The 107,557-nt window shown below is 65.4% G+C and carries 131 protein-coding genes, 2 tRNA genes, 1 pseudogene and 1 riboswitch (2 of these 135 only partly in view); of the genes and pseudogenes, 58 read left to right on the forward strand and 76 right to left on the reverse strand.

Features of this window, described 5'->3' with window-relative positions; translation table 11 throughout:
- From V5G24_RS03960 to V5G24_RS03975, 4 genes are all read left to right on the forward strand, one after another.
- Positions 1-656, forward strand: the 3' portion of a protein-coding gene (locus V5G24_RS03960; protein WP_394079766.1) for a branched-chain amino acid ABC transporter permease. 340 nt of this gene lie to the left of the window's left edge; only the last 656 of its 996 coding nucleotides appear in the window; its start codon lies beyond the left edge, outside the window; it ends in the stop codon at positions 654-656.
- Positions 653-1,438 (forward strand): ABC transporter ATP-binding protein, encoded by a 786-nt coding sequence (locus tag V5G24_RS03965; protein ID WP_394079768.1) that lies wholly within the window; start codon positions 653-655, stop codon positions 1,436-1,438. The genes V5G24_RS03960 and V5G24_RS03965 overlap by 4 nt, the downstream gene beginning before the upstream one ends.
- Positions 1,431-2,132 (forward strand): ABC transporter ATP-binding protein, encoded by a 702-nt coding sequence (locus tag V5G24_RS03970; RefSeq protein ID WP_394079770.1) that lies wholly within the window; start codon positions 1,431-1,433, stop codon positions 2,130-2,132. Before V5G24_RS03965 ends, V5G24_RS03970 begins: the two co-directional genes overlap by 8 nt.
- A gap of 253 nt (positions 2,133-2,385) precedes the next feature.
- Entirely contained in the window at positions 2,386-3,195 is an 810-nt protein-coding gene (locus V5G24_RS03975) for an amidohydrolase family protein (RefSeq protein WP_394079772.1), read from the forward strand.
- A 182-nt stretch (positions 3,196-3,377) separates the two neighbouring features.
- Here the strand turns inward: V5G24_RS03975 and V5G24_RS03980 are convergent, their stop codons facing one another.
- Together V5G24_RS03980 and V5G24_RS03985 are read right to left on the reverse strand one after the other, a co-directional pair.
- The gene (locus V5G24_RS03980) at positions 3,378-3,548 is read right to left on the reverse strand and encodes a hypothetical protein (RefSeq protein WP_394079774.1); all 171 of its coding nucleotides are present in this window, start codon (positions 3,546-3,548) and stop codon (positions 3,378-3,380) included.
- A 332-nt stretch (positions 3,549-3,880) separates the two neighbouring features.
- Positions 3,881-3,970, reverse strand: a tRNA-Ser gene (locus V5G24_RS03985).
- Between V5G24_RS03985 and V5G24_RS03990 the strand changes: the two genes are divergently transcribed.
- Positions 3,953-4,327 (forward strand): hypothetical protein, encoded by a 375-nt coding sequence (locus V5G24_RS03990; protein WP_394079776.1) that lies wholly within the window; start codon positions 3,953-3,955, stop codon positions 4,325-4,327. The genes V5G24_RS03985 and V5G24_RS03990 overlap by 18 nt on opposite strands.
- Before the next feature lie 56 nt (positions 4,328-4,383).
- Here the strand turns inward: V5G24_RS03990 and V5G24_RS03995 are convergent, their stop codons facing one another.
- Positions 4,384-4,539, reverse strand: coding sequence for a hypothetical protein (locus V5G24_RS03995; protein ID WP_394079778.1), 156 nt, complete (start codon positions 4,537-4,539; stop codon positions 4,384-4,386).
- A 475-nt stretch (positions 4,540-5,014) separates the two neighbouring features.
- Between V5G24_RS03995 and V5G24_RS04000 the strand changes: the two genes are divergently transcribed.
- Together V5G24_RS04000 and V5G24_RS04005 are read left to right on the forward strand one after the other, a co-directional pair.
- Complete coding sequence (locus V5G24_RS04000; RefSeq protein ID WP_394079780.1) at positions 5,015-6,094, forward strand: IS630 family transposase; 1,080 nt, start codon at positions 5,015-5,017, stop codon at positions 6,092-6,094.
- A gap of 141 nt (positions 6,095-6,235) precedes the next feature.
- A complete protein-coding gene (locus tag V5G24_RS04005; RefSeq protein ID WP_394079782.1) occupies positions 6,236-6,460 on the forward strand; it encodes a hypothetical protein in 225 nt (74 codons plus the stop codon).
- A 30-nt stretch (positions 6,461-6,490) separates the two neighbouring features.
- Here the strand turns inward: V5G24_RS04005 and V5G24_RS04010 are convergent, their stop codons facing one another.
- The 6 genes from V5G24_RS04010 to V5G24_RS04035 all read right to left on the reverse strand — a co-directional run bounded on the left by V5G24_RS04010 (position 6,491) and on the right by V5G24_RS04035 (position 10,367).
- Positions 6,491-7,984 (reverse strand): sensor domain-containing diguanylate cyclase, encoded by a 1,494-nt coding sequence (locus V5G24_RS04010; RefSeq protein ID WP_394079784.1) that lies wholly within the window; start codon positions 7,982-7,984, stop codon positions 6,491-6,493.
- Positions 7,985-8,527: 543 nt separating this feature from the next.
- Positions 8,528-8,908 carry a hypothetical protein gene (locus V5G24_RS04015; RefSeq protein WP_394079786.1) on the reverse strand — a complete coding sequence of 127 codons (381 nt, stop codon included), beginning with the start codon at positions 8,906-8,908 and terminating at the stop codon, positions 8,528-8,530.
- Entirely contained in the window at positions 8,908-9,033 is a 126-nt protein-coding gene (locus V5G24_RS04020) for a hypothetical protein (protein WP_394079788.1), read from the reverse strand. Before V5G24_RS04020 ends, V5G24_RS04015 begins: the two co-directional genes overlap by 1 nt.
- A gap of 82 nt (positions 9,034-9,115) precedes the next feature.
- Positions 9,116-9,565 carry a hypothetical protein gene (locus V5G24_RS04025; RefSeq protein ID WP_394079790.1) on the reverse strand — a complete coding sequence of 150 codons (450 nt, stop codon included), beginning with the start codon at positions 9,563-9,565 and terminating at the stop codon, positions 9,116-9,118.
- Positions 9,562-9,876 (reverse strand): hypothetical protein, encoded by a 315-nt coding sequence (locus V5G24_RS04030; RefSeq protein ID WP_394079792.1) that lies wholly within the window; start codon positions 9,874-9,876, stop codon positions 9,562-9,564. Before V5G24_RS04030 ends, V5G24_RS04025 begins: the two co-directional genes overlap by 4 nt.
- Positions 9,873-10,367 carry a TIGR02594 family protein gene (locus V5G24_RS04035; protein WP_394079794.1) on the reverse strand — a complete coding sequence of 165 codons (495 nt, stop codon included), beginning with the start codon at positions 10,365-10,367 and terminating at the stop codon, positions 9,873-9,875. The genes V5G24_RS04030 and V5G24_RS04035 overlap by 4 nt, the downstream gene beginning before the upstream one ends.
- Positions 10,368-10,569: 202 nt before the next feature.
- On the opposite strand from V5G24_RS04035, the gene V5G24_RS04040 reads away from it, so the two are divergent.
- Entirely contained in the window at positions 10,570-10,839 is a 270-nt protein-coding gene (locus V5G24_RS04040) for a hypothetical protein (RefSeq protein WP_394079796.1), read from the forward strand.
- A 10-nt stretch (positions 10,840-10,849) separates the two neighbouring features.
- Here V5G24_RS04040 and V5G24_RS04045 read toward each other — a convergent pair whose 3' ends face one another.
- The 30 genes from V5G24_RS04045 to V5G24_RS04190 form a co-directional block, all read right to left on the reverse strand.
- Positions 10,850-11,074, reverse strand: coding sequence for a hypothetical protein (locus tag V5G24_RS04045; RefSeq protein ID WP_394079798.1), 225 nt, complete (start codon positions 11,072-11,074; stop codon positions 10,850-10,852).
- A complete protein-coding gene (locus V5G24_RS04050) occupies positions 11,071-12,489 on the reverse strand; it encodes a hypothetical protein (RefSeq protein WP_394079800.1) in 1,419 nt (472 codons plus the stop codon). The genes V5G24_RS04045 and V5G24_RS04050 overlap by 4 nt, the downstream gene beginning before the upstream one ends.
- Positions 12,490-12,491: 2 nt before the next feature.
- Positions 12,492-12,866 (reverse strand): hypothetical protein, encoded by a 375-nt coding sequence (locus V5G24_RS04055; RefSeq protein WP_394079802.1) that lies wholly within the window; start codon positions 12,864-12,866, stop codon positions 12,492-12,494.
- Positions 12,867-12,898: 32 nt separating this feature from the next.
- On the reverse strand, positions 12,899-13,957 hold the full coding sequence (locus V5G24_RS04060; RefSeq protein ID WP_394079804.1) for an SGNH/GDSL hydrolase family protein: 1,059 nt from the start codon (positions 13,955-13,957) through the stop codon (positions 12,899-12,901).
- Positions 13,958-14,305 (reverse strand): hypothetical protein, encoded by a 348-nt coding sequence (locus V5G24_RS04065; protein WP_394079806.1) that lies wholly within the window; start codon positions 14,303-14,305, stop codon positions 13,958-13,960. It abuts the gene before it with no gap.
- Positions 14,306-14,319: 14 nt separating this feature from the next.
- Positions 14,320-14,871, reverse strand: a complete 552-nt coding sequence (locus tag V5G24_RS04070; protein WP_394079808.1) for a DUF4376 domain-containing protein — start codon at positions 14,869-14,871, stop codon at positions 14,320-14,322.
- 7 nt (positions 14,872-14,878) lie between these two features.
- A complete protein-coding gene (locus tag V5G24_RS04075) occupies positions 14,879-15,997 on the reverse strand; it encodes a glycine-rich domain-containing protein (RefSeq protein ID WP_394079810.1) in 1,119 nt (372 codons plus the stop codon).
- A gap of 9 nt (positions 15,998-16,006) precedes the next feature.
- Positions 16,007-19,525 carry a non-contractile tail sheath protein gene (locus V5G24_RS04080; RefSeq protein ID WP_394079812.1) on the reverse strand — a complete coding sequence of 1,173 codons (3,519 nt, stop codon included), beginning with the start codon at positions 19,523-19,525 and terminating at the stop codon, positions 16,007-16,009.
- The gene (locus tag V5G24_RS04085) at positions 19,522-20,229 is read right to left on the reverse strand and encodes a YmfQ family protein (RefSeq protein WP_394079814.1); all 708 of its coding nucleotides are present in this window, start codon (positions 20,227-20,229) and stop codon (positions 19,522-19,524) included. Before V5G24_RS04085 ends, V5G24_RS04080 begins: the two co-directional genes overlap by 4 nt.
- Entirely contained in the window at positions 20,222-21,283 is a 1,062-nt protein-coding gene (locus tag V5G24_RS04090; protein WP_394079816.1) for a baseplate J/gp47 family protein, read from the reverse strand. Before V5G24_RS04090 ends, V5G24_RS04085 begins: the two co-directional genes overlap by 8 nt.
- A 4-nt stretch (positions 21,284-21,287) precedes the next feature.
- Positions 21,288-21,743, reverse strand: a complete 456-nt coding sequence (locus V5G24_RS04095; RefSeq protein ID WP_394079817.1) for a phage GP46 family protein — start codon at positions 21,741-21,743, stop codon at positions 21,288-21,290.
- A 1-nt stretch (position 21,744) separates the two neighbouring features.
- A complete protein-coding gene (locus V5G24_RS04100; RefSeq protein WP_394079819.1) occupies positions 21,745-22,230 on the reverse strand; it encodes a phage baseplate assembly protein V in 486 nt (161 codons plus the stop codon).
- A gap of 7 nt (positions 22,231-22,237) precedes the next feature.
- Positions 22,238-23,344 (reverse strand): phage baseplate assembly protein, encoded by a 1,107-nt coding sequence (locus tag V5G24_RS04105; RefSeq protein WP_394079821.1) that lies wholly within the window; start codon positions 23,342-23,344, stop codon positions 22,238-22,240.
- Complete coding sequence (locus V5G24_RS04110) at positions 23,341-24,456, reverse strand: DNA circularization N-terminal domain-containing protein (RefSeq protein ID WP_394079823.1); 1,116 nt, start codon at positions 24,454-24,456, stop codon at positions 23,341-23,343. The genes V5G24_RS04105 and V5G24_RS04110 overlap by 4 nt, the downstream gene beginning before the upstream one ends.
- Positions 24,456-26,177 carry a phage tail tape measure protein gene (locus V5G24_RS04115; protein WP_394079825.1) on the reverse strand — a complete coding sequence of 574 codons (1,722 nt, stop codon included), beginning with the start codon at positions 26,175-26,177 and terminating at the stop codon, positions 24,456-24,458. The genes V5G24_RS04110 and V5G24_RS04115 overlap by 1 nt, the downstream gene beginning before the upstream one ends.
- Before the next feature lie 164 nt (positions 26,178-26,341).
- On the reverse strand, positions 26,342-26,635 hold the full coding sequence (locus tag V5G24_RS04120) for a phage tail assembly protein (RefSeq protein ID WP_394079827.1): 294 nt from the start codon (positions 26,633-26,635) through the stop codon (positions 26,342-26,344).
- A gap of 10 nt (positions 26,636-26,645) precedes the next feature.
- Positions 26,646-27,017 (reverse strand): phage tail tube protein, encoded by a 372-nt coding sequence (locus V5G24_RS04125; RefSeq protein ID WP_394079829.1) that lies wholly within the window; start codon positions 27,015-27,017, stop codon positions 26,646-26,648.
- 13 nt (positions 27,018-27,030) lie between these two features.
- Entirely contained in the window at positions 27,031-28,530 is a 1,500-nt protein-coding gene (locus V5G24_RS04130; RefSeq protein WP_394079831.1) for a phage tail sheath C-terminal domain-containing protein, read from the reverse strand.
- Between the two features lie 5 nt (positions 28,531-28,535).
- Positions 28,536-28,757 (reverse strand): DUF2635 domain-containing protein, encoded by a 222-nt coding sequence (locus tag V5G24_RS04135; protein ID WP_394079833.1) that lies wholly within the window; start codon positions 28,755-28,757, stop codon positions 28,536-28,538.
- Positions 28,758-28,767: 10 nt separating this feature from the next.
- Positions 28,768-29,283, reverse strand: a complete 516-nt coding sequence (locus tag V5G24_RS04140) for a hypothetical protein (protein ID WP_394079835.1) — start codon at positions 29,281-29,283, stop codon at positions 28,768-28,770.
- The gene (locus V5G24_RS04145) at positions 29,280-29,594 is read right to left on the reverse strand and encodes a head-tail joining protein (RefSeq protein ID WP_394079837.1); all 315 of its coding nucleotides are present in this window, start codon (positions 29,592-29,594) and stop codon (positions 29,280-29,282) included. The genes V5G24_RS04140 and V5G24_RS04145 overlap by 4 nt, the downstream gene beginning before the upstream one ends.
- A gap of 3 nt (positions 29,595-29,597) precedes the next feature.
- Complete coding sequence (locus V5G24_RS04150; protein ID WP_394079839.1) at positions 29,598-30,623, reverse strand: major capsid protein; 1,026 nt, start codon at positions 30,621-30,623, stop codon at positions 29,598-29,600.
- An 85-nt stretch (positions 30,624-30,708) separates the two neighbouring features.
- Entirely contained in the window at positions 30,709-31,362 is a 654-nt protein-coding gene (locus V5G24_RS04155; RefSeq protein ID WP_394079841.1) for a head decoration protein, read from the reverse strand.
- Between the two features lie 37 nt (positions 31,363-31,399).
- Positions 31,400-32,377, reverse strand: a complete 978-nt coding sequence (locus V5G24_RS04160; RefSeq protein WP_394079843.1) for a head maturation protease, ClpP-related — start codon at positions 32,375-32,377, stop codon at positions 31,400-31,402.
- A 36-nt stretch (positions 32,378-32,413) separates the two neighbouring features.
- A complete protein-coding gene (locus tag V5G24_RS04165) occupies positions 32,414-33,895 on the reverse strand; it encodes a phage portal protein (protein ID WP_394079845.1) in 1,482 nt (493 codons plus the stop codon).
- 1 nt (position 33,896) lies between these two features.
- Positions 33,897-34,097 carry a phage head-tail joining protein gene (locus V5G24_RS04170; RefSeq protein ID WP_394079847.1) on the reverse strand — a complete coding sequence of 67 codons (201 nt, stop codon included), beginning with the start codon at positions 34,095-34,097 and terminating at the stop codon, positions 33,897-33,899.
- A gap of 5 nt (positions 34,098-34,102) precedes the next feature.
- A complete protein-coding gene (locus V5G24_RS04175; RefSeq protein ID WP_394079849.1) occupies positions 34,103-36,046 on the reverse strand; it encodes a phage terminase large subunit family protein in 1,944 nt (647 codons plus the stop codon).
- Entirely contained in the window at positions 36,015-36,521 is a 507-nt protein-coding gene (locus V5G24_RS04180; protein WP_394079851.1) for a hypothetical protein, read from the reverse strand. Before V5G24_RS04180 ends, V5G24_RS04175 begins: the two co-directional genes overlap by 32 nt.
- Positions 36,522-36,683: 162 nt before the next feature.
- Positions 36,684-37,295: a hypothetical protein gene (locus tag V5G24_RS04185; RefSeq protein WP_394079853.1), complete on the reverse strand. Its 612-nt coding sequence runs from the start codon at positions 37,293-37,295 to the stop codon at positions 36,684-36,686.
- Positions 37,296-37,301: 6 nt separating this feature from the next.
- Positions 37,302-37,490: a hypothetical protein gene (locus V5G24_RS04190; RefSeq protein WP_394079855.1), complete on the reverse strand. Its 189-nt coding sequence runs from the start codon at positions 37,488-37,490 to the stop codon at positions 37,302-37,304.
- 71 nt (positions 37,491-37,561) lie between these two features.
- On the opposite strand from V5G24_RS04190, the gene V5G24_RS04195 reads away from it, so the two are divergent.
- Together V5G24_RS04195 and V5G24_RS04200 are read left to right on the forward strand one after the other, a co-directional pair.
- Positions 37,562-37,810, forward strand: a complete 249-nt coding sequence (locus V5G24_RS04195) for a type II toxin-antitoxin system RelE family toxin (RefSeq protein WP_394079857.1) — start codon at positions 37,562-37,564, stop codon at positions 37,808-37,810.
- A 10-nt stretch (positions 37,811-37,820) separates the two neighbouring features.
- On the forward strand, positions 37,821-38,192 hold the full coding sequence (locus V5G24_RS04200; protein ID WP_394079859.1) for a helix-turn-helix domain-containing protein: 372 nt from the start codon (positions 37,821-37,823) through the stop codon (positions 38,190-38,192).
- A gap of 121 nt (positions 38,193-38,313) precedes the next feature.
- On the opposite strand, the gene nusG is transcribed toward V5G24_RS04200, so the two are convergent.
- The 16 genes and pseudogenes from nusG to V5G24_RS04280 all read right to left on the reverse strand — a co-directional run bounded on the left by nusG (position 38,314) and on the right by V5G24_RS04280 (position 47,368).
- Complete coding sequence (gene nusG / locus V5G24_RS04205; RefSeq protein ID WP_394079861.1) at positions 38,314-38,970, reverse strand: transcription termination/antitermination protein NusG; 657 nt, start codon at positions 38,968-38,970, stop codon at positions 38,314-38,316.
- Entirely contained in the window at positions 38,970-39,284 is a 315-nt protein-coding gene (locus tag V5G24_RS04210; RefSeq protein WP_394079863.1) for a TSCPD domain-containing protein, read from the reverse strand. Before V5G24_RS04210 ends, nusG begins: the two co-directional genes overlap by 1 nt.
- Positions 39,285-39,286: 2 nt before the next feature.
- Complete coding sequence (locus V5G24_RS04215) at positions 39,287-40,015, reverse strand: hypothetical protein (RefSeq protein WP_394079865.1); 729 nt, start codon at positions 40,013-40,015, stop codon at positions 39,287-39,289.
- Positions 40,011-40,415 (reverse strand): annotated as a pseudogene (locus tag V5G24_RS04220) (LvrA C-terminal domain-related protein); the annotation flags it as partial. The pseudogene V5G24_RS04220 and the gene V5G24_RS04215, both read right to left, overlap by 5 nt.
- A gap of 65 nt (positions 40,416-40,480) precedes the next feature.
- Entirely contained in the window at positions 40,481-42,478 is a 1,998-nt protein-coding gene (locus tag V5G24_RS04225; RefSeq protein WP_394079867.1) for a DNA cytosine methyltransferase, read from the reverse strand.
- Complete coding sequence (locus V5G24_RS04230) at positions 42,475-42,834, reverse strand: LexA family protein (protein WP_394079869.1); 360 nt, start codon at positions 42,832-42,834, stop codon at positions 42,475-42,477. The genes V5G24_RS04225 and V5G24_RS04230 overlap by 4 nt, the downstream gene beginning before the upstream one ends.
- A complete protein-coding gene (locus tag V5G24_RS04235) occupies positions 42,831-43,412 on the reverse strand; it encodes an MT-A70 family methyltransferase (protein ID WP_394079870.1) in 582 nt (193 codons plus the stop codon). Before V5G24_RS04235 ends, V5G24_RS04230 begins: the two co-directional genes overlap by 4 nt.
- Entirely contained in the window at positions 43,409-43,630 is a 222-nt protein-coding gene (locus V5G24_RS04240) for a hypothetical protein (protein WP_394079872.1), read from the reverse strand. Before V5G24_RS04240 ends, V5G24_RS04235 begins: the two co-directional genes overlap by 4 nt.
- Positions 43,627-44,043, reverse strand: a complete 417-nt coding sequence (locus V5G24_RS04245; RefSeq protein WP_394079874.1) for a hypothetical protein — start codon at positions 44,041-44,043, stop codon at positions 43,627-43,629. Before V5G24_RS04245 ends, V5G24_RS04240 begins: the two co-directional genes overlap by 4 nt.
- Positions 44,040-44,960: an AAA family ATPase gene (locus V5G24_RS04250; protein ID WP_394079876.1), complete on the reverse strand. Its 921-nt coding sequence runs from the start codon at positions 44,958-44,960 to the stop codon at positions 44,040-44,042. Before V5G24_RS04250 ends, V5G24_RS04245 begins: the two co-directional genes overlap by 4 nt.
- Entirely contained in the window at positions 44,957-45,580 is a 624-nt protein-coding gene (locus V5G24_RS04255; protein WP_394079878.1) for a DUF2312 domain-containing protein, read from the reverse strand. Before V5G24_RS04255 ends, V5G24_RS04250 begins: the two co-directional genes overlap by 4 nt.
- A 95-nt stretch (positions 45,581-45,675) precedes the next feature.
- Positions 45,676-46,152, reverse strand: coding sequence for a phage regulatory CII family protein (locus V5G24_RS04260; protein ID WP_394079880.1), 477 nt, complete (start codon positions 46,150-46,152; stop codon positions 45,676-45,678).
- Complete coding sequence (locus V5G24_RS04265) at positions 46,149-46,376, reverse strand: hypothetical protein (protein WP_394079882.1); 228 nt, start codon at positions 46,374-46,376, stop codon at positions 46,149-46,151. Before V5G24_RS04265 ends, V5G24_RS04260 begins: the two co-directional genes overlap by 4 nt.
- 74 nt (positions 46,377-46,450) lie before the next feature.
- Positions 46,451-46,702 (reverse strand): hypothetical protein, encoded by a 252-nt coding sequence (locus tag V5G24_RS04270; RefSeq protein ID WP_394079884.1) that lies wholly within the window; start codon positions 46,700-46,702, stop codon positions 46,451-46,453.
- Between the two features lie 106 nt (positions 46,703-46,808).
- Positions 46,809-47,108, reverse strand: a complete 300-nt coding sequence (locus tag V5G24_RS04275) for a hypothetical protein (protein WP_394079886.1) — start codon at positions 47,106-47,108, stop codon at positions 46,809-46,811.
- On the reverse strand, positions 47,105-47,368 hold the full coding sequence (locus V5G24_RS04280) for a hypothetical protein (protein WP_394079888.1): 264 nt from the start codon (positions 47,366-47,368) through the stop codon (positions 47,105-47,107). The genes V5G24_RS04275 and V5G24_RS04280 overlap by 4 nt, the downstream gene beginning before the upstream one ends.
- A 35-nt stretch (positions 47,369-47,403) precedes the next feature.
- Here V5G24_RS04280 and V5G24_RS04285 point away from each other — a divergent pair, with 35 nt between their 5' ends.
- From V5G24_RS04285 to V5G24_RS04300, 4 genes are all read left to right on the forward strand, one after another.
- Entirely contained in the window at positions 47,404-48,114 is a 711-nt protein-coding gene (locus V5G24_RS04285) for a hypothetical protein (RefSeq protein ID WP_394079890.1), read from the forward strand.
- Positions 48,115-48,377: 263 nt separating this feature from the next.
- Positions 48,378-48,686: a hypothetical protein gene (locus V5G24_RS04290; RefSeq protein ID WP_394079892.1), complete on the forward strand. Its 309-nt coding sequence runs from the start codon at positions 48,378-48,380 to the stop codon at positions 48,684-48,686.
- Between the two features lie 504 nt (positions 48,687-49,190).
- Complete coding sequence (locus V5G24_RS04295; protein ID WP_509292284.1) at positions 49,191-49,466, forward strand: YdcA family protein; 276 nt, start codon at positions 49,191-49,193, stop codon at positions 49,464-49,466.
- A gap of 77 nt (positions 49,467-49,543) precedes the next feature.
- The gene (locus V5G24_RS04300) at positions 49,544-49,936 is read left to right on the forward strand and encodes a thermonuclease family protein (RefSeq protein ID WP_394079894.1); all 393 of its coding nucleotides are present in this window, start codon (positions 49,544-49,546) and stop codon (positions 49,934-49,936) included.
- A 4-nt stretch (positions 49,937-49,940) separates the two neighbouring features.
- On the opposite strand, the gene V5G24_RS04305 is transcribed toward V5G24_RS04300, so the two are convergent.
- From V5G24_RS04305 to V5G24_RS04315, 3 genes are all read right to left on the reverse strand, one after another.
- The gene (locus V5G24_RS04305; RefSeq protein ID WP_394079896.1) at positions 49,941-50,189 is read right to left on the reverse strand and encodes a hypothetical protein; all 249 of its coding nucleotides are present in this window, start codon (positions 50,187-50,189) and stop codon (positions 49,941-49,943) included.
- A gap of 28 nt (positions 50,190-50,217) precedes the next feature.
- A complete protein-coding gene (locus V5G24_RS04310; protein ID WP_394079898.1) occupies positions 50,218-50,478 on the reverse strand; it encodes a hypothetical protein in 261 nt (86 codons plus the stop codon).
- 82 nt (positions 50,479-50,560) lie between these two features.
- Positions 50,561-50,860: a DUF4236 domain-containing protein gene (locus tag V5G24_RS04315; protein WP_394079900.1), complete on the reverse strand. Its 300-nt coding sequence runs from the start codon at positions 50,858-50,860 to the stop codon at positions 50,561-50,563.
- A gap of 171 nt (positions 50,861-51,031) precedes the next feature.
- Here V5G24_RS04315 and V5G24_RS04320 point away from each other — a divergent pair, with 171 nt between their 5' ends.
- The 10 genes from V5G24_RS04320 to V5G24_RS04365 all read left to right on the forward strand — a co-directional run bounded on the left by V5G24_RS04320 (position 51,032) and on the right by V5G24_RS04365 (position 55,822).
- Positions 51,032-51,301, forward strand: a complete 270-nt coding sequence (locus V5G24_RS04320; RefSeq protein WP_394079902.1) for a hypothetical protein — start codon at positions 51,032-51,034, stop codon at positions 51,299-51,301.
- Positions 51,301-51,591, forward strand: coding sequence for a hypothetical protein (locus tag V5G24_RS04325; RefSeq protein WP_394079904.1), 291 nt, complete (start codon positions 51,301-51,303; stop codon positions 51,589-51,591). Before V5G24_RS04320 ends, V5G24_RS04325 begins: the two co-directional genes overlap by 1 nt.
- A gap of 99 nt (positions 51,592-51,690) precedes the next feature.
- Complete coding sequence (locus V5G24_RS04330; protein WP_394079906.1) at positions 51,691-51,858, forward strand: hypothetical protein; 168 nt, start codon at positions 51,691-51,693, stop codon at positions 51,856-51,858.
- The gene (locus V5G24_RS04335; protein ID WP_394079908.1) at positions 51,855-52,211 is read left to right on the forward strand and encodes a hypothetical protein; all 357 of its coding nucleotides are present in this window, start codon (positions 51,855-51,857) and stop codon (positions 52,209-52,211) included. The genes V5G24_RS04330 and V5G24_RS04335 overlap by 4 nt, the downstream gene beginning before the upstream one ends.
- A complete protein-coding gene (locus V5G24_RS04340) occupies positions 52,212-52,691 on the forward strand; it encodes a DUF968 domain-containing protein (protein WP_394079910.1) in 480 nt (159 codons plus the stop codon).
- Positions 52,688-52,891 (forward strand): helix-turn-helix domain-containing protein, encoded by a 204-nt coding sequence (locus tag V5G24_RS04345; RefSeq protein WP_394079912.1) that lies wholly within the window; start codon positions 52,688-52,690, stop codon positions 52,889-52,891. The genes V5G24_RS04340 and V5G24_RS04345 overlap by 4 nt, the downstream gene beginning before the upstream one ends.
- Positions 52,888-53,208, forward strand: coding sequence for a hypothetical protein (locus V5G24_RS04350; RefSeq protein ID WP_394079914.1), 321 nt, complete (start codon positions 52,888-52,890; stop codon positions 53,206-53,208). The genes V5G24_RS04345 and V5G24_RS04350 overlap by 4 nt, the downstream gene beginning before the upstream one ends.
- On the forward strand, positions 53,183-53,794 hold the full coding sequence (locus V5G24_RS04355) for a MazG-like family protein (protein WP_394079916.1): 612 nt from the start codon (positions 53,183-53,185) through the stop codon (positions 53,792-53,794). The genes V5G24_RS04350 and V5G24_RS04355 overlap by 26 nt, the downstream gene beginning before the upstream one ends.
- A gap of 3 nt (positions 53,795-53,797) precedes the next feature.
- Positions 53,798-54,286 carry a nucleoside 2-deoxyribosyltransferase gene (locus V5G24_RS04360; RefSeq protein ID WP_394079918.1) on the forward strand — a complete coding sequence of 163 codons (489 nt, stop codon included), beginning with the start codon at positions 53,798-53,800 and terminating at the stop codon, positions 54,284-54,286.
- A 264-nt stretch (positions 54,287-54,550) separates the two neighbouring features.
- The gene (locus V5G24_RS04365) at positions 54,551-55,822 is read left to right on the forward strand and encodes a site-specific integrase (protein ID WP_394079920.1); all 1,272 of its coding nucleotides are present in this window, start codon (positions 54,551-54,553) and stop codon (positions 55,820-55,822) included.
- A gap of 15 nt (positions 55,823-55,837) precedes the next feature.
- Here the strand turns inward: V5G24_RS04365 and V5G24_RS04370 are convergent.
- The 7 genes from V5G24_RS04370 to V5G24_RS04400 form a co-directional block, all read right to left on the reverse strand.
- Positions 55,838-55,914: transfer RNA gene (locus V5G24_RS04370), tRNA-Arg, on the reverse strand.
- A 366-nt stretch (positions 55,915-56,280) separates the two neighbouring features.
- Positions 56,281-57,768 carry a sensor histidine kinase gene (locus V5G24_RS04375; protein WP_394079922.1) on the reverse strand — a complete coding sequence of 496 codons (1,488 nt, stop codon included), beginning with the start codon at positions 57,766-57,768 and terminating at the stop codon, positions 56,281-56,283.
- Between the two features lie 116 nt (positions 57,769-57,884).
- Complete coding sequence (locus tag V5G24_RS04380) at positions 57,885-58,223, reverse strand: HPr family phosphocarrier protein (RefSeq protein WP_394079924.1); 339 nt, start codon at positions 58,221-58,223, stop codon at positions 57,885-57,887.
- Positions 58,210-58,611 carry a PTS sugar transporter subunit IIA gene (locus V5G24_RS04385; RefSeq protein WP_394046021.1) on the reverse strand — a complete coding sequence of 134 codons (402 nt, stop codon included), beginning with the start codon at positions 58,609-58,611 and terminating at the stop codon, positions 58,210-58,212. Before V5G24_RS04385 ends, V5G24_RS04380 begins: the two co-directional genes overlap by 14 nt.
- A 115-nt stretch (positions 58,612-58,726) precedes the next feature.
- Positions 58,727-59,182, reverse strand: coding sequence for an HPr kinase/phosphorylase (locus tag V5G24_RS04390; RefSeq protein ID WP_394079926.1), 456 nt, complete (start codon positions 59,180-59,182; stop codon positions 58,727-58,729).
- Positions 59,183-59,185: 3 nt separating this feature from the next.
- Positions 59,186-60,991 (reverse strand): sensor histidine kinase, encoded by a 1,806-nt coding sequence (locus V5G24_RS04395; RefSeq protein ID WP_394080353.1) that lies wholly within the window; start codon positions 60,989-60,991, stop codon positions 59,186-59,188.
- A 106-nt stretch (positions 60,992-61,097) separates the two neighbouring features.
- Positions 61,098-61,799 (reverse strand): response regulator transcription factor, encoded by a 702-nt coding sequence (locus V5G24_RS04400; protein ID WP_394066991.1) that lies wholly within the window; start codon positions 61,797-61,799, stop codon positions 61,098-61,100.
- Between the two features lie 225 nt (positions 61,800-62,024).
- Between V5G24_RS04400 and V5G24_RS04405 the strand changes: the two genes are divergently transcribed.
- From V5G24_RS04405 to V5G24_RS04420, 4 genes are all read left to right on the forward strand, one after another.
- A complete protein-coding gene (locus V5G24_RS04405; RefSeq protein WP_394079928.1) occupies positions 62,025-62,756 on the forward strand; it encodes a HugZ family pyridoxamine 5'-phosphate oxidase in 732 nt (243 codons plus the stop codon).
- 138 nt (positions 62,757-62,894) lie between these two features.
- Complete coding sequence (locus V5G24_RS04410; RefSeq protein ID WP_394079930.1) at positions 62,895-64,508, forward strand: phosphoenolpyruvate carboxykinase; 1,614 nt, start codon at positions 62,895-62,897, stop codon at positions 64,506-64,508.
- Between the two features lie 29 nt (positions 64,509-64,537).
- Entirely contained in the window at positions 64,538-65,377 is an 840-nt protein-coding gene (locus V5G24_RS04415) for a hypothetical protein (protein ID WP_509292285.1), read from the forward strand.
- Positions 65,378-65,573: 196 nt separating this feature from the next.
- Entirely contained in the window at positions 65,574-66,842 is a 1,269-nt protein-coding gene (locus V5G24_RS04420; RefSeq protein WP_394079934.1) for an MFS transporter, read from the forward strand.
- On the opposite strand, the gene V5G24_RS04425 is transcribed toward V5G24_RS04420, so the two are convergent.
- Entirely contained in the window at positions 66,803-67,060 is a 258-nt protein-coding gene (locus V5G24_RS04425; RefSeq protein WP_394079936.1) for a hypothetical protein, read from the reverse strand. The genes V5G24_RS04420 and V5G24_RS04425 overlap by 40 nt on opposite strands.
- A gap of 214 nt (positions 67,061-67,274) precedes the next feature.
- Here V5G24_RS04425 and V5G24_RS04430 point away from each other — a divergent pair, with 214 nt between their 5' ends.
- The 12 genes from V5G24_RS04430 to yihA all read left to right on the forward strand — a co-directional run bounded on the left by V5G24_RS04430 (position 67,275) and on the right by yihA (position 77,846).
- Positions 67,275-67,445, forward strand: a complete 171-nt coding sequence (locus V5G24_RS04430; RefSeq protein WP_394079938.1) for a hypothetical protein — start codon at positions 67,275-67,277, stop codon at positions 67,443-67,445.
- 75 nt (positions 67,446-67,520) lie between these two features.
- A complete protein-coding gene (gene leuC / locus V5G24_RS04435) occupies positions 67,521-68,945 on the forward strand; it encodes a 3-isopropylmalate dehydratase large subunit (RefSeq protein WP_394079940.1) in 1,425 nt (474 codons plus the stop codon).
- A gap of 341 nt (positions 68,946-69,286) precedes the next feature.
- Positions 69,287-69,727 (forward strand): metallopeptidase family protein, encoded by a 441-nt coding sequence (locus V5G24_RS04440; RefSeq protein WP_394079942.1) that lies wholly within the window; start codon positions 69,287-69,289, stop codon positions 69,725-69,727.
- 104 nt (positions 69,728-69,831) lie between these two features.
- The gene (locus tag V5G24_RS04445) at positions 69,832-70,452 is read left to right on the forward strand and encodes a cytochrome b (RefSeq protein ID WP_394079944.1); all 621 of its coding nucleotides are present in this window, start codon (positions 69,832-69,834) and stop codon (positions 70,450-70,452) included.
- Between the two features lie 77 nt (positions 70,453-70,529).
- A complete protein-coding gene (gene leuD / locus V5G24_RS04450; RefSeq protein ID WP_394079946.1) occupies positions 70,530-71,135 on the forward strand; it encodes a 3-isopropylmalate dehydratase small subunit in 606 nt (201 codons plus the stop codon).
- Positions 71,136-71,331: 196 nt separating this feature from the next.
- Positions 71,332-73,272 carry a YbaL family putative K(+) efflux transporter gene (ybaL, locus tag V5G24_RS04455; protein ID WP_394079948.1) on the forward strand — a complete coding sequence of 647 codons (1,941 nt, stop codon included), beginning with the start codon at positions 71,332-71,334 and terminating at the stop codon, positions 73,270-73,272.
- 165 nt (positions 73,273-73,437) lie between these two features.
- Positions 73,438-73,572: a 50S ribosomal protein L34 gene (gene rpmH, locus V5G24_RS04460; protein ID WP_348846609.1), complete on the forward strand. Its 135-nt coding sequence runs from the start codon at positions 73,438-73,440 to the stop codon at positions 73,570-73,572.
- 24 nt (positions 73,573-73,596) lie between these two features.
- Positions 73,597-73,977 (forward strand): ribonuclease P protein component, encoded by a 381-nt coding sequence (gene rnpA / locus V5G24_RS04465; protein WP_394046043.1) that lies wholly within the window; start codon positions 73,597-73,599, stop codon positions 73,975-73,977.
- Positions 73,974-75,815 carry a membrane protein insertase YidC gene (gene yidC, locus V5G24_RS04470; protein ID WP_394079950.1) on the forward strand — a complete coding sequence of 614 codons (1,842 nt, stop codon included), beginning with the start codon at positions 73,974-73,976 and terminating at the stop codon, positions 75,813-75,815. The genes rnpA and yidC overlap by 4 nt, the downstream gene beginning before the upstream one ends.
- Positions 75,816-75,980: 165 nt before the next feature.
- Positions 75,981-76,541: a YceI family protein gene (locus V5G24_RS04475; protein WP_394079952.1), complete on the forward strand. Its 561-nt coding sequence runs from the start codon at positions 75,981-75,983 to the stop codon at positions 76,539-76,541.
- Positions 76,538-77,101 (forward strand): cytochrome b, encoded by a 564-nt coding sequence (locus V5G24_RS04480; protein ID WP_394079953.1) that lies wholly within the window; start codon positions 76,538-76,540, stop codon positions 77,099-77,101. The genes V5G24_RS04475 and V5G24_RS04480 overlap by 4 nt, the downstream gene beginning before the upstream one ends.
- Before the next feature lie 88 nt (positions 77,102-77,189).
- Positions 77,190-77,846 (forward strand): ribosome biogenesis GTP-binding protein YihA/YsxC, encoded by a 657-nt coding sequence (gene yihA / locus V5G24_RS04485; RefSeq protein WP_394079954.1) that lies wholly within the window; start codon positions 77,190-77,192, stop codon positions 77,844-77,846.
- A gap of 364 nt (positions 77,847-78,210) precedes the next feature.
- Here yihA and V5G24_RS04490 read toward each other — a convergent pair whose 3' ends face one another.
- Together V5G24_RS04490 and V5G24_RS04495 are read right to left on the reverse strand one after the other, a co-directional pair.
- Complete coding sequence (locus tag V5G24_RS04490) at positions 78,211-78,402, reverse strand: hypothetical protein (protein WP_394046053.1); 192 nt, start codon at positions 78,400-78,402, stop codon at positions 78,211-78,213.
- 100 nt (positions 78,403-78,502) lie between these two features.
- Positions 78,503-79,186, reverse strand: coding sequence for a cold-shock protein (locus V5G24_RS04495; RefSeq protein ID WP_394014807.1), 684 nt, complete (start codon positions 79,184-79,186; stop codon positions 78,503-78,505).
- Positions 79,187-79,595: 409 nt separating this feature from the next.
- On the opposite strand from V5G24_RS04495, the gene V5G24_RS04500 reads away from it, so the two are divergent.
- Positions 79,596-81,287, forward strand: coding sequence for a SulP family inorganic anion transporter (locus V5G24_RS04500; RefSeq protein WP_394079955.1), 1,692 nt, complete (start codon positions 79,596-79,598; stop codon positions 81,285-81,287).
- Positions 81,288-81,344: 57 nt separating this feature from the next.
- Here V5G24_RS04500 and V5G24_RS04505 read toward each other — a convergent pair whose 3' ends face one another.
- Entirely contained in the window at positions 81,345-82,247 is a 903-nt protein-coding gene (locus tag V5G24_RS04505; RefSeq protein WP_394079956.1) for a LysR family transcriptional regulator, read from the reverse strand.
- Between the two features lie 220 nt (positions 82,248-82,467).
- Here V5G24_RS04505 and wrbA point away from each other — a divergent pair, with 220 nt between their 5' ends.
- Positions 82,468-83,067 (forward strand): NAD(P)H:quinone oxidoreductase, encoded by a 600-nt coding sequence (gene wrbA / locus V5G24_RS04510; RefSeq protein ID WP_394079958.1) that lies wholly within the window; start codon positions 82,468-82,470, stop codon positions 83,065-83,067.
- A 91-nt stretch (positions 83,068-83,158) separates the two neighbouring features.
- On the opposite strand, the gene V5G24_RS04515 is transcribed toward wrbA, so the two are convergent.
- Positions 83,159-84,139 (reverse strand): aldo/keto reductase, encoded by a 981-nt coding sequence (locus V5G24_RS04515; RefSeq protein ID WP_394079960.1) that lies wholly within the window; start codon positions 84,137-84,139, stop codon positions 83,159-83,161.
- Between the two features lie 344 nt (positions 84,140-84,483).
- Positions 84,484-85,086, reverse strand: a complete 603-nt coding sequence (locus tag V5G24_RS04520; RefSeq protein ID WP_394080355.1) for a CarD family transcriptional regulator — start codon at positions 85,084-85,086, stop codon at positions 84,484-84,486.
- 196 nt (positions 85,087-85,282) lie between these two features.
- On the opposite strand from V5G24_RS04520, the gene V5G24_RS04525 reads away from it, so the two are divergent.
- The 4 genes from V5G24_RS04525 to V5G24_RS04540 all read left to right on the forward strand — a co-directional run bounded on the left by V5G24_RS04525 (position 85,283) and on the right by V5G24_RS04540 (position 90,502).
- Positions 85,283-85,447, forward strand: a complete 165-nt coding sequence (locus V5G24_RS04525) for a hypothetical protein (RefSeq protein WP_394079962.1) — start codon at positions 85,283-85,285, stop codon at positions 85,445-85,447.
- 147 nt (positions 85,448-85,594) lie between these two features.
- A complete protein-coding gene (ahcY, locus tag V5G24_RS04530) occupies positions 85,595-86,992 on the forward strand; it encodes an adenosylhomocysteinase (RefSeq protein ID WP_394079964.1) in 1,398 nt (465 codons plus the stop codon).
- A 392-nt stretch (positions 86,993-87,384) separates the two neighbouring features.
- On the forward strand, positions 87,385-89,271 hold the full coding sequence (locus V5G24_RS04535) for a potassium transporter Kup (RefSeq protein ID WP_394079966.1): 1,887 nt from the start codon (positions 87,385-87,387) through the stop codon (positions 89,269-89,271).
- 193 nt (positions 89,272-89,464) lie between these two features.
- Positions 89,465-90,502 (forward strand): putative bifunctional lysylphosphatidylglycerol flippase/synthetase, encoded by a 1,038-nt coding sequence (locus V5G24_RS04540; RefSeq protein ID WP_394079968.1) that lies wholly within the window; start codon positions 89,465-89,467, stop codon positions 90,500-90,502.
- Positions 90,503-90,591: 89 nt separating this feature from the next.
- Here V5G24_RS04540 and V5G24_RS04545 read toward each other — a convergent pair whose 3' ends face one another.
- Complete coding sequence (locus V5G24_RS04545) at positions 90,592-91,308, reverse strand: hypothetical protein (RefSeq protein WP_394079970.1); 717 nt, start codon at positions 91,306-91,308, stop codon at positions 90,592-90,594.
- A 333-nt stretch (positions 91,309-91,641) separates the two neighbouring features.
- Here V5G24_RS04545 and V5G24_RS04550 point away from each other — a divergent pair, with 333 nt between their 5' ends.
- From V5G24_RS04550 to V5G24_RS04585, 8 genes are all read left to right on the forward strand, one after another.
- Complete coding sequence (locus V5G24_RS04550; protein ID WP_394079972.1) at positions 91,642-93,036, forward strand: ATP-binding protein; 1,395 nt, start codon at positions 91,642-91,644, stop codon at positions 93,034-93,036.
- 126 nt (positions 93,037-93,162) lie between these two features.
- Positions 93,163-94,206, forward strand: a complete 1,044-nt coding sequence (gene pstS / locus V5G24_RS04555; RefSeq protein ID WP_394079974.1) for a phosphate ABC transporter substrate-binding protein PstS — start codon at positions 93,163-93,165, stop codon at positions 94,204-94,206.
- Positions 94,207-94,345: 139 nt separating this feature from the next.
- The gene (gene pstC / locus V5G24_RS04560; protein WP_394079976.1) at positions 94,346-95,320 is read left to right on the forward strand and encodes a phosphate ABC transporter permease subunit PstC; all 975 of its coding nucleotides are present in this window, start codon (positions 94,346-94,348) and stop codon (positions 95,318-95,320) included.
- Positions 95,321-95,333: 13 nt separating this feature from the next.
- A complete protein-coding gene (gene pstA, locus V5G24_RS04565; protein WP_394079978.1) occupies positions 95,334-96,164 on the forward strand; it encodes a phosphate ABC transporter permease PstA in 831 nt (276 codons plus the stop codon).
- A gap of 48 nt (positions 96,165-96,212) precedes the next feature.
- Positions 96,213-97,037 (forward strand): phosphate ABC transporter ATP-binding protein PstB, encoded by an 825-nt coding sequence (pstB, locus tag V5G24_RS04570; RefSeq protein ID WP_394079980.1) that lies wholly within the window; start codon positions 96,213-96,215, stop codon positions 97,035-97,037.
- Between the two features lie 19 nt (positions 97,038-97,056).
- Positions 97,057-97,785, forward strand: coding sequence for a phosphate signaling complex protein PhoU (gene phoU, locus V5G24_RS04575; RefSeq protein WP_394079982.1), 729 nt, complete (start codon positions 97,057-97,059; stop codon positions 97,783-97,785).
- A gap of 5 nt (positions 97,786-97,790) precedes the next feature.
- On the forward strand, positions 97,791-98,492 hold the full coding sequence (phoB, locus tag V5G24_RS04580) for a phosphate regulon transcriptional regulator PhoB (protein WP_348844464.1): 702 nt from the start codon (positions 97,791-97,793) through the stop codon (positions 98,490-98,492).
- Between the two features lie 192 nt (positions 98,493-98,684).
- Positions 98,685-99,155, forward strand: coding sequence for a hypothetical protein (locus V5G24_RS04585; protein ID WP_394079984.1), 471 nt, complete (start codon positions 98,685-98,687; stop codon positions 99,153-99,155).
- A gap of 200 nt (positions 99,156-99,355) precedes the next feature.
- Here V5G24_RS04585 and V5G24_RS04590 read toward each other — a convergent pair whose 3' ends face one another.
- Complete coding sequence (locus tag V5G24_RS04590) at positions 99,356-99,868, reverse strand: GcrA family cell cycle regulator (RefSeq protein WP_394079986.1); 513 nt, start codon at positions 99,866-99,868, stop codon at positions 99,356-99,358.
- Positions 99,869-100,205: 337 nt separating this feature from the next.
- On the opposite strand from V5G24_RS04590, the gene V5G24_RS04595 reads away from it, so the two are divergent.
- From V5G24_RS04595 to V5G24_RS04605, 3 genes are all read left to right on the forward strand, one after another.
- The gene (locus V5G24_RS04595; RefSeq protein WP_394079988.1) at positions 100,206-101,414 is read left to right on the forward strand and encodes an aspartate aminotransferase family protein; all 1,209 of its coding nucleotides are present in this window, start codon (positions 100,206-100,208) and stop codon (positions 101,412-101,414) included.
- Entirely contained in the window at positions 101,411-102,340 is a 930-nt protein-coding gene (argF, locus tag V5G24_RS04600; RefSeq protein ID WP_394079990.1) for an ornithine carbamoyltransferase, read from the forward strand. Before V5G24_RS04595 ends, argF begins: the two co-directional genes overlap by 4 nt.
- 138 nt (positions 102,341-102,478) lie before the next feature.
- The gene (locus V5G24_RS04605) at positions 102,479-103,522 is read left to right on the forward strand and encodes an Hsp33 family molecular chaperone (protein ID WP_394079992.1); all 1,044 of its coding nucleotides are present in this window, start codon (positions 102,479-102,481) and stop codon (positions 103,520-103,522) included.
- 35 nt (positions 103,523-103,557) lie between these two features.
- Here the strand turns inward: V5G24_RS04605 and V5G24_RS04610 are convergent, their stop codons facing one another.
- The 3 genes from V5G24_RS04610 to V5G24_RS04620 form a co-directional block, all read right to left on the reverse strand.
- Positions 103,558-105,054, reverse strand: a complete 1,497-nt coding sequence (locus V5G24_RS04610) for a TrkH family potassium uptake protein (protein ID WP_394079994.1) — start codon at positions 105,052-105,054, stop codon at positions 103,558-103,560.
- A 13-nt stretch (positions 105,055-105,067) separates the two neighbouring features.
- Positions 105,068-105,460: a Co2+/Mg2+ efflux facilitator ApaG/CorD gene (gene apaG / locus V5G24_RS04615; RefSeq protein WP_394079996.1), complete on the reverse strand. Its 393-nt coding sequence runs from the start codon at positions 105,458-105,460 to the stop codon at positions 105,068-105,070.
- 133 nt (positions 105,461-105,593) lie between these two features.
- Complete coding sequence (locus V5G24_RS04620; RefSeq protein ID WP_394079998.1) at positions 105,594-106,790, reverse strand: O-succinylhomoserine sulfhydrylase; 1,197 nt, start codon at positions 106,788-106,790, stop codon at positions 105,594-105,596.
- A 52-nt stretch (positions 106,791-106,842) separates the two neighbouring features.
- Positions 106,843-106,922, reverse strand: a riboswitch (SAM riboswitch).
- A 79-nt stretch (positions 106,923-107,001) separates the two neighbouring features.
- Here V5G24_RS04620 and V5G24_RS04625 point away from each other — a divergent pair.
- Positions 107,002-107,557, forward strand: the start of a protein-coding gene (locus V5G24_RS04625) for a 2'-deoxycytidine 5'-triphosphate deaminase (RefSeq protein ID WP_394080000.1). Its footprint extends 557 nt past the window's final position; 556 of the gene's 1,113 nt are visible here — the first part of the coding sequence; it begins with the start codon at positions 107,002-107,004; the stop codon falls past the right edge of the window.

Below are 107,557 nucleotides of genomic sequence, written 5' to 3' on the forward strand. Positions count from 1 at the left end.
GGGGCAAGGATCTGACGCGGCTGATGGTGACGCTCGGCATCGGCCTTGTCGTCTATGAGCTCGCCAATCGGCTGAGTTCCGTCACCGGCGGCATGGACGGTCTTTCCGGCTTCGAGATTGGGCCGATCTTCGGCGTCTTTTCCTTCGATCTCTATGGCCGGACCGCCTGGTGGTATGTCTACGGTGTCCTGATCCTCGTCTTCGTCCTGCTGCGCCTCGTCGTATCCTCGCCCTTCGGGCTGTCGCTGCGGGCGATCCGCGAGGGCGTGAGCCGCATGCCCGCCCTCGGGGCGTCGGTCGACCACCGTCTGCGCACCGCCTTCACACTGTCCGCCGGGGTGACGGGCATTGCCGGCGGACTGCTTGCCCAGACGACGCAATTCGTCGGCATCGACTCGCTGTCGGTGGGTCGGTCGGCGGATTTCCTGGTGATGCTGGTGCTCGGCGGCACGGGGCGTCTCTATGGCGCCCTGATCGGCACGACGGTGTTCATGATCGCCCACGATTATCTCGCGGATATGAACCCGGTCTACTGGGAATTCTGGATGGGCCTGCTGCTGATGGCAGTCGTGCTGTTCGCCCGCGGTGGCGTCGTCGGGGCTGGGCGCCGGCTGCTCCAGACCGTGAAGACCAAGTTCGCAAGGGCGGCGCCATGAGAGCAGACACCAGCATTCTTTCGGCCGACGCCAGTATTGCGCTGTCCACCGAGCGGCTGACCAAGGTCTGGGGAAGCTTCATCGCCAACAGCGACATCGACTTCCGGCTTCCGGTCGGGGCTCGGCATGCCCTGATCGGCCCGAACGGTGCCGGCAAGACCACCTTTATCAACATGCTGACCGGCGTGCTCGCGCCGACATCCGGCCGCGTCTTTATCGGCGGCGAGGACGTGACGGCCGATCATCAGGAACGGCGGGTCAGGAAGGGCATTGCCCGCACCTTCCAGATCAACAACCTGTTTCCGGGCCTGACGGTGCTGGACAGCGTGCTACTCGCCATCCTGGAACGCAAGAATCTGGCCGAGAACTGGTTCCGTCCGCTCAAGTCGCATATGGCGGAAATCGAGGAGGCGATGGACCTGATCACCGACCTCGGCCTTGAGGCTCAGGCCGGTGTGGAGGTGAAAACACTTGCCTACGGCAAACAGCGGCTGATGGAAATCGCGCTGGCGCTCGCCAGCCGCCCCCGGATCCTGCTTCTTGACGAGCCTGCGGCGGGTATTCCCGCGGGTGAAAGCAGTGAAGTCTTCTCGGTCATCGCGCGCCTGCCATCGGATGTCAGCATCCTGTTCATCGAGCACGACATGGATCTGGTGCGGCGCTTTTCCCAACGCATCACGGTTCTGGTCGGCGGGAAGGTGCTCACCGAAGGCGCTCCGGAAGAGATCATGGTCGATCCGCGCGTGCGCGAGGTCTATCTGGGGGAAAGTGCCCATGGCTGATTTGCTGAAGATCGAAGGGCTTTGCTCCGGCTATGGTCAGGCCCGCGTGCTTGACAACATCTCCTTCTCGATGCGGGCGGGAGAAAGCCTCGCGCTGCTCGGGCGCAACGGCGTCGGCAAATCGACCCTGATGCGTACGCTGATGGGCCTCACCGTGCGGCATTCGGGCAGCGTCCGGTTCGCCGGCATCGATCTTTCCAATGCCCCGCCGCACAGGCGGGCACGCGCTGGGCTGGGCTGGGTGCCGCAGGAGCGCGCCATGTTTCCCTCGCTCACCGTCGAAGAGCATCTGACGACGGTGGCACGCGACGGGCCCTGGAACTTGGCGGCGATCTACGACGTGTTTCCCCGCCTCAGGGAACGGCGCTCGAACCTTGGCAACCAATTGTCCGGCGGCGAGCAGCAGATGGTTGCGATCGCCCGTGCGCTGGTGACCAATCCGCGGCTGCTCCTGCTCGACGAGCCCATGGAAGGCCTGGCTCCGATCATCGTCCAGGAGCTCGCCGCCGTGGTGGGCCGGCTTATCCGCGAAGCGGGGCTCTCGGTGATCGTCGTGGAACAGCATGCGCGGCTGGCGCTGTCGATGACGGCGCGCGCCATAGTGCTCAATCGCGGTCAAATCGTGCACGAATCGAGCAGCCAGGAGCTTCTGGACGACGGCGCGAAACTCGGGCGCCTCGTCGCCGTCGCCTGACCGTTACGCGCAGGGTCCGATCGCCCGCGCGATGTCCCCTTGGCCCGCTGCGTCCCGTGCCCATGCCGCTGATACCCGAGGCGTCGACTCCTCCACCTTCTGCATCACCAACCCAAACCAGTGCCAACCTGGAGTGCGACATGATCAGACGTGATTTTTTGCTTGGAGTGGTCGCCACCGCCGCAGTGACGGGACACGAGCCCTCGCCGGCGCCGATTCCGCAGCGCTCAAGATCGATACCCATCATCATATCGTGCCTCCGTTCTACGCACAGTGGCTGGAGGAGCGGGGCATTACCGCCGGCGGGCTTCCCATTCCCAGGTGGTCTGTAGATGGTGCGGTCGAACTGATGGAGCGGGAGGGCCTTGCGACCGGCATTTTCTCCATTTCGACGCCCGGCGTTCATCTGGGCGATGATCGGGAGGCCGCGATGATGGCGCGGCGGGTGAATGACTTCGCCGCCCAAGTTGCGCAGGATCATCCTGGACGCTTCGGGTTTTTCGCCACTTTAACTCTTCCCGACGTGAAGGGCTCTCTCAGCGAGCTTGCCTACAGCTTCGATGTGCTGAAAGCCGACGGCGTGGTGCTTCTCAGCAGCGTCAGGGGGGAATATCTGGGCAATGCCTCCCAGGAGCCGCTGATGGAGGAACTGAACAGGCGGAAAGCTGTCGTTTTTGTTCATCCCGGAGAGCTTCCCCGCCGAGCCGGTTCCCGGAATTCCGCCGCGCGTTGCGGATTTTCTCCTCGATACCACCCGGGCCGCCATCAACATCGCGAAATCCGGGTGATTGGAGCGGTATCCCGACATCCGGTTGATCCTGTCTCACGCTGGCGGATTCCTGCCTTTTGCGTCACAGCGCATTGCGCGATCGGTTTCTCCAGACGGAACCGACGAACCGGGGTTGGCCCGTCTTCGGAAGTTTCATTTAGACACGGCGTTGGCCAGCAGTCCCTATGCGCTGCCGAGCCTGCTGGCCTTCACCGACGTCAGCCACATCACGTTCGGCAGCGACCTGGCCCTATGCGCCGCTGGCACGGTCGGTCGCCTTTACCGAGCGGCTGAGCCAGTATCCACTTAGCGCATCCCAGCGTTACGCGATCTATCGCGGAACGGCTGAACTGCTCTTCCCTCGCCTGCGAGCCAAATGAGACCCTAGATCGAGTGATATTTTCGGGCGATGCCGCTCCTCGCGCTGCGCCGAAACGTCGGGCGTGTTCGCCGCAGCGCGGTTTTCGGAACCGATTTCAAATCGTGGTTCGGCGCCGCTTTCGCTCCAGCGGCGCCAGCACCACCGCCGCTGCCGCACCGGCGGTCAATCCCGCCCCGACGGCGGTGGCCGCCGCCAGCCAGGTGCGCGCCAGCGCGTCCTTCCACTCGCAGGGCGTGGCGTTGATGACCACGCTTGCCGCCGGCATCCGGGCCGGTGCGGGCGCCGCCGTGAGGGCGGTGACGGACGGGGCGCACCAGCTCCGGTGCGACAATCGTAAAGGAGGAAATCCGGCGGGGTGAACGCGAAGCCTCTTGAAAGGCGACCGATTCGCCCCTCTCACGCGCGAACGTCGTTCTCAGGAGAAACAGGCGACCCCTCAGCATGACCACCTATAAGGGGCACTGCAAAAGGCGACGGCCATCACTGCCAAAGGGCGCGGCCGGCTACAGTGTGGGGGACTACAAACAGGGCGTGAATCTGATGGGGAACGCGATGGGGAATGTTTCCCCTGACATACCGCTAACCCCTTGAAAACAATGGCGCGCCCGAAGAGATTCGAACTCCTGACCCCCAGATTCGTAGTCTGGGCCAAGTGCTTGATTTAAAGAGATGACGTTCCTCTTCCGCGCGGCGGATCGTTCCGCCGCGCGGCATCGTCGGATCGAGCTACTTGCCGCCACAGGCGGTCTTCCGCCGGTCACGAATTGGTCTCATGATCAGGCTAACGCCTGGGAGAAAGTCAAAATGAAAGCGATCGCTGTCGCCGCCATCCTTACCCTGATCTCTAGCACCGCGATGGCGGATACTTGTGCTGCGACCTCGGCCGGCAAAAATCTCGCAGGCGCGGCGAAGACGTCCTTCATGACGAAGTGCACCAAAGACGCACAGGCCTCGTGCCAGGCACAGGCGACTGACAAGAAAATCTACGGCGCGGCTGCGACCTCGTTCGTTAAAAAATGCACGAAGGATGCGGTCGGGCAGTGAGGTGACAGTGTTTAAGCGCGGATGTCCCGCCAACCTAAGGTGGCGGGACGGGGCGGCTATTTTTTGGTGCGCAAGATCCGCTCTGCCTCGAGCCGAGCCATGTCCAGGACATAGGCCAGTACGAGCAATCCCCGAGCCAATGCAAGCCTGCGCAGCTCGTCCGTGAGCGATGCGATATAGTCGGCTGCCGCTTTGTCGTCGTCCACATCCATGGTCAGATCCTCCTATGCGGGTGACAGGGACTCACCCGCATAGGAGGCGCGGCATACCGTATGCCATTATGGTACGTGGGAACCAACGATGTGCAATCTAGCCGGGAAGCGACGCCCAGGGGTGTCCTGGCTGCCGAGCGCGCCTATTGGGCCTGGCACGATGCCCCGGGCGATAAAAAGCCCCCCGATTCCTGGTAAGAGAGATGAGGCGGATTTACCTGACATGACGCGCGACCTTCGGCTATGTTGCAATAGAGCTTGTCGAAAGCCTTGGGCCGGAGGAATCGGGGGTAGCTAATGCGAGACGGACTATTATTCGTCGTCTTAATTTTTCTTGCAATAATCTGCTGCGGCACGGCCCTTGCCGTAATCGTGCGCCTTGGAAAGCGGCGCTGACCTAAACCTAGTGGATTGACCGAGACGGAAGAGTCCGTTGGTGGATTCCGTTTGGCGGCGGCCTGTGCTTGTCTGGCGCATGCGCAACGGGATCACGTTCACCCTCGGCGAGGCGGACCAGCAGCGGCTTGACGCGCTGGTCGCGGATCGCAACACCCCGCAGAAGCACGTCTGGCGCGCCCGGATCGTGCTCATGAGTGCCGACGGCGTCGGCACCCACGCCATCATGGCCGAGACCGGCACGGCGAAGACCACCGTCTGGCGCTGGCAGGCCCGCTTCATGGCGGAAGGCGTCGACGGGCTGCTGCGCGACAAGACGCGGCCTCCGGGCAAGGCTCCTGTGGCGGAAGACAGGGCCTCGGCCGTGATCGCTATGACACTGAAGCCGCCGCCCCATGAGGCCACCCACTGGACCACGCGGGCCATGGCCAAGGTCGCGGGACTGGCGGTCTCCACAGTGCAGAAGATCTGGAAGGCCCATGGCCTGGCCCCGCATCGCTGGCGCCAGTTCAAGCTCTCCAACGATCCCGCCTTTGCCGAGAAGCTCAACGACGTGGTCGGGCTCTATGTCAGCCCGCCGGCTCATGCCCTGGTGCTGAGCCTCGACGAGAAATCGCAGATCCAGGCGCTCGACCGCACCCAGCCCGGACTGCCGCTGAAGAAGGGCCGCGGCGCCACCCTGACCCACGACTACAAGCGCCATGGCACCACCACCCTGTTCGCCGCGCTTGATGTCCTGACCGGCGAGGTGTTCGCCCGCAACATGCAGCGCCATCGGCACCAGGAGTTCATCCGCTTCCTCAACGCCCTCGAGCGCGACATCCCGCCCGGCAGGCTGGTCCACGTCATCCTCGACAACTATGCGGCCCACAAGCACGAGAAGGTGCGGGCCTGGCTTGATCGCCATCCGCGCTGGACCTTCCACTTCACGCCGACGTCCAGCTCCTGGCTGAACGCGGTCGAGGGCTTCTTCGCCATCCTGACGCGCCGCCGGCTCCAGAATGGTGTCTTCCGATCCGTCGTCGATCTCCAGGCCGCCATCAACCGATTCATCGGCGAACACAACCAGACCCCAAAACCCTTCATCTGGCGCGCCGATCCAGACGCCATCATCGCCGCACGGAACCGAGGGTTCCAAGCGTTGGAGTCAATCCACTAGCTCAATGCGGGAAACTAGGGAAATTGAGACATTTCCAAGGCATTTATGCGATAAGCGCCCTTGGGTGCCAAGATGCCGGCTGCGCAGGACGGGCACGCCTTAGATGAATGCCACCACCCATGTTGCGCCGGGAGCAATCACATGAAGACTAGGGGATGGCTGGACGCAACGCTTGTCCGTATCGACGCCGCACTCAAAGACCCGCGCCGCGACGGATGGGATCTCGACTTCCTGAAAACCGTTCGTGACCTCATGGTCCGCGAGGGCACCTCCACCTCACTTGCCGCCGACCAGGAGCAACGCCTAGATCGGATTTTGTCCCTGTCGCCGAACAGCGTGCTCTCGAACCGAGAGGGTCGATCATGAAGAGGGATGAGGCGCCGGCGCACAATACGCCTACGATCCCAGCACCACGCGATTGCGGCCTTCGCTCTTCGCTCGGTACAGGGCGGCATCCGCAGCATCGATAAGCTGCCTCACAGGGGCGTCGCCATCTGGCACAACCGACACCACGCCAATGCTCACGGTAGAGCCAGGAACGCTGGAATTGCCGGGGTTATCGGTCGCCAAGGCAAAGCGAGATCGGATGGCTTCGGCGATCTGGAGGGCACCCTTTGCGGCGGTATCAGGCAACACCACTGCGAATTCTTCTCCACCATACCGCGCGCCAAGATCGCCTGGCCGGCGGATCGAGCGGTCAATCACCTGCGCCAGCGTCTTTAGAACCTCGTCACCTCGGCCGTGGCCATATTTATCGTTGAGTTCCTTAAACCGATCGGCGTCGATCATAAGCAGGGCCAAAGATGCGCCGGTGCGCTTTGCCCGCCTGCATTCCCGTGCGATCACCTCGTCGAAGCGCCTCCGATTGGCGAGGCCGGTCAGGGCATCGGTGATAACAAGACGAGCGAGGTCTGCCTCCGCCGTCGCGCGCCTGATCAACTCTCGTCGCAGCAGGATGCCAAGCGTCAACATCCCCAGGCAGCAGGCCGCGGCAATTGAGCCGATCACGGCGGCGCGTTGACGCCATCCTTCGAAAATGGTCCGCGTCGCGGCGGCCGCGATCACAATCATCGGCGTCCCGGCAACATGGGCAAACGTATAGAGCCGGTCTACGCCATCCAGGCTCGCCCGGCCCGAGAATGATCCGGATCCCATGGCGCGGATTCGCAAGAAATTGGGACTGCTAGCAACATCGGTGCCCACGTCCCCGTTGCCGTCTTGCGAAGGCCGCCGCATGAGGATCTTGCCTTCGGTGTTCACCATCACCAAAGTGCCATTCTCCCCCATGTCGATTTGGGAAAAAAAGGTGCTGATGTAGGCGAGCCGAACCGCGATCATGATGATGCCGGCGAAACTTCCATCGGGATTTGAGATCCTGCGGCTGACAGCAAAGCTGGGATCCCCGCCACGCAGACGGCTCTTGTAGGGCTGGCTCACGAAAAGGCCCGCCGTCGCCTTTTCTCGTTGGGCAATAAAATAATCGCGATCGGCAAAGTTTGCACGCCGGGCCTCACTGGAAGAGGAATCCGCGACGATCGTGCCTTCGCTGTCGAGGATGAGGATCGATCCGACAAAGTCCGTGCCCTGGGAAATCGCGGCCAGCATCCTGTGTTTCATAAACGGGGTGAACGAGGCGAACTCTGGATCGTTGAAGGCGTCGGCAGCAAGGCCGAGGGCGAACGAATAAAGCCGCATGTGCAGGTCGACATGCCCGACAATCCCCTGCAGCAGATTCTCGGACGCGCGCTGCGCATTATCCTTTGCGTCCTCGCGTCCCTGCCAGAGCGTCAGCCCCACCAGAAGCGACACGACCAAGGATGCGACGATGGTGCCCGCGAGAACGAACTGAGCGCTCCGCGGCACGACCATCGGCTGGTCACGGACTTTCACAATTCCCCCCTCCGGCTGGGATCTTGGACGGTATTCAGGAGAAACAATACCGAGCGCATCTATACATCTTTCGAAGGCGACTCTCGATAGTCGTGCCTCGGTGGTTGCGCGAGCGTTGCACACTAACTCGTGGCTGACTTCGCTCCGGTGCACTCCAAAAGGATGTTCTTCGCGCGCCGGCACCCGGTGACGATGGAAACATGCCGCACATGGGCGGGCATCAAAAATCAATTCGCCCCGATTAAGGCTGCAATAATACCTTCGTTCCGGTGAAGTGTGCCAAAACGAAAGAGGTTCGGCGTGCGCCAAGCCATCGCCCAGGTTAAGATCCCCCCATGCCGCTGGAATATTATTTGATCATAGGTGCCGGGTTCACGATCGCTGCGCTCTGCATCTTTGCCGTGGTCTGGATTGTCGCCGAGTTGGATCGGCGGCAATGAAAAGCACGGGTGGGCGGGGCGTATGAACCAGGACGACCCGCTATCGGGTCGAGGCCATCGGGCCGGCCTTTAGCCACAGATCGTCCAATGAGCCATCATTGTGTCATGGGAACATGCGCCGCAGGAAGGCGCCGATCTCATGGGAAAAGGTGCTGACGAGCCACCAGAAGCCCCCGACGATGGTCGAAACGGCCACCCCCGCGAGCATTACCACCGCCCCTACCTTGTCCTTGAACAGTCCAAAGGCAACGGCCTTCCGTTCCAGATCCTCCACCCGGCCGGGAATCGCCTCCAGCCGGGCAAACTGGTTCGAGAGCCGGTCAAGTTTCTCCATCACGAGCCGGCGGTCTTTTCCGGCCTCGCTACGCTCTTCAGCCGCGAGACGCTCGATCGCCTCCAGGCGATCGCGCTGCCCTTCCTGGGTTGCGGCGATCTGGCCGAGCTGCTGCGCCATGGAGGCGGGGGCGGAAGGGCGCGCCGCCATCAGGGCGTCGCCTGCGCGAGCGCCGCTGCAATCGCCTCTGCCTGCGCATCATAAAGCGCGAGCAGCCGCTTGCCGCAATCGGACTTCGATTCCTCGGAGAGGCGCAGCCGGCCGATCAGGCTCACCACCTCCCGCGACGATATGGCCCCCTTTCCAGGAGGCCGCGCCACCAGGTCATCGAAGCACCGGCGAATATCGGCCGGGACTTCAGCGAGCCGAAGCTCCGGCCGCGGGCCAGAGGCTCCGCACGCCATCAGCAGTAGCGGCGTCAAGACAATCACCGTCAGGCGTGCGGGCTTCCAGGGCATGGATCTTGTCCTCGAGGGTGCGGCGGGCGGTGATGGCGGCGGCGGCGCGTTCGGAATCGGCGGCGAGCGCAGCGGCCTGGGCGTGCAGGAAGGTGATCTGTTGCTCGGCGCGGCGCAGGCTGTCGCGCAAGGCGGCCTCCTCGCTCACAGCCTGGGCGGAGCCGACGCCCGCGAGCCAGCCGGCCACCAGAAGCCCGGCCGCGCCGGCGCATTGCACCAAGCGCCCATGGGGCACCAATGGCACGAAGCCATAGACAATGGCGCCGGCGGCCAGAAGGCCGAGCGTGCCGGCGCCGAACGACACAGCCCAGGCAGGCAGCAGCGCGAGAATCCACGCGATCAAGGTCATGTGGGAGGGCCGTCCTCGGGCGGATTGTCGGAAGAATCGCTCGGCGCGCCACGGCGGCGCCCCAGCACGCGGCCGAACACCATGGTGTTGCGGTCATCCCAGGCGGCGCCGAACACATAGGCGCCGATGGTGGAGCCGGCGAGCAGCAGCACGCCGCTGGCGATCGTGCCTGCCAGATCCGTGTCCTGGCCCCAGCCGGTGAGGTAGATGACCTCCCCGGCGCAGAACAACAGCGTGCCGATGATGATGCGCCGGCGGATCTCCCAATGGGAGCCCGAGAAGACGGGCGCCGGCGCCCGCCGGCGGGTCACGCCTCGTTGCGCGACGGCGCGCCGGTGCGGGTCAGCATGACGCGCGCGCCGGGCGTGCCGCCGCCGTTGGGCCAGCGGATCGCGTCCAGGCGGCTTTTTTCCACCCGGGTGACGGTCACCGCGTCGCTCTGGTTGCCGCCGAGCACGTGGAAGCAGTCGGCATCCTCTCCGACATAAAATCCGACGTGGCCACCGCCCGGCCGGCGGAAGGTGAGAATCGCGCCTGGCGCACCGTTGCGCAGCGCGGAGCCGAAATCCGACCATTGCAGGGCGCCGAGCGGGTTCTTGGGGATGTCCCTGAAGCCGCTCAGGGTCATGACGTGGGCGACGAACAGACCACACCAGGGGATGGCATCGCCGGTGAAATACCCGGCGATCCAGCCACCGAGGCGTTTCGCCCATCCCATGATCGCGGCTGTGTTGCCGCTGCCGGGGGTTTCCTTCGTGCCCAAAAGGGCGCGCGCGTTCGCAAGCCAGACAGGATCGGCCATTGGTCTTCTCCGGTGATGTGGACACAAAAAAGCCGCCTCAGCTGGCGGCATGGATGCAACTCTTGGATGGTGTTACGCTACGTTCGCGCTTCCGATTTCCCCCGCTTCGGACACGCTTGGGCTGGGCGGCATCCCCCGTGCCGCTCAGCCCGCTCACTCCATCGTCGGGGTATCGCTGCGCCAGCGCCGCATGCGATAATGTATGCAGAGGAAGGCCGGGGGGCGCATGCGGTTCATTTCAGAGGTGCTCGCGCGCGCCGCGACTCTGACGTTCCTACTGGGCGCGGCCTTGCTGTCGATCGCCTTCATCCTTGCCGCCGGATGCACAGTGTTTGCCGTCATCAATGGCGCGAGCCTGGAGACTGCAGTGATGGTCGGCTTCGACGCGCTCTTCAAATGTGTGATCGCTGCGGTTGTGCTTCTGGTGATTTCCGCCGGGTTACGCGGGATCACCGAGGCGTCTGAAAGGTGACCTCTCACCGTCAATCGCCTGGCGGCTGCCACTCGGCATCCGCCACCGGCCGCACGGGCATGGTGGCGAGCACCTCGCGATGCATCGCGTGCTCGGGTGCCGTCCCGCAGACCTCCGGCAGGATCCAGCCCGATCCGTCCAGCAATGGCACCGGGTCGAGCCCATAGCCGGGCGATGTCGGCCCGCGCACGATGGCGGCGGTGGCGGCGTCGAGGATTAGATATTGTCCGGTCATGACGCCGCTCCGAGCATCGCGGCCAACCCGCGATAGAGTGCCAGATGCTGCGCCGCCGTCATGGACGCGCCTGCAAATGCCGCCGAGACCTGCCCCGGATAGTAGGTGCCAACATTGCGCCCCACCCACAGCTCCGTTGTCATAGCCGACGAGGCTGCGGCGCTCGCCCCGATGGACGCACCGTTTCGGTAGAGTTGCAGGGCGTTGGCGGCGCTGCGATTGCCTACCGTCAGTCCGAGGGATGTCGTGGCGCCAGGCACTGTCAACGAGACGTTGCTGTGCACCCGGCAGTAGGTCGTGTTGACGTCGGAGCGCGGCACGACGGGGATGCTGGACACCGTCGCACCGAGAACAGAGTTGGGGGTAATGGTCTCGCTGGAGACCCAGGCGCCATAGGTCGCGCTGTTGAGCGACGCTCTGGTGAAATCGAAACTCGGATCGGCGACCGTATCCAGATAGGTCGTCCCGCCGCCCACAAATCCGCCAGGCGCGCCGGGCGCCCACGCCGCCCATGTCGGGTTGTTCATTTCCGCGAGGTCGAACCGTGCGAGCGTCTGCACCTGAGACGCCGCCGCCCCGCTGGTGGGGATGTAATTGCCCGGCACGTCCATGCGCACCAGTTGAGGCAGGCCGATCCGCAGGGTGAGGTCGATGGCGCCGGTGCCGTGCCCAATTTCCAGCGCCGGCACCACAAAGGCCGCCGTTGCGCCCGTCAGGACGCGCGTGCCGGAAACGCGCGTCAGCGTCGAGGTGAGCGCGATGGATAGCGCCGGAATGACATTATAGTCTGTCGCAACTGCCGCGTTCGAAGCGTTATATTCGGTATAATTAACCCGGGTGAGGGTCGTGCCGTCCAGCGAACCTCCAATCAACGCCAGATAGAGCGAGACCGTCATGCGGCTGCCAACGACGCCGGGGCAGGCGTTGGTGGACGATAGCGGAATGCCTATGCCGCTGGCCGAAGCCGGCGTGCCTGAGAACCGAACGTCGATATAACGCATGCCGTTGACCGTGCCCACGCCAACGACTTGGCGCGTGATCCCGCCGACCATGAACACCGAGGCCCACCCGGTCGGCATGGTACCGGGAGCGCCGGCGGCGGCGCCGACCATCTCCCCGTTGGGCAGGAGGTTGGTCACCGTGCCGGTCCACGGCACGAGATTGAGCCGGGCAGAGTATTGGCTATAGGAGCCAGTGACCCACAGCGCGTCCAGCTGGTCTAGCACCCCGTCAGCCCGGTAGATGCGCGCGCCAGCGTCCAGGCGCTGCACGAAATCACCCGGCGGCGCCTGCATCCGGCCGAGGGCGGCAGCGGCCCAGGCGTCCAGGCCGAGCGGATGGGTCAGGATGTTCACATTACTCATCCGGCGGAACTGCGGGCTGCCATCGGCGAGACCTCGTGGACCGATGATCATGATCAGCCCCGCGCCTTGAGCGGCATAGCCCCAACATTGGCCGAGCCCGTCGCCGCCATCGCGTAAACCGCCACGCCGGCTTTCACTGGTACGATCTCGGCGCCCGCGGTGATGCGGATGGATGCACCATTGGCCGCCGCGGCGCCGCCGGCGGTGTTGACGAAAATGGTCGCGTCCGTGTCGATCCGCACCCACTTGCAGCCCGTCGGCGGGGCGATGATCTGGGCGTTGGCGGTCACCGCTACGCGCACACCGCGCGCGGTGTCGAAGTCGGGATCTTGATCCGGCGGCAGCTTCACGGTGCTCTCGGATTCTTCGTCTACCCCGATCACGAAGACGGGCGTGCCGATCATGCCCCGGCTGTTTGGATTGCTCATGTGTGCCTCCGTGCGGCTGATAGGGGGTGCTGTTAGACAATCGCGGCGAGGTAGGATTCTGCGCGCTTGCGGTTGCCTTGGCTCGACGGGTGCACGAGGTCTTCCATGTAGCCGGCGGCCACCGCCTCGGCATAGGCCCCGAGGGCGTCGCGATCATCCACATAGCCGCAGTGCCGGGCCATGGCGGTCATCTGGAGCGCCTTGTCGTAGCCGGCCAGGAAGGTCGTCGCGACGTCCGAGCTGTCGTTGGGGCGCACCAGCAGCACGTCAGTGCCCCCGGCCTGCCACCGACCGACCAGCTTGTTGATGCCATAGCCATACTTCGCGCCGTCGTCGGTGAGGCGGTCGTTCATCCCGGCGTTGAGAATGTAGACGTCAGCCTTGAGCAACTGCGCCCAGGCGCGGCCCCAGCTATCGTCGAGGCTCGCGTGTTGGGCCAGAGAAGTGGCGGAGATGCCGGCGTTGGAAACCGTGGCGCCGCCGCCATCCAGCAGGAATTCTGCGCCGAACAGGGTGAACGTGCCGGCGCCTGAATAGATCGCCATGGCGGTCTCGTGGGTGGCGGCCCGGTAGAGATCGACGCTGCACAAGGTGCCGGTGGGAAAGCGCGTCGTGTCCACGGTCTCACCAATGGCACCCGCGCCGTCCGCCACGGCACCGAAGGAACCGCCGGTGCCCAGCTCGAAATAGATACGGACGCGATCCCAGGGAGCGCCGGGATCAAGACCCGCATAGCCGCCCGATACGCCGGTGAAGGCCGTGCCTAGGCCGCACAGGCTGTGGGATCGGGCGCCACTGGTCCAGGGGGGATTGCCCAGAAGGAAGGCGCCGGCCGTGCCGCTGGAAGCGCCGGAGTAATAGCCGGCGGTCAGAGCGTCGAACCACAGGAGGCCTGGCCCGCCGTCTCCGAAGCGAGCCTTCAGACCGGCTGCAAACGCGGTTCGAAAGGTAGAGAATTCGGGTTCCCCCCCACCCGCTGACAAGCTGTCGATCCCCGCGAACACGCGCAGATGCGAGGCTGGGTTGATCTTCGCATTTTGGATGTGAGAGCGAACCGAGCCGTCGGGACGGAACTGAAAGAAATTCGCCATTCAGCCCTCCCATGCCGTGAATTTCATGTCGGCGGCGGCGCCGACGATCGAGATCGGCCCAGGCGGTGCGTCATCGTTGAAAGACACGGCGCACCCAGGCGGGAGTTCGACTGATCCTTCGCCGTTCGCCAGCGCATTCGCGAAGGGCGCAAACCACAGGCTGCCAGAGACGTTGGGATTGGAAATCCAGAGCTTGGACCGGTTGGCGTTTGGCGGAGCTAGCACTTGAGGTATTCCGCCCACGGCGACGCTGCCCGAGCGGTCGGTGAACTCGCGGCTATTTCGTGCCTCCGGCGCGCTGCCGATCACATAGACAGGCGCCGCAATCATTCCGCTGGGGTTGCTCACTTTGTCGCTCCAGGTCAGGGGCCCCAAGAGATCGTCGCAACGGTCGCCGGCGTGGTTGCGGCCGCCACATCCCGCGTCAGGTCGCTAAGCCTTGTCTGGCAGGCGACGACGTGGGCTTTGCCGTCTGCGCCGACGGCCTGGATTTGCGTGGCGCTGTGCGCCCGGAAGATCCAAGCACCGTCCTCGTCTGCGCACCAGAATGGCGTTGACCAGTCTGGGGCGGCGGCAGGTAGCAACGACGCGGTGACAGAGCCCATGAGGTTGATCTGATCCGTCGTCGATGAGGGATAGGTGTGCGGAGCCCCGAGCGCTGAGCACACGAAGCCCCCGACGATGGCAGCGGCGCAGGCTCCGGAGAGTTCCGCCGCCTTGGCGGCTTTCAGCGCAGCGAGCGGGATCGCCGGAGGCGCGAAGCCGTCGACGGCGGACCAGGCCCAGCCGATGGCAGGAAGCACATCGGCGGGCACCACGACCAAGCTGGGGATATCCGGAGGATGAGCCGGGTCGATGACGATGAGGTTTGCGACGAGGCCGTTATTGACCATGGCGGCGATGGATTGGGTCATGTGCATCTCACGAATATTCGAGGATCAGGATGGCCCCATTGCCGCCGCTCCCGCCGACGCCCAGGTCACCGCCGCCGCCACCGCCGCCGTAAAAGCCATTGCCGCCGGTCGCGGACGTGGGTGCCGCATTATCACGCTCGCCACGGCCGCCGCCGCCGCCGAACAAACCCGCGCCGCCAGCGCCTCCATCCTGGCCGGAGGACGGAGAGCCAGCGGAGCCGGGAATAGTGATCTGACCGATCCCGCCGATCCCGCCGCCGCCGCCAGCGCCCAAACTTAGAGTTGGAGCCTGACCTGCGGTCCCACCGAGCCCTCCGGCGGCCCAGGCGTAAGACCCAAGCGCGGTCGCGCCACCGGTCCCTCCGACCGCGCTGGTCGCATTTTGGCCGGCGGAACCGCCCGCACCAATGGTTATCGGGACGCCCGCCGGCGGCGGGGAGATCACCGAAATGAACGTCTCACCGCCACCACCACCCCCGCCTCCTCCGTCGCTTTGGCCGTTACCACCACCCCCGCCACCGCCGCCACCGATGCCGATTGCGAGTATGGTGGCAGCGCTCGGATTCGGAATATACGTCCCAGACACGGTCAAAAACTGCATGCTGAGGAATCGCCCCGCCACCGCAGGCGGGACAATGATTGCTGGCGCCACCGCCGCGAGCTGTGCTCGCGCGCCGTCGTAAGTCGCCTCCATCAGTCCCCACGCCGGGATATCTCCAGCCACCAGCGCCGCTGCCCCGACGCGCGTAAGCGGGACCGTGGACCCGTTGATGGTCAGCGTCGAAGGACCAGTGTTCGCCCACGGGAACATGATCTTGAGCGGCGTGCCTACGATCTCCGCGAGCGATGCCGGCGGCGGGCTCATCGTGATCGCATAGGCGTTCGCTCCGCCGGCTGCGAGGAAGTAATTCAGGTGCTGCGAGCGCACCGCCTTGGCAACCTGCTGAAGATCCCCCGCCGACGGGGTGAACCCGCTGGTGGCGATGAGGGCATGCAGCTCGCGCAGCGGATGTTCGATCGCGGCCCCGTCCGGAATCGCTCCTTCGAGTCCGTTCGCCGGGTCGGCGTTCGGCCACCCGCGGTTCGGATCGGCGCCGTTGCCGTTGACTGGAGGCAGATATTTCATGTGGACCTCTTAGGGCACGGTGCCGATGTAGGCGGACATGCCGCCGCCCACGCGCGTCACCTCGACGTAAAGATTGCTGGTCGGGAAGCCATAGATCGCCGTCTGCGCCGCCGCCGTGAACGTCCAATTCGGTTCGCTCACCGTGGTCGTGCTCAGCTCGGAATTGTCCATGACGTTGCGGTTGAGGACGTTCCAGCTCGCGCCCTCGATGTTGTCCCAAGTCACGACAAGATCGGGCCCGTCGTGATGGGCGGTGAGGCCAGTGGGCGCGGGCTCGCTGCCACCGCCGCCGCCGATCTCGGTCACCAGCACCGCCGCCGGTCCCTGCACCAATCCGTCGATGCGGAAGACGTTGATATTCACAAAGCCGGCGATCTGGTCGTAGACCGCGACTTGTTCGGCTTCGGAGAATACCCAGGCCGGCGCGGTGACATCGACCGTCCGCAGGATTTCCCCGGTGGTGACGCTGACGTTGCGTAGCCGCCAGGTGGCGCCCGGCAGGGCATCCCAGGTCACGATAATGTCGTTGCTCGTTTCCGAGCGCACCGCCTGCAGGCCTGCCGGCGCATCGAGCAGCGTCCAGGCCGGCGGCGCGTCGATCCGGTCGAGCCCGGTCGCGATGGCCTCGGACAGTTCCAGCGCGGCCGCATGATAGACAGCGGACGTGTAATGGATGAAGCCGGGATTGCCGACCTCGGGGACATAGCCGGCGATGTTCTCCGCACCGGGCGTCCATGTGCCGATCTTGGTGTTGAGGTCGGCGGCGGCGATGGACACCTGGATGTCGCGCGCCGTCTTGTAGTAGGCGCCGGTCGGCTCCGGCGGGTCGGGCAGATCACCCCAATAGGCGCGGCCGAGCGTCTGAATCCAGATGGGCAGATCCGCGCCGATCTGGGCGCGCATGTGAGCGAAAATCGCCTCGGTGGCGGAGCGGTAGCGCGTGGGCGAGGAGAAGCGCGGCGTGGCCAGCGGATCAAACGCGCTCACGTCGTTTTCGCCCTGCGCCCAGACCACATGCACGATGCTGGGATCAACGCCGAGCTCCTGGACGATGGAGAGGAATTCGACCATGCGCGGGCCGGGCTCGTCCTCGTCCAGGTCCCACCAGTAATTGACCCCGGACACCGGGTCGTCGTCGGCATGCTTGTCGGCCGCTGAAGATCCCCAGGCCGCCTGCACCACCATGACTTCCGCGTCCCGCAGGCCGAGGCGGGTGGCGAGGTCGCGTCGGAGCGCGGCGGCGGACACGAGGTCCTTGCGTCCGTCCGCCCCCGAGAGGGTCGTCAAATGGCCGAGGGCATTGGACTGGCCGGCGATCACGATGACCACGCGCACCGCGGCATTGCTGACCGCCAGCGCGCCGCCGATGCCAGTCGGCACGGTGCTGCTCGCCACGTGAAGGCGCCAGGCGAGAAAGGTCGGTGGGAAGCCAAAATCCGGAACCGACAGCTCCACCGGATAATCGCAGGAGACGCGCGCGCCTGTGACGGTTGGCGCCGTCACCACGATCTGACGCGCCACCGCCTCGCCATCCGTGTCGAGAATATCGACGGTGTAGACCCTTGCGAACGGGTCATTGCCGTTGTGCGCCCAGGACAGCACGACGTCGCCCCATGTCGTCGTCGTCGCGGCAAGGTCGCTCGGGAAGATCCAGTTGACGGGATCGGGCCCGGCCTCTGGGCTCTGCCCCAGCGCGGGCACCAGATGGCCGGGCGGATAGACCCACCCGTCGCGCCACACCTGCGGGCGCGCCCATACCCACACCTCGGCGATGCCCCAGCCGAATGCCTCGGATGCGGCCTGGGTGATGCGGAGCCAGATCTCGCCCGCGGTCTCCGGCAGCAAGTTGAATCCGGCGAAATAGTGGATGGCGCCGACGGGATAGCCGAGGGCCTGCGTGCCCGCCGTAAGCGTCAGCCCGTGCAGGTCCCATTCGTTGGCCGTGATCCAGTCGTAATCCTCGAGCTGCAGCACGTCCCAGGCGGGATAGACCCACGACGCCACCGGGAAATTGAGCCGCGCCAGCAGCGGGCTGCTCGGGGTCAGAATCTGCGGCGTGAAGACCAGCACCAGGCATTGGGCGCCATCATACGCTGCCTTGATGGCGTCGCGCAGGTGCAGCGTGCTCGCGCCGAGCTTGGCCGACAGCCAGTCGAGATAGGGTCCGTGCACGCCCACCGGCTCGCTGGCGCTCTGGATGTAGGGCGTCGGCACGGGCTGACCCGTTTCGGACGTATAGAGCGCGGTGGTGGTGGCATCATAGATGCAAGGGCCGCCGGCGGTGAAGGAGCCATCCCACCACCACGGCTCACCCACCTGATAGCGCACCTGCCCGCCGGCCGAGGCCAGCGCGCCGCAGAGCCACAGCGCCACCGCCTCAAGATAGCCCAGCGCGTCGGTGTGTGTCGGGGCGATCAGGGTCGAGGGCGGCGACCAACCGGTGCGCGCGCCGGCGCCGGCATGGTCCCGCTGCTGCCATGCATCGGGACAGACGTCGGAGAGGATCTCATAGGACTGCGAGATGATGACGTTGAAACCGCGCGCCACCAGCCGCGCGAACAGATCGGCGAACCACGCCCGGGCCGGGCCGCTCACCGGCGCGCTGTCGTCAAGCAGCAGCCGGCCGGCCGCGTCGTCCCAGATCAGGGAATGGAGATGCGAGGCGCCGACATAGATTACGTACCAGTCGCGATACCCGAGCCGCCAGATGCCATCAACCACCCGTTCTGGCGTCAGGTTATAGGCGTCGTCATAGCCGTCGGTCATGCGCAGTGCATGGGGCGCGACGGCCCAATGGCGGCGCTGGACGTGGGTGTTGACCCCGCTCACCGCGATGTTGGAAAGCTCCACCACCACGTCGAGCGGCTCGATGGGGTCGGCCACGCCGGTATAGCCCGGCGCCGCCACGCCGATGGACAGGCGGGCGATGCGGCTCCAGGGGATGACGCGCCGCTGATCCTCATCGAGGACATTGAAGCCGCCCAGCACCGGCACTCCGGAGAAGTCCAACCGGATGTGCCCGGTCATGCCGTCACCACTGGTCATGTAATTGGCGAGCCGCACGAAATAATCCGTGCCGTCGGCGTCGGTCACCGTCATCACCAGCCCGCCATTGTCCGTGATGGGCGGCAGGCCGGTCAGCGCGAAATCGAAATCGAGGATGCAGGCGGTATAATTCGGTGACGTGAAATAGCCGAGACCGCGGGCGCTCCAGCGGTCTTCGCTCTCCCAGCGCATGCCCACCACATCCGCCGCGGTGCGCAGCGTGCAGGCGAGGCGCAGGCCGGTGGAGCCGGTGGTGATGAGCGAGGCCGAGGCCGACAGCGGCAGGTCGATGGTCCAGAAGGCCGGTTCGAACCGGCGAATGGGCGCGAGCACTGTCACCGTCAGCTCGGGCGACCACTCGCTCACAGCCTCGCCAACCCGCTGGAGCGCGCGCACACGATAGGTTCCTTCGGCGAGCTCGGCCGGGGCAACAATGCGGCCCGTGCCGATCGGATCGGATTGGCCCGCGAGGGTGATCGTCATGGGATGATTTCCACATCGATGCCGGCGTTCGGCCGGGTGCTGACCGTGATCACGGGCCAGTCGTCAAGCGAGAGGCCGGGCGGCGGCAGGTAATAGGAAAAGATGATCCTGGTGTGCGCGGGCTTGTATTGGTTGAGGACGCATTCCAGATCTTCGGCGCGGGAGATGCGAGCGAAGGGATCTCGGCCGCACTGACCGAGTCCCATCTCGAACCAGATCACTCGCTGAGAAAAGACCCGCACCCACCAATAGAAGGCGATCTCCTCGGACCCGATCTGGTCCCCGCCACCACATTGCGACAGCCCGCACATGAAGGGCGCCTGCTCGGTGATGGTGATGTCGTAACCGAGGCGGGCCGCGACGTTGATGAAATAGGCCCGCGACTGTCCTCCCTCGGCCGTGAGGCGCTCCACCAGCGCGGCACGTCGCTCGCCGATGGTGCTCGGCTCGGTGACGCATGGGTTCGGCAGGCCCGCCATGCGCTCCCATTCCGGCAGCAACAGGAAGGTGCTGAGCGGCTGGGCTTCGACGTCCACCAGGTTCCAGGCGGCGGCATCCACTCGGCCCCAGATCTCGCCGAGGCCGGCACAGAACCGCGCCATGGGCATGCGCGGGTCGCGCGGCCACGCCTCGCCGACCGGCAGGAGGGAGAGAAGGGCATAGCCGTAATCCTCCCCCGAACGGCGGATCGGCGCGTCAGACATAGGAGATGGTCCCAGGCACACCGATCTGCCCGGCGGTCATCGGCACATTGGAGGCGGTGAGGTCGTGGCTGTTCTCGCCCAGCGCAGCGGAGACGGCCTCAGCAATCCAGGACTTGGAAATAGCCACCCCGGGCGCTGCCCGGCGCACCAGCATCTTGCGCACGCTGGCCTCGATCGCGGCGCGCACCGTCGGTGTGTCCCGGTCTAGATTGGAGATCGCGAACGACACTGGGTTGGGGATCGGCGGCAGCACGAACAGGCGCTTCACGGTCACCGGCCGCAGCGGATCGATATGCGCATGCACCAGTGCGCAATCTTCCATGGTCGGGATGCCGTTCGGGCGCAGCGGCGTGCCGTCAAGAAGAACACCCTCCATCAGAAATCGCACGGTCGCTGCCCCGACAATTTCCGAGGTGCCCCATGCGCGCGTCACACCCGCCACCTCACGCGCCCAGGCCACATAGTCGTGCGCGGCGCCGCCCTGCGGGGGCTTGCGGATGCGCTGCAGGATGCGGTCGCGATAGCTCTCGGCGCTCTCAGTCTCCGCACCACCGGTCCAGTCGGCCGGGATGGTGGCAGCGGCCTCGACGCCGGGCAGGGCCGAGCGGAAGGACGCGCTTGCGCCCGCCTGAATGTTTCCGCCGATGCCGGCCTCGGTCGCCCTGGCCGGAATGACGACGCCGCCGGGTGATGCCCAGGCATCCTGCAGCGTTTCGACGATCACATTGCCGGCGAGCAGCTCGGTGCCGGCGAGGATCGGCGCGCCAGCGGTGCCACGCGCGAGAATGTTTCCGGTGGCGAAGGTGGCGGCCTGCTTCGGGCCGATCCAGATCCGCCCATGCCGGTCGAGCCAGAACACCGACGTGTCAACCATCAGCTCTTGGGCGAGCGCCTCAAGGTAGCGATAGGCGCCGTCGGCGAGGCCGCTGTTGGAGTCTGCCAGCACCCGCATGTTGGAGTTGGGCACCGAGGCGTCGGCGCCGGGCAGATGGGCGGCAATGTCGTCCCGCACCTGCCGGCGGATGGCCGGCAGGGTGATCAGGTCCAAGGCCATGCGGTCAGCTCCAGAGGGTTTGCCAGCGCAGGTCAAGCAGGCGGGTCGAGCCGCGATAGGCATCCACTGTCACCTCGATGTGCTCCATCTCGGTGCGGGTGGCTGTGACATCGAGGCGGGTGCCGATCTTCAGATCCAGGAACCATTGCAGCGCCTCGCGCACATAGTCCTCGGCGCGGGCGCGAACGTCCTCGGTCCATTTCTCACGGCGCAGCAGCCAGAGGCGCGACCCGATGGGCGTCGCACCCCAGATCTCGCTGGCCTGCCAGTCCGCCCACCAGCCGCGCCGGTCATCGTCGGTGGGGTCCGGCAGGACGTCATCCTCTTCTGCCGTGCGGTCCGTCATGAGGGAGAGGATGAAAGCGGTCTTCAGGTCCTCGCCGGTGTCCAGCACGCTGCCCTTGAGCAGCCATGTGGACTGCAGCTCGTCGGGGTTCCAATTGGTGCGAATGTCCACCATGTCACACCTTCGCGAAGACGCGGGTGGATGGGCCCGCCGCGGTCATCACCGCCACCGCGCCGGCCTCGCCGCCGAGAAAGATGCGGTCGGCCTCAACGATCACCTTTTCCGCGCTCTTCACGGTGACCGTCTTGGCGCTGTCGATGGTGATCCCGGCCGCGCCCAGAAGCACCCGCTGGCCCTGATGGTCGTAAAGGGCCACCTCGCCCGACTGCAGGCCCGTCACCCGGTACCGGCGATCACCGATCGCCACGACCACGGCATGTGAGCGCTCGCCTGAGGGAAAGGCCACCAACGCTTCGGCGCCGTCCATGGGCACCGCGGTCAGCCCGTAGGGCTCCCAATGCTCCACGCTGTCTTTGCGCTCGTCCTTCAAAATCGACACGTCCACGCGCTGCATTTTTTTGGCGCTGTCGGTCTTGTGCAGCACGCCGCGCGCCATCGTCTGCGTGGCCCTGCGGCCCGCGTCTGCCTGCGCCTGCCTCATGATGTCCTCAATTCTCGACCTTCGGGCCGTCCCAAATCTTGCCGTCGAAATCGCCGCCGGCTTTCTTTCCGCCCGACTTCCCGCTGCCCTTCTTGCTGAGGGCGCCGAAGGGGACGAGCTGCAGCTTGGTCGAGGTCGGGCCCTGGCCCTGGCTGTGGGTGACCTGCTTGATATAGAGGGTCCGATCCAAATAGAGCGACGGGCTCGACACCTGCACGGCGTCGCCCGGCGTCCACAGCTTGCCCTCGGAGACATGCCAGCCGAGCACGGTGATGTCGGCCACCAGCCCCTTGCCTGCGCGCACCGCACGCTCGAACTCCAAGCGGTTGCGCAGATCCTTCATGGTCAGGGGCTTTTCCGGGGTGACGATCAGCGGCCGATGGCGCGGCACGCTCTCATCGTCCACCTCGTCCCCTATCTCCGACGCGTCGGACCCCCAGATTTCATCGGTGCCCGCCATCTGGCTCTTGCCGATGATTTTGGAATGCCGCTCCTCGGCGGTCAGCGCTGCGCGCCCCTCGAAGATGTTTTCGCCCTCGATCAGCTTTGCGACCGGCCCGCTTTCCTGCGCCTCATCGATCACCAGCCGCCCCGACGGGTCGTCGTGCAGGACCACGCCGCGCGAGCGGGCGAGATCGTCCAGGGTCCGAAAGACGGTTGAGCCGGGCTCCACCGTTACGTCGCTGAAGGTCTCGCCCAGGTCCGCCTTGGCGAGCACCTGGATGCCGAACGGCTTGCACAACTGGTTGCCTATGGCGTCGAGCTTGTAGCCCTTGAACTGGCCACCCGGAACCACCGCGCTGCAGTCCACCAGATCCCCGGTCTTGGACCGGCCGGCGACATGGATGCCGCGCTGCGTGGCGTTATAGGCCGGCTCAACGCGGTCCACATAGCCGGTGATCGCCAGCACCCCGCCGAGCGACACTGTGCAGGGGTCGAACAGATTGATGGGCCACCGGACTTGTTGCCCGCCCTCGGCCCAAGTGTCGATCACGGCGAGCGAGAAGGTCGAGGCAGCAGCGTCGAACGCGCGCGTCACCTCGACCGTCTTCCAGCCCCCATATTCCCGGTCGCCGATGGCGATCCAAGCGCGCAGGTCGTCAATCAGTATCATGCCGTGAGCGCACGGATTTCGCGCGGCATGAAGCCGGGATGCAGGGCGCCGGTTTCCGCCACCACCTCGCCCGCCCGGCTGGCGTCGCGCCACAGGCGATGCGCGATGACCAGCGCCGGCAAGGACCGGGACAGCGTCACCGATGCGAGACGCGGCAGCGGCCGGCCGCGCTCCAGCAGATCCCGCACGACATTGGCGTGCAGCTTCCGCAGGGTGGCCAGCAGGTCCGATTGGCGCGCCACCGCGGCAGTATCGATCTCGGCATCAAACCGGCCGGTGATGGCGGTGCGCAGCGCGTCCGCCTGATCGCGCGAGGTTAAGTCCTGGTCCATCAGCGCGCGCGCCTCCTCGATCAGGAAGAGCCGGCGCACCAGGTCCTGCACGCAAATGGCATCCGGTTCGATGGTGGCGGGGAGCGCGGATGCCGGTGCGGCGAACACCTCGGCGCCGGCGCCAGCGGCGCGCAGAGCGGCGATGATGATCGGCAGAGCCCCGGCGGCGTCGGTGGCCGGACTGATGGATTGCTGCAGGTCCAGGATGCCGAGCGCGCAACGGGCGTGTGCGGCGCTGTCGCTGGCGACGAAGTGGAGTTGACCGAGATTTCCGGTCACCGCCAGCACGGTGTCATTGACGATGGACTGGCCGAGCTGGTCCAGCGCGCCGAGCGTGGCGGTATAGATGCCGCTGATCACCGGGACGGCGGCAGTCGCGGCCGCGAATCCGGCAGCACCCGCCAGGACGTTGACGATCAGGCCGGGTGTGGTGCCCTTCTCGACAAACTGCAGGTCGAGCACAGCCATGCGGCCGCCGTCCACGCTCTCGCTGTGGCGCACCGTCTCACATTCGACCAGCACCTGGCCTTCCGAGGGAAGGGTGAGCTGCCCCGCGCCGTTTGCCTCACACGCGATCGCCAGCGCCACCGCGCGCGCGCCGGCATCCGGGCCGAGCAGGAAGGCGCGGAAGCTCCAGCGCCGCGCCTTGCGGCCATGGCTTTCGGTGTACGGGACGTCGCGGCCGTGGAACTCGTTCACCTCGAGGCGCTTGCCCTTTTCCCCTGACGCGTCGAGGACGTGGAAGCGCACACCGCGGAACGATGCGGGACGATAGGCCATCAGCCGGTGCCTTCCATGGCATAGCCCATCTTCATGTTGACGCCGCTGAACAAAGGCCCCGAGGAATCGGCCTGCGCCTTGGTCCCCGACGGGGCGTTGCTGAAGCGGATATCGAGCGTGGCGGCGGAGCGCTGGCCGCCCGATTGGATAACGCCGGCCTGGGCGGCCTTCTCCAACAAAGAGCCCTGCTGCTGATAGCCGGGGTTGCTGCGGCCCGGGCCATAGGTCGAGGGCTGTCCGCCTGGGACGGTATTCTGGTTGTTGAGAGGCGATCCGCGCGGAGCATTGGGCGCCGAGATGGCAGGGAGCGAAATCGACCCGAGAAGCTGCTTGATCTGATCGACCACCCACTGAAATGGCCCGAGCAGATATTTGTTGAGAGCATCGGTGATGAACTGCGTCGCACCCTCGATCTTCTTCACAAGATCGACGCCGATGATGTCGCCGATCAACGCCACCGCGCCCTTGAGCGCAGCAGCCGCACCGTCGAGCGCACCCCCGATGATGTCCGTCAACCCTTGAATGACGTTGCCGTCGAACAACTCTCGGAAGCCGGTTCGGACGCGGCCCAACGCGGCAACGAATTCGTCCCAATTGTAGATGGCGCCGGCCAGCAACCCAAGCCCAAGAACTGTCGCCCAGCCGCCTGCGATCACACCCAGCTTAACAATCTGAATTCCGACATTCGCAATGGCGAGCGCGAGAGGACCGAATAGGACAGCGCCGATGCCACCGAGCACCGCCTTCCATCCACCGATGGATGACATGAACTCCCGCGCCTGTACCGTGAAGGCTTTTAGCCCGTTGGTGACGGCGGACCAATCGAGATCGCGCACCCAGGTGATGAGGTCGCGCACGCCGTCGCCGATCGTGGTCGTCAACCACTCCCGGTTGGCTTTTATCCATTCGATCATGTCGGTGATGACCGGACCAATCACTGGTGCCAGCTTTGCTCCGATCTGAACACCGAGGCCGCCGATGGCCTTACGAAGCTTGTCCATGTTGTCACCGAGGTCGTCGGCCGCTGCCACATCCGATTCCGAGATGATGATGCCGAGGTCCCGAGCTTCCTTCGCCATCGCGGCGAGATTATCCCGTCCACCGATCAACATCGGGATCATATCGGCACCGGCCTTGCCGAACAGAAGCATTGCGGCTGCGGTGCGCTGGGCCGCGTTTCCGTTTTTCATGAAGGCTTCGGAGATCTTTGGCAAAACATCTTCGAGCTTCGCACCCTTGATGTTGATGCCCATCGCCTCGAAATACTCTGCCGCTTTCTTATTCTTACCCGCCTGAGTTTCGGCTAGAACCTTATTGAACTTGCTAAGGCCATTAGTGAGGGCATCTGCCTCGACTCCGGTGAGCATGGCCGCATACCGAAGCTCCTGGAGCCGCTCGGCACTCATCCCTATCTTGGCCGACGCATCGGCAAGACCGCCGCCGGCATCAGCGAATGCCTTGACCGTATATCCAGCGAAGGCAGCGACACCAACACCGGCTACACCTGCCAGCGCCCCCAGCGCGGCGATGTTCGCCGCCAACCTGCCCGTCGTAGATGCCACCCCACCGAATGCCTTCGTGACGCTGGAGGCCTGGGCGGACAGACGCGTGAACGTCTGATCTCCGGCAATGCGTCTCATGCTCGCGCCGATCTGACGAAGGACCGGCGTGACGCGGTCCGTTAGCTCCGCGATACCTTTGATGTCCAGGGGACCGGCCATGGTTCGCTTCCCAGGTTGAAGTCAGGCGGATGGCCGTCCACGTTTCAGACGTTCAAAAAACGTCACCGTGTCTGCCGCATCCCGCAGGATCTCGGAGATAGGTTTCGCAAGATAATGATCTGGCGAAACCTTCCATACGTGCGCGAGATCGAATGCCAGCGGGGTTACGTCTTCGGCGTCGATGGCACGAAAAAAGGGGAGAGGGCACCCGCCATGGGCAGCCAGTCGCCAGCAGAGATCTTATCCACCGCACTCGGTGTCAGCTTCGGCGTGGAAAGCAGGACAACGTATTTCGCGATCCGGTCCATGTTGAAGTCGTAGCTGCCGTCGTCGCGAAAGACGATAGGCGAGCCGATCATGCGGACCTCATGTCCTTCCGGCTCGCGAAGCTCGAATGCAACCACCTCCTCACCATAGGCGGTGACGGGTCGGCTGAGCATTACCTTAGCGTTTTCCATCACATCCTCCCTAGGCGTTCGCCGGCATCAGTTCGTCGCCAGACAGGCCCTCGAAGCGGAATGCGACGCGGCCTTCCGCCGGCGCGGCCGTGGCCTCGGCGGCATACCAGGCATTGCGGATCACGATCACACGGCCGTCGGGGCATTCCGCCATCACCGTGGCATCGGTGGTGGCGTGCAGCGTCTCGATGGAGACCGTGGGGGTGGTCGTGATCTGGCCGGAGATGTAGGGCACCTTCGGTGTTTCCTTGAACCCGTGCACCCCGTCGAGGCCGACGACGCCTTCGCGGGTGGAAGGCGTCACGTCGTATTCCAGCTCCTGCACCGGATATTGCGTCGAACCCACCTTGAGGTAGGAGACGCCGGCAACTCGTTTTCCCATGGGTGTCTCCCGATCAGTTCAGATCGATGGTGGCGGGATACTGAAGGCGGAACTGCGCCAGGACGGCGAAGACCACGAGCTGGTTCACCAGATCCGGCGGCCACAGCACGTTCAGGCGGTCGGGATCGGTGCTGTCCCGCTCCACCACCAGATAGTCCTTGAACGCCTTCGCGTTCTCAACCAAGCCGCGGTCTTCCATCTCGCGATAGTGGGCGACCAACCGCGCCCGCACGACGTTGGGCGTGACGATGGCTTGGCCCAGGCCGAAGCGCGTGCCGTCGTTGGCCAGCTTGTGGCGCGGGTATTCGCTGGTGATGATAGCGCGCTGTTCCCGCAGGATGCGGGCGAGCGTGGCGCGCGTCTCGATCCGGCGATAGGCGCGGTCCTCGATGCCGTAGGAGTTGGTCTTGTAGGTGGTGACCGACGCCTCGATCATGATCTGGTTGTCGTTGGTGGTGGAGTGCGTCCAACCACCCTGCAGGGCCAGGGCCGCGCGCTCGGGCTTCGTGAAACGATCCTCCGGCGGCGCCGGCAGGGCGCCGGTGAGCAGGAGCGTTTGCAGCGGCCGGGCGGGATCGGCGTTGATCGCCTGCGCAGCAGCCGCGGCATTCAGGGCGGCGATCTCCCAGACCGGCGTCGGCACGGAGGTCTCGACCATGTCCACGCAGATCGCGGGATCGTTGCGACCGGCGAGGAAGGTCAGCAGAGCGGCGTACGAGCCGCGCTTGGCCGAGAAGCCCCAGCCGTAAATCTGCTGGTCAAACGCCCAGCGCGCCGCGATCAGATCCCGGAAAGCATCGAGCGAGGCAGCGTCGGTAAACGGGAAGGCGCTGTGGTCGAACTCCTGGTCGCCCAGGTTCGCAATCGCCGCGTCGAGATCGGGCGCGCCGGTGCCGCTGGCCATGGCGGTAATGGTGAGCGAGAGGCCGGCCGGAAGCGCCTCGCCGCCCGCGCTGCCGCGGTAATTGGTCACGAGCCGTATATCGTTCCCGCTCTCGCCCTTCCACTTGCAGATAAGGGTGACGGTTGCGGTTGCTGCGACGGCGGTGACGGGGAGATCCGTGGCGGCGGTGATCGCGGCAGCGATCTTGGTCGCTGTCGTTGCGGTAGTGTCGGAGGAGGTCACCGCGATGGAGACCCGCTGTCCGGCAATATAGAGGAAGATCGTGCCGGCAGCGGTCGGGGCGGCAGCGACAACGATGGTTCCGGTCGCCGCGACGCCCTCAGACGGCTCGGCCACCGGCAACACCCAGACCTCGCCGGCGGGATTGCGGCGACGGAAGACCGTTAACATGCGCGCGGCCATCGATCCGGCACCGAACAGCGCGGCGCCCTGAGCTGCGACGCCGACAGCCACCGGCACGTCAACCGGCGCTGTGCCCGCGGCGAGCTTGACGCCCCACATGAGCGCCCGGTCGGAAATGATGATGCCGCCGGCCTGGCTGCCATCGACCTCGGCCCAATAGAGCGGCAGCGGCCAGTTGCTGGGGATCTGATTGAAAGATACGGGCATGGCCGTCACTCCTTCGCGGTCTTGGCCGGCGCAGGCGCGGGCTCGTCGGTGGGCGGGCTGGCCTCGGCGACCGGAGGAGTGGCCTCGACCACGTCACCGTCCCGCAGCCGGCGCATCAGGAACTGATCGTGCGGCCACCAGTCGCCTTCCTCGGGCAACTGCTGCCCGGTAGCCGGGCGCACGACCACGGCCCCGGGCGAGCCGGGCTTCACATACTTCTCGGACATTGGGGGGCTCCTACTGGTCCAGGTGGTCGGCACCGAAGACGTCCGGTCCGTCCTGTGTCAGGCGCCCGCGGATCGACGTGAGATCCGTGCCGGTCGCGCCGTAATCCATCCGCCACGTGGCGGTGATCTCAATCGAGAGGTCGAACAGGGTCAGCTCGTTTTCCGCCGCCTGCCGAAGGGTGGTCTCCACCGTCTCCACGGCCTCGACCCCGGCGAGCCAGTCGGCGTCGTTCAGCAGGGATTCGAGAATGGCCGTCTCATCGGCGAGCAGCGCGTTTTCCAGCGCCTCGCCGTCATCCGCCGCGCGGCGAATCACGATCATGATGGTGGCGCGGGCGAGATAGCTCGGAGCGCCGACGTTAGCCCGGCCCTCTCTCTCCAGCCGCGCGCGGCGCGCCGTGATGGCCAGCGCCGGCAATTGCTCGGCCGTGGTCGGCAGCCAGGGTGCGCGGATCACGCTGGCAATGATGCCGGCGGCTATGAGCCGGTCGGCCGTGCGATCGCGCAGCGCGCGCAGCTCGCTCATGCGCTCACCTTGCGCAACACGAGCGTGGCGCCGCCCTGGCCATCGGGCTCCACCGCCGCGATCATGAAGACCTCGTTGCCTATGACGATGCGATCTTTTTGCGCCGGCAGCGCGGGCCATTCCGAGATGCGCATGCCGAGGCGGGGCGACGCTGAAACTTGCGTCGTCCCATCCTCCATGGGGACTTCAATAAATGCTCGGTCGAAGATCCCACGAACCTGGTGCTCGCCACCGGCGGCGGGCTTGAACACGACGGCGCGGGAGAAAACCCGCATCGCCGGGCGCAGCACCAGGCGCGAGAAATCAACCATGGGTCAGGTCCGCCGCCCGCGATGCAGGGCGGACGGGGCGACACACACCGGCAGCGGGTAGGAATAGAGTTCCACCGACGCCCAGGTGTTGCGGTCCTTGTCGAGCACGATCCAGGAATAGACCGGCGCCCCGGGCGTGTTGACGAAGTCGAAGGATTCCGCAGGGGCGTAGGCAATCTGGAAGACGCCCGCGTTGACAGGGAAGAACTTCACCTTGTCCGTGCCGATCGACACTGCGCCATCGTCGGATCCGCGATAGTTGATCCAGGTGATGTTGCCGTAATTGAACTGCGTGTACGCGGCGCCGAACCCATTGCGCAGATCGGCGGCAGCTTGCGTGTTGAGGAAGGTCTTCTCGACCTCGGGGTGGGTGGTAAGATCATCCCAGAAGGCATCGCCGCACAGGGCAACGATGGACACGGCGTTGCCACCCATGCCCTTCAGGTTGGTCGTGATGGAACGCACCACCGCGTTGCACTTCTTGCGGACCGCCCCGGTCGCCGGCGTCGCATTGTCCAGGTCGAAGTCGATTTCCGCGGGAATGACCTGCCCGAACTCGGTTGCCCAATCGAACAGCACGCTGCCGTCCGCATCGGTCACCAGTCCCTGGATGGCGCCGAGCCGCATGTTTTCCAGGGTCAGTTCGAGATCGTTGCGGATCAGCAACTGCCGCCGGGCGATTTCGGTCTGCACCTGCTTGAGTTCGGTTTCCGAGCCGAAGGCACGGATGTTCTGCAGCTCGCTCGCATAGACCTTCGAATCCCGCGCCAGCCGCACGGTGTCGAAGCTGCGGCCCTTGCGCTTTTCCTTCTGTCGGGGATCAGGCGGCGCGCCGCGGGGCGAGGTGTTGATCAGCAGGGGACCGTCGCCACGCTCCTCGACGAACACAGAGGTGGTGCGGACGGGCACCGGCTGGAACAGGCCGGGGATGCTCCCGAGCACGCCGGGCACATAGCCGATCTTGTCCACCGCGGCCGTGAGGCTGGTGGCGCTGAAGAGGTCCTGCTTGAAAACGTCCATGGTGATCATGGAAAAGCTCCTGGGGAGATGCCGAATTGCGGCGCGCGCCTTGCCCAAGGGCGAGATGGGCGGGCGGCGCGCCGCGCCGCCGGGGTCAGCGAACGGTGATGCGGGCCCGCTTCAGGTCCGCGATGGCAGCTGCCTTCTGGGCATCGGTGATGCCGGCGGGCCAGGTGAGATCGCCATCGGTGACGGCCGCGATCTGGACGATGGCGGTGGCGCGCGCGGTTTCATCGGCGGCCGTGGTCACGCCATCCCAGAGGATCGCAACGGCGACCTCGCTGCCGTCCGTGGCCGTCGGGTCGAACGCTTTGTGGACCTCATCCGCATCCTCGATGCCGACCGTGATCTCATAGGCATCACCCACGACATTCGCCGTGCCGCCGGCGGTGATCGTGAACTTGACCTCCTTATTGAAGGCCGCGCCGTTCGTGGACTGCCCGATTTCGACGCCGTTGGGATCTTCCCAGCGCACGGTCGTGGCGGTCAGATGGACGCCGCGGTATTTGCCGTTCTTCGCCTTGGAAGAGACGGCCGGATTCGCCATCGCGATGGTGCTGGTTCCGGTGTTCCCGGCGACAGGCGCCGCGGTCGCGGTGACGCCCGTGGCGGTAGCCGTCTTGCCGAGCACGTGTCCGGCAACGAGGGTCTGGCTCGCGGCGATGACGATCGCTTCGCGGGACATGAAGTCGGGCAGTTCCGAAAGCAGGAAGCCACCCGCATGAAGGGTTTCGGTCAGCGTGGTCATGGTGATGCTCCTTCAAGCCGGCGGCTATACCGGCGGTTCACTTCTGGGCGACGCCGTACCGGCGGTTCACCTCGGCGGTCACCTCGTCCCAACCGGAGCCGCTCGCCTTGGGCGTGCGGGCCGTATCGAGATTTTCTTTATCGGCCGCCTCAGCGGCGCGTTTCGCCAGATCCGCACGCACCTGATCGAGAGGCGTTTTCGCCGTGACCATCTGGGATGCGACGACAGAGCTGACGCCGGCGATCGCGCAAAGCTCCAGCACCGCAGCCGCCGTTGCGGCGGTGTAGGCGTCGGCGGTGGGCGCAGGGTTGGCGGCAGCGGCAGCAGCAGCGGCGTCTTTCTCCGCCTGGGTCTTCTCGGTCATGGTGACCTCCTGTTTTGCGGCGGCCGCCGCGGGGGAAGGGATGAGGGTACGTGCAGCGGCGCGAAGGTGTTCGGGCGCATGGGCGTAAAGCCGGTAGTCGTAGGCCGAGGCCGTCGCGTCGGCTGCGGCCGCCTCGTCTGAGCTGGTGGCGAAGCCCCGCTCGACCGCATCCGCGCTGGTCAGCCACGTCTCGGCCGTCATCAGACCGGCGACTTCCTCTCGATCCGCGCCGGTCCGCCGGGCGTAGATGCCGGCCATCTGGCTATCGAGCTTGCGCAGCATCTCGGCGGATTTTTCATGATCGTCGGCGGTGCCGGAACTGTTGGCGGACGCGTCGTGGATCATCATCAGGGCGCCGCCGCGCATGACGATCTCCTTGCCCGCCATCGCGATGATCGACGCCGCCGAGGCCGCGATGGCATCAACGATGATGGTCACCTTGCCGTCATGGGCGAGCAGAGCGTTGTAGATGGCGATGCCATCCCAGGCGTTTCCGCCACCGCTGTTCAGACGAACGGGAATATCGCCTTCGACGCCCGCCAGCGTGTGCAGAACATCCCGCGCGGTGAAGCCGATTTCGTCATCCCAGAAGACGCCGCCGACGGGCCCGTAAAGCACCATCTCGCCATCAACCAGTAGATTTTTGGGCATGGAAGGTTCCTGTTCTGAGTTCTGGCGGGCCTGGTCTCAAGCGGCGATGCGAGCCTGCTGGCCGTCCTTCGGCATCAGGCTGGGGTCGGCGATGCCTGGCACGTCCGGAAAGGTGAGGCCGAGGCTGGCTGCGCGCTTGGCGTCGTCCGCAATGCGCTGATCGACCTCTTCCGGATCCTCGCCTTCGGCCTCGATCGTCTGCGACCTGGCGCGGAACCCGTTCTTGATGGCCAAGACTTCCGCCTGCCGGTCCTTGTAGGGATCGACCCATTCCCACCGCGGCGTAATCCAGTTCACGCCGAGGTACTGGCGCGGGGCCGTGGCATAGCCTGGCATCTTCAGCGCGCCCGACAGGGCCGCAGCATCGAGGAACCAGCGCCACACCGGGCGGCAGAACTGGAACACCATGACGCTGTGCTGGATCGCCTCGATCCGCCGGCGGAATTCGACCAGCGCCTGACGGCTGTTGCTGTAATTCGACTTCACCATGTCGCTGGTAAGCGCCATGTAAGGGAGGCCCAGGGCGGCGCTGATGCGGGTCAGGGCGCGATACTGCCACGCCTCATAGGCCCCACCGACATCGGCCGGCGTGGAGAATGTAATGTCCTCACCCTCTTCCAGAATCTGCAGGGTGCCGGGTTCCAGCGCCACCAGCGGGGGGGCGGCGCTCCCGTCGTCTTCGATGTCGAGGCCGACTTCGCCATTGGCCGGCTTGCGAATGAAACCGGCGAACATCGCCGCCGTCTTCTTCCGCTCATGCTCGGCGTCGTCGTATGCGTCGAGAGACCAGAGCGCGACGATTGCGGGCGTGAGCCGCGGAAGCCCGCGAATTTGCCCGGCCTCGACCGGGTCGAACACGTGCAGGATTTCGGACGCCGGAATCCGCACCGTGTCCGGGTTCGGGTCCTGTGTCACGTCGCCGGGATGGCGGCGGTAGAAGTGATATGCAACGCGTCGGCCGACGCGGTCGAACTCGATGCCCTGCCGGATCACGTTTCCGCCGGGCGGCGTAATGGCGATCTGCTGGATCGGGCACATCTCCGAGGGGATGACCTCGATCTGCAGCGGCACGGCGAAGCCGTCCGAAAGATACCGGGGCCGCCGGCGCACGAAGCATTCGCCTGCGATGAACAGTTCTCGCGCGACCCGCCGCTGCAGCCCGTAGAAATCCGTCAGCCCTTCGGCATCGGCGTCGTCGGTCCAGTCCTTAAAGAGCTGCTGGCCCACGCTCTTCAGCTTGCTTTTTTTCTGCAGCCAGGCGGGCTTGATGCCGTAGCCCACCAGGGCCGCCGAGAATACCTCGACAGCGTTTGCCGCGTAGGGGTTGTTCCGCGCGAGGTAGCGAGAGCGCGCCAGCACGGTGTCGCCGGACGACTGGACCAGCGTATTGACGTGCTGCCGGCTGGGCAAAAACCCGGAGAGGCGGCGCTGATACTGCCCCGCTTCCAGGCCTGTGCCGGATGCAGGCGCGCGCGCCGTGGGCGTTCCCCGAAACCGGGAGAACAGACCTTCCAGCATTTCAGAGGCCCTTGTTCGACACGGCGCGCAGCGACCGGCTGCGGCGCGGCGCGCCCGACAGGTCGCGGTCGATGATGTCGAGCACCGAGCGCATGTCGCCCAACGAGCGATATTTGACGGTCTTCCCGTCGTAGGTGACTTCGGTGGCGCCGCTCGCGATCGCCTCTCGCAGGGCCTCGCGCTGTTCGGTGGTGTAGGCCATGACGGTCACCCCATGTAGGAGGACGGCGCGACGCGCGATCGGCGCTTCGTCGGGCCCTTGGTTGCAGCTTTGGTCGGAGGCGGCGCCGGCGCCGGCGCGCCATCCTGCTTGGGTGCCGGCCTGGACCTGCTGGCGCGCTCCGGCGCGGGCGGACGATCCAACCGGATGTTGGTGGACAGGCGCGCGGCCAGCGCCAGCACGAACGTGTCGAGGGCCTCATTTCGCGCACCCTTCGGGCATTCCCAGATGCGGTACGGGCGACCCTCGCGAAACCGGGTCAGCACCTTCTCGACGGTGAGCTGTGCGAAATATTCAGCGTCGAATCCGTCAGCCGCTGGGAAATGGACATAGCCCGGGCGGATCTCTTCACCGTCGCCGAGCCGGATCTTCAAGCGCCCATAGATGGCGTCCTTCGCGGTATCGACGCCGATGGCGTAAAACTGCAACGAATGGGTCTTCGACCTGGTGCCGCGCTTCGGCCAGATCGGCCGCGGCCCGCTCATTCCCTTCGTTGCATACACCCCCTCTCGGCGGTAGGCCTTCGCATAATTGAGCACCTGCGCCGTGTGATGCCCGCCCATGTCGATGCAGCAGGCTTTCACGCGCATCGGCCGGCCGGTGTCCGCCACCAGCACCTCGCGGCGCATGTCGGTGAGCTTGGCCCAGACATCCGGCTGCGAAGGATCGCCAAGGATCACCTCGTATCGGCAGGGCCAGCTTTCCTCGCCCTCGCCCCACGCGATCCATTGCGCTTCGAGACGATTGCCTTGGACGTCCACCCCCATGGTCACCAGCCGGCAGAAGTCCGGCAGGGTGTCATGGTCGAACAGCTCCAGCCGGTGCATGAACCCTTCCGGGTCCAGGCCCTCGCCTTGCTCCTCCCAGGACTCTCCGAGGACCGTGTTGACGAAGGTCTGCAGCAGCTCGGGGGATTTCCGGCAGTCGAGGAATTCCCGCACCAGGCCGGCCAAGCCGTCTTCGAGAAGCTTCGAGTACAGCGCGTTGAAGCGGAAACCAGCGATCCCTTCGAACGGTCGCGTCGCCACCCACTTTCGATTGTCGATCGCGGCGAGCCGGTCACCCTCGGTCCACAGCTCGCCGCAGCCTTCACACTGATAATGGGCGGTGTCGAACAGGTGTTTTCCGTCCTCGGCCTTGTCCCATTTCACCTGTTCCCAACGCAGCGGCTGGAACACATCGCAATAGGGGCAGGCGACGTGACAGACCCGCATGTCGGACCGCTCATATTCGCGCTCGATGCGCGAGAAACCTTTGCGCGTCGGGGTGGAGCCCCCGATGGTCTTGCGGTTCCAGAAGGTGGTCTGACGCTTGCGGGCAAGCCTGATGGGGTCGCCTTCGGTGCCGGCGGAAACCGGATACCGATCCACCTCGTCGTAGAGGACGACCCGCTTTGGCCGGGAGGCGAGGCCGGACGGCGCGTTCGCTCCGACCATGTCCACTTGCCCGCCCGGGAACTGCTTGTGCAGGATCTTGTTGCCAGAGTTCCGGGACTTCGGGTCGGCGATCAGGCCGGTCAGCGCGGGAGAATCCCGAACCATCGGCGCGAGCCGGTCTGTGCTCCAGGCCTCGGCCATCTCAACGGTGGGCTGGACCACCAGGATGGATGTCGGATCCTGGTGCATGAAATAGCCGACGACGTTGTTGATGACCTCCGTCCAGCCGAACTGGCTCGGTTTCAGGGCCCAGGCCTCGACCACGTTGGGGTCCGTGATGGCGTCCATGATGTCGCCAAGCAGGGGCTGGCGCTCGGTCCGCCAACGGCCCGGCCGCGCCGAAGTCTCTCGCGAGAGCTTGCGGAAGCGGTCCGACCATTCGGTCAGGCCCAGGGTCGGCGGCGGGCGCAGCGTCGAGAAAAACTCGGAGACCGCCTGCAGCAAACCGGGATGATCGACAACCTTAATCGCCGGCGTCGTCGCCCGGTTCTGCATCGACCCGTGTTCCCGTCAACGCCTCAAGAGCTTCCTCGACCCGCGACCGCACGATGGCCTCTCGCTGGGCGGTGGTTTTCTTGCCGTCCAGCAGCGGCGCAACGTCAGCCGGAATGGACAGGAGCACGCGCTTCACCTCGGTCCCGATCTGTTCCCAGGTGGCAGCAACCTCGGACGCCTTGACCAGCTCGCCGCGGGTGACGGCGTTTTCCATCGCCTTGGCGTCAGCTTGCTCCTTCGCGAGCCGCGCCCGCTCGGCTTCGAGCGACCCGACACTGCCGGCGGAAGCTTGGCGCCCGGCGGCCTGCGCCCGCAGGTGCTGGATGTAGGCCACGCGGCAGGCGTCGAGGTCATACCGGCCCCGCGCCTCGGCCTTGATGATCCCCTCCTTCACCATCCGGGAGACAGAAGGTTGAGACAGATCAAGGTGCTCCGCGACCTCGGCCTGGGTCGCCCACCCATCACTTTTATTCATACGCCCCCTAGAGAACGCTGTGGCTAGGGCTAAGCCGAGCCTCAGAAACACCCATCTAGCCAACCCGTCAGGAGGGACCCAACGTAATAATATTACAATCTTATTATTATGACGTAATATTATTCCGGTAGGTCCGGATATATCATCAATATCTGTGATGTGTCATCCGCGCGCGGCGAACCGGGCAATCACCCGCTGCACTGCCTCGCCTATCTTGATGGGCATCTGCTCTCGCACGGTCCGCTCAAAGATCCCGTCGAAGTCCAGGCGCTTGGTGTAGGTCATGGTCGGCTGGAACAGGGCGAGAAGGCGGATGCTGGTGTTCTTGCCGGTCCGGCGCCACAGTCCGGCAGGACGGTCGCCACCGCGAGGCTTACCCGAGAACACGTTCTTGGATTTCGCCAGCGCCTTGAGCGAGCCACGTGCCACGTTGCCGAAGGCGTTGCGGCGAATGAAGGGGGTGGCCAGGGTCTTGGCGCTCTCAGGCGAGCGCGTGCCCCCGCGCACGTTGATGCCGAGGTACCGCGCCTGGATGTCCTTGATGAACACCTCGAAGCGAAGGGTGCTCTTGGTGGCCGGGGTGTAGCCAACCGCCTTCATGGTGAAGGGCGTGGGGCGATCCAGGGAGGCCGGGAGCGCAGCCGTCTCGGCAGCCACCGCTTCGCGCATGGTCCACGTCATCCCGGTGGCCAGCGCATACGGCATCTGCTTCTCGGTCGCGCCAAGCTCCCGCGCCTTACGCTCGAAGTCGCCGAGGTTAAACGTGATTTGCATTCGCAACTATCCGAGCTTGGCCCTTACGAGGCAGTCTTTCGCCTCCAAGAGCTTACGCAGCCCAGCCGACTTCTCGGCACCGTCGGGCAGATTCTCGTCCATCGCCCGCGCGAGGTCGCCGATGGGTTTGCTCACCTCCTGCAGATGCGCAGGAAGGTGAGCGTAGGCAAAATGCTTCATGATGGGGTTCGGCATGGTGTCCATATCTCGCTAAAATATCTCAATTAGCTATTGCTCATAATATCTCTATATGAGATATTACTCACATGAAGACGGTCACTTACACCCCCACCGCAGCCCGCGCCCTTCGCAAGCACGCGAACCGCGCGGTGCAGATCCGGGCCAAGATCGAGCAATATGCTTCCGATCCGGCCTCGCTGGCGGCCAACGTGAAGCATCTCCAGGGCGTCCATGCCCTCCGGCTGCGGGTCGGTGACTTCCGGGTCATCCTTCAGGAGACCGCCTCGGAAGTGACCGTTCTGGACATCGGGCCGCGTGGCGGCATCTATGAGTGAGGAGGCGAACATGGCCATCATGACCAAGACCCCCGGCGGCGAGGAAATCGTGATCCTCTCCCGCGCGGAATATGACAAGCTCATCGCCACCGCCGAAGACCGTGCGGACGTGGCCACTGCAAAGGCTGTTATCGGGCGCATGGAGCGGGGCGAGGAAGAGACCCTCAGCAGCGAGGAAATGGACGCGCTGCTGGCGGCACCCACCCCGCTGGCCTTCTGGCGCAAAAAGCGCGGCCTCACACAGGCGGCTCTCTCGAAGGAGGCCGAGGTATCTCAAGGATTCTTGAGCGAAATCGAGGCCGGGAAGAAGACCGGGGACATCACCACGCTTAAGCGTGTTGCGGTCGCGCTTCGGGTGTCTCTGGATGATCTTGCGGACTGACTGGCAAGGCTTCGCCAGGGGTGCGGATCGCGAGTTGCGTCCGCCGGATCGGGTTATGCGTCGAGCGCAGGGAGCCCCGGTCGTCCTGAAGACTGAACGCTGAAGTGATTTGCGACTTAAGTCAAGCCGCAGGTTCCAGTATTTCAGATGGAATATCCATCTCTCTCATTACCCCGAAGAGGTCCATCAGTATCCGTGCCATCTTTCCATGGATTTCGATGACGGGCACGACGTGGTCGGTGAAGGGGCCCTCGGCAATGCGCACACGGTCCCCCGTCTTGAACTCAGCGTGCGTCCGCATGAACTTCTCACCGTCCGGCCTGGATAGCCCGTTGCGATAGACCTTAATCATCCGTTCCATCGCTGTTGCCCTGATCCTGGCCGGCACGCCGTCGATGCCTACGCAGCCGAGCACGATGGGAATCGCGAACAGCTCGAACCAGCGGCCAGCGCCGGGAGGAAAGCCGGCGAAGACATAGCCGGGAACCAGCGGAAAGGACTGCAGCTCTTTCTCACGCACATACCGGCTCACCTTTCGCCACCGCCGGTCCGAAGGGCAATAGGTGGTCACGCCCTGGCGCAGGAGGATTTCCTGTACGGCGAATTCCTTCTGCGGCGCGACGCGCAGCGCATACCACTCCAGCCCCTCCACAAGCTCCAGCAATCGCCGCGCCGTCGGTTGCTCGGTCGGAAAGCGCACCACGCGGCGGCGCTTCTCCCGCCGCTCGCGCTGGGCCGCTTTGACCTTGATCGCGATCTTCTGGTGATCCTTGCCCATCACGCTTCCCCCAATTCCGCCGCGAGCATGTCGAGCAGGATGCCGACGGGACCGGAGGCCGAACCGTCCTCCTCCCGCGTCAGGGCACCCCGGATGGTGTTGATGGTCGCGCCATGCTGGAGCGCCAGGGACAGCAGCACAGATGCATCGCGCGCATGGGCGTCGATCTCGGTGCCAGCGCGGCCGGCACGCAAGAACACCTCGCCCAGGCGACCATCCTCATAGGTGCCTACGCCGGCGGAATAGGCGATCCGCCCATGCGTGAACTCGACCACCTCATGCGGGCGGCGCGTCGGAAGGCGGTGGCGATCCATGGTCATCCTGCGAAATTGAAAGGCTGCGAGTGATCGACACCCGCCGGATTTGATGGGCGACGGCGCGACAAGGCCGGGAACGCGGCGAGCACCTCAGCCACCACCTGCGCGGCTCGCTCGGGCGATGGCTTCTGCGGTGCCTGTATCACCTTCGCGGCGAGCACCTGGCGCAGCCGAAATACATGCTCGCGAGCGGGCCTTGCGATGTCGCGCACCAAGGTGTGCAGGTCCGGCGGCGTTGGCATCCATCGCGTGCTCAGCCCCGCCTCATTGGAGACGATGCGCCGATACGCCTCGTCCAAGGCGAAGGCCGGCGCGCCTTCGAGAGCATCGAGGTAGGCTTGTGCCCGAACCCGCGCGGCGCCTTCGTCCAGCTCAGGCGCCGACAGGAACGTGTGCAGCTTGGCGATGAGGGCTCCGGCCGCATCAACGGGCGCCGGCTCCAACCACCCGTCCAGGCGGGCCGCCATCTCCTGCACCTTGCGGCGCTGGTCTTCCGTCGGCGCCCGCTCCGCTGGCAGGCGCGGCGGAAAATCGGCTGTCAGGGCGTCGAGAGAGGACGTCAGCCATTGCGGTGACGCCCTGCGGGGATCCACCAGCGCGCCGCGGATATCCCGCCCCCCGTTCTGTACCACCACCGCCTGACCAGTCATCGTTCCATCTCCCTTGGTTGAGCCACGTCGCCGGATGACAGAAATCCAGATCGGGAGGCTTGAAGCGCTGATAGGCATCCAGGGCCTGAACCATCGTCTCGACGGTGAGCGTGGGGTTTCGCTTCATCACGGCGCCGAAGGTCCGCAGCGCAGCGTCCTTGCCGATCTTCCGGGGATAGGCCGCCCAAAACCGATCAAACTCCGCCACCGCGACCGATCGCGCTCGCCCGGTGTGTTCCTGAGGCGAAGCCGAAGGGGAGGGGGAAGAGGGTTGAGTTTCTTTAGAGGGGTCTGGGGAGACCTTTCTTTGCTCGGGAGAAGGGGGAATGTCCCGTCCGTCCCGTGCTGTCCCGTGATAGGCCGTGACATCGCGGGACGTCACGTGACACACCTCGCGCTGCCGCCTCTTCCTCTCGCGATCAGATTCCCGCCGCCCCTCAAGGGCCGCCCGCTCCGCATCCGCTCGGCCGAGCACCATCGCCACCTCGGCCACCAGATTCGCGGGCGTTCCGGCTTCGATCAGGCGTGCGATGAGGTCCGCGCTCACTCAGCCGCCTCCACGAACAATGAAGGCTGCGCCTCAGGAGCCTGCCGCCGGCGCGGTGCGGACACTTCTCGCGGCTGGTAGTTCGCCGCAACCAGCGCCGCCGCTTCGGTCGGGCATACGGCGTTGCCGCACATGTAGCCCTGCTGTTCGAGCGTGAACCTGATGACCTTGCCATCTTCGGTCAGGCCGCGATCGATGATGTAGCTCAGCGGGAAGCCGTTGGCGGTGAAGCGCTCGCGCGGGGTCAGCATGCGCATGCAGATGTCGACGATGACATAGGTCGCGCCGTCGATATCGAGCGTGACGAACTCGCCGCCGTCCCAGCAGCCGTGCGCCCGCAGGAATTCCGCCACCTGGCGCGCGCGGGCCTCATGCTCCGGCCCGAACGGCGGCACGGCGGCGGTGGCGCTGACCAGCCCGAAACGAGGCTTTGCCGTCTCGGTGCGGTTCGGCTCATCAACGGACGCACCATCGTCGTCTGCCCCATAATAGACCGTCATCAACGGCAAGGTGACGACGGCGTCATGGTTCCCGCCGGCGGAGGATGTGCGCGCAGGCTCATCAGCCCCGGAGTCGCGGCGGTCGATGCCCCGGAGGGTGAGCATGTGCGCGGTCACGAGCTGCTGTTGCGCGCCGGCCGTGGAGATGGTCGAGACAGGTTCATCCACCCCATGCGCCGGTGCGCCGGGGCGCGGGCCACCGTTGTGTTGCGCGAGAAAAGCGACGGCAAGGCTGCCTTCGTTCCCGGTTGGCACGGGCGTTGGCGCCGGGTGGTTAGCGGGATAGGTGCGCGGCTCCTGCCCCTTGCGCTCGCCGTATCGGGGCACAAGGAAAGGCGTCACCACGCACAGATCAGCCTTGGCCGTTTGGGTAAGGGCCGGTTCGTTGGCCCCGCGCGGCTCACTCTGGCCCGCGCGCCCCCCGCAACCCACAAGGATCGGCGTCACGATGACATTCTGATCTTTCCGTGAAGCCGTGAAGGTGTGGGCTGGATGGTCCGCCGCGCGAACCGCTCCGCCTTGCTGGGCATAGGCAAGGAACGGCGTTGCCAGGGCGTCGTCACGCTTTCCGGTCATCGCCGTGAAGGGTGTGCCTATGTCGCGGTCGCGCGCTTCGTCGCGCCCGGTGTGGTTCACCTTCACCACGAAGGGCCGACCCGAATCCAGCACGCGCCGCTTCACGCCCTTGGCGATCCGCGCCAGGGTATTTTCAGCCAGAGGGCGCTTCGCATTGATGCCCAACTTGCGCTTGATCTCCGCTTTGCTGTCGAAGATCGATGGGATCGGCAGCGAGAAATCGATGCAGTCGGCCGCGATCACCCACGACTTCAACTCTCCGGTGGCGATGCGCGCGGCATCGGCCGCCTTGTTCGGGTTTCCATACGTGGGCTCGGGCCACACGATGGGCTCGCCATCGCACCGCATGACCATGTTCAGCCGCCGGCGGATGGTGCCCGAGCCGGACCACCAGGCCCGGCGCAAGCACCACTCGATGGCCGCATAGCCGAGGTCTTTCCAAGCCTGGACGAACGCCTGAAAGGTTTTGCCCTTGCGCTTGGGGCACCGCTTGCCGTTCGCCATCAACGGCCCCCAGTCCACATATTCCTCGACGTTTTCGAGGAATATGACGCGGGGGCGCTGCCATTTCGGCAATGCATTAACCCAACCGAGGATGGCCCAGCCGATCCCGCGCGTCGTCTTGTTCCCATCTCGCCGGGGCGCCGCGCCCTTGGCCTTGCTGTGGTCGGTGCAATCGGGCGACATCCACAACATGCCGATGGGCAGGCCCGCGCACATCCCGACCGAATCCACCGTCGCCACGTCCTGCACCATGTGTCGCGTGCCGGGGTGGTTGATCCTGTGCATGGCGAGCGCAAGCGGGTCGTGGTTGACCGCGATATCGGGATCACGGCCGAGGGCCATCTTGATCCCTTCGGACGCTCCGCCACCGCCCGCAAAGCTATCGACAACGAGTTCACGCAGGGGGGCGTTCATTTCGATGCCTGTCCGATGGTGAGAAATTGACGGATTGCCTCGGCGCCGGCCTGATCGGGCGAGAGGCCTTTTTCAGCGGCGAAGCGGGCGAGGTCGGCGGCCAGCGCCTGGTCAATCTCGATCGCCACCCGGTCCAGGCGCTTCGCCAGCTCGGTCAGGCGAAGCGCTTGACGTCGCACGCCGGCCGTCTCGCGCTCCAACAGCCCGCGTTCGATCAGGCCATTGACCAGACGATGCACGCCGGACTTGTTCCGCAGGCCGAGCGCGGCAGCGATCTGGTCATAGGTGGGCGAGCAACCATCGCTGGCGATGGCGGCGCCGATGAAGCGGAGGGCGTCGCGCTGCTTGGGGGTCACTCTGCAGCCTCCGCGAATTTCTCGACTTGGTTCCCGAAGGCGTCCCACCCGGCGCGGCGCTCGCGCGCGAACATCTCCAGGCGCGGCCCGTCGAACAGGCGCGTGACCTCATCCATGAAGCAGTCGGGCTTGCGCGAATGCTCGCGCCGGCGAGCGAAGAACAGGGAGGCGGGCTTCTTGCCTTTGATGGGCTGTGGCCGGCCGCGCTTGCCGATCATCAGGATTTCGCAGTTGCCGATGACCTCGTACCCGGTGCCGCGCGCCAGCGAGTCCGGATAGATGAACATCTCGTCTTCGGTGGGCCAGAGCTTCGCCCACACCCGCCCGGTGCTGTGGCGGAAGCCCCATGCCGACATCACCTGAAATGCCCGTGGCAGCATGGGAAACGTCGTCCACAGCAGCAGGCGCCCACCATCGGGGTGCACGAGGTCGCGCACCGGCATGGCGCAGATGTCCGCCACGGACATGCGGGCGTAATGCTGGGGCCGCCCCTTCTTGCCCGCCCTGAAGTCCCACGGTGGATCGGCCGCGATCACGCGATAGGTGCGCGGCGCCAGCGCTGTGAGCGACATACTCATGCCGCTCCCCTTTCCGCGTCTTTCTGGGCGAGCTGCTGCAGCGTTGCGGACGCGGCTTCCAACGCGATGACGCGCACGCGCTTGAGCTTCAGCGCTGCCGGGTCGACACCGCCCTTGCCAATCGGGAGGGCCTCCAATCTCTCGACGCTGTTCCGCCATTCGAGAAAGCTGCATTCCACGGCGGCATCCTGCTGTTGGAGTGTGATGGGATCGCTCACGGCGCCCGCCTTTCCATCCACCGCACGCGGGGGAGGGTCACGCACACGTCGCCGACGGTGCGGCTGATGACGTCCTCGCGCACCCGGGCGACCGGAGGCATCGGCGAAGGCTCCGACACCAAGAGGTCCACCAGCACATAGCTGTCGCCTTCGCGGCCGATGCCGACCCCGATGCGGGACAACGTCGCGCGCGCGTCGCTGATAATTCTTGTCGTGGCGGCGGCCGAAAACAGGCCACCAGGCCAGATTGCGACGGCGAGGCCTTCCAGCGGGACCGGTGAAGGATGAGCGGCAAAGAGCGCCTGCACCGCGGCCCATTGTGCGCGGCGCACCCGGACGGTGAATTTGTCTCCACGGCACAGGCTGTGATCGGTCGTCAGCACGATTCCGAAGGGGAGGGGATTTTCCTTCATCGTGATGTGCTCCGCTTCGGCGGCCAGACAATCCCGGCAAGCTTGGTCAAATCGGCGTCCGGCTCCCACAACGGGGGCGCATCGAATTCCGGTGGCGGGCGCACGGACGCGAGAACGCCGGCAATCACCGAAACGGGGTTCGTCACGTCGCGGCGCAGCCGAGGACCGAGCACAAGCGCCCGCTTCATCCCTTCCATCAGGCCCCGCAGGAGCGCGGGGCTCGCGCCATAGGTGAGGTCGGTCAGAAGCTCGGCGTCGTCCGGGTCAAGCTCGAACGGCGCACCATAGCGCTGCAGGATGGCATAGCGCTCGTCCGCGCCCGGCAGCAGCACCGGGATCTGCATTCCAAAGCGCCGCCATAACGCCGGGTCGAGCGCGTCTTCCCGGTTGGTCGCCGCGACGCAGATGCCGGAGAAGGCCTCGACGTAGCGGAGCAGGGTGTTCAGCACCGCGTTCATTTCGCGTGCGCAGGCCTGATCGTCATTCGACCGGCGCGAGCCGATGGAGTCGATCTCGTCCAGCAGCACGACGCATTTGCCATCGACCAGCGTGAGTACGTTGAAAAGTTCCGCGACGTTCTGCCCCGAGCCGCCGAGCTTCGACTCCACGAGCTGCTCGGACTGGACAGCCACCAGAGGAACGCCCAGGCGCGCGGCAAGGTGATGGGCAAGAGTGGTCTTCCCGGTGCCGGGCGGACCGAACAGCAGCGCGGATCGGCGCGGCTTGATGCCGACGGCCGCCAGCTCCTCCGCCGAGTTGATCTCGGTCAGCCATTCATAGACCGCGCCGCGCACCGGCGGGGCGAGGATAGGCTCTTCCGCGTCGCCGGGCTCTTTCACCTCGGCGAATTTCTCCAGGCGCTTCCAGGCTCGCTGCATCTCATCAGGGCGGCGGGCGGGCAATTCGACGGGCTTCATGCTCCGGTCCCCTTATCGGCATCCGAGGGCTTCGCCTTCGCCTTGCGGCGCCAACTTTCCGGGATCTCCATCCCGTCCGAGCCGCTCTCCTGGCAGTGGCCTTCGTCCCAGGCGGCGCGGCGCGGATCGCCCGCCGTGAAGGGGTTGTCGATGATGCGTTTCCCCTCGCGGCAATCCTCGGCGCCCCGGCCGCGGGCATCCGCCATGTCCTGTTCCGTGAGGGCGCCGCGCGGTGGGGCGGCGGACAGTGGGTTGCCGGCGGGCGGATCACCAGCGGGCGCACCGTCGCCATCGCCTGGGTCATCCTCGCGGCCGTCCTTCTCCGGCGGCTGCGCGCGCTCGCGCGCCTTGTCGCCCAGCGGGGTGCCGTCCAGCATCCCGAGGCTCGCAAGGTAAAGCTCGGTGATGGCCTCCGTTTCTTTCCGCTTGGCGGTTTCGGAGGAATCCTCCATCGACCGCTTCACCACCGCGCGGAGCGATTTTGCGTCGAAGCCCTGGCCCTTCGCCTCGGCGTAGACGCCCTTGATGTCCTCGGCGATGGCCTTCTTCTCTTCTTCGAGCCGCACGATGCGGTCACGAAGGGAGCGAAGGACGTCTGAGGCCGCGCCATTATTTGACATGGGAATCCTCATGCTCAGGGCGCGCGAAAGCGCCCGGCGAAATGCGGGTGGACGTGGTGACGGGTCGGGAAAGCCGCGGCGGTCAGCCGTCGCGGTCAGGCGCCCCGGCGCAGCGGGGTGATCGTGCCGGCATCAACGAGGCGTCGGAGATCGGCTTCCGCCTCGGCAAGTTTCGTGTGGGCCTTGGCGATCTTGGGCAGGATGCGCGCCGCCTCATGCGTATCCACGATGCCGTCGGCCTGGGCTTCGGCCAGATCCGCGACCACACCCGAAGAGCTGCGAGCGACGTCCGCGAGGTGCTGAGCGAACTGTGTGCCCTGGCCCTCCGCCATCGCCTTCGGCACCAACACATAGCCCGCCATCTCAGCGAGCATGCGCGTCACGATGGGATCGCCCACGTCCTGCTCAAGATCCGCGATGACGTCGATGGGAGCGTGCATCTCCTCGTGGATCGAGCCGTAGCGGGAAAGCCGGGGCGCGTCGGCGCGCGATACCCGGGCAGCGCGAGTGACGCCGCCGGCATGTTCCACCAGGTCGCGCACCGCGCCCTTCAGGGCTGCATATCCGTTCATGCAAGGACGCCTTTGGTTTTTGCAGTGCGCGGCGAGCGCTGGGCCTGCATGGTGAAGCTCAGGAGATGCCGGCGGATCGCCCCGCCGCCGGCCTCGGGTGTGAAGCGGGGCGCGTGGCACGAGACGTCACGGCCTTCGCTGCGAAGGAAAAGGTGCGTGGGATGCCCGGATTGACGGTGAATACAGCCGGCGAGCCGGCGGGCGGGACCGATCCAGGCTTTCATCGACCCGATGCCCACGCGCACCGAGCAAGGCTTCCCGCCCCGGTCCGCTGATCGATGAAGGAGGTGGGAGGCGTTCATCGGGAGCCGCCTTCGATCTGGTCAAGGTAAGCGCGAGCTTCCTTAATGTTCATTCGGTGGATGTGAGAGGAAGACCGCCCAAAGGTGAAGGCCAGCGCGATAGCGAACCCGGCCCATTGCATGGCGGAACTATCGACATAGACGCCGATCCCGATGAGGCAGACGAAAACTGCCAAGCTTCCGAGATCCCGAGCCCAGCTCTGCAGCACACTTTCCGTGAGGATGATGTAGGTGGTGGAAGTGCTCATCGACGCCCCCCAAACCGCAAGCAAAGCTGCACGGCCTCGCAGGCGAAATAAGCCAGCGCATAGGCGTAGCCAGCCCGGTCATGAAGGAGCAGAGCGCGCAGCCGGATCATGCCAGCACCTGCGGGGCATCGGTCGCGAGCTTCGCCCGAAGGGCGCTGATGTCCGGGCGGTGGATTGGGCGGAATGCGGCCGCATCGAAGCTGCATTCGCCTCTCGCGCCGGGCACCACGGGGTTCACGATCTCCTCGAGGCGAACAAACGGCGCGCTATCGTGGTCGAGGATGTCGCGCACCGTATAGACCAGGTCTTGATACGGGACGGCGCAGCCGAGGCGCGCCGCGGCATCTCGCCAGAAACCGAAGCATCCGACGCACACAACGAGGGTGCCGGGAGAAAGCTCGCTCATGCCGCGGCTCCCGCAGCTTTGTCGTTTCGGAGGGACGCCATGAAGCGCCTGATATGGACCGCCTTGTCGAGGGTAACGGACCCACCCGAGCGGAGCCGCGCGACCAGCTTGCCATCGTTGACGGCTTTGCGGCCAAAGGTGGTTTCCGCCATCGCGGCAGATCGAACGCAAGCTTCGATCTCTCGCAGCAATTTTTCGCTCTCGCTCATCCTTTTAGATAATGGGCATTTGCCCTTCATGTCAATGGGCAAATGCCTCATCGACTTTTCTGCATCTAGTGGGCAATTTCCCACTCATGACTAACTGGCGGGAAAAGCTAGAGCAGGAGATCCGGCGGCAAGGTCGGGAAATGAAAGAGCTGTCGGTATCGGCAGGTCTGGGAGAGACGTATGTCCGCGACGCTTTGAAGCGAGGGCGCGGAAAACTCGAAAATCTCTACAAAATCGCCGCGGCTCTGGGTCATCCACCGGAGTGGCTCACATCGGATTCGGAACGTCCACCGTTTGAGCCGCCGGAACTGTCGCCGTCGGCTGGGCGTCTCATATCAGTTCCGGTGGTCGGCACGGTGGAGGCTGGAGCGTTCAGGCAGGCGGAAGACATCTACCAGGATGAGCCTGAGTTCATTCTTGTGCAGAGCGATCCCGACTTTCCCCACGCGCGGATCACAGCCTGGGATGTCGCCGGCGACAGCATGAACGCCCTGAAGCCACGGCCGATCTTCCCAGGCGATCGCGTCATCGGCATCAATTTCGAGGATCTCGACAACCGCGTGCCGCTGCGCGACGGTATGGTGGTGGTGGTCGAGCAGGTGCGTGATGGCGGACACATCCGCGAATGGTCGGTCAAGCAGATCGAGCTTTATGACGACCGGATCGAGTTCCACCCGCGGTCTACCAGCGCGAAGCACAAGCCGATCGTCGTGAAACGGGACCTCTGGGCAGACGATGGGCGGGAGGTGTCGATCCTAGCTCTCGTTCGGCGGGTGACGAACGAGTTCAGATGGTGAGAGCTTTTCATTTGGCGCGGTTGGAGTTTTAGTCATTTAAGGCTTCAAACAGGTTCGGTTCATTGAGGTGCTGCAGCGCTCTGCGATCCCGCCCGTTCACATTGGGGTGTTCACATCGCGATCCGGATTGGCAAGCCTTGTGCAAGATCCGACAGTTAATATCTGAACGGGAGTATGGCTGACCCGTTTTGGCATGAAAGGTGCAACGACTGGTTTGCAATTTCGCCACACCCGCGGGCGATGGTGCGTTTGGAACATATGACGTGAGCCAATTAATTGACTCACAAAAATTAGCGGATATGGATGACGATAAAGTCGTGGATCGAACCATTTTCGCGACGAGGCGTTTACGTCCAACGAAGAATAAAAAATTGAATAGGAGCAATCATATGTCGCGCATTCCGATGCCAGACCCGTTCGCAACGGGCCCTTCTTACCCGTCTCCGCTGCCTGCGGATTATTACGACGAGGTCTCGGATGAGGTGCTTGGCGCCCTGCGACAAATCGTGACCGAAGAGGATGGCGATTTGGACGGGGAGAATCTCGAGATCGTAGCCGGGCCCGCTTGGTGAGCTTTAGCTATTACGGTCTTCACACCCTGCCGAAGCCACTGGATGTGGTTTGGTGCCTATTTCCACTTCAGGAGCTTGGGCCCGGAATTCCGGGCCCGAAACCACGCCCAGGTTTGATTAGAACTGTGCTCCTCAACAAGCTCCATACGCGGGCTTTCATTGAAGTGACTTACGGGACGTCGCAACGGCGGGAGAATGAGCGTCCGCTGGATTTACATATCTGCAACACTGCGGAGATGGATGCTGCTGGGTTACCCCAAGCTACATGCTTCGTGCTCAGCAAGACCGTTCGGATCCCGTGGGCTTCGGAATTTTTTACCACCCGGGAAGATGGTAGCGGGCCGGTGATAGGTCATCTTCCAGCCAGCGCAATTATGCAGCTCGAAGCCCTAAAAGTGCAGAGGCGCTTGCTTCGCGCGGCCGATTAAGCAATCTCGAAAGTTTGTTTCTGGACTTGCGGCATTCCGTTGCGCAACCTTAAGCTGAGTTGTGTGGGGGGATTCGATGTCTCATTTTCTGAAGATTGCTATTCTGACGATCTGCCTCTGCCTGGTTCAAGTAGTCTCGGCGTCCGCTGCAAATCAGCCATGCTCCGGGAAAAAGGGCGGAGTGTCCCATTGCAGCGGCTCTAAGTTCGTCTGCAATGACGGATCAACCAGCGCTTCCAAAAAGTCGTGTTCGGGATACGGTGCTGGGGGTATGGACGGGGGCTCCGCGAATGGCGCCTCCTCTTCGAAATCGACCAAGCGCGCACTGGATGGCAAGGCCGAGCCTCTATGAGGTTCCCCCTCGGGCTGCTGGTTGTATTGGCCGCTGCCACACCAGCGCGTGCTGACCCAATTTCCGGCCGGGCGTCCGTGATCGATGGCGACACGATCGAGATCCACGGGACGCGCATACGGATTTCGGGTATTGATGCGCCAGAGAGCCGCCAAACCTGCAAGAGCAAGGAAAACGGCGAAGACGTGAGATGCGGGCAGCGCGCTGCGTTCTGGCTATCAGATCAGCTCGCTGCGCACGTCGTCACCTGCAGCCAGGACGGTGAAGATCGCTACCACCGCGTCTTGGCGCACTGCGAAGTGGCCGGGCAGGATGTCGCGGCCGAAATGGTTCGCGCAGGATGGGCGCTCGCGTTTGTGCGCTACAGCCGGGAATACGAGCCTCAGGAGGTTGAGGCCCGCTCCAGCGGCTCGGGCTTATGGGCCTATGAGTTCGTGCCGCCCTGGGCATGGCGCAAGGGCGAGCGGTAAGCCATCAAAGCGGCTCCAAGGCGTCTTCAGGCACGCGTCCGAAGCTGGCGATGAGCACCGGCGCCTCAGCATCGTCGCTGTCTGGATCGACCTCGCGCGAGAATGCGATGGCCCCGAGCTTGGCGCCGGCGATGCGCTCAGCCTTGCGCCGCGCCTGGTCTTCCGAAGCGACCTCCACCGGCACACCTGGTTTCAGCGCGCCCCGCTTGCCCGCTTCATACGGCTGCACCACGTAAAATGTCTTCTTCGCCATCGTCAAACTCCCTGTCTTGGTGAGCGCGTCACATGCAAGCTTCCGGTTGCATCATCGTCACGCCCGTGAGGGCAGCGATGTTTCCCTGACACACGCGGCAGACGAACATCTGTCGCTGCAGCAGGGAGCTGCACAGCAGATCGTCCACATCGCGCGGCGCCCCATCGGCGTCGGGGACATTCAGTATCTGCACGCTCTCCGCGCGGCATCCCTCGCACCGCATGAAAAGCTTGAAGTTGCAGGCTATTCCGCGCCTTGCGTGCCCCTGCTCCATCCATTCCATGGTCATCCCCATACCTTTCATGTTCCTATTTTGTTCTCATTTAAGAGAGAGTCAATGGGGTACCGCTGGAGTCGCGGGAGCTACAGCCTCAGCGGAACCACCAGATCAGGGCGACGACGATTGCAACACCAAGAAGCGAACTGAAGATCCTCTCCTTCAGGCTTATCGTGGGCTCTTGCTGGACAGTTTGGGGGCGCCGCCCTCTCTTTTCAGAGAGTGACTTCGAATAGCTCAGCCCCGTGCCAGGAACTGATCCGGTCACCCTGGTGCCCCGGCCCACCTTGACGCTCAGCGGTGATCCACCGACCGAGCCGGAAATGCCGCGCTTCGAGAGGTTCAGATGCACCCCCGGCGCGATCTTGATGCGTTTGCGAAACCCCCAGCCCATTGCCGTTCTCCATTGCGCGGTCTGCGAGAGATTTGCGCAGCGGCAATCAAGAGTCGAGTCGGCGTCGCGCGGTGGCTTTCTTAGATAGAAGGGCATTTGCCCATTTATGTGTTGACGACGGGCAAATGCCCATTATGATGATCCTCAGAAACCAAGCGATGGGGATCGCAGATGGCCACCAACCAGACCACCAATTATCGAGATGCGGACGGGCAGGAGGTTCAGCCCCGCTTCTACGCCTTCATGCTCGATCGCGGCGCGACGCGCTTGAGCGATGTCTCGGGACCTCGAGTTCTGGCCGACTTCATGTCGTGGCTCAGCGCTCGATGGAGCGAATTCGATAAGCTCCACGGCATTCCTTCCCGTGAGGCGCGCTCCTTCCAGCAACACAGCTTCGACGCATGGCTTCAGGGCTGCGTTGTCGTGGCGGAGGTGGCGTGATGACCGAAGCCTTCCAAGACGAACTCACCGAGTCCCCGGCCGGGATGATCCCGATCCAGCGGGCCGAAGCCAAGCGGGTCGGCATCGCCAACCGGAAGGTCCGGCACCAGCACGAGATGGCCGGCTTCCTCACTGGCATGCAGCGGGTCGCGGAAGTGTCCGCCCAGATAGCCGCCGCGCCGGATCTGCTGGCCGCTCTGCGGAAACTGGTAGGCACCTCGGCGAGTAACAACAGCCCAGCTCGCATACGCAAGATAGCGCTCGCCGCCATCGCCAGGGCCGGGGGCTGACGATGCCCGCCGCCACCGTCATCTTCATCGCCGGCGTCGTGGTGCTGGTGGTCGCAATCTTCGCCGTCGTGCGCGGCCTGTTCCCCGATGGAGGCCCCGATGTCTGACCAGGATCTGGCTCGGCTGCTGGCCGAGGAAGCGCGGCTTAAGACCGAGACGCTCCGGCTGATCGCTGAGGCGCGCCGTGAAATCGCCATCTGCAACCGCGGCGTGGCCGCTCGCTCTTTCGTCCTTTCGGGACGCCAGCGCCAGAGGAGCGCCGCATGACCATCGCGAATTCGCCGGGGCTGCGATCCCCCTTAGCAAACTCCGGCGAAGGGGAGGCCGGGCTTCCCCCCGGCTCGGCCTCCCCAATCACGCTTTCCCCCGTTCAGGTGGAGCTGGCGCGGCATGCGCTCGGCCTACCGAACAAGAGCAAGAGGTCGTATCGGAACCGCTTCGTCGTCGGGCCCAGCGGTCATAATCATGCTGCTTGGATGCAGATGGTTGCTGTGGGCGCAGCGGAGCGTGAAAGCGGATCGCCGTTCGATTGGTTCTTCCTGACCCGCTCCGGCGCCGAAGCTGCGCTTCTTCCGCGCGAACGCCTGTGCTCCGAGGACTTCCCGCAGGAGGCCGCATAGATGGCGCGCGTCGTCCCCATCGGCGGCTGGCCTCCACGCCAGCAACGGACTACCGCGGCGACCCGGACACGCAAGCCACCGCGCGAGCGCGGACGCAAGCTCGATGCGCTGCATCTCGCCTTCATCCGCCAACTGCCTTGCCTCATCACCGGCGCTGTCGGCGACGTCGAGGCGGCGCATGTGCGACTTTCAATGAGCGCGTGGGGGAAGGACAACGCCGGCACGTCCGCGCGCCCCTCCGATATGTGGACGGTCCCGCTGTCCCATTCCGCGCACCGCGATCAGCACGACATGGGCGAGCTGAAATTCTGGACCGACGCCGGCATCAACCCGCTGCAGATCTGCCAGCAGCTCTATGGCGTGTCCACCGCCCTGCGCATGTCGAAGGAGCCGCCCGACGCCATCGTCAGGCACATGACCAACATCATCAAGCGGGCCCGCGCGGAAGCGATTGAGCTCGGGCGGGAGGACCATCGATGACAGACGACGAAATCAAGCACTTCGGCGCTGATATCGCCACCGCCATTCGCTCGCGCGGCCAGCAACTGGCGGACGTCGCGCGGCTGCAAGGGCTCGGGCCAGGTGCTGAGATCCTCATCACCACCTTCGAGCAGGCCGCCCAGGTCGCGGAACTGCGCACCCAGGTCGCGCGCATGAGCGCCGCGAGGGGGAAATCATGAGCCCGCGGCATTCCTTCGTGGGTGCGCGCGAGATCAGCTACAGTTTCTGGCTGGTGTTCGATGCCGACGGCAGTATGCGCTTTTCGCGCGGCGAGCCGTCCGTGTCGAGAGACGAACGGGCCATGGCGTGCACCGCCACCTTGCCGCGATCGCTCTTCAGCACCCCCACTCTCAAGGCGACCATCGGCATTTCGGATGCGGCGCCCAGCGCCTTTCACATCGATGTCGTGGCCGCCGGCGCGGCGCTGCGCCAGGTCGTCGGGTGCGACATCGACCTGCAGGTTATTCGGCATGAGGAGCGCGACGCCAATGGCTGAAATCGGAATCGACCTCGGTCTGCGCGAGTTGAGGCTTGCGAACGCTGCGCGCCAAGCCGAATGGTGCCCGGATCAGGTGCCGGACCTTTCGTTCCGCGGCAACGAGCTTGCGGGTGAAACCGGCGAGGCGTGCAACGTCATCAAGAAATTGGAACGCGAGCGGCACGGCTGGCGCGGCTCGCGCGATACCATCGAGCACCTCGGCGAGGAACTTGCCGATGTGGTGATCTGCGCCGATCTGGTGGCAATTGCCGGCGGAATCGACCTCGCCGCGCATGTGGTCGCGAAATTCAACGCCTCAAGCGAAGCCAACGGGCTCGCGACGAGGATCGCGGCCCCCTCCATCGCGGCTCGGCCAGCCGCGGGCATCGATGCGGTGCAGGTGGTGCGCGAGCACTTCGCGAAAACACAGGAAGCCTTGGGCTTCCTCGATAGCGCTGAGAAGCTGAGAGCCGGATCGGACTCGCCAATCGAGCAGGCTATTGGGTTCGGCCGCGTGTTGATCGGCGTCCGCGCCGCCCTGGCTGCCCTCGACATTCCCGACCTCTCCTATGAGGCTCAGGCTCGCAAGCATGGGGAAGGATAAGATATGGCGCAGCCGAGAATCTATCTCGCCGGTCCCGAGGTGTTCCGTCCGGATGCGATCTTCGAAGGCCACCGCCTCAAGAAGCTCTGTGCTGCTCACGGCCTTACTGGCATCTACCCGCTCGATGAGCCTGCACAGGACGCGCTCTCGATCTTTCACGGGTGTATCGGAGCCATCGACCGGTGCAGCATGATGGTGGCCAACATCTCCCCCTTCCGCGGCCCCCACATGGATCCGGGGACTGCTTTTGAGATCGGCTATGCGATCGCAAAGGGCGTTCCCGTCATTGGCTGGACGAGCTGCCCCGGTGAGATGCAACAGCGCATCGAGCATGTGATCGCCGAAGGGATGCTGTGGGACAAGGCCGGCCACCAGGTGGAAGAGTTCGGGCTGACCGAAAATCTCATGATCACGGTGCCCATGATCGAGCTTTGCGATTCCGTCGAAGACGCCATCCGCGCCGCGGCGAACCACTTGAGCAAGGGGAGGTGACGATGGCGCGCACGAGTGCGAGCCGAGGACCTGACTTGCCCCTCTATCCCGATGAAGCGACCATCGCCAGGGCGATCCTAGGACCGACGCGCGCGCAGGACTGGGCGGCCATCGCCTCCATTTGGGAGCGGTCGGGCCTCCCGAAAATCGATCCGCAGACGGGCGGCCGCTACTGGCCCGCCGTTATCGAATGGCTCGACCGCCGCAACGGCGTGCGCGACAGTACCCTGCCCGCAGCTCAAAGCGGGGCAGAAAGGTGGGAAAATGACGGGAGACGACAGCGCGCCCGGGCTTAAGCGCATGAAGCGCAAATCCGGGCGCACGGACGTGTACTGGGTCGCCAACGAGACCCATGCCAAAGCTGGCTATGAGCCCAAGACGGTGCGGCTTCACGGCGACTGGGATGATCCGGCAGCGCGAGATCAGATCGCAGCCCGGTGCCGGAAGCTCCAACAAGAAATGCTGGAATGGGCAGCGGGCTTCTTGCCCGATCGCCGCTTCGGCGCCGCCGGCACCATCGCGTGGTTGTGCGATGCATTTCAGACGGATCTGGACAGCCCCTATCGCGACACCCGGCCGTCAACCCAGCGCTTTTACGATGACAACATCAAGTTCGTCCGCGCGACAGTGGGCGAGGTGCTGGTGCGCGACGTGACCGGGCGCGATATCCGCCGGTGGCATAAGAACTGGGGCCGGTGGGACGAAAAGGCCAAGACGATGGCCAACCCACGCCGCGGCTATGGTGGCATTCAGACGCTTCGGCGCGTGGTGTCGTACGGTTGCGAGATGAAGGACCGGGCATGCCTGGAGCTTGCGCAGGTGCTCGCGGAGATGGAGTTCTCGTCACCACGCCGGCGGCAGGTGCGGCCCACATATGGGCAGATCATCGCTTTCCGAACTGCGGCGAGGGGAGGGGACTTCAAACGCCCGTCCATGGCCCGAGCCATCGTGCTGCAGTTCGAACTTGCCCTGCGCCAGAAGGATGTCATCGGCGAGTGGCTGGTGGCGGATGACGGGTCGAAGGTTGGCATCATGGACGCCGGGTCCAGGTGGGCCAACGGCGTGCTGTGGGGCGACCACATCGACAAGGATTGGGTGCTCCGAAAGCCGACTTCGAAATCCAATTTCGATGAGGTGGCGGTGCACGATCTGAAGCTCCACCCCGACGTGCTCGCCGAATTTGAGGACGTGAAACGAGAGGAGCGGATCGGCCCGGTCATTATCAACGAGCACACCGGGAAGCCGTATCGCCGGCGCGAGTTCGCGCGGGTATTTCGCTCGATCGCGCGGGCGGCGGGTTGGCCGGACGACCTGTGGAACCGCGACACCAAGGCAGGGGCCGTGTCGGAAGCGTTCGAGGCGGGAAGCGAGGCGGCCGACGTGATGAAGGTCGCCACCCACACCCAGATGTCCACGACGATGCTCTACAATCGCGGAGCCATCGAGCAAACCAGCCGTGTCGCTAAATTGCGTGTGGCGGGGCGGAACACGCCCGGAACAAAGGGCGGTAACACCGGCGGTAACACGTCGTCATAAAAGTCGCTTAAACAATGGCGCGCCCGAAGAGATTCGAACTCCTGACCCCCAGATTCGTAGTCTGGTGCTCTATCCAGCTGAGCTACGGGCGCATTGTTTTCCCATTGTCGATCCGAAGATCGCCCGGGGCCGAGACCCCGGAGGCTCGAAGCGGCGACCCGCTTGCGAGGAAGTGTGAGCTACAGCTTTTATTTTGCCCTGGCAAGGGCAAAGTGCGGTGCGCCATTTCCGACCCTGTGGATATTCCCCCGCGCTCCGGCGTCGGATCGGTGGCCGTGGCGGGTGCGCCGGGTCCGGGTCAGTCTGCCAGGCAGGGGAGGCTTCGCGGGCCGTCTGCGGGTGATGGGAAGGGAAGGCGAACCTTCGCCGGAAATCGCGGTGTCATCGGCCGAAAAGGTGCGGAAGCGCGCCAGTGAACCCTGGTTCCTCTGTGGCGCGCGTGGGTTTCACGTGAAACCTCAGCCGGCCCGCAGTCGCTGGCCGCGTGGCCGCGCCTCCTGCGTCCGGTCGGGAATAGTGATCAGGAAGGTCGCCCCGCCCGGCCGGTCCAGAAGGCGGATCTCGCCGCCATGGGCCCGCACCAATTCCTCGGCGATGGGAAGGCCAAGCCCGGTCCCGCCGGCCCGTGCGGAGGCCTGGAAGGCCGAGAACAGCCGGTCGCGCCGGGCCGGCGGGATGCCCGGTCCGGTGTCGGAAATCTCGATCTCGACCATATGGTCGTGCCGCCGCGCCGCGACGCGGATCTGGTCCCGCCCGGCCGGCCGCGGCTTGCGGCCTTCCAGGGCCTGGAGCGAATTGCGCGAGAGGTTGAGAATCACCCGGAACAGCTGGTCCGGGTCGGCATCAGCGGTCAGCGGGCGATCGAGCGTGACCACCCAGTCCACATCCCCCTCCGCGCCGGGATGGAGCCCGAGCATGTCGCGCACCTCGTCGAACAGCGCGCCAAGGTCCACGTCGCGCCGGTCGGGCAAAGGCTCCTGGGCGCGGCCGTAGGACAGGGTCTGCTCGCAATAGGCGATGGCGCGGTCGAGCGCGGCCACCAGCTTGGGCGCGAAGCGCTGCACCGCTGGATCGGGCAGGGAGAGCAGGCGGTCGGAGATCAGCTGCGCGGAGGCGAGCAGATTGCGCAGGTCGTGATTGATCTTGGAGACCGCGAGGCCCAGCGCCGCCAGCCGGCTCTTCTGCGTGAGGGTGTGGGAGAGTTCGCGTTGCAATTCCGCAAGCGCGTCCTCGGCGATGCCGATCTCATCGCCCCGGCCACTGGGCGTGATGATGCGCGAGGCATCTTCGGGGGCCTCGCGATAGGCGCTCATGCGCTCGGTCAGCCGCCGCATGGGGCGCACGAACAGCAGATGCAGGCTGATATACACCAGGGCGCCGGCAAGCCCGGACACCAGGAGCGAAATGGTCAGCACCGTGGTCGCGAAGCGCCACATGGCGCGCTGGAGCGGCGCTTCGGAGAGCACGATTTCCAGGAACTCCTCCCCGCGCGGCGCTTCCGCTACCACGCGCAAGGTGCGCTCGCGGGTGGCGAGGAGCGTGCCGAAGGCGTCCCACACCGCGTGCCAGGGCGTGATTTCGCGCATGTCGAGATGCTGGTCGATGGTCGGCGGCATGTCGGACATGGCGAGCAGGCGACGGGTATCCTGCGCCTTCACCACCACCAGCTGGGCGCCAACATTGGCGAGTAACTGGCGCGTGAGATCCGGAGGAATGGTTTCCTCCGGCGCGGCGTCCAGCACCAGGGCGGCGGTGCGCGCCGCAGCCACCCGGTCGGACAGCCAGGAGATGCGGAAATTGGCCATGGTGGGAACGAAGATCGCCAGCTCGGCGGCGGTCACGAACACCAGGGTCAGCAGCAGAAGCTTGCCGGACAAGCCGAAGCGCACCCGTCTTGTGGGTGTACGCGGTTCGGTCTCCTGCGGCGCGGTGCTGTGCGTGAGCATACTCGACTGACGAACGGCGCGGCGCCCCTATGCGGTGCGCCGACGAATGTTATCTCTGTTCACGCAAATGTGCCCTTCGGAAGGCGATTGGAAGGGCAAGCGACGGTTTTGCCGCGTTATTCGCCCTCGCCGAAGCGGTCGGCCACCAGGTCCTCGAGTGCCTTGAGCACGGTGACCGCCTCTTCCCCATATGCCGTTACCGTTACGGTGGTTCCGGGCGCGGCGGCGAGCATCATGAGGCCCATGATGGAATTACCGCCCACCGCCTCGCCGTTGCGGCACACCGTGACGGTGGCGTTGAACCGCTCCACGGTCTGCACGAACTTGGCCGAGGCGCGTGCGTGCAGGCCGCGCTTGTTGATGATGGGCAGCACCCGCACCAAGGCGCCGGCCGGCGCCGGCGCGCCGCAGGCCTCGCTTATCTGTTGGTCTGAAGAGGGGTCATTTCCCGGCAAGGACGCGGCTCGCGATGTTGATATATTTGCGCCCGGCTTCCTGGGCCACGTCCACCGCCTCGGAAAGGGGCATCTCGCCGCGCACCTTGGCGAGCTTGACCAGCATGGGCAGATTGATGCCCGCCACCACTTCCACGTCCGGCGCGTTCATGACCGAAATGGCGAGATTGGAGGGGGTGCCGCCGAACATGTCGGTGAGGATCACCACGCCCTGGCCCGACTGGACCCGATCCACAGCGTCGATGATGTCATGCCGCCGTCGCTCCATGTCATCGTCCGGACCAATGGTGACGGCTGCAATCTGGGCCTGTGGGCCCATGACATGCTCCAGGGCGGAGCAGAATTCCGTGGCCAAGCGGCCATGCGTGACGAGTACGAGACCGATCATGTTGCCTCCGCCTCCACCATCAAAGCGATGGAGGCCTCCCGCGCTGCGGGGCGGTCATATTCAGAGCGGCTCAAAAATTACGCAAGGGGTGCATCGCACAAAAGCACCGGACGAATCAGTAAGAAAGCGTCTTGAATGCCGCGGCAACCATCAAGGCGCCGTCGGTTTCTTGCGAAAATGCAATACGGGGCAGGGGGAAGCCCAGAAGAGTGGCAGTTAAATCCGCGTCAGTCGGTAGGCGCGGCATGGCTGAAAAACCAAGATCCACCACCAGGTGCAGCCGCGCTGCATCAATGTGGGGCAGGCGGCGGATGCCGAGTTTGCGCACCTCGATCAGGCCCGCGAGCTCCGGCGGCGGCGCGGCGATCACGCCGGACGCATCGCAGGTGAGCATCACCCGGTCGTCGGCCACCAGTTCGGCCTCCGGCAGCGCGCGCGGCGGGTCCAGGATCAGGCGCAGCGCGAGCATCGATTTTCCGCTGCCCGACGGGCCCCGGATCAGCACCCCCCATGTGCCCACCCGCACGCAGCTGGCATGGATGCTCGGGTGGATGCTGGCGGGGGGCGCCACGGGCTAGCCGTTGGGCAGGCGCACGACGAAACGGGCGCCGGTGATGGTCTCCTCCGCGCCGTCCTTGGACAGGGCGATGCGGTTCTCCGCCCAGATCTTGCCGCCGTGCGCCTCGACGATCTGGCGCGAGATGGAAAGGCCGAGGCCGGAATTCTGGCCGAACCCGTGGTCCGGCCGGTCGGTATAGAAGCGCTCGAAGATGCGGGCGAGGGCGTCAGGCCGGATGCCGGGCCCCCGGTCGTCGACGACGATTTCCGCGCCATCCTTGAGGCGGCGGCAGGTCACCGTCACCGTGCCGCCAGGCGGTGAAAACGAGCGGGCGTTGGAAACGAGATTGTCCACCACCTGGCCGAGGCGCGAGGCGTGGCCGACCAGCGTGAAATCGGCGGCCGCGCCGGGCGCGCGCTCGAATTTCAGCGCCACCTTCACGCCATCGTCCTTACGCACCTCCTGCGCCATGCCCACCACCATCTCCAGCAATTGCTTCAGATCCACCGTCACCGCTTCCTGGCGCTGAAGCTCGGCGTCCAGCCGGCTGGCATCGGAAATGTCGGAGATCAGGCGATCGAGGCGTTTGACGTCGTGCTGGATCACCTCCAGCAGGCGATTGCGGGAATTCTCGTTGCGCGCCAGCGGCAGCGTTTCAACCGCCGAGCGCAGGGAGGTGAGGGGATTCTTCAATTCGTGCGCCACGTCGGCGGCGAAGCTCTCGATCGCCTCGATGCGATTGTAGAGCGCGCTGGTCATGTCGCGCAGCGCGCCGGAGAGATGGCCGATTTCGTCCGAGCGCGAGGTGAAGTCGGGAATTTCCACGCGCGACTTGATACGGCGGCGCACCCGCTCGGCGGCGTCGGCGAGCTTGCGCACGGGGTCGGCGATGGTGCCGGCGAGCAGCACCGAGAGCAGCACCATGACGGCGGCGGCCACCAGGAACACGCGCACGATGACGAAGCGTTCCGCCTCCACCGCCTCGTCGATTTCGCCGCCTTGGGTGGAGAGCAGCAATTCGCCGAGGATGGCCCGGAAGCGCTGGATCGGCACCGCCACCGACACCACCACGCGGCCCCGCTCGTCCACCCGCACCTCGCTGGATTTCTGGCCCAGCGCGGCGGAGGCGACCTCGGGATAATCCTTGCCGCTCTGCGGCCCCAACTCCTTGTAGAGCGGCAGGTCGCCGCGCCCGACCCAGCTTTGCAGGCCGCGCCAGGTGCGCTCCAGCAGGCCGGGTCGCGGCTGGGTGGGCGGCGGCAGGTCGAAGCGCAGGATCTCGCCCTTGGAATAGAGCGAGCGCGTGTCGAGCAGCATCACCCCTTCACGGTCGTAGATGCGCGCGCGGGTGCGGGTCGGGCCGACGAGACGGCGCAGCACCGGGGCCACCCGCTCGGGATTGATGGGGAATTCCAGCGGCGCGAACCCCTCCTCGGAGGGGCCGTAGCTCTCGCCGGCCTGAAGTTCCAGAAGCCGCTCGGGGTCGATCGTGATGGCATTGGTCTCGACCTGCGCGGACGCCGCGATGGCACCGGCGATGATCTCGCCCTGCACCAGCAGGCTCTGCACGCGGGCATCGATCAGTCCGGCGCGGAATTCGGAGAGGTAGAGAATGCCGGAGACGAGCGCGCACAGGCCCGCCAGATTGAGCAGGACGATGCGCCGCGTGAGGCTGGAGAAGCTCTTGAACGCGACGAAACTCGGCAACCGGCGCAGCTTGGCGAGCAGGCTGCGCGGCTTCGGCGGGGCGCCGTCGGCGGAGAGGTCGCCAACGCCGGTATCGTCGCTGCGCTTGCGGCCCCGGGCCTCATAGACGCGCATTTCCTCTTCCGCCTCATCGGCAGCGGGAGAGGGGGGCGCGGCCTTGGCGGAGGCGGTCCACTTCTGGAATATGCTCATGGCGCGGGGCGCCGGGCGGCGCCCGACCTCAGCTTTCCTTGAACCGATAGCCGACGCCATACAGGGTTTCGATCATCTCGAAATTGTCGTCGGCGGATTTGAACTTCTTGCGCAGGCGCTTGATGTGGCTGTCGATGGTGCGGTCGTCCACATAGACCTGATCGTCATAGGCCGCGTCCATCAGGGCGTTGCGGCTCTTGACCACGCCGGGGCGCTGGGCGAGCGCCTGGAGGATCAGGAATTCGGTGACCGTGAGGGTGACCGGCTCGCCCTTCCAGGTGCAGGTGTGCCGCTCCGGGTCCATGCGCAGCAGGCCGCGTTCCAGCACCTTGGCGCTGTCGGTCTCGCGCGGGGCGGTGCCGTCCTTGGCGCCGACGCGGCGCAGCACCGCCTTCACGCGCTCCACCAGGAGGCGCTGGGAGAACGGCTTCTTGATGAAATCGTCCGCACCCATCTTCAGGCCGAACAATTCGTCGATCTCCTCATCCTTGGAGGTGAGGAAGATCACCGGCATGTCGGTCTTCTGCCGCAGGCGGCGCAGCAGTTCCATGCCGTCCATGCGGGGCATCTTGATATCGAGGATGGCGAGATCGGGCGGCGAGGTCTTGAAGCCGTCGAGCGCGGATGCCCCGTCGGTATAGGTCTCGATCCGATACCCCTCAGCTTCCAGAGCGATGGAGACCGAGGTGAGAATGTTACGATCGTCGTCGACGAGGGCAATGGTGGGCATGACACCTCTTTCAAGGTCCTGTGGGCCGTTGTGCGACCGTCTTGGGGTGAACCCGTTTCCCGTGGCCGAAATGTGACACCATGTCAGAATCTCCCACCAAAATAGCGGGAAAACTAGGAAATTCCAAATGGATCGCATCCGCGCCCCATTCTGGGGTCGGGAGCTTTCCGGACTTGACCGCGACCGGCGGGGGCGGAACATGCCCTGCATGGAGGAAACAGCCCCATGACCAGCGACAGGACCAGCGAGATGGACACCGGCGCGCGCGCCGTCCGCATCCTGATGCACGAGGCCGGCTTTGCCGCGCTGGCCACGCTTGAAGAGGGCGGGGCGCCCTATGCGTCGCTGGTCGCGCTGGCGCTCGATGAAGAAGGCCAGCCGGTTCTGCTGCTGTCGCGCCTGGCGCGCCATACCCGCAATTTCCTGCGCGACGCTCGGGTCTCGCTGCTGGTGACCGCGCCCGCCGGTGCCGACCCCCTCAATGCTGGGCGCGCCAGCCTGCTCGGCCGCATCTCCCTGAACGAGGATGCCGATGCGCGCGCCCGCTTCCTGGCCCGTCACGCGACGGCGGCCGGCTATGCGGATTTCGGCGATTTTGCCTTTTATCGGGTGGAGGTCGCGGAAGCCCATCTGGTGCAAGGCTTTGGCCGCATCCTGACCGTGCCGGGACCCGCCGTGACCACGGATTGGACGGGTGCCGAGCCGGTGCGGGCGGCGCAGGCCGGGATCATCGCTCATATGATTGCCGACCATGCGGACGCCATTGCCCTGTATGTGCAAAAGCTTCTCGGGGCGCCAGGCGAGGGGTGGAGCATGGCCGCGCTCGATCCCATGGGATGCGACCTCCAGCGCGGTGGCGCAGTGGTGCGGCTGGAATTTCCGGAGCGCGTCACAAGTGTTGCTGCGGTGCGGCAAGTTTTTGTTGCGCTTGTGGAGCGTGCTCGTAGCGCAGCATAAATTCGATTTAATCGTTTCGATCGCAAAGGAAGTGAGTTCACACGCGCGAAACACCGATTTAGTCTGCGCCCTCCCGCGGTAACAACGCCCGCGGCGACAAGGCCCCCAGCATCATGCTGCGGAAGAGGGAGACTTTCGGTGCTCGAAACTGGATTTCGCAATAGCGCGTGCGGCGCTGAGAGCTTCGGCCTGCGCCATCTCACGGGCGTGCACTGGAACCTGAACGCGCCGGCGCTTTACGAGCACGCGCTGGAACGCCTGGAAGGGCGGCTGGCCGCCGGCGGGGCGCTGATGGCCGAGACCGGGGTCCATACCGGCCGCAGCCCCAAGGACAAGTTCGTGGTGCGCGACGCAGCGACCGAGGGCGAGGTGTGGTGGGACAATAACGGCGCCATCACCCCCGGGCAATTCGAGACGCTGTATCAGGACTTCCTCGCTGCGGCCGAGGGCAAGACCCTGTTCGCGCAGGATCTTTACGGCGGCGCGGACCCGGCTTACCGGATCCGGACCCGCGTCTATACCGAGTTCGCCTGGCACTCGCTGTTCATCCGCACCATGCTGCGTCGGCCCGAGCACGCGGAGCTGGCCGACTTCGTGCCCGAGATGACCATCATCGATTTGCCGAGCTTCAAGGCCGATCCGGCGCGCCATGGCGTGCGCAGCGATACGGTGATCGCGGTGGATTTCGCCCGCAAGATCGTGCTGATCGGTAATTCCTCGTACGCCGGCGAGATGAAGAAATCGGTCTTCACCTTCCTGAATTACCTGCTGCCCGCCAAGGGTGTCATGCCCATGCATTGCTCGGCCAATGTGGGGCCAGACGGGGACGTGGCGGTGTTCTTCGGCCTCTCCGGCACCGGCAAGACCACGCTTTCCGCCGATCCCGCCCGCACGCTGCTGGGGGACGACGAGCACGGCTGGGGCGCGGACGGCGTGTTCAATTTCGAGGGCGGCTGCTACGCCAAGACCATCCGCCTGTCCAAGGAGGCCGAGCCGGAGATTTTCGCCGCGTCCGACCGCTTCGGCACGGTGCTGGAGAATGTGATCCTCGACCCCATCACCCGCGTGCCGGATTATGACGATGGGCGGCTGACCGAGAATACCCGCTCCGCCTATCCGCTGGATTTCATCCCCAATGCCAGCCCCACCGGGCGGGCGGGCCAGCCCAAGAACATCATCATGCTGACCGCCGACGCGTTCGGCGTGATGCCCCCCATCGCCAAGCTGACGCCGGCGCAGGCCATGTATCACTTCCTCTCCGGCTATACCGCGAAGGTCGCCGGCACGGAAAAGGGCGTGAAGGATCCGGAGGCGACCTTCTCCACCTGCTTCGGCGCGCCCTTCATGCCGCGCCATCCCTCCGTCTACGGCAATCTGCTGCGCGATCTGATCGCCGGGCACGGTGTGGATTGCTGGCTGGTGAATACCGGCTGGACCGGCGGCAAGTTCGGCGTCGGGCGGCGCATGCCCATCAAGGTCACGCGCACTTTGCTGTCGGCGGCGCTGGACGGCTCGCTGAAGGATGTCTCCTTCCGCACCGATCCTTATTTCGGCTTTGCCGTGCCGACCTCGGTGCCGGGCATCGAGCCGCATGTCCTCTATCCCTCCAAGACCTGGGCGGACAAGGCCGAGTTCGACGCCACGGCGCGCAAGCTGGTGGCGATGTTCCAGGACAATTTCGCCAAGTTCGAAAGCCATGTGGACGCGGCCGTGCGCGCCGCCCAGCCGGAAGTGCGGCTCGCCGCCGAGTAAGGCTTCAGACTGGAAGCGTGTCAGGCGCTTTGGCCAGGATCGGCGGGATACCACCCGCCGATCCTGTTTTTTCTCGTACCGGCTGCAGCAATCACATGGCGGAACTCGTCTCCATCGAACAGGACCAGCGTCTGGTGGTGCTGGCGCGGACGCTGGATGCGCCCTCGGCAGCCGCCAGGGAGGCCATGGAGCGGGCGGCCCGCGCCTGGAGACCCCTTGAGCCGACCTGCCTCGGCCGCGCGCTCTATCGCCATCATTCGATCTTCAAGGGTCAATCGGATGCGCCCGTTTGGAGCCACGCCGAGTTCATCTATTTTCGCGACATGGTTCCAGGCGAGGTGATCGACCAACTTGTCCATCTCCAGCAGCCGTCCGGCGTGCGTGTGTTGCGCGCCGAAATCCTCGTCACGACGCCGGCCTCTTTCATCTTTCCGCAGGGCTGGGCGGGGTCCTCTCATCGCCCACATCGCAAGCCCTCCATTGAATATCTCGATGTCGATGTCGCCTGTCTTCGCGATTATCGAGAGATCATGCGACGCTACATCGGGCCGGCGGCCTCAAAGCTCGTCGCCATGGGAAAGCTCGGCACATTCAGAACCATGGAGACCGTGGCCGTTCTCTTCCAGGATCCTGCACTTGGAGCCACCTGGAACCAGATTCACCTGAGCGAAGTGGATGCTGAAGGCTTTAAGGGGTTCGGGCAGGAACTGGACGCAGCGCTCCGGGAGATTTCGCCGGAGGGCGGCTTTGCGGGCGTATTCGCCGGGCTCGACCGGATGCGGACCATTCCCCGATGGACGCTGAACGATCCCGTCCTGGAGGCGGACGTGGGGGTCGGCGAATGGGCCGCCACCTGCGCTGAGCGTTGATCCTGTCAGAAACCGGACACGACGAGCGGGCGCGCTGTGAGGGGCGATGAGGGGCCTCGCGTTCTCCTGCTTGACCTAAAGCTTTGGCGTGGAACCGAACCCAAAGCCTGGCGTTGGTGCGGCGATCGGGTTTGATCGTGGCGGCCGATCCGACCGCCAGACCAGCGGCCGGGGACGGATGGACGGGCTGGGCATCATGAGCGATCAGGTGGGGATGGCGCGGCGTCGCTCGACGCGCGCCCTTTCGGCGGTCAATTTCTTCCTCGCCGATGTGCGCGACGGCCTCGGGCCGTTCCTCGGCATTTTCCTGGTCGGGCAGGGATGGGCGCCCGATACCATCGGCTATGTGATGACTGTGGGCGGCCTTGCCGGGATGCTGGCGACCACGCCGCTCGGTGCCCTCGCCGATGCGACGCGCCACAAGCGGGCGCTGATCGCGGCCTGCGCGGTCGCGGTGATGGTGGCGACCCTCGCTTTGCTGGCGGTGCCGAGCTTCTGGTTGACCGCCAGTTCCCAGGTCGCGACCGGCATCGCGGCGGCGGCGATCGGCCCGGCGATCGCGAGCCTGACGCTCGGCCTCGTGGGGCAGGCCGGCTATGCCCGCCAGCTCGGCCGCAACGAAGCCTTCAACCATGGGGGCAATCTCGCTGCTGCGGCGCTGGCCGGAGGTTTCGGCTATGTGTTCGGGGTCACGGCGGTGTTCGTGATCATGGCCGTGATGGCGGTGGGGTCGCTCGCCGCGCTCGCCTTCATCCGGCCGCAGGATGTCGATTATCAATCGGCCCGGGGGCTCGAGTCCGGGGCGGATGCGGCGGGGCCGGCGCCGATCTCGGTCCTACTCACCTGCCTTCCCCTCCAGGTGGTCGCGGCAACCCTGCTGCTATTTCATTTCGGCAATGCCGCCATGCTGCCGCTGCTCGGACAGGCGATCGCGGCCAAGGGCGGCGCGGATCCGAGCGCTTACACCGCCGCCACGGTGGTGATCGCGCAATTGACCATGATCCCCATGGCGCTGCTGGCCTCACGTCTCGCGGGAACGCGCGGCTATTGGCTGGTGCTGCTGCTGGCCCTGCTCGCCCTGCCGGTGCGGGGATTGATCGCCGGCCTCTGGCAAAGCCCCTATGCGCTCGTCCCGGTGCAGATTCTCGATGGGGTGGGGGCAGGGCTGCTCGGGGTCGCGACGCCGGGCCTCGCGGCCCAGATCCTGCGCGGCACGGGCCATGCCAATGTCGGCCTCGGCGTGGTGCTCACCTGCCAGGGGCTCGGCGCGGCGCTGAGCCCGGCGCTTGCCGGCTTTCTGGCCGCGCGGTTCGGCTATGGCGTTGCATTCCTGGCGCTTGCGGGCGTGGCGCTCGCCGCGCTCGCCCTTTGGGTCATCGCCTCCGGGTCCATCCGCGCCGCCATTGGGGCGACGCCGGGGCAGGGTCAGCGCAGCGCACAGCCCGAGGTGGCGTCGGAAGCATAGGCACCCTGGTCGAGGAAGCGGAGCGCCGTCGCCCGCGGAGCGCAGGGGTCGGCGGCGGCAAGTCCCGCCGGCGGCGAAAGCGAGGCCGTGGACATCTCCTGCGGCGTCTGCGCGTGTGCTTCGGCCTCATCGGGCGCGGCCGCCCGGCCCAGATCGCCGAATATGGCCGCGCTCGCGGCAACCATGAGCGCGCTGAGGACATAGCCTTCCAACCGCATGATCCCTCTCCGTCCGGTGCCCCGCCCGCGATCCTGTTCCAGCCAACAATATCTGCTGCGACGCAGCAATCACCTTGGGATCATGGCTCGCTTTTGGGCTCTGAGGCCGATGCAGATCTTTGCGGTATCAGGGAAGGCACTCGTTTTGCAGCGCAGCGTTCAGTGCATGGCTCTCTCCATTGTCCCGCCACGCTGGAACTGCTAAAAAAGCCGCATGAACCGTTCCGATCCGTCCTGCATGCGCCTGTCCAAGGCGGCGTTCTGTGCCGCAGGACCCTTCGCGCGCACGACCATCGAATTTGCAGCGGTGCCGGACCATGTGCGTATGCCGGGCCGCTTCTTTGGCCGGTTCACCACCGCCGCCCTGGCCGCGCTCGTTCGCTGACCTCTTCAATTTTTCGTCATCGAACCGGCTTGCCGCGCCTGCGCGGACGAGCGCCCGATCCTCAGGACATTCCCCATGACCGAGCCCAATAGCGCCCCGCGCACCCTCTACGACAAGATTTTCGACGACCACGTCGTCCACCGGCAGGAGGACGGCACCTGCCTGCTCTATATCGACCGCCACCTGGTGCATGAAGTCACCAGCCCGCAGGCGTTCGAGGGCTTGCGCATGGCCGGCCGCAAGGTGCGCGCCCCGGCCAAGACGCTCGCTGTCGTCGATCATAACGTGCCCACCACCGATCGCAGCCAGGGCATCGACGATCCCGAGAGCAAGCTCCAGGTGGAGACGCTGGCGGAGAACGCGGCCGAGTTCGGGGTGGAATATTTCAACGAACGCGACGTGCGCCAGGGCATCGTCCATGTGGTGGGCCCGGAGCAGGGCTTCACCTTGCCCGGCACCACCATCGTGTGCGGCGACAGCCACACCTCGACCCACGGCGCCTTCGGGGCGCTCGCCCACGGCATCGGCACGTCCGAGGTGGAGCATGTGCTCGCCACCCAGACGCTGATCCAGAAGAAGGCCAAGAACATGCGGGTGACGGTCGACGGGCCGTTGCCCGAGGGCGTCGGCGCGAAGGACGTGGTGCTCGCCATCATCGGCACCATCGGCACGGCGGGCGGCACCGGCTATGTGATCGAATATGCCGGCGACGCCATTCGCGCGCTCTCCATGGAAGGGCGCATGACGGTCTGCAACATGTCCATCGAGGGGGGCGCCCGCGCCGGCCTCGTGGCGCCGGACCAGAAGGCATTCGATTACATCATGGGCAAGCCCCGCGCGCCCAAGGGCGCGGAATGGGACGCCGCGATGCGCTTCTGGCAGACCCTCTACAGCGACCCCGATGCGCATTTCGATGCCGAGATCCGCATCGACGGCGCCAATCTGCCGCCCATCGTCACCTGGGGCACCAGCCCCGAGGATGTGATCTCTGTGGAGGGCCTCGTGCCCGATCCCGACCTGATCGCCGACGAGGGGAAACGGGATTCCAAGAAGCGCGCGCTGGCCTATATGGGCCTGACCGCGGGCACGAAGATCACCGACATCCATGTGGACCGGGTGTTCATCGGCTCCTGCACCAATGGGCGCATCGAGGATTTGCGGCAGGCGGCGAAGATCATCGAGGGGCACCGCGTCAACGCAAATGTGAACGCCATGGTGGTGCCGGGGTCCGGTCTGGTGAAAGTGCAGGCCGAGGCCGAGGGGCTGGACAAGATCTTCCGCGCCGCCGGTTTCGAGTGGCGCGAGCCGGGCTGCTCCATGTGCCTCGCCATGAATGCCGACCGGCTTTCGCCGGAGGAGCGCTGCGCCTCCACCTCGAACCGCAATTTCGAGGGACGCCAGGGCCATAAGGGCCGCACGCACCTCGTCTCCCCCGCCATGGCGGCGGCGGCGGCCATCGCTGGTCATTTCGTGGACGTGCGCCACTGGCCGAACGGCTGATATGCGAAAAAGGGCCAGCCCAGTGGGCCGGCCCTTTAACCGTATGCAGATGAAAATTCGACAGGTCTGGTAAAATAAAACCCGTCAGCCGATAAGGGCCGAGGTCACGAAGGTCGCCGCGTGGGCTTCCTGCGGGGCCAGATACGCGGCAACGCCTAAAATTGTCACCAGAGCGCCGGTGACCGCCAGTTTGCGCAGCATGGTCACTCTCCTGAATGCTTCTGGTGGTTAAACATCCCGGCAGCGTTAATGGTTCCGAAACCATAGTCACGGGTTCGAGACCTTGGGCGCGACTTCAGGCAGGTGCCGGCGCTGCGTCGGCGAGAGGGAGCAGGAAAGCGATGCCCAACGGGTCCACGGCCAGAACCAATGCCATCGCGTGGCGCACCCGCGAGGCGCCGTCGCTGGAAGCCTTTGAGATCCTTGCGGAGGATGCCTTCGCCCGCCTGCCCGAGAGCTTCCGCGCCCTGTGCGGCGGCGTGGTGCTGCGGGTGGAGGATTTTCCCGAGGACGATGTGCTCGAGGAACTGGAAGCGGAATCGCCGTTCGATCTCCTTGGCCTGTTTCAAGGCGTGGGCCTGGCGCAGGCCGGGGCGATTTCGGAAACCGGGCGCCTGCCGAATATGGTTTTTCTCTACCGCCGCCCAATTCTGGACTATTGGTCGGAGAATGAGGAAACCCTGGGGGAGATCATCGCGCATGTTCTGATCCATGAGATCGGCCATCATTTCGGCCTTTCGGATGACGACATGGAGCGCGTGGAATCGCAGGTCGAAGACTAGGGCACGTTCGGCGAACACCGTTTCGCCGAACGTGCCCTAGTCTTTTATTTTGACGCGTTTTCTTAACGCAAAATCGGAATCCACTTTTGCTGAAAACGCTCTAGATGGGCGCTGGACGCGGCGGATACCGCTCGGTACACAGGTTCGGCTTTTACAGGAACGGTGCAATGCGGGATCTTGTTGCTCAAAGTCGCTATACTGTGATGATGCGATCGCTGCATTGGCTCACCGTGGCGCTCGTCCTCACGGTGTATGGCCTTACCTATGTGGTGGACCTGTATGCGCGCGGCACACCGGAGCGCGGCGCGGTGTGGGGCCTTCATGTTTCCTTCGGCCTGGTCCTGCTGGTGGTGGTGCTCGCGCGGCTCGTGGTGCGGGCGGTGGGGCCGCTTCCCGCCGCCGCGGATGCGTTGTCACCGCTCATTTCGATCGCCGCGCATGCGGTCCACATGGCGCTTTATGCGCTGCTGATCGCGACCCCCGTACTTGGCATCGGCATGAAGTTCCTGCGCGGGCAGAGCATCTCGCTGTTCGGGCTGCTCACGATTGCCTCGCCGCTCACGCCGGACCGGGAGTTCGCGCGGCAAGTTCTCTGGGTGCATGAAAACAGCGCGAACCTGCTGATGATCGTGGCCGCGCTTCACGCGCTCGCCGCGCTCTACCACCATTTCATCCGCAAGGACGATATCCTGCAACGCATGTTGTTCAGCACGGGCCGGCGCTGAAGCGCGGGCGGATTGGCGCGGCGCTTCAGCCGCGCCGGAACAAGCGGGCCGAGGGCCCTGAAGGGAGCCGGAAGGCAATGGAAAAATTCACCACGGTCGAAGGCGTCGCGGCGCCGTTGAAAATGGTCAATGTCGATACCGACATGATCATTCCGAAGAATTATCTGAAGACCATCAAGCGCACCGGCCTCGGCAAGGGCCTTTTCGCCGAGATGCGCTATAAGGACGACGGCAGCGAGAACCCGGATTTCGTGCTGAACACGCCGGCCTATCGCACGGCGAAGATCCTGGTGGCGGGCGACAATTTCGGCTGCGGCTCCTCGCGCGAGCATGCCCCCTGGGCGCTCCTCGACTATGGCATCCGCTGCGTGATCTCCACCTCGTTCGCGGACATCTTCTACAATAATTGCTTCAAGAACGGCATTCTGCCGGTCGTGGTATCCCAGGAGGTCCTCGACAAGCTGTTCGACGACGCCAGCCGCGGATCCAATTCCACCCTCACGGTGGATCTGGAGGCCCAGGAGATCCGCGGGCCGGACGGTGGCACCGCGCGTTTCGAGATCGACCCCTTCCGCAAACGCTGCCTGCTGGAAGGGCTGGATGATATCGGCCTCACGCTGGAGAAGGGCGCCAGCATCAACACCTATGAGGCGACGGCGGCCGAGCAACGCTCCTGGCTGTGACCTTGCCGCGCCGTAAAACCAGGCGCCGCCTTGAGCGGCGCCTTTTTTATGGCCCCCGGCCGATTTTTTCACCCTCTCGTCCCTGTGTCGCCATACCGTTTGGGCTAAGTTGAAGGCGGGTCTCCTCCAGGCCTCGCATCGCCGCCCGTTCGGGCGGTCTCTCGCTCATTCAATGCCTTCGCGCCGGAGCCTGATCGTGCCGCATGCCACTCCCTTGATCGCGACCATCGTGATGGCCTTTGTCCTGGCCTTCATCCTGGGGGCGGTGGCGCAGCGGCTGCGGGTGTCGCCCCTGGTCGGCTATCTGCTCGCCGGTATCGTCGCCGGACCGTTCACGCCCGGTTTCGTGGCCGACCAGAACCTGGCGACCGAACTGGCCGAGATCGGCGTCATCCTGCTGATGTTCGGCGTCGGCCTGCATTTTTCGCTGAAGGACCTGCTGTCGGTGAAGGCCATCGCCATTCCCGGCGCGGTGGTGCAGATCGCGGTGGCGACCATTCTCGGCATGGGGCTGGCGCACCTGATGGGCTGGAGCCTCGGCGGCGGGCTGGTGTTCGGCCTCGCCTTGTCGGTCGCCAGCACCGTGGTGCTGCTGCGGGCGCTCCAGGAACGCCGCCTGCTGGAGAGCGAGCAGGGGCGAATCGCGGTCGGCTGGCTGATCGTCGAGGACCTCGCCATGGTCCTGGCGCTGGTGCTGCTGCCGGCCATGTCCGGCGCGCTCGGCGGGCGCAGCGTGGCGAACAGCGAGGCGCTGGCGCTCTTCGGCTCCTCCAACATCGAATACACGCTCGGCCTGACCATCGGCAAGGTCGCGGCGTTCGTGGTTCTCATGCTGGTGGTGGGACGCAGGGTCATTCCGTGGATCATGCAGTGGGTGGCCCACACCGGATCGCGCGAACTGTTCCGCCTCGCGGTGCTGGCGATCGCGCTGGGCGTCGCCTATGGCTCGGCCCTGCTGTTCGGCGTGTCGTTCGCGCTCGGTGCCTTTTTCGCCGGCATGGTCCTGAGCGAATCGCCGCTGTCCCATCGCGCCGCCGAGGAAACCCTGCCGCTGCGCGATGCGTTCGCGGTGCTGTTCTTCGTCTCCGTCGGCATGCTGGTGGACCCGACGATCCTGTTGCGCGAGCCGCTCGAATTGCTCGGCACCTTGCTGGTCATCATCATCGGCAAGTCGGTGGCGGCCTATATGATCGTGCGGGTGTTCGGCTATGAGAAGCTCACCGCCCTGACGATTTCCGCGAGCCTTGCGCAGATCGGCGAATTTTCCTTCATCCTCGCCGCGCTCGGCGTCGACCTCGGGCTGATGCCGGCCGCCGGGCGCGACCTGATCCTGGCGGCGGCGATCCTCTCCATCCTCATCAATCCGTTCTTCTTCATGGCCCTGGACCGGCTACGGCCGCGCCTGACGCGCAAGACCGCCGAGCCGGCGGTGGAGCGCCAGGCCAAGGAGCAGCCGGCGGCGCTCGTGCCGACGCTTCAGAGCGGGCATACGGTGCTGGTCGGCTATGGGCGCGTGGGCCGGCTGATCGCCGAGGGCTTGCGCGGCGGCGGCATTCCGTTCCTGGTGATCGAGGATGGCGGCGACGCGGTGGAATCGCTGCGCCGCGCGAACATCGAGGTGCTGCCGGCCAACGCCGCCGCACCGGAAGCGCTGGCGGCGGCGAATCTGCCCGGCGCCCAGCGGCTGATTCTGGCGATTCCCGACGGCTTCGAGGCCGCGAGCGTGCTGCGCAAGGCGCGGGCGCTCAATCCTGGGCTCGAAATCATTGCCCGCGCGCATTCCGATGCGGAGGTGGAGCATCTGCGCCAGGGCGGGGCGGGCTTTATCATCATGGGCGAACGGGAAGTCGCGCGCGGCATGCTCGCTTATGTGCTGCGCGACGGCAGCGGCGATGCGCCGTCCAGCATCGGCCCGCTGCCCGGAGGCCCGGCGGCGCCGGAATCGGCGTCTTCCCTTGCCGGCGTTGGGGAAAATCCCGCGGTTCAGGCCGAGACGCCGCCCGAGGACGGATCCGCGCCGGCGGTCCCGGACCCGACGGGGGAGGGCGCGCCGGACCGCGCCAGCGCTCAGGAAAGCGCCGCGGATCTGGCCTCGGCAAACGGGGACAGTGCTGGGCAACCGGCCCAAGGGCGTTGACGCGCAGCCCTTCGCCGCCTATAAGCCGAGCCCGAACTCGGGCGGCTCCGGCTCCTGGGACCTTGCTTTATACCCGATTGATATCGGGTAGGCGCCAGAGGCTTCGGCCGATGGAAAGGGTTCAGGATTGCGGATGTCGCCGTCAAAACTCCGGAGACAAGAACCGTGAAGCGCACCTACCAACCGAGCAAGCTCGTGCGCAAGCGTCGGCACGGCTTCCGTGCGCGCATGGCGACGATGAATGGCCGCAAGATCATCGCTGCCCGCCGGGCCCATGGCCGCAAGCGCCTTTCGGCGTGACCAGCGCCTGCGGAGCTGTTCATCTTGGATCGGCTCCTCAAGCGGCGTGATTTTTTAGCCGCGGCAAAGGCAGAACGTGCCGGTGTCGCGGGCTTCCTTTTGCAAGGGCGTGACCGCAAGGACCAGGGCGAAGCCCGGATTGGCCTGACGGTCACCAAGAAGGTTGGCAATGCCGTCGTGCGCAACCGCATCCGCCGCCGATTGCGGGAAGTGGCGCGGCAGGTGTTGCCGGCGAAGGCCCGCCCGGGCTTCGATTATGTGATGGTGGCGCGGCTGCACGCTTTGCACGCGCCCTTTCCGGATCTGGTGCGTGATCTTGAGCGCGCCGTGTCCCGGCTGCATGGCGCCGGAAAGCCAAGAACCAAAGAAACGTCCGCCCCCGCCGACGGAGCCCGCCCGGCATGACCGACAATCGCAATATGTTCATCGCCATCGGCTTGTCCCTGGCGATCCTCCTCGGCTGGCAATATTTCATCGGTATTCCGCAGGCGGAGAAACAGCGGCAGGCCGCCGAGCAGCAGCGCGTGATTCAGCAGGCGCAGCAGCAGGCCGAACAGCAGAGCCAGACCCCCGCCGCCTCGGCGCCCCCCGGCCCGGATGGCGTGACCGCGCCGGCGAGCCACGCGGCCGGCACCCCCGGCCGGGCGATGACCCGCGAGCAGGCGCTCGCCCTTTCCCCCCGCGTCGCGATCGATACGCCGCGCGTGAAGGGCTCGATCTCGCTGAAGGGCGGACGCGCGGACGATATCTCGCTGGCCGAATATCACGAGACCGTGGACCCCAAGAGCCCGATCATCGTGCTGCTCTCGCCCTCCGGCGCACCCAATCCCTTCTATGCGGAATTCGGCTGGACTTCTGCGCCCGGCGCTTCGGTGGCGCTGCCCGGCCCGGATACCTTGTGGACCGCCCCCGCTGGCGCGACCCTGACGCCCAACACGCCCCTGGTGCTGACTTATGACAACGGCCAGGGCCTGATCTTCAAGCGCACGTTCACCATCGACGAATTCTATATGTTCACGGTGAAGGACGAGGTGGTGAACAATGCCGCCGCCGCCGTGACGCTCTATCCCTATGCGCTGGTGTCGCGCCATGGCATTCCCCACACCCAGGGCTTCTACATTCTGCATGAAGGCCTGATCGGCGTGCTGGGCGATTCCGGCTTGCAGGAAGTCACCTATTCCAAGATGGACGCGGCCAAGCCGAACCTGTTTAAGTCCACCGGCGGCTGGCTCGGCATCACCGACAAATATTGGGCGGCGACCGTCATTCCCGACCAGAGCGTGGCCGTGGATGCCCGCTTCTCCACCTCGACGGTCGGCAATGTTCCGACCTTCCAGGCGGATTATCTCGCCGCCGCCCAGACCATCGAGCCGGGTGCGACCGCGGCATCCCAGTCCCGCCTGTTCGCCGGCGCCAAGGTCGTTGCCGTGGTGGACGGCTATGCCACCCGCTACGGCATTGACCGTTTCGACCGGCTGATCGACTGGGGCTGGTTCTATTTTATCACCAAGCCGCTGTTCCAGGTGATCGACTGGATCTTCCATGTGGTCGGCAATTTCGGCGTCGCCATCCTGATCGTGACTGTGATGCTGAAGGGGATTTTCTTCCCCCTTGCCAACAAATCCTACACCTCCATGGCCAAGATGAAGGCCCTGCAGCCCGAGATGGTGGCCATTCGCGAGCGTTTCGCCGACGACAAGGTGAAGCAGCAGCAAGCCACCATGGAGCTGTACAAGAAGGAGAAGATCAATCCGATCGCCGGCTGCCTGCCGATCGTGATCCAGATCCCGGTTTTCTTCGCGCTCTACAAGGTGCTGTTCGTCACCATCGAGATGCGGCACGCGCCGTTCTTCGGCTGGATCCGCGACCTGTCGGCCCCCGATCCCACCACCGTGTTCAATCTGTTCGGCCTGATCCCGTGGGATCCGAGCAGCGTGCCGGTGGTCGGATCCTATCTGATGCTCGGCGCCTGGCCGCTCATCATGGGCGTGACCATGTGGGTGCAGATGAAGCTGAACCCGGCTCCGCCGGATCCGACCCAGCAGATGATCTTCAACTACATGCCGATCATCTTCACCTTCATGCTGGCGCATTTCGCGGCCGGACTGGTGATTTACTGGGCCTGGAACAATACGCTTTCGGTGCTCCAGCAGACGGCGATCATGAAGCGCAACGGCGTCAAGATCGAATTGCTGGACAATATCCGCGGTGCCTTCAAGAAGAAGGCGTCCGCCAAAGGATAGCGCCAGAGCCTCCAGGCATGGTTCCGTGTAAAAGCTGAAGCGCTCCACCTGACGGTGGGGCGCTTCACTCACGTTTGATGCTCCTCCGCGCCGCTGGCACGCTCCCGCCTTAGATCCGCACCCGGGAAAGGTAATGTCCTTCCAACATAATTGAAGGACATGACGATGCTGCGGGTTCTTGGATGTGTCGGCCTTCTGCTCTGCGCGGCTCCTGCTGTGGCCGCGCCCGTCTCGTTTGCCGTGGACCCATCGGCGACGCGGATCGGCTTCGAGGTTGGGGCAAAGGGATATCCCGTGACCGAGGGGGTGTTTCGCACCTTTTCCGCCGATCTCAACATTGATTTCGACATGCCCGCGCGCAGCAAGGTGATGTTTCGGGTGCGTTCTAACTCGCTGGACACCGAAGCGCCCGCCCTGGACGACTATGTCCGCGGCCCTGGCTTCCTGGATTCGGCGCGTTATCCAGACATCACCTTCGTGTCCACCCGGGTGCGCAAGCTCGACGACAAGACGGTGGAGGTGGTGGGCAATCTGACGCTGCTTGGCGTGACGCGCGAGCAGGCGTTCGACGTGAACGTGGCGCAGCACCGCGCTGGCAGCCGCGATGGCTTCGCCTTCCAAGTGGAAGGGGCGATCCATCGTTCGGATTTCGGCATGACCGGCGGCCTGCCGCTGGTCTCGAATGATGTGCGCATCACCGTCTATGCACAGGCCACCCCGCGATGACCGGGCATTTGGAATCGGCGCCCGAACGGTGGAGCCTGCCGCTGCGATGGTTGCATTGGGCCATGGCGGCGCTGCTGATGGTGCTGCTCGGGCTCGGGCTGGCCATGGCCTATGGAACGTTCGATCTCGGGCAGACCTTCGCTCTGTACCAATGGCACAAGTCGCTCGGCGTTCTGGTGCTCCCGCTTGTGGCGCTGCGGCTCGCGCTGCGCGCGAGAACGGCGCATCCCCGAACGGCGCCGGCGGAAGGCGGCCGCGCGCGCCTTGAGGCGGCGGCGGCGCGCATAGTCCATGCACTGTTCTATGTGCTCATGGTCGCGCTGCCGCTCACGGGCTGGCTGGTGGTTTCTTCATCGCCGCTGCATCTGCCGACGCGCCCCTTCAATCTGTTCACCTTGCCCGATCTCGTGGCGCCGGACGCGGACCTTTATGCGGCGATGAGCCTGCTGCATGCGACGCTTGCCTACCTGCTGCTGGCGGTGCTGGCGCTGCATGTGGCCGGCGCACTAAAACATCGGCTGGTGGATCGCGACACGACTTTGCAGCGGATGAGCCTGTGACGGGCAAGATCCGCGTGAGGCGGGGCCTGGTGATGGCAGAATCCGCGAGAGACTTGCGAAACCCGCCGGTCCGGCGGATAAGCCGTGCATGACCGAGCCTTCGACAGATTTGGACGCGCAATTCCTCGAACAGGGGCGGCTGCTGTTTGCCGCCGAATGGAATTTTCTCACCGCCGCCCCGACGGTGGAATTCCTGCCGCCCATGCTGGGGCTCGAAATCGCCTTCGCGGGCCGCTCCAATGTGGGCAAATCCAGCCTCGTCAACGCGCTCACCGGCCGCAAGACGCTGGCGCGCACGTCGGTGACGCCGGGGCGCACGCAGGAGCTGATCTTTTTTCGCGTCGGCCCCCAGCTCACCATGGTGGACATGCCGGGCTATGGTTTCGCCAAGGCACCCAAGGAGAAGGTCGAGGCCTGGACGCAGACCATTCTCGACTATCTGCGCGGACGGGTGAATCTGGCCCGCGTGTTCGTGCTGATCGACGCGCGCCACGGCATCAAGCCGGTGGACGAGGATGTGCTGAATCTGCTGGACAAGGCGGCGGTATCTTACGCCATCGTGCTCACCAAGGTGGACCAGGTGAAGCCGAGCGCGTTTCCCGAGCGCCTCGCGGAGACGGAAGCGAAAATCCGCAAGCGGCCGGCAGCCTTTCCGCATGTGTTCGCGACCTCGAGCCATACCGGCGCCGGGCTCCCGGAGTTGCGCGCGGCGGTGGCGAAGCTGCTGGTGGAGCGGGCGAGCTGAGGCAAGGCCGGCTGCGGCGCGCGTTCTCGCGCGGTTGGGGATGGGTGTGCCAGCCGCGTGTGCGGCCTTGGCATCGGGCGACGTCAGGCGCCGCAACCCTCGTGCCGCAAATTCTGAGGCCGAAAATTCCGGTGTGGCGAACGCTGGTGTGACGAATTCAGGAGTGTTAAGGCGCGCGTCGCGGATCTTCTGATCGGCAATGGGCAGGCGGCGACACGCGCCTTGAAGGCCGCGCGTCGCGAACCGGCCCGTCCGGTTCGCGCAAACTGCCCGCAGGGGCAGGCTCTTATCATGCCGGGCTGGTCGGACACTCGGGAAAGCGCCCGATTGCCGCGGCTCGATTGTCATCGCCCGGCGGCCCCGGTCAACGTCTGGGCGCGGTTTCCTGAAGAAGCGCTTCGGTCGCGGCGATGGCGCCTTCCAATTCGGAAATCTTGCGCAGGGCGCCATCCGAGGGAAAAGTCGCGGACCGAGCGGCGTTGAGGAGAAGCTCGCGCTGGGCCGTCTTCAATTTATCGAGGAGGCCCTGGAGGTCTGCCTCGGCTTGCTGCGCCATTTTTACGCTGTATCCCTAACATATGCGATAACGGGCGCGACCGCAGAGGCCACGCCCGTCTCGAAAAGCGAGGCGGGAAATCCCGCCCCAAATTCAGTGATCAGTCGGCGACTTCGATGCCGCGGGCTTCGGGACCCTTGGGACCCTGACCCACCTGCACCACGACGCGCTGGCCTTCGGCCAGATCGGCCAGACCGGAGCGGGACACGACGGTGACGTGGACGAACACGTCCTTGCCGCCGCCTTCGACGGCGATGAAGCCGAAGCCCTTATCGGGATTGTACCACTTCACGGTGCCGACACGCTCTTCCGTGGGGCCGGAAGCCGCACGCGGACCAGCACCGGCGCCAGCGCCGAAGCCGCCCGAACGGGGCGCGCCACCAAACCCACCCGTGCGTTCACGGCGGGGAGGGGCTGCCTCGGCGGTCGAGGTGTCGACTTCGAGCACTTCGGTGACCTGGCGGCCCTTCTGGCCTTGGCCGACGCGAACGCTCAGCTTGGAACCCGGAGGAACGCTTTCCTGGCCGGCGGCCTCAAGGGCACGCGCATGCAGGAACACGTCGCCGGAACCGTCGGAGAGCTCGACAAAGCCGAAGCCCTTCTCAGGGTTGAACCACTTGACGGTGGCGTCGATTGGCGGACCAGACGGAGCCGGAGCACTGAAGCTGCTGCTCGGCGAAGAAAAGGGGCGGTCGCCCCCTCCAAAACTGCTGCGCGGCGGGGCGGCGAAGTCGTCATCAAAGCCACGACGGCGCGGCTCTCGGAAGTCTCGGTTACGGCTCATGTGTATTTCCGTTGAGGTCAGGTCGCCAATACTGGCTAGGGCCATCCACCATTGCTAAACTTGCTGATGCGTGCTGAACACGTTTTGGAACAACTCAAAAGAAGTTTCAAAACACCCTCAAGTCCGCTACCCGTTTCTCGCCTCGCAGCCTAATGGACACAGCCAAATTGCTTCACGGATCGTTCTAGATGCGCGCTACAAATCGGCATTCTAAACACTAACACACTTCTGTGACGATTTGGTACATGAATGTTTACCCCACCGCGCCCAAACTTAGTGCTAGGGAGCCGTGTTCCTGCCTGGGCCGCGCTTCGAGGCCTCGACGGGCATTGATGTTGCCCCGATTTCACGCCGCGCATGTGCTCATTTTTTCGCACGCCGGCGCCGGGGCCGATATGGGGAACATGAGATGACCGATGTGGCAGGGCCTGTTCCCAGCCAGGGGAGACGATCCCAGAGGCAGGGCTTCGTTCCCAAACTCGTGACCGCGCTCGCGCAGGGATATCACTTCAACGACCTGCGCGCCGATGCCGTCTCCGGCCTCACGGTCGCGATCGTCGCCCTGCCGCTCGCCATGGCGCTCGCCATCGCCTCCGGCGCAAGTCCGGACAAAGGGCTGATCACGGTGGTGGTGGCCGGCTTCATCATCTCGGCCTTCGGCGGCAGCCGCTATCAGATCGGCGGCCCTACCGGCGCGTTCGTGGTGGTGGTGGCGAACGTGATCGCCGTCCATGGCTATGACGGGCTCATCATCGCCACCCTCATGGCCGGCATCATCCTGATGGCGGCGGGCTTCGCCCGGCTCGGCAATTTCATGCGCTATATTCCCGAGCCGGTGGTCACGGGCTTCACCGCCGGCATCGCGGTCATCATCTTTTCCAGCCAGGTGAAGGATTTCTTCGGGCTCACCATCGCCCATCTGCCGGCCGAGTTCATCGGCCAGTGGGAAGCGCTGATCAAGGCGGCGCCCACGGTCTCGCTCGCCACCGCGGCCTTGTCCATCGCGGCCCTTGCGATCATCCTCATCCTGCGGCGCGTGGCGCCCAAGGCGCCGGGCTTCCTCATCGTGGTGCTGCTCGGTTCGCTCGCGGTGATGTTCCTGAACCTGCCGGTGGATACCATCGGCACGCGCTTTGGCGGCATTTCCGGCGCGCTGCCGGCGCCGAGCTTCCCGACCATCACATTTGCCCGCATCGGCGATCTGCTGCCGAGCGCGCTGACCATCGCCTTCCTCGCCGGGGTCGAGAGCCTGTTGTCCGCCGTGGTGGCGGACGGCATGACCGGCGGGCGGCATCGGCCCAATGCGGAACTGGTGGCCCAGGGCCTCGCCAATACCGCGTCCGCCCTATTTGGCGGCCTGCCGGCGACGGGGGCCATCGCGCGTACCGCGACCAATATTCGCGCCGGCGCGCGCACGCCGGTGTCCGGTGTGATGCATGCGGCGTTCGTGCTGGCGGTGATGCTGCTGCTGGCACCGCTCGCGGTCTATGTGCCGCTGGCGAGCCTTGCCGCCATCCTCATGGTGGTGGCCTGGAACATGAGCGAGATCGGCAAGATCCGCCATCTCATGAGCGCCCCCGTCGGCGACCGGCTGCTGCTGCTCTCCACGCTCGGGCTGACGGTCGCGGTGGACCTCACAGTGGCAATCGCGGTGGGCGTGGTTCTGGCGGCGGTCATCTTCATGCATCGCATGGCGGGAATGACCCGCGTGGAGGTCTTTTCCACCGGCGAGGACGGGGAAGGCGACGTGCGCGCCCTGCTGCCGCCGGGGGTCGAGGCGTTCGATGTCAGCGGCCCGCTGTTCTTCGGTGCGGCGGCGCACCTTTCCGAAGTGCTGGACCAGATCGGCCAGATGCCGCGCGTGTTTATCCTGCGCATGGAAGAGGTGCCGATGATCGACGCGACCGGGGTCGGCGCCATCGTCGAGTTCGTGCGGCGTTGCCGCCATGGCGGAACGCAGGTGATCCTGAGCGGGCTGGCGCCGCAGACCGAACAGGTGCTGCGCCGCATGGGCCTTGCGCCGGATGGTGAAGCCGTGCGCTGGGCGGCGAATTTCGAGACGGCGCTCGCCTTGTCGCAGCCGCTGGCCGTCGCCGCCTGAGGAAGGGAATGATCAGCCGCGCCGCGCCACTCCGGCGCGACGCGCGGGTACGCGCATCTAGCCCTGGCGCGCCTGCCGTTCGAACCGGGCGATGAGCCACGCGCCCGCGGGTCCCGGCGGCGTATCGGTGCGATAGATGGCTTGCAGGGCATAAGGCGCGCCCTGGGCGTCGGGCATGTCCAGCTTCACCAGCCGGCCGGATTCCAGATCTTCCTGTACGAGCGGCAGGGGCATGTTGCCCCAGCCGATGCCTTCGCGCAGCAAGGTGTGCTTCGCGCCGAGATCGGCGAGGCGCCACGTACGGGTGCTGACGACGCCAAGGTCCATGCCTTCGGTCAGAGGAGAACGGTCGGTCAGCACCAGCTGGATATGGTCCCGCCCGGCGCCGGGCAGATTGTGCCGGGCCTGCGCCAGCGGGTGGCCGGGCGCTGACACCGGCACCAGATCCACCGCGCCGATGCCGATCCGCTCCAGCCCGTCGAGGCCGAAGTCGAGCGGGCCGCTGACACCGATGCTCGCCTGCCGGTTCAGGACCATCTGCGTCACGGCGCCGAGCGCCTCCACATAGAGGCGGAGCGTCACGGTGGGGAAGGCCTCGTTGAAGGCTTTCAGCGCGTCCACCACCCGCGCGGCGGGCAGCATGACGTCGAGCGCCAGATGGATTTCCGACTCCAGCCCGTGCAGCAGGCCCTTCACCTTGGCGCGCAGGGCGTGCACGCCATTGGCCAGAGCGCGCGCTTCGCCGAGCACGGTGCGTCCGGCCTCGGTGAGTCTCGGCTTCTTGGTGGTATCGCGATCGAACAGGGAAACGCCAAGCTGGGCTTCCAGATTGGCGATGGAATAGCTGATCACGGATGTCGCCCGCCCGAGCTTGCGTGCCGCCCCGGCGAAGCTGCCGGTTTCGACCACGGCGAGGAAAACCGCCAGCTGGTCGAAAGTGGGCGTGCCGGGATCGGGCATGGGAGGTCCTCTACAGAGCGGTCTGGGGAGATCCGGCTCTAACGGGTGTCACGTGTTCCTGCGAGACTCCGGGACCCGCCGGCACGTGGCTCGAATGGATGCCTATTCGAAAATCTCGATCATTATCGTCCAGATTATTCGGCTAGATCCAGAAGTTTCGCGGTGCGAGTGTGCGGCCACTTTCCGCGGCGCGCGCCGCTTCCCGCCTCTGGAGGCCGAAATGGCTAAGGTTCTGGTTTTGTATTATTCGTCGTACGGCCATATCGAGACCATGGCCAATGCCGTGGCTGAAGGCGCCCGCGCCGCCGGTGCGCAGGTGGATGTGAAGCGCGTTCCCGAGACCGTGCCGGACGAGATCGCCAAGGGCGCGCATTTCAAGCTGGATCAGGCAGCCCCGGTCGCCAGCATTGCCGATCTCGAGCATTATGACGCCGTCATCATCGGCACCGGCACGCGGTTCGGCCGCATGTCGTCGCAGCTGGCGGCGTTCCTGGATCAGGCCGGCGGCCTGTGGATGCGCGGCGCGCTGAACGGCAAGGTGGGCGCGGCCTTCGTTTCCACCGCCACCCAGCATGGCGGCCAGGAGACCACTTTGTTCTCCATCATCACCAATCTGCTGCATTTCGGCATGGTGGTCGTCGGCCTGCCCTATAGCCACCAGGGCCAGATGAGCATGGACGAGATCGTCGGCGGCGCGCCCTATGGCGCCACCACGATCGCGGCCGGCGACGGTTCGCGCCAGCCTTCCGAGATCGATCTTGCCGGCGCCCGTCACCAGGGCGAACTGGTCGCCAAGACCGCGGCCAAGCTGTTCGGCTGATCCGACACCAGGCGGCGGCCGAAACCGGCCGCCGGTTTTCCATCAGGTTCGGACGCGTCCCGTTCGGCTCGTCCCGGCCGGAGGGCCGGGCTTATTGGAAGCCGGCCACCCGGTGGGGCACGTAAGGCGCTTCCAGCGCCGCGATTTCCGCGTCGGTGAGGGCGAGCGACAGCGCCGCCACGGCGTCGGTGAGGTGGTTCGGCTTGGACGCGCCGATGATCGGCGCCGTCACGGGCTTTTTCTGCGCGACCCAGGCGAGCGCCACCTGGGCGCGGGGAACGCCGCGCGCCTCGGCGATCGCCGCGACCGCCTCGACCACCTGCCGGTCGGCCTGGGCGGTGTGGGCATAGAGATTCTTGCCAACCGCATCACTTTCCTGCCGCTCGCTGGTCTCGTCCCAGGAGCGGGTGAGGCGGCCGCGCGCCAGCGGGCTCCAGGGAATCACGGCGATGCCCTGGTCGGCGCACAAGGGCAGCATTTCCCGCTCTTCTTCCCGGTACAGCAGGTTCAGATGGTCCTGCATGCTGACGAACTGCGTCCAGCCGTTCGCCCGCGCCGTGTAGAGCGCCTTCGAGAATTGCCAAGCATGCATGGAGGAGGCGCCGATATAGCGCGCCTTGCCCGCTTTTACGATGTCATGCAGCGCCTCAAGGGTTTCCTCGATGGGGGTCGTGTAGTCCCAGCGGTGGATCTGGTAGAGGTCCACATAATCCGTGCCCAGGCGGCGCAGGCTGGCGTCGATCTCGTCGAAGATCGCCTTGCGCGAGAGGCCGGCGCCATTGGGGCCGGGCCGCATGCGATTATAGACCTTGGTGGCGAGCACCACGTCTTCGCGGCGGGTGAAATCCTTGATGGCGCGGCCGACGATCTCTTCCGAATGACCGTCGGAATAGGTGTTCGCGGTGTCGAGGAAGGTGATGCCGAGCTCCAGCGCCTGCCGGATGAGCGGGCGGCTCTGCTCTTCGTTCATGGTCCAGGCGTGGTTGCCGCGATCGGGCGCGCCGTAGGTCATGCAGCCGAGGGCGAGGCGCGAGACCTCAAGCCCGGTGCGTCCGAGTTTTACGTAATCCATGGTGCCGCTCCTGTCGCCGCCGGGCTTTTTCCGAGGCTTACCGGCGATGATCCAAATCGATTAGCCACGAAAGTCGGGATACCCCTTGAAGGCCTGCCGACAAATCGTCGGCATCGCCGGCACCTTCTGAGACTGGGGAGTGCTCAGGGGAGGTTTTCAGTCCCGAAAATGGAATGGGGTGGCGCGAGTGTGAATCGGCGCGGCGCGCTTGTCCATCCTGTCGCTGCGGCAAGGCGCGCGCATCGAATCGCGCCGGACGGGCGTCGCCCAAAGAAAAGGCCCGGCGGATGGCCGGGCCTCGATTTTCAAGTCTCGATGTTCGAACGCAAGGGACGCGACCGCGCTCAGGCGGCTTCCTCGGCTTCGAGATCGGTCTCGGCATCGGCTTCGACCTCCGCGTCGGCTTCCTCGCCCTTGGCAGCGCCACGGCGGGGACCCTTCTGGAGGTTCTGCTCGATCATCTTCACCGCCTCGGTGTCGGTGATGTTCTCGACCGCCGAGAGCTCCCGCGCCATGCGATCCAGAGCGGCTTCATAAAGCTGGCGCTCGGAATAGGACTGCTCGGGCTGGGCGTCGGAGCGGTAGAGATCGCGCACGACTTCGGAGATCGCCAGCAGGTCGCCGGAATTGATCTTGGCTTCATATTCCTGGGCGCGGCGGCTCCACATGGTGCGCTTGACGCGCGCGCGACCCTTGAGAATTTCCAGCGCCTTGGCGACAACGGGGGCTTCGGACAGCTTGCGCATGCCCACCGTGGCCACCTTGGGCACCGGTACGCGGAGCGTCATTTTGTCCTTCTCAAAAGATATGACAAACAGCTCGAGTTTGAAGCCAGCGACTTCCTGCTCCTCGATGGCCATGATACGACCGACGCCGTGCGAGGGGTACACGATGTGCTCACCCGTCTTGAAACCAAGGCGGATCTGGGCGCTCTTTTTTGTCGACATGCTCTTGACCACTCCTGACCCGGCCAGCGGCCGGATCGTGTTGGCGCGCGAGCGCTCGTTTCCGGTATGACCCGGGCGATGGCGCACCTTGCGCTGGCGACTGGGCCGCGGCCGGTACGCCCGACGGCCCGCTCATGTCAGTCGATGGCTACAACCTCGCGTAAGCACCCAAACCGCCTTCGCGGCCGGATGCCTGATGTCTCGCCCCAATGTTCCCGAGAATGCGCTATTAAATGCACGCGCGACGCGGCTGGTTGGAAAAGCAATCGACTGTAAAGGCTTGTATAACACAAAAACCGATGAAATCAAAGCGCTGCGCCGGCTTTGCGGGGCGGCCTCGCGCAAGGCTGGCCTGCAATGACTTAAGGTGGTGGCCGATTTGGCTTTTCTCACATATAAGCATTTCTTTATATGTTGATTGCCCATCGGTCGCGCCCGTGCTAGAGGGCTGCCCATAAGATGAAACGCCCTGCACCGGCAGGCCGCAGCACCAGGACGGAGAGACGACATGACCGCCGACTATGTGGTGAAAGACATCAATCTTGCCGACTGGGGCCGCAAGGAACTGGACATCGCCGAGATCGAAATGCCCGGCCTCATGGCCACCCGCGCCGAATACGGCCCGAGCCAGCCGCTTAAGGGCGCCCGCATCGCCGGTTCGCTGCACATGACCATCCAGACCGGCGTGCTGATCGAGACGCTGAAGGCGCTCGGCGCCGATGTCCGCTGGGCCTCGTGCAACATTTATTCGACCCAGGACCACGCCGCCGCCGCGATCGCCGCCGCCGGCATCCCGGTGTTCGCCGTGAAGGGCGAGAGCCTGGAAGAGTATTGGGAATACACCCACCGCATCTTCGAATGGGCCGACGGCGGCGCGCCGAACATGATCCTGGACGACGGCGGCGACGCCACCCTCCTGGTTCACCTCGGCAAGCGCGCGGAAGCCGGCGATACCGCCTTCCTCGACGGCGCCACCAATGAAGAAGAAGAAGTGCTGTTCGCGGCCATCAAGCGCCGCCTGAAGCACAAGCACGGCTGGTACACGGAGCTCGCCAATTCCATCCGCGGCGTGACCGAGGAGACCACCACGGGCGTGCATCGCCTCTACGAGATGCAGAAGAAGGGCACGCTGCTGTGGCCCGCCATCAACGTGAACGACAGCGTCACCAAGTCCAAGTTCGACAATCTCTACGGCTGCCGCGAGAGCCTGGTGGACGGCATCCGCCGCGGCACCGACGTGATGATGGCCGGCAAGGTCGCCATGATCGCCGGCTTCGGCGACGTGGGTAAGGGCTCGGCCGCTTCGCTGCGCAATGCCGGCTGCCGCGTGATGGTCTCCGAAGTCGATCCCATCTGCGCGCTTCAGGCCGCCATGGAAGGCTATGAAGTCACCACGATGGAAGACGCCGCCACGCGCGCCGACATCTTCGTGACCGCCACCGGCAACCTCGACGTGATCACCGTGGACCACATGCGGGCCATGAAGGACCGCGCCATCGTCTGCAACATCGGCCATTTCGACAGTGAAATTCAGGTCGCCGGCCTGAAGAATTTCAAGTGGCACAATGTGAAGCCGCAGGTCGACGAGGTGGAGTTCACCGACGGCAAGCGCATCATCCTGCTGTCCGAAGGCCGCCTCGTGAACCTCGGCAACGCCACTGGCCATCCGAGCTTCGTGATGTCGGCTTCCTTCACCAACCAGACCCTGGCGCAGATCGAGCTGTTCACGAAGCCGGGCGTGTACGACAAGAAGGTCTACACGCTGCCCAAGACCCTGGACGAGAAGGTGGCCATGCTGCATCTCGAAAAGATCGGCGTGAAGCTGACCAAGCTGTCGGACCAGCAGTCCGCTTATATCGGCGTGTCGCAGGAAGGCCCGTTCAAGCCCGAGACCTATCGCTACTGAGGCCGGTTCGGCCGGTGCTGCTTGGCGCCGGGCCTCCGTGCGTGCGTGATTCTGTGCCCCGGCGCTCGCGAGAGCCCTGGGGCACAGGCGTTTTCGGGCTTGCGCCATCTTGTCGCCGCCGCGCCCGCCGGTCGCTCGCGGGCCGGCGGCTGCAAATGGGATCTATTCGCGGCCCTTGGGGCAGAGACCCGCATTGTCATCATTCGCGAAGAGAGCTAGGTGTGAAGCGGCTGCGGCTCGCTGCGGTCGCGCGCTGCTGGGGGGCTGCCTTGGACGGTTATGACCATCGATCGCGGCGCGCGGGATGGCGCCGAAGCGACCTGTCGGGTCGCTGTCTGCGCCGCTGTCCCCTTCTGTCCCGGCCCCCTCGTTAAGCGCGCGGATCCAGCGACATGTCCCTGAGTGTGAGCCGCGAACGAAAACGTATTCTGCCCTTTGCCGCCGAGATCGGGGCGTTGGGCGTGGTGTTCGGAGACATCGGCACCAGCCCGCTCTACGCGCTCAAGCAGGGCGTGCTGGCGGTGGGCGGCACCAATTTCCTGCCCGACGACGTGCTCGGCCTGCTGTCCCTCATCACCTGGAGCATCATTCTCTCGGTGACCGTCAAATATGTGATGCTGGTGCTGCGGGCGGACAATGACGGGGAAGGCGGCATTCTCGCCCTGGTCACGCTGCTGGACCTGCACCGCAGTGCGCTCGGCCTTAGGTGGTATCTGCTCGCCGCCGGCCTGCTCGGCGCCGCCATGCTGATCGGCGACGGCGTGCTGACCCCCGCCATGTCGGTGCTTTCCGCCATCGAGGGGTTAGGCGTCATCGCCCCGCAATTGCATCAGTGGGTAGTGCCGCTCACGGTGGCGGTCCTGCTCGGCGTGTTCCTCTCCCAGCGTGCGGGCACCGACAAGATCGCCAGCTTCTACGGCCCGATCATGCTGATCTGGTTCAGCTCCATCGGCATTCTCGGCATCTACGGCATCGTGCGGGCGCCCGAGGTGCTGGTGGGGCTTGATCCGCGCCATGGCGTGCGCCTGCTGGTCGAGCATCCCGGCCTTGCGGGCGTGATCCTCGGAGCGTGCTTTCTCGCCATCACGGGCGGCGAGGCGCTCTATGCCGATCTTGGGCATTTCGGCCGCAAGGTGATCGCGCGGGCCTGGCTGGTGGTCGCCATGCCGGCGCTGCTGCTGAACTATTTCGGCCAGGGCGCGATTCTGCTCACCGATCCGAGCGCGGTGCGCAACCCCTTCTTCGATCTGTGCCCGGACCCGATCGACATCCCGCTGCTGCTGCTCGCCACGGCGGCCACGGTGATCGCCTCGCAATCTATCATCACCGGCGTGTTCTCGCTGGCCAAGCAGGCGATCGAGCTTGGCTATCTGCCGCCCATGCGCATCCGCTACACCAGCGAGCACAATGAGCAGCACATCTATGTGGGCCGGCTCAACTGGCTTTTGATGATCGCCTGCATCGCCGTGGTGCTGGGCTTCGAGGCCTCCGACCGTCTCGCATCGGCCTATGGCATCGCGGTGGCGTTTGCCATGGTGACCACCTCGATCCTGTTCATCGCCCAGGTGAATCGCGCCTGGGGCTGGCCCAAGCCGGCGGTGATCCTGCTCGGCGTCTGCCTGCTCTCCTTGGATGCCGCCTTCGCCACGTCCAACCTCACCAAGCTGCATGATGGCGGCTGGCTGCCGCTGACCATCGCCGGCATCGTTATCTTCGTGATGGTGAGCTGGCGGCGTGGCCTGGAAAGCGTGGTGGCCCAGCAGGTCCGCTTCACCGAGCCGCTCGACGGCTTCGTGGCCCGCAAGGAGCGCGCGAGCGACGGGGTGAGCCCGCGCACCGCGATCTTCCTGTCCCGCGCTGGCGCCATGACGCCGGTGGCGCTGTCGCGCATGGCCGATGTGATGAAGATCCGCTTCAACAGAGCGGTGGTGGTCTCGGTATGGATCGTCGCGCGGCCGCGCGTTTCGCCCGAGGAGCGCGTGCGCGTGACCTTGCTGGACGGAACCTTCGTGCAGGTGGACTTGCGGTTCGGCTACATGCAGCAGATCGACGTGCCCTCGGTGCTCGGCCCGGCGTTGAGCGCGCGGGGCATTGACCCGGACGAGGCGATCTATGTCATCGGCCACGAGCGCATCATCCCGCCGGACGAGATTTTCCGCTTGCGCGACGTAGTGGCCCACGTGTTCGCGTTCCTGGCGCGCAATGCGGAGCGCTCGGTGGACCGTTTCGGGCTGCCGCGCGCCCGAACCATGGAAATCGGCTATCCCGTGAAGTTGTGAGCGTATGCCGGGCTTGCCTTGGACCGGCCGTGTTGCCGGATTAGGACATGCGGGCCCACGCTCGAGAGCCGGCAACAAGGCATAGCCGCGAAACGCGTTCCGACGTAAGGGAAAGAGGCCTCAAAGAAACGCACCACGGGCCGGCGCCCCGGGGATGCGGGACAAGAAGCGGCCGGCGGGGAAATGGTGTTTCATGGTTCATGTGAAAATCTGGCGTTTCCTTCGGGACAAAGTGGGCCTGCACGGGCTCGGCTTGATCGCGAGCCTGGTGGTCATCGGATTTGCCGCCGTCGTGCTCTACCGGATGCTGCACACGCTGAAGTTCGATCAGGTGGTGCTGGCGCTGAAGGAGAAGGACCCGCGCTTCGTCTTCGCCGCTTTCGTGCTGGTGGCCTGCGCCTATCTTACCCTGACGCTGTATGATTTCTTCGCCCTGAAGACCATCGGGCGCACGCGCATCCCCTATCGCGTGGCGGCCATGGCGGGCTTCTGCTCCTATTCGGTCGGCCACAATGTCGGCTTCACGGTCTTCACCGGCGGCTCGGTGCGCTACCGCATCTATTCGGCCTGGGGGCTGACGGCGGTCGATGTCGCGAAGATCTGCTTCATCGCCGGGCTGACCTTCTGGCTCGGCAATATCGCGGTGCTCGGCCTCGGCATCCTGATCCATCCGGAAGCCGCCACCGCCGTCGACCAATTGCCGCCGCTGGTGAACCGGCTGATCGGCGTGACCGCGCTCATCGGCCTGTTCGGCTATATGTATTGGGTGAGCGCGGCACCGCGCAAGATCGGCCGCTCCAGCTGGTTCGTCACCTTGCCGGCGGGCAAATCGACCGTGATCCAGGTGGGGATCGGCATTCTCGATCTCACCTTGTGCGCGGCGGCCATGTACATGCTGATGCCGGCCTCGCCTTATATCGATCCGGTTTCGCTGGCGGTGATCTTCATCACAGCGACGCTGCTCGGCTTCGCGAGCCATGCGCCCGGCGGTCTCGGCGTGTTCGATGCGGCGCTGCTGATCGCGCTACCGCAGTTCGACAAGGAGGAGATGGTCGGCGCCCTGCTGCTGTTCCGCCTGTTCTATTACATCGTGCCGTTCGCCATTGCGCTGACGATTCTCGGCTCGCGCGAATTGTGGCTCAGCACCCTGCGGCGGCGCCTGCGCCGGGAGGCGGCGGAGGAGCCGGTCCACGGGCGTTTGCCCACCGGCCTGGAATCGCGCGACAGCTGAACGCCGCTGGCTCGGGCGGTTCGCTGGCCGCTGGCCGCCGGCCGCTGCCGGCTGCGAGATGACGCGGCCGGGAGCGGTCGCGCCGCATGTCAGGGCGCGAGCGCGGGTCCCGTACCGGGCTTGGGAAGCAGGCCGCCGCCGTTCGGCATCTTCAGTGTCCGCGTTCCCGGCGGCAGGCGGAACAGGTCGGGATCCTGCGGGCCGCGGGTCAGCGAAACCACCTCGAAGGTGAGGTGGGGCTTACCCTGGATCTCGACCACCGTCCGCAGGACGATGCTATCCTCGGTGATGCATGCGGTGGTCGGTCCAGCGAGCTGGGCGGCCTTCTCCACCTGCCAGAGCGTGCAAGGCTCTCCCGCCACTTCGGAGGTTCCCGCGCGCGTGCCCTCGCCGGCGAGGGATGCGATCTGGAAATCCGCCGGCAGATCGGTTTCGACCCCCATCTTCGGCAGGCTGGGGGAGACCAGCACGACCTTGCGGGTGTCGATATTGAGGAAGCCGAGCAAGGTTCCGGGCACGGCCGGATTGCTGATTTCCATCCGCATCCGATTGCCCTGGCGCGACATATCCACCTGCACCCGCCCGCCAAGCTTGGCCTTGAGTGCGAAATCCACGCTGGGCATGGGCAGGGGCTCCGCAGCCGCGGGGGTTTTCCCCGCCACCAGCCCGGCAAGCGCCAAGCTCATCGCCCAGGTCATCGCCCAGGGAGTCGCGTCGGCCGACACGCGGGGCGCAAGCCTGTCGCGGATGGCGGAACGGGGATGCGGCCGGGCCGGGAAGGGGCCGTGCCGCTTGACCAATTTCATAAGAACTCGCCCCTCCTCGGTGCTGCGCGAGCGCACGCGATACCATTCCGCGGCGCATGCGGGAAGGCGCGAGCCGATCCCGCACGCAACGATCCCATAAAGCCAAAGAAAAAACCTTGAGGAATGCGCTGGAAGGCGCCTGTACGCCGCCACTGTCTTATTGTCTTCGTGCAGGCGCTACAGCATATGCCGAGGGAGCCGCTGCGTCGGACCTCAAAATTGCTATACGCAAATGCTGTGGGAGGAAATGCGCTTCATGTCTGGTCTGTCCCTGCCGAAACGGCACGCGCCTTTCCGCCCCTCGTTTCCGACGGGCCTGTCCGGGCGCGGCCGGTGCACGCCGCAGGCGTGGTGCGGCGCGGGCACGCGGCCCATCCGGCGGGCGGGCTCATGATGCGCAACGCGGGTCCGCGCCGCACGGGCGCGGCATCCTGGCTCACCTTCCTCGGCGTGCTGGTCGCGCTGTGCGCGCTGTTCGGCGCGGGTGCGGCCTTCGATCAGATCACACCGCCGTTCGCGGCGTTGCTGGTGTTCCTGTTTTCCGCCTGTGCGTTCGTGGCGCTTCGCGGGCGCGAGGCGCAGCCGCCGATCCGCGCGGAGCCGCCGCGCGACGAGCCGCCGCCCGCCCCGCGCGTCGATCCGCGGGTGGAAGCGGTGGTGGCGGCGCTGCCCGAGCCGGCGCTTCTGCTCACGCCGGGCGGCGAGATTCTCACCGCGAACCAGCGGGTGGCCCTCTCCGTGGGGCCGGCGAAGGTGGGCGATCCCCTCTCGTTCCTGGTGCGTGTGCCGGAGGTGCTGGAGGCGGTGCGCGCGGGCGCGCAGGACGGGATCCCGCGCCGCGTCGAGTTCGGCGAGCGGGTGCCCCTGGATCGCTGGCTGGAGGCCCATGTGGTGCCGCTCCGGCTCGATCCGGTGCGGCGTGGTCCGACCGCGCGGGACGATCGCACCCCCGATACGGTGCTGCTCACGTTCCGCGATCTGACCCATCAGCGCCGGATCGAACAGATGCGGGCCGACTTCGTGGCCAATGCGAGCCACGAGCTGCGCACGCCGCTGGCCTCGCTCCTGGGCTTCATCGAGACTCTTCTCGGCCCGGCCCGCAATGATGTTGCGGCGCGGGAGCGGTTTCTCGGGATCATGGCCGCGCAAGCGCGCCGCATGTCACGCCTGATCGAGGATCTACTCTCGCTGTCGCGCATCGAGCTGAATGCCCATGTGCGGCCGGAAACGCCGGTGGAATTGGGCGGCATCGTCGCTCATGTGTGCGACACGCTCGGCCCGTTGGCGCAGGACCGCGACGTGGCGATCGAGATCCACCGGCCGCAGGAGCCGGTCTATGTCCTTGGCGAACGGGACGAATTAATCCGCCTGTTCGAGAATCTGGTCGAGAATGCGCTGAAATACGGGGCCAATGGTCACCGGGTGGAGGTGGCGGTTGGCATCGAGCGGGGCGGGACGCCGGCGGCGGTGGTTTCGGTGCAGGATTTCGGCCCCGGCATTTCGCCTGAGCACCTGCCGCGCCTCACGGAGCGCTTCTACCGGGTGGATGTGGCGGTCAGCCGGGACCAGGGTGGGACGGGCCTGGGGCTGGCGATCGTGAAGCATATTGTGGCGCGTCATAGAGGGCGCCTGGGGATTGAGAGCCGGCAAGATGCCGGTGCAACTTTTACGGTTAGGTTTGATCTGGTCGATGTGCCTGAAAAAAATCTCTTAAAATCAAAGGCTTAAAGCGTCATCGCGTTGTCACGTTGGGGTCATAGAACCGTGTCGCCGGACCGTTACAGTTAACCGGCCCAATGTTGCGTCGCGGCAGATAGCCGACGGGCGACACCTATTGGTCAAGGAGAGAACCCCGTGAAGCTCACCACCGCTTTTGGCGCAGCGATTGCTGTTGCCGGCTCCCTGTTCGTTGGCGGAGCCTTCGCCGCTGACATCACCGGCGCTGGCGCCACGTTCCCGGCGCCCGTCTATCAGGCTTGGGCTGTCGCCTATAAGGAAAAGACCGGCACCGGCCTGAACTACCAGTCCATCGGTTCGGGTGCTGGTCAGACCCAGATCTTCAACCGCACGGTCGATTTCGGCGCGTCGGATGCGCCCGTCGACAGCGCCAAGCTGGCGCAGCAGAATCTGTTGCAGTTCCCGGCGGTGATCGGCTCCGTTGTTACGATCGTCAATCTCGACGGTGTCGAAGCCAACAAGCTGAAGCTGACGGGTCCCGTTCTCGCCGACATCTATCTCGGCAAGATCACCAAGTGGGACGACAAGGCGATCGCCGCGCTCAACCCCGGCCTCAAGCTGCCCAGCATCGGCATCGTGCCGACCTATCGTTCGGACGGATCGGGCACCACCTACGTGTTCGCCACCTACCTCGCCGACGTCAGCGCCGAGTGGAAGTCCAAGGTTGGCGCTGCCACCTCCGTGTCCTGGCCCGCTGGCGCTGGCGGCAAGGGCAATGAAGGTGTTGCCGGTACCGTCAAGAACACCAAGGGTGCCATCGGCTACGTCGAATACATCTACGCTTCGGCCAACAATCTCGTGACCACCGAACTGCAGAACAAGGCCGGCAAGTTCGTCAGCCCCACCGTTCCCGCGTTCCAGGCCGCTGCGGCCAATGCGGATTGGGCGAATGCGAAGGATTTCGCTGCGTCCATGATCAACACCCCGGGCGACGCGACCTGGCCGATCACCAGCGCGACCTTCATCCTTCTGCCCAAGCAGCCGAAGTCGGCTGAGCAGGCCAAGGACGTGATGAAGTTCTTCGATTGGGCCTTCGAGCATGGTGGCCCGATTGCCGAGAAGCTCCATTACATCCCGCTGCCCAAGGATGTGGCTGAGCGCGTCCGCGCCGCCTGGAAGTCCGACGTGCTCGTCGACGGAAAGCCGGTCTGGTCGAACTGATCGACCGTCCACTTCATGAGGCAAGCCCGGGCTGGCTGCGGAGACATTCCGCAAGCCTGCCCGGGGTCGATCCTGCTGCGCTTTGGGGAGCGCGGCAGGATGCTTTCATCAAAAGGGAAAGACGACAATGGACGCAACGATGGCTGGGCTTCCTGGGAGTGGCGTTCAACCGGGGCACATCGGCGATGCCAAGCCGGTCGGCCGGATCGCCGATTTGGTCTTCGTCGGCCTGCTTTGGGGATGCGGCATCTTCGTGCTGGTGCTGCTGGGCCTCATCATCGCGATGCTTTTTGAAGGCGGCCTTCCCGCTTTCTCGGCTTTCGGCCTCGATTTCCTCTGGACGGCGACCTGGAATCCCGTGACGGAGAAGTTCGGCGCCCTGGTCATGATCTACGGCACGATCTTCAGTGCCATCATCGCCGTCATCGTCGCGCTTCCGCTGTCCTTCGGTATCGCCTTCTTCCTCACGGAGATCGCGCCCCAGGTGATGCGTCGGCCGATCGGCGTAGCGGTTCAGCTCCTCGCCGCCGTCCCGTCCATCATCTACGGCATGTGGGGCTTCTTCATCATCTCCCCGCTGATGGCCGCCTATGTGCAGCCGCCCCTGATCGATTGGCTCGGACCCATTCCGGTGATCGGCGCGCTCTTCACGGGGCCTGCCCTGGGTGGCGGCATGCTGACCGCCGGCCTGATCATGGCGGTCATGATCCTTCCCTTCATCACGGCCATGTTCGTGGAGACGCTGGAATCGGTCCCCCCCATGCTCAAGGAATCGGCCTATGGCGTCGGCGGCACGACCTTCGAGGTCTACAAGAACGTGTCCGTGCCCTACGGTAAGACCGCCATGGTCGGCGCCGTGATGCTGGGCCTAGGCCGCGCGCTCGGCGAGACCATGGCCGTCACCTTCGTGATCGGCAATGCGACACGCCTCTCGGCCTCGCTGTTCGCGCCCGGCGCGACCATCGCCTCGACCATCGCCAACGAATTTCCGGAAGCCGCGCAGGGCTCGCTCAAGCTGGACTCGCTCCTCGCTCTGGGCTTCATCCTGTTCGTGATCTCTTTTATCGTCCTGGCGCTGTCGCGCTTCCTTGTCCGCTCGAACCTGAAGTCTTGAGGGGCCGGCCGCCATGTCGCTCGCAATCCGTCGCACCAAGGACCACGTTGTCAAAGCGGTGAGCACCGCGTTTGCCGGAATCGCCCTGTTTCTGCTGGCGTGGATTTTGTTCACCCTGGTCCAGAAGGGCCTTCCGGCCCTCGGGCTCAACGTATTCACCAAGATAACGCTGCCGCCGGGCCATAACGGTGGGCTTCTGAATGCCATCGTCGGGTCGCTGATCCAGATCGGCATCGCGATGGTCATCGGCACCCCTATCGGCCTTCTGGCCGGGACATTCCTGGCCGAGAATGGAAAGACCACGAAGGTTGGCCACATCGCCAGGTTCGTGAACGACATCCTTCTTTCGGCGCCCTCGATCCTCGTCGGCCTGTTCGTCTATGCCTTCCTCGTCAACCCGTTCGGCGGGTTCTCCGGCTGGGCCGGCTCGGCGGCACTGGCGATCCTTGTGATCCCGGTGATCGTGCGCACGACGGAGGACATGCTGAACCTGGTGCCCATCGGCTTGCGCGAAGCGGCCTATGCGCTCGGTGCGCCTCAATGGAAGGTCGTGATGATGGTGACTTGGCGGGCTGCGCGCGCCGGGATCATGACCGGCGTCCTGCTCTCCATCGCCCGCGCCGCCGGCGAGACCGCTCCGCTGCTGTTCACCTCGCTCGGCAATAATTCGTGGTCGACCGATCTGTCGGCGCCGATGGCGAGCCTACCCATCGCCATCTATCAATATGCCGGCAGCCCCTTCGACGATTGGGTTGCCTTGGCTTGGGCCGGTGCCTTGCTCATCACGGTGTCCGTGCTGCTGCTAAACATCGTCTCCCGTCTCTTCCTCGCCCGGGCGGGCTGAGCGCCTGGACCCCTGGACAATCGCACATCAAGATCCAAGAGGCCGAAGATGAATTCCGCAGTGGACCCCACCTTCAATATCTCCTCCTCCGTTTCGGCCAAGCCCGATGCCATTCAGGCGCCGACCAAGATCAAGGTGGAGAAGCTCGACTTCTATTACGGGCAGAACCACGCGCTGAAGAACATCAATTTCGAGATCCCCCAGAAGCGGGTTACCGCGATGATCGGCCCCTCGGGCTGCGGCAAGTCCACCTTGCTGCGCGTGTTCAACCGCATGTATGATCTCTATCCCGGCCAGCGCGCCGAGGGTGGCGTGATGTTTGACGGCGTCAACATCGTCGGCAAGGAGCTGGACCCGACCGTCGTGCGCACGCGCATCGGCATGGTGTTCCAGAAGCCCACGCCGTTCCCCATGTCGATCTATGACAACATCGCCTTCGGCGTGCGCCTGCACGAGAACCTCAACAAGTCGAAGATGGACGAGCGGGTGGAAAGCTGCCTGCGTAAGGCCGCCATCTGGGAAGAGACCAAGGACCGCCTGCACACCTCGGCGCTCGGCATGTCCGGCGGCCAGCAGCAGCGCCTGTGCATCGCCCGCACCATCGCCGTGCAGCCGGAAGTGATCCTGCTGGACGAGCCGACCTCGGCGCTCGACCCGATCTCCACCTCGAAGATCGAGGATTTGATCGACGAGCTGAAGCAGGATTTCACGATCGTCATCGTGACCCACAACATGCAGCAGGCGGCGCGCTGCGCCGATATCACCGCCTTTTTCTACCTGGGCGAGCTGGTCGAGGTCGCGCCGTCCGACGTGATCTTCACCAATCCCAAGCAGATCAAGACCCGCGACTACATCACCGGCCGCTTCGGCTGACCAAGCAAGGATCTGCCAGATGTCCGACCATACCGTCTCGGCCTTCGACGCCGAGCTGAAGGAGATCGGCCGCAAGGTCGTCGAAATGGGTGGCCAGTCCGAGCGCATGGTGGCCGATGCCGTCAATGCTCTGATCCGCCGCGACACCGCTGCCGCCCAGCGGGTGATCCTGCTCGATGCGAGCGTCGATCTGCTGCAGCGGGAGATCGAGGAAAAGGCCATCATCTGCATCGCCAAGCGCCAGCCGGTGGCGAGCGATCTGCGCGACGTGGTGGCCTCGATCCGCATCGCCTCCGACCTGGAGCGCATCGGCGACCTCGCGAAGAATGTCGGCAAGCGGGTGCTCGCCATCGAGGGGGAATATCATCCCCAGAAGCTGGTGCGCGGCGTCGAGCACATGTCCGACCTGGTACTGGAGCAGCTTAAGGAAGTGCTGGACGCTTATGCCAGCCGCGACCAGGCGAAGGCCGTGGATGTGTGGGTCCGCGACAGCGGCATCGACACCATGTACACCTCGCTGTTCCGCGAACTCCTCACCTATATGATGGAAGATCCGCGCAACATCTCGGTGTGCACGCACCTTTTGTTCTGCGCCAAGAATATCGAGCGCATCGGCGACCACGCGACCAATATCGCGGAAACCATCTATTATATGGTTTCAGGGCAGATGTTGTCCGAAGAGCGCCCGAAGGCGGATGTCTCCAGCGAGACGACCGTCGCTTTCCCGGGGCATAGCCTTCAGGGGTAAAATCCGTGCCTGCGCGTATCTTGATTATCGAGGACGAGGAACCCCTGACCCTTCTGCTCCGCTACAATCTGGAGTCGGAAGGTTATTTCGTCGAAAGCGTCGGGCGAGGCGATGAGGGCGAGACCCGGTTGCGCGAAAGCGTGCCGGACCTCGTCATCCTCGACTGGATGCTGCCGGGCTTGTCGGGCATCGAATTGTGCCGCCGCCTGCGGACCCGCCCGGAAACCGAGCGGCTGCCGGTCATCATGCTCACCGCCCGTGGCGATGAAACGGAACGCGTGCGCGGCCTCGCTACCGGGGCCGACGATTATGTGGTGAAGCCCTTTTCCGTGCCCGAGCTTCTGGCGCGGGTGCGGGCGCTGCTGCGGCGGGCGAAGCCGGAGCATGTGGCCACCTTGCTGCGGGCCGGCGACATCGAGCTCGACCGGGAGACCCACCGGGTTCACCGCTCCGGCCGCGAGGTCCATCTTGGGCCGACGGAATTCCGCCTGCTGGAATTCCTGATGCAAAGTCCCGGACGGGTGTTCTCCCGCGAGCAATTGCTCGATGGCGTGTGGGGGCAGGATGTCTATATCGACGAGCGCACGGTGGACGTGCATGTGGGTCGCCTGCGCAAGGCGATCAACCGGGGGCGGCAGTCGGATCCGATCCGCACCGTGCGCGGCGCCGGCTATTCGTTCAACGAGATGTTCGCCCGCGTCCATTGAGCGATGTGGCCGAAGGTGCGGGCGCGTGCCCGCATGTCCTGTCGCATTCACGCCCGCCGCGCGCCGGTCCACGGTCTGCGGCGGGTTTCAAAAGCGAGAGATCGTGACTGCGCGGACAATAGCGGCGCTCCAGGCCAAGACCCATATGCCCGTCAGGGAGGGGTTCCCTCCCCGGCGATAGGGAGCCTCCTCATGGCCCGGCATATCTTCTCGCTCAACCATATCTTGTGGCGCAATGATGTCTTCCCGCGCAACCAGGCCCTCGCGCCCGACCAGCCCTTTGCGGGCCGCAGCGGTCTCGATGGCCGTCAGGCGCGTCCACAGCGGCCCGTTGCGGGTGGTGAGGGCGCATCGCAGTCCGGACGAACCGCGTGCCCTGCCGCGCTGGCCGTTCTCGGCCTCCTCGCGCTGTTGCTCGCGCTGCCGGTGACGCGCGCGCAGGCAAGCGCATTCACACCCGAGGCGCATTGCGCGGATGTTGCATCCCTGGTCTCGCGTGCGGGCGGCGCTATTCTGGAAACGGCCCCGGAAACCTTCCACCGGGTCGTCCGGGACAATAGCTTCTGCGATCCCGACGGGGTGGCGCGGCCGACCTACGCGCCGACGCAGGATAATCCGGCCTGTTTCGTCGGCTACAAATGCAGCGATTATCCCGTGCGCTAAAAGCGTTTTCGAGCGAAGTGGGCACCGGTGCGCGTGAAGAAAACGCGCTCACGCAACAGGCAGGCGTTTTCGAGCGAAGTGGGTACCGGTTCGCGTGAAGAAAACGCGTTAAACAAAAAGCTAGGCGTTTTCGAGCGACAGGAAAGAGGCTCGCTCGAAAACGTTTGGGCCGCGCGGCTCCGCGGTCGCGCGGGCGCCGCTCAGATGCGGGCGACGCGCCGGTCGCGGCGGCGATCCTGCGTGGGCTGATAGGCCATCCGCGCATGGGTCGTGCAATAGGGCATGCCGGTGAGGCTGCGGCCGCCGCAGAAATAGAAGTTTTCCGTGCCCGGCTCGCCGATCGGCCAGCGGCAGGTGCCTTCCGTAAGGTTCATGATCGTGCAGCGCTGGCCCATGGCGACGACATTGCCGCCGGTGGCCGGACGCGGCGCGGGCGCGGGTGCCACGAAGGCTTCCAGTGCGGGGGCGAGCGCGGTGTTGCCGATGGTTTGCGGCTGCGGCGCGGGCTTGTTGGCGGGCGCTTCAGGCCGGGCCTTGCGCGGCCGCGCCGCGGGGACCGTTGATTTCGCTCGGCCGGAGAGGCCGAGGCGGTGCACTTTTCCGATCACCGCATTGCGGGTGATGCCGCCCAGCTCGCCGGCGATCTGGCTTGCGGAAAGCCCTTCGCCCCAGAGCTTCTTCAAGAGTTCGACGCGCTCGTCGTTCCAGCTCATCGCTCTCCTCCTTCGACTCTTCTCCCGCACCCAGGCGCGCCATTGCACGCGGGTTCGCAGGGCCCAACGTCACTTGGGGAACAGGCCTGCACGAGATGTCGTGGTCGGCCACGAGCAAACTACAATATGCACGCCCGCCCGCACAGAGTCGGAATGCATTCCCGCGCCGTTGTCCCCAAGTCGTTACGATCAGGTTAACGGCTGCGCTCTGTTGACCTCCCGCGCGCGATCATTAGAATCCCTTTTTGTCGGGCCGCCCCGCGAGGGCGGCCTTTGGCGTTTCTGATGTCCGGCGAGACGCTCCGCGTTTCGCCCCACCCCAAGAGGAGGGGTTTCCGTGATCACCCCCGTTCTGCCGACCTATGCGCGCATCGACCTGGTTTTTGAAAAGGGAGAGGGCTGCTGGCTCGTCACGACGGACGGGCGACGCTTTCTCGATTTCACCGCCGGCATCGCGGTCAATATCCTCGGGCACGCCCATCCCTATCTGGTCTCGGCCCTGACCGAACAGGCCGGAAAGCTCTGGCACACCTCGAACCTGTTCCGCATCGTCGGCGGCGAGCGGCTGGCGGAGCGGCTGAAGGCGGTGACCTTCGCGGACACCATGTTCTTCACCAATTCCGGTGCGGAAGCGCTGGAGTGCGCCATCAAGATGGCGCGCCGCTATCAATATGTGATCGGCGCTGAGGCGAAAAACCGCATCATCGCGTTCGAGGGCGCGTTCCACGGGCGCACGCTCGCGACCATCGCCGCCGGCGGCAATGCCAAATATCTCGAAGGTTTCGGCCCGAACATGCCGGGCTTCGACCATGTGCCGTTCGGCGATATCGAGGCGGTCAAGGCGGCCATCGGGCCGGAAACCGGGGCGATCCTGGTGGAGCCGATCCAGGGCGAAGGCGGCGTGCGCGTGCCCTCGCCGGATTTCCTGCCGCAATTGCGGGCGCTGTGCGACGCCCATGGCCTGCTGCTGATCCTCGACGAGGTGCAGTGCGGCGTCGGGCGCAGCGGAAGTCTGTTCGCTTACCAGACCTCGGGCATCCTGCCCGACATCATGGCGGTGGCGAAGGGCATCGGCGGCGGCTTCCCCATGGGCGCGTGCCTCGCCACCGAGAATGCCGCCCGCGGCATGACGCTCGGCACCCACGGGTCCACCTATGGCGGCAACCCGCTCGCCATGGCGGTGGGCAATGCGGTGCTGGACGTGGTGTTGGCGGACGGCTTCCTGGAGCGGGTGCAGGCCATCTCCGCACTGCTCGTGCGCACGCTGAACGAGATCAAGGACCGTCATCCCGCGGTCATCGCCGAAGTGCGAGGTGAAGGGCTCCTGCTTGGCATGAGGGCGCAGGGCCCCGCCGCCGAGCTGGTGCTCGCCCTGCGCGACGAGGGCCTGCTGGCCCCGGGCGCAGGAGATAACGTGGTTCGACTTCTGCCGCCTCTCATCCTCAGCGAGGACGAGATCGCCATTGCCGCCGAGAAAATCGAGGCCGCCTGCCTGCGGATCGAGAACGGCCTTGCATTGGCGTCGGCGAAGGGAGCCGCCGAATGAAGGACATTGGCGTGCGTCATTTTCTCGATCTGTCCGATATCCCCGCGGTGGAGCTGCGGCGGGTTCTGGAATTGTCGAAGGATCTCAAGGCCAAGCGCAAGGCTGGCACCGCCGAGCGGCCACTGGCCGGCAAATCGCTGGCGATGGTGTTCGACAAGCCGTCCACGCGCACCCGCGTTTCGTTCGATCTGGCCATGCGCCAGCTCGGCGGCGACACGGTGATGCTCACCGGCGCAGAAATGCAGCTTGGGCGCGGCGAGACCATCGCCGACACCGCCCGCGTGCTGTCGCGCTATGTGGACGCCATCATGATCCGCATTCTCAGCCATGAGGATCTGATGGAACTGGCCACCTACGCCACCGTGCCGGTCATCAACGGGCTCACCCGCGTGTCCCATCCCTGCCAGGTGATGGCCGATGTGATGACCTTCGAGGAGCACAAGGGCCGCATCGCCGGGCGCAAGGTGGCCTGGACCGGGGACGCGAACAATGTGCTCGCCTCCTGGATCCATGCCGCGCACAGCTTCGATTTCGAGCTGAACGTCGCCACCCCGAAGGAATTGTCGCCGCGCCAGGCGCTCAAGGACTTCGTCAAGAAGACCAAGGCGCGGGTGAAATTCACCCGCGATCCCGAGGCGGCGGCGGAGGGGGCGGACTGCATCCTCACCGACACCTGGGTGTCGATGGGCGACAAGGAAGCCGAGCGGCGCCACAATCTCCTGAAGCCCTATCAAGTGAACCGCGCCCTGATGGCGCGCGCGGCCCCGGATGCCATCTTCATGCATTGCCTGCCCGCCCATCGCGGCGAGGAAGTGACCAATGAGGTGATGGACGGCCCGCAATCGGTGGTGTTCGACGAGGCGGAAAACCGCCTGCATGCCCAGAAGGGCATTCTGGCCTGGTGCTTCGATACGCCCGCAGCCTGAGCCGCGGTGCCGGGGGACGGTGCAGCCATCTTCCCCCGGCCGGGCCCGCGCGGCGGCCGGGACGATCCCCGCGGTAGCGGTCGAAGGTGGGCCAGTCGAAGGCACGGCCCTCAAGCCGAGCGGTTGGAATGAGGTATCATGACCAAGGAAACACGTCCTGAGCCCCGCCCGGAAGCACCCGACAATTCGGTGCTTCCGTTCCAGGTGGACGCGCTCGATATTCGCGGCCGCGTGGTGCGCGTCGGCTCCATGCTCGACGCGGTGCTGGTGCATCACGATTATCCAAATGCCGTGAAGCGCGTGGTCGGCGAGGCGGTGGCGCTGACCGTCCTGCTGGGGTCCTCGCTGAAATTCGAGGGCCGCTTCATCCTCCAGACCCAGACCGACGGTCCGGTGGACATGGTGGTGGTGGATTTCGTCAGCCCCGACAAGGTGCGCGCCTATGCTCGCTTCGATGCCGAGGCGGTGGCGCAGGCGGAGGCCAGCAATGCCGCCGCGCCGGCGCTGCTGATCGGGCGCGGCCACCTCGCCATGACCATCGATCCGGGCCTCTCCGCCAATCGCTACCAGGGGGTTGTCGCCCTGGAGGGCGACGGGCTGGAGGCGGCGGCCCATCAATATTTCCAGCAATCCGAACAGATCCCGACCCGCGTGCGGCTCGCCGTGGGCGAGGAGATGCGGCCGGGCGGGGAGCCCTCCGCGTGGCGTGCCGGCGGCCTGCTGGCGCAATTCCTGCCCGCCGAGGCGGGCCGGGCGGCGCAGGCGGACCTGCATCCCGGCGACGCGCCCGAGGGCGTGGAACAGCCAGATGTGCCGCTCGACGATGCCTGGATGGAAGCCCAGTCGCTGGTGGGCACGCTGGAAGATGTGGAATTGCTGGACCAGGCCCTGCCCAGCGAGGCGCTGCTCTATCGCCTGTTCCATGAACGCGGCGTGCGGGTGTTCGAGCCCCAGCCCATCCTCGCCCATTGCACCTGTTCGCGCACGCGGGTGTTCGGCGTGCTGTCCTCGTTCAGCCGCGAGGAGCGCGCCGGCATGGTGCAGGAGGATGGCGGGATCTCGGTCACATGCGAATTCTGCGGCCGTGCCTACGGGTTCCGTGCGGAAGAGGTACTGGCGGACGATGCGCCCACCGCTGACCCAACACCTGGCGGTCCCGCCTCGGACGACGTCGCGCCCTGAGCGGGCCGGCGCTAAGCGGCGCTCCGGCTGCGCGCTCAGCGCACCCAGAAGCGCGGCAGCAGCAGCACCAGCACGGTGAGGATTTCAAGCCGGCCGAGCAGCATGGCCGCGGTGAGCAGCACGATCGCGCTTTCCGGCAGGCTGGCATAATTGCCGGCGGGCCCGACGATCGGGCCGAGCCCCGGTCCCACATTGGCGAGGCATGCGATGGTGGCGGAAAGCGCCGTGCGCACATCGAGGCCGATGCAGTTCAGCGCCGCCGCGACGATGATGAAGGTCGCGAAATACAGGAACACGAAGCCGAGCACCGAGGCGACGATGTCGTCCGCCACCGGCGCCCCGCCGTAGCGGATCGGGAACAGCCCGTTGGGATAGGAAATGCGCTTGAGATGCTGGCGCACTGCCTTTGCCGTGATGGCCAGGCGCAGCGCCTTGAGCCCGCCGGAGGTGGAACCGGTACACCCGCCCACGAACATCAGCACCAGGAGCAGCGCGTCGGAGAGCGGCCCCCAATTGGTATAGTCCACGGCCATGAAGCCCGTGGTGGAGACGAGCGAGGCAACCGTGAACAGGGCGCCGCGAAACGCCGTCTCCCCATGGGCCACGCCCTGGAAAGTCTGCTGGGCGAAGGAGGCGAGCGTGAACACCGCGACGATCGCCAGGAACAGGCGCACCTCGGGATTGGTGAACAGCCGCGTCACATCGCCTGAAAGTGCGCGGATATAGAGCGGGAAGGGCAGGCTCGCCAGCAGCATGAAGACCACCGCCACATAATCCACCGCCGGGTCCGCGAACACGGACAGCGAGGAATCGGAATTGGCGAAGCCCCCGCTCGACATGGTGGACATGCCGATCGTCACCGCGTCGAACAGGTCGAGGCCGGCGACCTTGTAGCTGGCGATGCACACCACGGTGAGCAGGACGTAGGCCAGCAGCAGGCCCTTCGCGATGGCGCCCGCGCGCGGTAGGAATTTTTCCGATTTGTCGGAGGATTCCATGCGGAACAATTGCATGCCGCCGACGCTCAGCATGGGCAGCACGGCGATGGCGATCACCACGATGCCGACGCCGCCGAACCAGTGCAGCAAGGCCCGCCAGAGCAGGATGCCCGGCGTCTGCACGTCGAGCCCGGTCATCACCGTCGCGCCGGTGGTGGTAAGGCCGGACATGGCCTCGAACACGGCGTGGCTCAGGGACAGCCCGGATTTGCCCCACATGAAGGGCAGGGCGGCGAACGCGGTCAGCACGATCCAGACCGAGGAGGTCAGCAGGAAGGCTTGCCGCAGGTCCAGCCGCCGGAAGTTCGCGCCGCGCCCGATGACGCTCAGCAGCACCCCGACGAAAATGGTGACGGCCGAGGTGCCGACGAACACGTCCTGCTCGCCCGAGCGCACCGCATAATCCACCAGCGCGGGCAGCAGCATGCTCACGCCGAGGGTCACCACCACCGCCCCGAGCGCCGCGGCGATCGGCCGGGCGTCAAGCGGCTGGCCGGCTTCGGCGTGGATGGTGGGTGCCTTGGCCGCTTGCATGGGGGCTGCCATCTCAGTTGAGAACGCGGCGCATGTCCGGCGTATCGAGGGAGAATGCGGGAATTTCCACCGAGAAGGATTCGCCCTTCTCGGTCAACATCTCGTAATGCCCGCTCATGATGCCCATGGCGGTCGCGAGTGGCACGCCCGAGGTGTATTCAAATCGTCCGCCGGGGGGAAGCACCGGCTCTTCGCCCACCACGCCGGGGCCGCGCACTTCCTCCACATGGCCGTGGGCATCGGTGATCACCCAATGGCGCGCCTTGAGCTGGACCACGTCGCCGCCCAGATTCACCACCTCGATGGTATAGGCCCAGAAGAAATTGCCATGTTCCGGGTCCGAGCGTTCCGCCACATAGCGCGGCGTCGCCGTCACCTGGATCTGGCGCGTCGTCGCCCGATACATTCGATCCCCCTTATACTTCGCTGCGTGCGCGCACAGTGAACCCGCGATGCGGGCACGGCGCAATGGGTTCGGGGCGAGAACCGTCGCGCTGCGGAGTCGCGGGCGCGCGATGGCGCCGCCCGGCGATGCGCGCTCACACCTTTTCGAGCGCCTGGGTGAGGTCGGCGAGCAGGTCGCCGGCATGTTCCAGGCCCACGGAGAGGCGCACCAGCCCGTCGGAAATCCCCATCTCGGCCCGCGCCTCGGGGGTGAAGCGCTGGTGGGTGGTGGTGGCGGGATGGGTCAGCAGGCTCTTGGAATCGCCGAGATTGTTGGAGATGCGGATCAGCCGCAGCGCATTGGCGAAGCGGAACGCACCTTCCTTCCCGCCGCCCACCACGAAGGTGGTCAGCGTGCCGCCGCCCTTCATCTGCCGCCGCGCCAATTCCGCCTGGGGATGGTCGGCGCGGAACGGATAGATCACCTTCTCCACCTTGGGGGAGGCGGCGAGCGCATCGGCGATGGTGGCCGCGCTCGCCTGCTGGCGCTCCACGCGCAGCGCCAGGGTCTCCATGCCCTTCAGCAGCACCCAGGCATTGAAGGGCGAGATGGAGGGGCCGGTCTGGCGCAGATAGGTTTGCAGGCCCTCGGTGATGAAGGCTTGCGAGGCCAGGATCACCCCGCCGAGGCACCGGCCCTGTCCGTCGATATGCTTGGTGGCCGAATAGACCACCACGTCGGCGCCAAGCTCGAACGGCTTCTGCAGCAGCGGGGTGGCGAACACATTGTCCACCACCAGCCGCGCGCCGGCGGCATGGGCGATCTTGGCCACCGCCGCGATGTCGATGATTTCCAGCGTCGGGTTGGTGGGGCTCTCCAGGAACAGCACCTTGGTGTTGGCCTTCACCGCCGCCTGCCAGGCCTCAAGATCGGTGCCGTCCACCAGCGTGGTCTCGACGCCGAAGCGCGGCAGGAATTCCTCGATGATCCAGCGGCAGGAGCCGAACAGCGCGCGCGCGGCCACCACATGGTCGCCGGCCTTGAGCTGGCAGATCAGCGCGGCATTCACCGCCGCCATGCCGGAAGCGGTGGCGCGGGCGGCCTGCGCGCCTTCCAGCAGGGCCATGCGGCTTTCGAACATGGCGGTGGTGGGATTGCCGTAGCGCGAATAGATGAAGCCGGGATCCTCGCCCTTGAAGCGCGCCTCGCAGGATTCCGCATCGTCATAGACGAAGCCCTGGGTGAGATAGAGCGCTTCCGCCGTTTCCCCATAAGGCGAACGGGCGGTGCCGCCCTGCACCAGCAGGGTGTCGGGATGGAGGGTGGAGAAATCCGGGGGGATGTGGGCCAAGGTCTTCAAGCCTCAAATGAGGCCGAGGACGCGTAGGACAGGGCGAAGACGCCCTTTACGATCCCCGGCCTTTTAGCGATTTGTTTAGCGTGGCAGCAAGCCGGCCGGCTCAAATTCACCACGGATCGATAAGAGTTAAAGCGCGTCGCACCCTTGGCGTCAAGGGATGCGTCCGTTAAACCGAACGGCGGGACAGGGAGGCGGAGTGCAGGTGGACCAGCTTAAACCGGGCATCTTGCCGTCACAGGCCATTGCCGCGCTGCACGAGGCCGGTGGCATCGTCACGAAGCGCGCGTTCGACGACGATCAGATCCAGCCGGCGAGCCTGGACCTGCGGCTCGGGCGCACCGCATGGCGCATCCGCGCCAGCTTCCTGCCGGGCGCCGGGACCAGCGTGAAGCAGCGGCTGGAGGATCTCGCGCTCCACAAGCTCGACCTTGCCGACGGCGCGGTGCTGGAAACCGGCTGCGTCTATCTGGTGCAATTGTTCGAGAAGCTGAGGCTGCCGGCCGATGTCTCGGCCGCCACCAATCCGAAAAGCTCCACCGGCCGGCTCGATGTGTTCACCCGCGTGATCACCGACGGCGCGCGCGCCTTCGATGCCATCCCCGCCGGCTATGAGGGGCCTCTGTTCCTGGAAATCTCGCCCCGCACCTTCCCGATCCTGGCGCGCACCGGCTCGCGCCTGTCGCAGGTGCGGTTCCGGCGCGGCGTCTCGCGCCTGTCGGATCTCGAACTGCTGACCCTCCAGAGCGCCGAACAGCTGG

The sequence above is a fragment of the Roseixanthobacter finlandensis genome (assembly GCF_043195105.2).
GTDB lineage: Bacteria > Pseudomonadota > Alphaproteobacteria > Rhizobiales > Xanthobacteraceae > NCEH01.

Excerpts from the sequence above, each read along its gene's own strand:
- V5G24_RS04310 (WP_394079898.1), bottom strand. The coding sequence starts at position 50,478 with ATGACCATGGAATGGATGGAGCAGGGGCACGCAAGGCGCGGAATAGCC.
- V5G24_RS04260 (WP_394079880.1), bottom strand. The coding sequence starts at position 46,152 with ATGAACGGATATGCAGCCCTGAAGGGCGCGGTGCGCGACCTGGTGGAA.
- V5G24_RS04400 (WP_394066991.1), bottom strand. The coding sequence starts at position 61,799 with ATGCCCACCATTGCCCTCGTCGACGACGATCGTAACATTCTCACCTCG.
- V5G24_RS04350 (WP_394079914.1), top strand. The coding sequence starts at position 52,888 with ATGAGCCCGCGGCATTCCTTCGTGGGTGCGCGCGAGATCAGCTACAGT.
- V5G24_RS04325 (WP_394079904.1), top strand. The coding sequence starts at position 51,301 with ATGACCGAAGCCTTCCAAGACGAACTCACCGAGTCCCCGGCCGGGATG.
- V5G24_RS04225 (WP_394079867.1), bottom strand. The coding sequence starts at position 42,478 with ATGAACGCCCCCCTGCGTGAACTCGTTGTCGATAGCTTTGCGGGCGGT.
- V5G24_RS04305 (WP_394079896.1), bottom strand. The coding sequence starts at position 50,189 with ATGGCGAAGAAGACATTTTACGTGGTGCAGCCGTATGAAGCGGGCAAG.
- V5G24_RS03970 (WP_394079770.1), top strand. The coding sequence starts at position 1,431 with ATGGCTGATTTGCTGAAGATCGAAGGGCTTTGCTCCGGCTATGGTCAG.
- V5G24_RS03965 (WP_394079768.1), top strand. The coding sequence starts at position 653 with ATGAGAGCAGACACCAGCATTCTTTCGGCCGACGCCAGTATTGCGCTG.
- V5G24_RS04445 (WP_394079944.1), top strand. The coding sequence starts at position 69,832 with ATGGGCGCTGGACGCGGCGGATACCGCTCGGTACACAGGTTCGGCTTT.
- V5G24_RS04110 (WP_394079823.1), bottom strand. The coding sequence starts at position 24,456 with ATGGCCTATCGTCCCGCATCGTTCCGCGGTGTGCGCTTCCACGTCCTC.
- V5G24_RS04255 (WP_394079878.1), bottom strand. The coding sequence starts at position 45,580 with ATGTCAAATAATGGCGCGGCCTCAGACGTCCTTCGCTCCCTTCGTGAC.
- ahcY (WP_394079964.1), top strand. The coding sequence starts at position 85,595 with ATGACCGCCGACTATGTGGTGAAAGACATCAATCTTGCCGACTGGGGC.
- V5G24_RS04285 (WP_394079890.1), top strand. The coding sequence starts at position 47,404 with ATGACTAACTGGCGGGAAAAGCTAGAGCAGGAGATCCGGCGGCAAGGT.
- V5G24_RS04345 (WP_394079912.1), top strand. The coding sequence starts at position 52,688 with ATGACAGACGACGAAATCAAGCACTTCGGCGCTGATATCGCCACCGCC.
- V5G24_RS04140 (WP_394079835.1), bottom strand. The coding sequence starts at position 29,283 with ATGAGCGAGCTGCGCGCGCTGCGCGATCGCACGGCCGACCGGCTCATA.
- V5G24_RS04045 (WP_394079798.1), bottom strand. The coding sequence starts at position 11,074 with ATGACCGGACAATATCTAATCCTCGACGCCGCCACCGCCGCCATCGTG.
- V5G24_RS04385 (WP_394046021.1), bottom strand. The coding sequence starts at position 58,611 with ATGATCGGTCTCGTACTCGTCACGCATGGCCGCTTGGCCACGGAATTC.
- apaG (WP_394079996.1), bottom strand. The coding sequence starts at position 105,460 with ATGTATCGGGCGACGACGCGCCAGATCCAGGTGACGGCGACGCCGCGC.
- V5G24_RS04135 (WP_394079833.1), bottom strand. The coding sequence starts at position 28,757 with ATGTCCGAGAAGTATGTGAAGCCCGGCTCGCCCGGGGCCGTGGTCGTG.
- V5G24_RS04095 (WP_394079817.1), bottom strand. The coding sequence starts at position 21,743 with ATGGTGGACATTCGCACCAATTGGAACCCCGACGAGCTGCAGTCCACA.
- V5G24_RS04180 (WP_394079851.1), bottom strand. The coding sequence starts at position 36,521 with ATGAATAAAAGTGATGGGTGGGCGACCCAGGCCGAGGTCGCGGAGCAC.
- V5G24_RS04170 (WP_394079847.1), bottom strand. The coding sequence starts at position 34,097 with ATGGCCTACACCACCGAACAGCGCGAGGCCCTGCGAGAGGCGATCGCG.
- V5G24_RS03990 (WP_394079776.1), top strand. The coding sequence starts at position 3,953 with ATGACGTTCCTCTTCCGCGCGGCGGATCGTTCCGCCGCGCGGCATCGT.
- V5G24_RS04075 (WP_394079810.1), bottom strand. The coding sequence starts at position 15,997 with ATGAAATATCTGCCTCCAGTCAACGGCAACGGCGCCGATCCGAACCGC.
- V5G24_RS04395 (WP_394080353.1), bottom strand. The coding sequence starts at position 60,991 with ATGCGCGTCTATGAGGCCCGGGGCCGCAAGCGCAGCGACGATACCGGC.
- V5G24_RS04120 (WP_394079827.1), bottom strand. The coding sequence starts at position 26,635 with ATGGAAAACGCTAAGGTAATGCTCAGCCGACCCGTCACCGCCTATGGT.
- V5G24_RS04145 (WP_394079837.1), bottom strand. The coding sequence starts at position 29,594 with ATGGTTGATTTCTCGCGCCTGGTGCTGCGCCCGGCGATGCGGGTTTTC.
- V5G24_RS04505 (WP_394079956.1), bottom strand. The coding sequence starts at position 82,247 with ATGCCCGATCCCGGCACGCCCACTTTCGACCAGCTGGCGGTTTTCCTC.
- V5G24_RS04210 (WP_394079863.1), bottom strand. The coding sequence starts at position 39,284 with ATGGATCGCCACCGCCTTCCGACGCGCCGCCCGCATGAGGTGGTCGAG.
- phoU (WP_394079982.1), top strand. The coding sequence starts at position 97,057 with ATGTCCGACCATACCGTCTCGGCCTTCGACGCCGAGCTGAAGGAGATC.
- V5G24_RS04610 (WP_394079994.1), bottom strand. The coding sequence starts at position 105,054 with ATGCAAGCGGCCAAGGCACCCACCATCCACGCCGAAGCCGGCCAGCCG.
- V5G24_RS04480 (WP_394079953.1), top strand. The coding sequence starts at position 76,538 with ATGACCGGGCATTTGGAATCGGCGCCCGAACGGTGGAGCCTGCCGCTG.
- V5G24_RS03980 (WP_394079774.1), bottom strand. The coding sequence starts at position 3,548 with ATGCCGGCGGCAAGCGTGGTCATCAACGCCACGCCCTGCGAGTGGAAG.
- pstC (WP_394079976.1), top strand. The coding sequence starts at position 94,346 with ATGGCTGGGCTTCCTGGGAGTGGCGTTCAACCGGGGCACATCGGCGAT.
- V5G24_RS04100 (WP_394079819.1), bottom strand. The coding sequence starts at position 22,230 with ATGAGGCAGGCGCAGGCAGACGCGGGCCGCAGGGCCACGCAGACGATG.
- V5G24_RS04175 (WP_394079849.1), bottom strand. The coding sequence starts at position 36,046 with ATGCAGAACCGGGCGACGACGCCGGCGATTAAGGTTGTCGATCATCCC.
- V5G24_RS04215 (WP_394079865.1), bottom strand. The coding sequence starts at position 40,015 with ATGCCTATCAGCGCTTCAAGCCTCCCGATCTGGATTTCTGTCATCCGG.
- V5G24_RS04005 (WP_394079782.1), top strand. The coding sequence starts at position 6,236 with ATGAAGACTAGGGGATGGCTGGACGCAACGCTTGTCCGTATCGACGCC.
- V5G24_RS04360 (WP_394079918.1), top strand. The coding sequence starts at position 53,798 with ATGGCGCAGCCGAGAATCTATCTCGCCGGTCCCGAGGTGTTCCGTCCG.
- V5G24_RS04035 (WP_394079794.1), bottom strand. The coding sequence starts at position 10,367 with ATGGCCGATCCTGTCTGGCTTGCGAACGCGCGCGCCCTTTTGGGCACG.
- V5G24_RS04080 (WP_394079812.1), bottom strand. The coding sequence starts at position 19,525 with ATGACGATCACCCTCGCGGGCCAATCCGATCCGATCGGCACGGGCCGC.
- V5G24_RS04115 (WP_394079825.1), bottom strand. The coding sequence starts at position 26,177 with ATGGCCGGTCCCCTGGACATCAAAGGTATCGCGGAGCTAACGGACCGC.
- V5G24_RS04155 (WP_394079841.1), bottom strand. The coding sequence starts at position 31,362 with ATGACCACGCTGACCGAAACCCTTCATGCGGGTGGCTTCCTGCTTTCG.
- V5G24_RS04245 (WP_394079874.1), bottom strand. The coding sequence starts at position 44,043 with ATGAAGGAAAATCCCCTCCCCTTCGGAATCGTGCTGACGACCGATCAC.
- V5G24_RS04235 (WP_394079870.1), bottom strand. The coding sequence starts at position 43,412 with ATGAGTATGTCGCTCACAGCGCTGGCGCCGCGCACCTATCGCGTGATC.
- V5G24_RS04050 (WP_394079800.1), bottom strand. The coding sequence starts at position 12,489 with ATGATCATCGGTCCACGAGGTCTCGCCGATGGCAGCCCGCAGTTCCGC.
- V5G24_RS04375 (WP_394079922.1), bottom strand. The coding sequence starts at position 57,768 with ATGCTCACGCACAGCACCGCGCCGCAGGAGACCGAACCGCGTACACCC.
- V5G24_RS04070 (WP_394079808.1), bottom strand. The coding sequence starts at position 14,871 with ATGACCCAATCCATCGCCGCCATGGTCAATAACGGCCTCGTCGCAAAC.
- V5G24_RS04515 (WP_394079960.1), bottom strand. The coding sequence starts at position 84,139 with ATGGATTACGTAAAACTCGGACGCACCGGGCTTGAGGTCTCGCGCCTC.
- V5G24_RS04085 (WP_394079814.1), bottom strand. The coding sequence starts at position 20,229 with ATGTCTGACGCGCCGATCCGCCGTTCGGGGGAGGATTACGGCTATGCC.
- V5G24_RS04420 (WP_394079934.1), top strand. The coding sequence starts at position 65,574 with ATGAGCGATCAGGTGGGGATGGCGCGGCGTCGCTCGACGCGCGCCCTT.
- V5G24_RS04320 (WP_394079902.1), top strand. The coding sequence starts at position 51,032 with ATGGCCACCAACCAGACCACCAATTATCGAGATGCGGACGGGCAGGAG.
- argF (WP_394079990.1), top strand. The coding sequence starts at position 101,411 with ATGAAGGACATTGGCGTGCGTCATTTTCTCGATCTGTCCGATATCCCC.
- V5G24_RS04125 (WP_394079829.1), bottom strand. The coding sequence starts at position 27,017 with ATGGGAAAACGAGTTGCCGGCGTCTCCTACCTCAAGGTGGGTTCGACG.
- V5G24_RS04195 (WP_394079857.1), top strand. The coding sequence starts at position 37,562 with ATGAAGACGGTCACTTACACCCCCACCGCAGCCCGCGCCCTTCGCAAG.
- V5G24_RS04540 (WP_394079968.1), top strand. The coding sequence starts at position 89,465 with ATGGTTCATGTGAAAATCTGGCGTTTCCTTCGGGACAAAGTGGGCCTG.
- V5G24_RS04430 (WP_394079938.1), top strand. The coding sequence starts at position 67,275 with ATGAACCGTTCCGATCCGTCCTGCATGCGCCTGTCCAAGGCGGCGTTC.
- V5G24_RS04200 (WP_394079859.1), top strand. The coding sequence starts at position 37,821 with ATGGCCATCATGACCAAGACCCCCGGCGGCGAGGAAATCGTGATCCTC.
- wrbA (WP_394079958.1), top strand. The coding sequence starts at position 82,468 with ATGGCTAAGGTTCTGGTTTTGTATTATTCGTCGTACGGCCATATCGAG.
- V5G24_RS04055 (WP_394079802.1), bottom strand. The coding sequence starts at position 12,866 with ATGAGCAATCCAAACAGCCGGGGCATGATCGGCACGCCCGTCTTCGTG.
- V5G24_RS04520 (WP_394080355.1), bottom strand. The coding sequence starts at position 85,086 with ATGTCGACAAAAAAGAGCGCCCAGATCCGCCTTGGTTTCAAGACGGGT.
- leuD (WP_394079946.1), top strand. The coding sequence starts at position 70,530 with ATGGAAAAATTCACCACGGTCGAAGGCGTCGCGGCGCCGTTGAAAATG.
- V5G24_RS04190 (WP_394079855.1), bottom strand. The coding sequence starts at position 37,490 with ATGCCGAACCCCATCATGAAGCATTTTGCCTACGCTCACCTTCCTGCG.
- V5G24_RS04040 (WP_394079796.1), top strand. The coding sequence starts at position 10,570 with ATGCAGAGGAAGGCCGGGGGGCGCATGCGGTTCATTTCAGAGGTGCTC.
- V5G24_RS04545 (WP_394079970.1), bottom strand. The coding sequence starts at position 91,308 with ATGAAATTGGTCAAGCGGCACGGCCCCTTCCCGGCCCGGCCGCATCCC.
- V5G24_RS04150 (WP_394079839.1), bottom strand. The coding sequence starts at position 30,623 with ATGATCACCATGGACGTTTTCAAGCAGGACCTCTTCAGCGCCACCAGC.
- V5G24_RS04295 (WP_509292284.1), top strand. The coding sequence starts at position 49,191 with ATGTCTCATTTTCTGAAGATTGCTATTCTGACGATCTGCCTCTGCCTG.
- V5G24_RS04265 (WP_394079882.1), bottom strand. The coding sequence starts at position 46,376 with ATGAAAGCCTGGATCGGTCCCGCCCGCCGGCTCGCCGGCTGTATTCAC.
- pstB (WP_394079980.1), top strand. The coding sequence starts at position 96,213 with ATGAATTCCGCAGTGGACCCCACCTTCAATATCTCCTCCTCCGTTTCG.
- yihA (WP_394079954.1), top strand. The coding sequence starts at position 77,190 with ATGACCGAGCCTTCGACAGATTTGGACGCGCAATTCCTCGAACAGGGG.
- V5G24_RS04275 (WP_394079886.1), bottom strand. The coding sequence starts at position 47,108 with ATGAGCGAGCTTTCTCCCGGCACCCTCGTTGTGTGCGTCGGATGCTTC.
- V5G24_RS04270 (WP_394079884.1), bottom strand. The coding sequence starts at position 46,702 with ATGAGCACTTCCACCACCTACATCATCCTCACGGAAAGTGTGCTGCAG.
- V5G24_RS04425 (WP_394079936.1), bottom strand. The coding sequence starts at position 67,060 with ATGCGGTTGGAAGGCTATGTCCTCAGCGCGCTCATGGTTGCCGCGAGC.
- V5G24_RS04250 (WP_394079876.1), bottom strand. The coding sequence starts at position 44,960 with ATGAAGCCCGTCGAATTGCCCGCCCGCCGCCCTGATGAGATGCAGCGA.
- V5G24_RS04060 (WP_394079804.1), bottom strand. The coding sequence starts at position 13,957 with ATGGCGAATTTCTTTCAGTTCCGTCCCGACGGCTCGGTTCGCTCTCAC.
- V5G24_RS04500 (WP_394079955.1), top strand. The coding sequence starts at position 79,596 with ATGACCGATGTGGCAGGGCCTGTTCCCAGCCAGGGGAGACGATCCCAG.
- V5G24_RS04130 (WP_394079831.1), bottom strand. The coding sequence starts at position 28,530 with ATGCCCGTATCTTTCAATCAGATCCCCAGCAACTGGCCGCTGCCGCTC.
- V5G24_RS04535 (WP_394079966.1), top strand. The coding sequence starts at position 87,385 with ATGTCCCTGAGTGTGAGCCGCGAACGAAAACGTATTCTGCCCTTTGCC.
- V5G24_RS04475 (WP_394079952.1), top strand. The coding sequence starts at position 75,981 with ATGCTGCGGGTTCTTGGATGTGTCGGCCTTCTGCTCTGCGCGGCTCCT.
- V5G24_RS04490 (WP_394046053.1), bottom strand. The coding sequence starts at position 78,402 with ATGGCGCAGCAAGCCGAGGCAGACCTCCAGGGCCTCCTCGATAAATTG.
- V5G24_RS04495 (WP_394014807.1), bottom strand. The coding sequence starts at position 79,186 with ATGAGCCGTAACCGAGACTTCCGAGAGCCGCGCCGTCGTGGCTTTGAT.
- V5G24_RS04280 (WP_394079888.1), bottom strand. The coding sequence starts at position 47,368 with ATGAGGCATTTGCCCATTGACATGAAGGGCAAATGCCCATTATCTAAA.
- V5G24_RS04025 (WP_394079790.1), bottom strand. The coding sequence starts at position 9,565 with ATGACCTTGATCGCGTGGATTCTCGCGCTGCTGCCTGCCTGGGCTGTG.
- V5G24_RS04330 (WP_394079906.1), top strand. The coding sequence starts at position 51,691 with ATGTCTGACCAGGATCTGGCTCGGCTGCTGGCCGAGGAAGCGCGGCTT.
- leuC (WP_394079940.1), top strand. The coding sequence starts at position 67,521 with ATGACCGAGCCCAATAGCGCCCCGCGCACCCTCTACGACAAGATTTTC.
- V5G24_RS04105 (WP_394079821.1), bottom strand. The coding sequence starts at position 23,344 with ATGATACTGATTGACGACCTGCGCGCTTGGATCGCCATCGGCGACCGG.
- nusG (WP_394079861.1), bottom strand. The coding sequence starts at position 38,970 with ATGGGCAAGGATCACCAGAAGATCGCGATCAAGGTCAAAGCGGCCCAG.
- pstA (WP_394079978.1), top strand. The coding sequence starts at position 95,334 with ATGTCGCTCGCAATCCGTCGCACCAAGGACCACGTTGTCAAAGCGGTG.
- V5G24_RS04015 (WP_394079786.1), bottom strand. The coding sequence starts at position 8,908 with ATGGCGGCGCGCCCTTCCGCCCCCGCCTCCATGGCGCAGCAGCTCGGC.
- yidC (WP_394079950.1), top strand. The coding sequence starts at position 73,974 with ATGACCGACAATCGCAATATGTTCATCGCCATCGGCTTGTCCCTGGCG.
- V5G24_RS04160 (WP_394079843.1), bottom strand. The coding sequence starts at position 32,377 with ATGCCCAAAAATCTACTGGTTGATGGCGAGATGGTGCTTTACGGGCCC.
- V5G24_RS04405 (WP_394079928.1), top strand. The coding sequence starts at position 62,025 with ATGACCAGCGACAGGACCAGCGAGATGGACACCGGCGCGCGCGCCGTC.
- V5G24_RS04605 (WP_394079992.1), top strand. The coding sequence starts at position 102,479 with ATGACCAAGGAAACACGTCCTGAGCCCCGCCCGGAAGCACCCGACAAT.
- V5G24_RS04440 (WP_394079942.1), top strand. The coding sequence starts at position 69,287 with ATGCCCAACGGGTCCACGGCCAGAACCAATGCCATCGCGTGGCGCACC.
- V5G24_RS04525 (WP_394079962.1), top strand. The coding sequence starts at position 85,283 with ATGTCTCGCCCCAATGTTCCCGAGAATGCGCTATTAAATGCACGCGCG.
- V5G24_RS04335 (WP_394079908.1), top strand. The coding sequence starts at position 51,855 with ATGACCATCGCGAATTCGCCGGGGCTGCGATCCCCCTTAGCAAACTCC.
- V5G24_RS04090 (WP_394079816.1), bottom strand. The coding sequence starts at position 21,283 with ATGGCCTTGGACCTGATCACCCTGCCGGCCATCCGCCGGCAGGTGCGG.
- V5G24_RS04585 (WP_394079984.1), top strand. The coding sequence starts at position 98,685 with ATGGCCCGGCATATCTTCTCGCTCAACCATATCTTGTGGCGCAATGAT.
- V5G24_RS04185 (WP_394079853.1), bottom strand. The coding sequence starts at position 37,295 with ATGCAAATCACGTTTAACCTCGGCGACTTCGAGCGTAAGGCGCGGGAG.
- V5G24_RS04165 (WP_394079845.1), bottom strand. The coding sequence starts at position 33,895 with ATGCTGGAAGGTCTGTTCTCCCGGTTTCGGGGAACGCCCACGGCGCGC.
- V5G24_RS04000 (WP_394079780.1), top strand. The coding sequence starts at position 5,015 with ATGCGCAACGGGATCACGTTCACCCTCGGCGAGGCGGACCAGCAGCGG.
- V5G24_RS04355 (WP_394079916.1), top strand. The coding sequence starts at position 53,183 with ATGAGGAGCGCGACGCCAATGGCTGAAATCGGAATCGACCTCGGTCTG.
- V5G24_RS04315 (WP_394079900.1), bottom strand. The coding sequence starts at position 50,860 with ATGGGCTGGGGGTTTCGCAAACGCATCAAGATCGCGCCGGGGGTGCAT.
- V5G24_RS04590 (WP_394079986.1), bottom strand. The coding sequence starts at position 99,868 with ATGAGCTGGAACGACGAGCGCGTCGAACTCTTGAAGAAGCTCTGGGGC.
- V5G24_RS04340 (WP_394079910.1), top strand. The coding sequence starts at position 52,212 with ATGGCGCGCGTCGTCCCCATCGGCGGCTGGCCTCCACGCCAGCAACGG.
- V5G24_RS04365 (WP_394079920.1), top strand. The coding sequence starts at position 54,551 with ATGACGGGAGACGACAGCGCGCCCGGGCTTAAGCGCATGAAGCGCAAA.
- V5G24_RS03995 (WP_394079778.1), bottom strand. The coding sequence starts at position 4,539 with ATGGATGTGGACGACGACAAAGCGGCAGCCGACTATATCGCATCGCTC.